Origin of the sequence: Natronocella acetinitrilica, from assembly GCF_024170285.1 — a bacterium.
In the GTDB taxonomy this organism is placed as follows: domain Bacteria; phylum Pseudomonadota; class Gammaproteobacteria; order Nitrococcales; family Aquisalimonadaceae; genus Natronocella; species Natronocella acetinitrilica.
In genome coordinates this window covers 335,903-451,245 of sequence record NZ_JALJXV010000001.1, presented here as the reverse complement: position 1 = coordinate 451,245, position 115,343 = coordinate 335,903, and the positions used below count along the sequence as shown (strand labels likewise).

99 protein-coding genes and 1 riboswitch (2 of these 100 running past the window's edge) are annotated in these 115,343 nt (G+C 64.2%); of the genes, 56 read left to right on the top strand and 43 right to left on the bottom strand.

The window, feature by feature from the left end; all coding sequences use genetic code 11:
• Together lysA and lptM are read right to left on the bottom strand one after the other, a co-directional pair.
• Window positions 1–145 carry the start of a diaminopimelate decarboxylase gene (lysA, locus tag J2T57_RS02140; RefSeq protein WP_253473520.1) on the bottom strand. 1,103 nt of this gene lie to the left of the window's left edge, so the window shows 145 of its 1,248 coding nt (coding positions 1–145); its start codon is at window positions 143–145; its stop codon lies beyond the left edge, outside the window.
• 27 nt (window positions 146–172) lie between these two features.
• Complete coding sequence (gene lptM, locus J2T57_RS02135; protein WP_436262678.1) at window positions 173–286, bottom strand: LPS translocon maturation chaperone LptM; 114 nt, start codon at window positions 284–286, stop codon at window positions 173–175.
• A gap of 108 nt (window positions 287–394) precedes the next feature.
• Between lptM and J2T57_RS02130 the strand changes: the two genes are divergently transcribed.
• Entirely contained in the window at window positions 395–1,069 is a 675-nt protein-coding gene (locus J2T57_RS02130) for an alpha/beta hydrolase (RefSeq protein ID WP_253473514.1), read from the top strand.
• A 400-nt stretch (window positions 1,070–1,469) separates the two neighbouring features.
• On the opposite strand, the gene argH is transcribed toward J2T57_RS02130, so the two are convergent.
• Complete coding sequence (gene argH, locus J2T57_RS02125; protein ID WP_253474206.1) at window positions 1,470–2,888, bottom strand: argininosuccinate lyase; 1,419 nt, start codon at window positions 2,886–2,888, stop codon at window positions 1,470–1,472.
• A gap of 141 nt (window positions 2,889–3,029) precedes the next feature.
• Here argH and J2T57_RS02120 point away from each other — a divergent pair, with 141 nt between their 5' ends.
• The 5 genes from J2T57_RS02120 to J2T57_RS02100 are packed head-to-tail and all read left to right on the top strand — an operon-like array spanning window position 3,030 to window position 9,106.
• Window positions 3,030–4,055, top strand: coding sequence for a sensor histidine kinase (locus J2T57_RS02120; RefSeq protein WP_253473511.1), 1,026 nt, complete (start codon window positions 3,030–3,032; stop codon window positions 4,053–4,055).
• Entirely contained in the window at window positions 4,052–4,804 is a 753-nt protein-coding gene (locus J2T57_RS02115) for a LytR/AlgR family response regulator transcription factor (RefSeq protein ID WP_253473508.1), read from the top strand. The genes J2T57_RS02120 and J2T57_RS02115 overlap by 4 nt, the downstream gene beginning before the upstream one ends.
• Window positions 4,805–4,863: 59 nt before the next feature.
• The gene (gene hemC, locus J2T57_RS02110; protein WP_253473505.1) at window positions 4,864–5,802 is read left to right on the top strand and encodes a hydroxymethylbilane synthase; all 939 of its coding nucleotides are present in this window, start codon (window positions 4,864–4,866) and stop codon (window positions 5,800–5,802) included.
• A complete protein-coding gene (locus tag J2T57_RS02105; RefSeq protein ID WP_253473503.1) occupies window positions 5,799–7,847 on the top strand; it encodes a uroporphyrinogen-III C-methyltransferase in 2,049 nt (682 codons plus the stop codon). The genes hemC and J2T57_RS02105 overlap by 4 nt, the downstream gene beginning before the upstream one ends.
• Window positions 7,844–9,106 (top strand): heme biosynthesis HemY N-terminal domain-containing protein, encoded by a 1,263-nt coding sequence (locus tag J2T57_RS02100; RefSeq protein ID WP_253473500.1) that lies wholly within the window; start codon window positions 7,844–7,846, stop codon window positions 9,104–9,106. The genes J2T57_RS02105 and J2T57_RS02100 overlap by 4 nt, the downstream gene beginning before the upstream one ends.
• A gap of 20 nt (window positions 9,107–9,126) precedes the next feature.
• Here the strand turns inward: J2T57_RS02100 and J2T57_RS02095 are convergent, their stop codons facing one another.
• The 6 genes from J2T57_RS02095 to J2T57_RS02070 all read right to left on the bottom strand — a co-directional run bounded on the left by J2T57_RS02095 (window position 9,127) and on the right by J2T57_RS02070 (window position 20,114).
• Window positions 9,127–10,104, bottom strand: coding sequence for a quinone oxidoreductase family protein (locus J2T57_RS02095; protein ID WP_253473497.1), 978 nt, complete (start codon window positions 10,102–10,104; stop codon window positions 9,127–9,129).
• Window positions 10,105–10,154: 50 nt separating this feature from the next.
• On the bottom strand, window positions 10,155–12,449 hold the full coding sequence (locus J2T57_RS02090) for an NADP-dependent malic enzyme (protein ID WP_253473494.1): 2,295 nt from the start codon (window positions 12,447–12,449) through the stop codon (window positions 10,155–10,157).
• A gap of 213 nt (window positions 12,450–12,662) precedes the next feature.
• Window positions 12,663–13,448 (bottom strand): alpha/beta fold hydrolase, encoded by a 786-nt coding sequence (locus J2T57_RS02085; protein ID WP_253473491.1) that lies wholly within the window; start codon window positions 13,446–13,448, stop codon window positions 12,663–12,665.
• Window positions 13,445–18,304 (bottom strand): NAD-glutamate dehydrogenase, encoded by a 4,860-nt coding sequence (locus tag J2T57_RS02080; protein ID WP_253473488.1) that lies wholly within the window; start codon window positions 18,302–18,304, stop codon window positions 13,445–13,447. Before J2T57_RS02080 ends, J2T57_RS02085 begins: the two co-directional genes overlap by 4 nt.
• An 89-nt stretch (window positions 18,305–18,393) precedes the next feature.
• Window positions 18,394–19,398, bottom strand: coding sequence for a 3-oxoacyl-ACP synthase III family protein (locus J2T57_RS02075; protein ID WP_253473486.1), 1,005 nt, complete (start codon window positions 19,396–19,398; stop codon window positions 18,394–18,396).
• Between the two features lie 71 nt (window positions 19,399–19,469).
• A complete protein-coding gene (locus tag J2T57_RS02070; RefSeq protein WP_253473483.1) occupies window positions 19,470–20,114 on the bottom strand; it encodes an NAD(P)H-dependent oxidoreductase in 645 nt (214 codons plus the stop codon).
• A 67-nt stretch (window positions 20,115–20,181) separates the two neighbouring features.
• Here J2T57_RS02070 and J2T57_RS02065 point away from each other — a divergent pair, with 67 nt between their 5' ends.
• A complete protein-coding gene (locus tag J2T57_RS02065) occupies window positions 20,182–21,210 on the top strand; it encodes a serine hydrolase domain-containing protein (protein WP_253473481.1) in 1,029 nt (342 codons plus the stop codon).
• 418 nt (window positions 21,211–21,628) lie between these two features.
• Here J2T57_RS02065 and lpdA (J2T57_RS02060) read toward each other — a convergent pair whose 3' ends face one another.
• From lpdA (J2T57_RS02060) to J2T57_RS02010, 11 genes are all read right to left on the bottom strand, one after another.
• Complete coding sequence (gene lpdA, locus J2T57_RS02060) at window positions 21,629–23,389, bottom strand: dihydrolipoyl dehydrogenase (protein ID WP_253473478.1); 1,761 nt, start codon at window positions 23,387–23,389, stop codon at window positions 21,629–21,631.
• Window positions 23,390–23,477: 88 nt separating this feature from the next.
• Window positions 23,478–25,127 (bottom strand): dihydrolipoyllysine-residue acetyltransferase, encoded by a 1,650-nt coding sequence (aceF, locus tag J2T57_RS02055; RefSeq protein ID WP_253473475.1) that lies wholly within the window; start codon window positions 25,125–25,127, stop codon window positions 23,478–23,480.
• A gap of 102 nt (window positions 25,128–25,229) precedes the next feature.
• Window positions 25,230–27,890, bottom strand: a complete 2,661-nt coding sequence (gene aceE, locus J2T57_RS02050; protein ID WP_253473472.1) for a pyruvate dehydrogenase (acetyl-transferring), homodimeric type — start codon at window positions 27,888–27,890, stop codon at window positions 25,230–25,232.
• A 294-nt stretch (window positions 27,891–28,184) separates the two neighbouring features.
• Complete coding sequence (locus J2T57_RS02045; RefSeq protein WP_253474204.1) at window positions 28,185–28,817, bottom strand: DUF502 domain-containing protein; 633 nt, start codon at window positions 28,815–28,817, stop codon at window positions 28,185–28,187.
• Between the two features lie 28 nt (window positions 28,818–28,845).
• The gene (locus tag J2T57_RS02040) at window positions 28,846–29,556 is read right to left on the bottom strand and encodes a DUF4197 domain-containing protein (protein WP_253473469.1); all 711 of its coding nucleotides are present in this window, start codon (window positions 29,554–29,556) and stop codon (window positions 28,846–28,848) included.
• A 185-nt stretch (window positions 29,557–29,741) separates the two neighbouring features.
• Window positions 29,742–30,662: an oxygen-dependent coproporphyrinogen oxidase gene (gene hemF / locus J2T57_RS02035; protein ID WP_253473466.1), complete on the bottom strand. Its 921-nt coding sequence runs from the start codon at window positions 30,660–30,662 to the stop codon at window positions 29,742–29,744.
• An 84-nt stretch (window positions 30,663–30,746) separates the two neighbouring features.
• Window positions 30,747–31,310, bottom strand: a complete 564-nt coding sequence (tsaC, locus tag J2T57_RS02030) for an L-threonylcarbamoyladenylate synthase type 1 TsaC (RefSeq protein WP_253473463.1) — start codon at window positions 31,308–31,310, stop codon at window positions 30,747–30,749.
• Between the two features lie 4 nt (window positions 31,311–31,314).
• Window positions 31,315–33,672, bottom strand: a complete 2,358-nt coding sequence (locus J2T57_RS02025; protein ID WP_253473460.1) for a DNA topoisomerase I — start codon at window positions 33,670–33,672, stop codon at window positions 31,315–31,317.
• A gap of 74 nt (window positions 33,673–33,746) precedes the next feature.
• Complete coding sequence (locus J2T57_RS02020) at window positions 33,747–34,220, bottom strand: Smg family protein (protein ID WP_253473458.1); 474 nt, start codon at window positions 34,218–34,220, stop codon at window positions 33,747–33,749.
• A 131-nt stretch (window positions 34,221–34,351) separates the two neighbouring features.
• Window positions 34,352–35,461 (bottom strand): DNA-processing protein DprA, encoded by a 1,110-nt coding sequence (dprA, locus tag J2T57_RS02015; RefSeq protein ID WP_253473454.1) that lies wholly within the window; start codon window positions 35,459–35,461, stop codon window positions 34,352–34,354.
• A 54-nt stretch (window positions 35,462–35,515) separates the two neighbouring features.
• Window positions 35,516–36,541, bottom strand: coding sequence for a LysM peptidoglycan-binding domain-containing protein (locus J2T57_RS02010; protein WP_253473451.1), 1,026 nt, complete (start codon window positions 36,539–36,541; stop codon window positions 35,516–35,518).
• 211 nt (window positions 36,542–36,752) lie between these two features.
• Here J2T57_RS02010 and def point away from each other — a divergent pair, with 211 nt between their 5' ends.
• The 8 genes from def (at window position 36,753) to J2T57_RS01970 (ending at window position 46,708) form a co-directional block, all read left to right on the top strand.
• Complete coding sequence (gene def / locus J2T57_RS02005; protein WP_253473448.1) at window positions 36,753–37,286, top strand: peptide deformylase; 534 nt, start codon at window positions 36,753–36,755, stop codon at window positions 37,284–37,286.
• 8 nt (window positions 37,287–37,294) lie between these two features.
• Complete coding sequence (fmt, locus tag J2T57_RS02000) at window positions 37,295–38,236, top strand: methionyl-tRNA formyltransferase (protein ID WP_253473445.1); 942 nt, start codon at window positions 37,295–37,297, stop codon at window positions 38,234–38,236.
• Entirely contained in the window at window positions 38,220–39,545 is a 1,326-nt protein-coding gene (gene rsmB, locus J2T57_RS01995) for a 16S rRNA (cytosine(967)-C(5))-methyltransferase RsmB (protein ID WP_253473442.1), read from the top strand. The genes fmt and rsmB overlap by 17 nt, the downstream gene beginning before the upstream one ends.
• Window positions 39,546–39,602: 57 nt before the next feature.
• Window positions 39,603–40,169 (top strand): DUF4390 domain-containing protein, encoded by a 567-nt coding sequence (locus J2T57_RS01990; RefSeq protein ID WP_253473439.1) that lies wholly within the window; start codon window positions 39,603–39,605, stop codon window positions 40,167–40,169.
• Window positions 40,151–42,385 (top strand): sensor histidine kinase, encoded by a 2,235-nt coding sequence (locus tag J2T57_RS01985; protein WP_253473436.1) that lies wholly within the window; start codon window positions 40,151–40,153, stop codon window positions 42,383–42,385. The genes J2T57_RS01990 and J2T57_RS01985 overlap by 19 nt, the downstream gene beginning before the upstream one ends.
• A gap of 44 nt (window positions 42,386–42,429) precedes the next feature.
• A complete protein-coding gene (locus J2T57_RS01980; RefSeq protein ID WP_253474202.1) occupies window positions 42,430–43,797 on the top strand; it encodes a sigma-54-dependent transcriptional regulator in 1,368 nt (455 codons plus the stop codon).
• 83 nt (window positions 43,798–43,880) lie between these two features.
• Window positions 43,881–45,257 (top strand): Trk system potassium transporter TrkA, encoded by a 1,377-nt coding sequence (gene trkA, locus J2T57_RS01975; protein WP_253473433.1) that lies wholly within the window; start codon window positions 43,881–43,883, stop codon window positions 45,255–45,257.
• On the top strand, window positions 45,257–46,708 hold the full coding sequence (locus J2T57_RS01970) for a TrkH family potassium uptake protein (RefSeq protein WP_253473430.1): 1,452 nt from the start codon (window positions 45,257–45,259) through the stop codon (window positions 46,706–46,708). Before trkA ends, J2T57_RS01970 begins: the two co-directional genes overlap by 1 nt.
• Before the next feature lie 22 nt (window positions 46,709–46,730).
• Here J2T57_RS01970 and J2T57_RS01965 read toward each other — a convergent pair whose 3' ends face one another.
• Window positions 46,731–47,624, bottom strand: coding sequence for a lysophospholipid acyltransferase family protein (locus J2T57_RS01965; RefSeq protein ID WP_253473427.1), 894 nt, complete (start codon window positions 47,622–47,624; stop codon window positions 46,731–46,733).
• Window positions 47,625–47,770: 146 nt separating this feature from the next.
• Between J2T57_RS01965 and J2T57_RS01960 the strand changes: the two genes are divergently transcribed.
• From J2T57_RS01960 to tatC, 10 genes are all read left to right on the top strand, one after another.
• On the top strand, window positions 47,771–48,535 hold the full coding sequence (locus J2T57_RS01960; protein ID WP_253473424.1) for a hypothetical protein: 765 nt from the start codon (window positions 47,771–47,773) through the stop codon (window positions 48,533–48,535).
• A gap of 424 nt (window positions 48,536–48,959) precedes the next feature.
• Complete coding sequence (gene dtd / locus J2T57_RS01955; RefSeq protein WP_253473421.1) at window positions 48,960–49,412, top strand: D-aminoacyl-tRNA deacylase; 453 nt, start codon at window positions 48,960–48,962, stop codon at window positions 49,410–49,412.
• An 83-nt stretch (window positions 49,413–49,495) separates the two neighbouring features.
• Entirely contained in the window at window positions 49,496–50,089 is a 594-nt protein-coding gene (hisB, locus tag J2T57_RS01950) for an imidazoleglycerol-phosphate dehydratase HisB (RefSeq protein WP_253473417.1), read from the top strand.
• A gap of 34 nt (window positions 50,090–50,123) precedes the next feature.
• The gene (gene hisH, locus J2T57_RS01945; protein ID WP_253473414.1) at window positions 50,124–50,771 is read left to right on the top strand and encodes an imidazole glycerol phosphate synthase subunit HisH; all 648 of its coding nucleotides are present in this window, start codon (window positions 50,124–50,126) and stop codon (window positions 50,769–50,771) included.
• Between the two features lie 17 nt (window positions 50,772–50,788).
• A complete protein-coding gene (gene hisA, locus J2T57_RS01940; RefSeq protein ID WP_253473411.1) occupies window positions 50,789–51,529 on the top strand; it encodes a 1-(5-phosphoribosyl)-5-[(5-phosphoribosylamino)methylideneamino]imidazole-4-carboxamide isomerase in 741 nt (246 codons plus the stop codon).
• A gap of 41 nt (window positions 51,530–51,570) precedes the next feature.
• A complete protein-coding gene (hisF, locus tag J2T57_RS01935; RefSeq protein WP_253473408.1) occupies window positions 51,571–52,374 on the top strand; it encodes an imidazole glycerol phosphate synthase subunit HisF in 804 nt (267 codons plus the stop codon).
• Between the two features lie 47 nt (window positions 52,375–52,421).
• Window positions 52,422–52,766: a phosphoribosyl-ATP diphosphatase gene (locus J2T57_RS01930; protein WP_253473405.1), complete on the top strand. Its 345-nt coding sequence runs from the start codon at window positions 52,422–52,424 to the stop codon at window positions 52,764–52,766.
• A gap of 32 nt (window positions 52,767–52,798) precedes the next feature.
• A complete protein-coding gene (gene tatA / locus J2T57_RS01925) occupies window positions 52,799–53,062 on the top strand; it encodes a twin-arginine translocase TatA/TatE family subunit (RefSeq protein ID WP_253473402.1) in 264 nt (87 codons plus the stop codon).
• 22 nt (window positions 53,063–53,084) lie between these two features.
• Complete coding sequence (gene tatB / locus J2T57_RS01920; RefSeq protein ID WP_253473399.1) at window positions 53,085–53,513, top strand: Sec-independent protein translocase protein TatB; 429 nt, start codon at window positions 53,085–53,087, stop codon at window positions 53,511–53,513.
• Entirely contained in the window at window positions 53,510–54,265 is a 756-nt protein-coding gene (tatC, locus tag J2T57_RS01915; protein ID WP_253473395.1) for a twin-arginine translocase subunit TatC, read from the top strand. Before tatB ends, tatC begins: the two co-directional genes overlap by 4 nt.
• 222 nt (window positions 54,266–54,487) lie before the next feature.
• On the opposite strand, the gene fdhF is transcribed toward tatC, so the two are convergent.
• The 4 genes from fdhF to J2T57_RS01895 form a co-directional block, all read right to left on the bottom strand.
• Window positions 54,488–56,671 (bottom strand): formate dehydrogenase subunit alpha, encoded by a 2,184-nt coding sequence (gene fdhF, locus J2T57_RS01910; protein WP_253473392.1) that lies wholly within the window; start codon window positions 56,669–56,671, stop codon window positions 54,488–54,490.
• Window positions 56,668–57,339 (bottom strand): 2Fe-2S iron-sulfur cluster-binding protein, encoded by a 672-nt coding sequence (locus J2T57_RS01905; RefSeq protein WP_253473389.1) that lies wholly within the window; start codon window positions 57,337–57,339, stop codon window positions 56,668–56,670. Before J2T57_RS01905 ends, fdhF begins: the two co-directional genes overlap by 4 nt.
• On the bottom strand, window positions 57,339–58,940 hold the full coding sequence (locus J2T57_RS01900; RefSeq protein WP_253473386.1) for an NADH-ubiquinone oxidoreductase-F iron-sulfur binding region domain-containing protein: 1,602 nt from the start codon (window positions 58,938–58,940) through the stop codon (window positions 57,339–57,341). The genes J2T57_RS01905 and J2T57_RS01900 overlap by 1 nt, the downstream gene beginning before the upstream one ends.
• A 107-nt stretch (window positions 58,941–59,047) precedes the next feature.
• Window positions 59,048–60,853 carry a cyclic-di-GMP receptor FimW-related protein gene (locus J2T57_RS01895; RefSeq protein ID WP_253473383.1) on the bottom strand — a complete coding sequence of 602 codons (1,806 nt, stop codon included), beginning with the start codon at window positions 60,851–60,853 and terminating at the stop codon, window positions 59,048–59,050.
• 586 nt (window positions 60,854–61,439) lie between these two features.
• Between J2T57_RS01895 and J2T57_RS01890 the strand changes: the two genes are divergently transcribed.
• The 10 genes from J2T57_RS01890 to J2T57_RS01845 all read left to right on the top strand — a co-directional run bounded on the left by J2T57_RS01890 (window position 61,440) and on the right by J2T57_RS01845 (window position 76,486).
• Window positions 61,440–64,274, top strand: coding sequence for a 2-oxoglutarate dehydrogenase E1 component (locus J2T57_RS01890; RefSeq protein ID WP_253473380.1), 2,835 nt, complete (start codon window positions 61,440–61,442; stop codon window positions 64,272–64,274).
• Between the two features lie 61 nt (window positions 64,275–64,335).
• Entirely contained in the window at window positions 64,336–65,589 is a 1,254-nt protein-coding gene (odhB, locus tag J2T57_RS01885) for a 2-oxoglutarate dehydrogenase complex dihydrolipoyllysine-residue succinyltransferase (protein ID WP_253473377.1), read from the top strand.
• Between the two features lie 67 nt (window positions 65,590–65,656).
• On the top strand, window positions 65,657–67,084 hold the full coding sequence (gene lpdA, locus J2T57_RS01880; RefSeq protein WP_253473374.1) for a dihydrolipoyl dehydrogenase: 1,428 nt from the start codon (window positions 65,657–65,659) through the stop codon (window positions 67,082–67,084).
• Window positions 67,085–67,367: 283 nt separating this feature from the next.
• Window positions 67,368–68,360 carry an oxidoreductase gene (locus tag J2T57_RS01875; protein WP_253473371.1) on the top strand — a complete coding sequence of 331 codons (993 nt, stop codon included), beginning with the start codon at window positions 67,368–67,370 and terminating at the stop codon, window positions 68,358–68,360.
• A gap of 17 nt (window positions 68,361–68,377) precedes the next feature.
• The gene (prpB, locus tag J2T57_RS01870) at window positions 68,378–69,262 is read left to right on the top strand and encodes a methylisocitrate lyase (RefSeq protein ID WP_253473368.1); all 885 of its coding nucleotides are present in this window, start codon (window positions 68,378–68,380) and stop codon (window positions 69,260–69,262) included.
• A 44-nt stretch (window positions 69,263–69,306) separates the two neighbouring features.
• Window positions 69,307–70,437 carry a bifunctional 2-methylcitrate synthase/citrate synthase gene (prpC, locus tag J2T57_RS01865; RefSeq protein WP_253473364.1) on the top strand — a complete coding sequence of 377 codons (1,131 nt, stop codon included), beginning with the start codon at window positions 69,307–69,309 and terminating at the stop codon, window positions 70,435–70,437.
• A gap of 33 nt (window positions 70,438–70,470) precedes the next feature.
• Window positions 70,471–73,071 carry a Fe/S-dependent 2-methylisocitrate dehydratase AcnD gene (gene acnD / locus J2T57_RS01860; RefSeq protein WP_253473361.1) on the top strand — a complete coding sequence of 867 codons (2,601 nt, stop codon included), beginning with the start codon at window positions 70,471–70,473 and terminating at the stop codon, window positions 73,069–73,071.
• A 10-nt stretch (window positions 73,072–73,081) separates the two neighbouring features.
• A complete protein-coding gene (gene prpF, locus J2T57_RS01855) occupies window positions 73,082–74,260 on the top strand; it encodes a 2-methylaconitate cis-trans isomerase PrpF (protein ID WP_253473358.1) in 1,179 nt (392 codons plus the stop codon).
• Between the two features lie 278 nt (window positions 74,261–74,538).
• Window positions 74,539–75,993 (top strand): bifunctional 2-methylcitrate dehydratase/aconitate hydratase, encoded by a 1,455-nt coding sequence (locus tag J2T57_RS01850; protein ID WP_253473355.1) that lies wholly within the window; start codon window positions 74,539–74,541, stop codon window positions 75,991–75,993.
• A gap of 115 nt (window positions 75,994–76,108) precedes the next feature.
• Window positions 76,109–76,486, top strand: coding sequence for a hypothetical protein (locus J2T57_RS01845; RefSeq protein WP_253473352.1), 378 nt, complete (start codon window positions 76,109–76,111; stop codon window positions 76,484–76,486).
• 2 nt (window positions 76,487–76,488) lie between these two features.
• On the opposite strand, the gene mtgA is transcribed toward J2T57_RS01845, so the two are convergent.
• Both mtgA and J2T57_RS01835 read right to left on the bottom strand, forming a co-directional pair.
• Window positions 76,489–77,229, bottom strand: a complete 741-nt coding sequence (gene mtgA, locus J2T57_RS01840; protein WP_253473349.1) for a monofunctional biosynthetic peptidoglycan transglycosylase — start codon at window positions 77,227–77,229, stop codon at window positions 76,489–76,491.
• Between the two features lie 81 nt (window positions 77,230–77,310).
• Entirely contained in the window at window positions 77,311–78,054 is a 744-nt protein-coding gene (locus J2T57_RS01835) for a hypothetical protein (protein WP_253473346.1), read from the bottom strand.
• 126 nt (window positions 78,055–78,180) lie between these two features.
• On the opposite strand from J2T57_RS01835, the gene cobU reads away from it, so the two are divergent.
• Complete coding sequence (cobU, locus tag J2T57_RS01830; protein ID WP_253473343.1) at window positions 78,181–78,729, top strand: bifunctional adenosylcobinamide kinase/adenosylcobinamide-phosphate guanylyltransferase; 549 nt, start codon at window positions 78,181–78,183, stop codon at window positions 78,727–78,729.
• Here the strand turns inward: cobU and J2T57_RS01825 are convergent, their stop codons facing one another.
• From J2T57_RS01825 to J2T57_RS01810, 4 genes are all read right to left on the bottom strand, one after another.
• On the bottom strand, window positions 78,730–79,167 hold the full coding sequence (locus J2T57_RS01825) for a nucleoside deaminase (RefSeq protein WP_253473340.1): 438 nt from the start codon (window positions 79,165–79,167) through the stop codon (window positions 78,730–78,732).
• Between the two features lie 92 nt (window positions 79,168–79,259).
• Window positions 79,260–81,680, bottom strand: a complete 2,421-nt coding sequence (locus J2T57_RS01820; RefSeq protein ID WP_253473337.1) for a mechanosensitive ion channel family protein — start codon at window positions 81,678–81,680, stop codon at window positions 79,260–79,262.
• A gap of 251 nt (window positions 81,681–81,931) precedes the next feature.
• Complete coding sequence (locus J2T57_RS01815) at window positions 81,932–82,339, bottom strand: Hsp20/alpha crystallin family protein (RefSeq protein WP_253473334.1); 408 nt, start codon at window positions 82,337–82,339, stop codon at window positions 81,932–81,934.
• 25 nt (window positions 82,340–82,364) lie between these two features.
• Window positions 82,365–82,817 carry an Hsp20/alpha crystallin family protein gene (locus tag J2T57_RS01810; RefSeq protein ID WP_253473331.1) on the bottom strand — a complete coding sequence of 151 codons (453 nt, stop codon included), beginning with the start codon at window positions 82,815–82,817 and terminating at the stop codon, window positions 82,365–82,367.
• A gap of 369 nt (window positions 82,818–83,186) precedes the next feature.
• Here J2T57_RS01810 and J2T57_RS01805 point away from each other — a divergent pair, with 369 nt between their 5' ends.
• Entirely contained in the window at window positions 83,187–83,450 is a 264-nt protein-coding gene (locus tag J2T57_RS01805) for a hypothetical protein (protein WP_253473328.1), read from the top strand.
• Between the two features lie 27 nt (window positions 83,451–83,477).
• Here J2T57_RS01805 and J2T57_RS01800 read toward each other — a convergent pair whose 3' ends face one another.
• From J2T57_RS01800 to cobT, 6 genes are read right to left on the bottom strand one after another with little or no spacing between them, the layout of a single operon-like run.
• Window positions 83,478–84,134 (bottom strand): hypothetical protein, encoded by a 657-nt coding sequence (locus J2T57_RS01800; protein WP_253473325.1) that lies wholly within the window; start codon window positions 84,132–84,134, stop codon window positions 83,478–83,480.
• Window positions 84,131–84,760, bottom strand: coding sequence for a pesticin C-terminus-like muramidase (locus J2T57_RS01795; RefSeq protein ID WP_253473322.1), 630 nt, complete (start codon window positions 84,758–84,760; stop codon window positions 84,131–84,133). Before J2T57_RS01795 ends, J2T57_RS01800 begins: the two co-directional genes overlap by 4 nt.
• A 42-nt stretch (window positions 84,761–84,802) precedes the next feature.
• A complete protein-coding gene (locus J2T57_RS01790; RefSeq protein WP_253473320.1) occupies window positions 84,803–85,417 on the bottom strand; it encodes a trimeric intracellular cation channel family protein in 615 nt (204 codons plus the stop codon).
• Window positions 85,418–85,462: 45 nt separating this feature from the next.
• The gene (gene cobS, locus J2T57_RS01785) at window positions 85,463–86,218 is read right to left on the bottom strand and encodes an adenosylcobinamide-GDP ribazoletransferase (protein ID WP_253473318.1); all 756 of its coding nucleotides are present in this window, start codon (window positions 86,216–86,218) and stop codon (window positions 85,463–85,465) included.
• On the bottom strand, window positions 86,218–86,823 hold the full coding sequence (locus J2T57_RS01780) for a histidine phosphatase family protein (RefSeq protein ID WP_253473316.1): 606 nt from the start codon (window positions 86,821–86,823) through the stop codon (window positions 86,218–86,220). The genes cobS and J2T57_RS01780 overlap by 1 nt, the downstream gene beginning before the upstream one ends.
• On the bottom strand, window positions 86,810–87,865 hold the full coding sequence (cobT, locus tag J2T57_RS01775) for a nicotinate-nucleotide--dimethylbenzimidazole phosphoribosyltransferase (protein WP_253473314.1): 1,056 nt from the start codon (window positions 87,863–87,865) through the stop codon (window positions 86,810–86,812). The genes J2T57_RS01780 and cobT overlap by 14 nt, the downstream gene beginning before the upstream one ends.
• A gap of 178 nt (window positions 87,866–88,043) precedes the next feature.
• On the opposite strand from cobT, the gene cbiB reads away from it, so the two are divergent.
• From cbiB to J2T57_RS01730, 9 genes are all read left to right on the top strand, one after another.
• Window positions 88,044–88,979: an adenosylcobinamide-phosphate synthase CbiB gene (cbiB, locus tag J2T57_RS01770; RefSeq protein ID WP_253473312.1), complete on the top strand. Its 936-nt coding sequence runs from the start codon at window positions 88,044–88,046 to the stop codon at window positions 88,977–88,979.
• Window positions 88,952–89,944 carry a threonine-phosphate decarboxylase CobD gene (gene cobD / locus J2T57_RS01765; RefSeq protein ID WP_253473310.1) on the top strand — a complete coding sequence of 331 codons (993 nt, stop codon included), beginning with the start codon at window positions 88,952–88,954 and terminating at the stop codon, window positions 89,942–89,944. The genes cbiB and cobD overlap by 28 nt, the downstream gene beginning before the upstream one ends.
• A gap of 22 nt (window positions 89,945–89,966) precedes the next feature.
• Window positions 89,967–90,201: riboswitch (cobalamin riboswitch) on the top strand.
• A gap of 121 nt (window positions 90,202–90,322) precedes the next feature.
• Window positions 90,323–92,101 (top strand): TonB-dependent receptor domain-containing protein, encoded by a 1,779-nt coding sequence (locus J2T57_RS01760; RefSeq protein WP_253473308.1) that lies wholly within the window; start codon window positions 90,323–90,325, stop codon window positions 92,099–92,101.
• Window positions 92,101–92,997 (top strand): cobalamin-binding protein, encoded by an 897-nt coding sequence (locus tag J2T57_RS01755; protein WP_253473306.1) that lies wholly within the window; start codon window positions 92,101–92,103, stop codon window positions 92,995–92,997. Before J2T57_RS01760 ends, J2T57_RS01755 begins: the two co-directional genes overlap by 1 nt.
• An 85-nt stretch (window positions 92,998–93,082) precedes the next feature.
• Window positions 93,083–94,006, top strand: coding sequence for a FecCD family ABC transporter permease (locus J2T57_RS01750; protein WP_436262677.1), 924 nt, complete (start codon window positions 93,083–93,085; stop codon window positions 94,004–94,006).
• Entirely contained in the window at window positions 94,006–94,785 is a 780-nt protein-coding gene (locus tag J2T57_RS01745; protein WP_253473303.1) for an ABC transporter ATP-binding protein, read from the top strand. The genes J2T57_RS01750 and J2T57_RS01745 overlap by 1 nt, the downstream gene beginning before the upstream one ends.
• On the top strand, window positions 94,782–96,131 hold the full coding sequence (locus tag J2T57_RS01740; protein ID WP_253473300.1) for a cobyrinic acid a,c-diamide synthase CobB: 1,350 nt from the start codon (window positions 94,782–94,784) through the stop codon (window positions 96,129–96,131). The genes J2T57_RS01745 and J2T57_RS01740 overlap by 4 nt, the downstream gene beginning before the upstream one ends.
• Window positions 96,124–96,732 (top strand): cob(I)yrinic acid a,c-diamide adenosyltransferase, encoded by a 609-nt coding sequence (cobO, locus tag J2T57_RS01735; protein WP_253473297.1) that lies wholly within the window; start codon window positions 96,124–96,126, stop codon window positions 96,730–96,732. Before J2T57_RS01740 ends, cobO begins: the two co-directional genes overlap by 8 nt.
• Window positions 96,733–96,745: 13 nt before the next feature.
• A complete protein-coding gene (locus J2T57_RS01730) occupies window positions 96,746–98,197 on the top strand; it encodes a cobyric acid synthase (protein WP_253473294.1) in 1,452 nt (483 codons plus the stop codon).
• Between the two features lie 405 nt (window positions 98,198–98,602).
• Here the strand turns inward: J2T57_RS01730 and J2T57_RS01725 are convergent, their stop codons facing one another.
• Window positions 98,603–99,922, bottom strand: a complete 1,320-nt coding sequence (locus J2T57_RS01725; protein ID WP_253473291.1) for a short-chain fatty acid transporter — start codon at window positions 99,920–99,922, stop codon at window positions 98,603–98,605.
• A 185-nt stretch (window positions 99,923–100,107) separates the two neighbouring features.
• On the opposite strand from J2T57_RS01725, the gene J2T57_RS01720 reads away from it, so the two are divergent.
• From J2T57_RS01720 to J2T57_RS01710, 3 genes are all read left to right on the top strand, one after another.
• Complete coding sequence (locus J2T57_RS01720) at window positions 100,108–100,335, top strand: DUF6316 family protein (protein WP_253473288.1); 228 nt, start codon at window positions 100,108–100,110, stop codon at window positions 100,333–100,335.
• Between the two features lie 164 nt (window positions 100,336–100,499).
• The gene (locus J2T57_RS01715; RefSeq protein WP_253473285.1) at window positions 100,500–101,642 is read left to right on the top strand and encodes a flagellar motor protein MotA; all 1,143 of its coding nucleotides are present in this window, start codon (window positions 100,500–100,502) and stop codon (window positions 101,640–101,642) included.
• A gap of 54 nt (window positions 101,643–101,696) precedes the next feature.
• A complete protein-coding gene (locus J2T57_RS01710; protein WP_253473282.1) occupies window positions 101,697–102,995 on the top strand; it encodes a peptidoglycan -binding protein in 1,299 nt (432 codons plus the stop codon).
• On the opposite strand, the gene J2T57_RS01705 is transcribed toward J2T57_RS01710, so the two are convergent.
• Complete coding sequence (locus J2T57_RS01705; protein ID WP_253473279.1) at window positions 102,992–103,582, bottom strand: ATP-dependent zinc protease family protein; 591 nt, start codon at window positions 103,580–103,582, stop codon at window positions 102,992–102,994. The genes J2T57_RS01710 and J2T57_RS01705 overlap by 4 nt on opposite strands.
• Window positions 103,579–104,091 (bottom strand): alpha/beta hydrolase, encoded by a 513-nt coding sequence (locus J2T57_RS01700; protein ID WP_253473276.1) that lies wholly within the window; start codon window positions 104,089–104,091, stop codon window positions 103,579–103,581. The genes J2T57_RS01705 and J2T57_RS01700 overlap by 4 nt, the downstream gene beginning before the upstream one ends.
• Before the next feature lie 156 nt (window positions 104,092–104,247).
• Between J2T57_RS01700 and J2T57_RS01695 the strand changes: the two genes are divergently transcribed.
• Both J2T57_RS01695 and J2T57_RS01690 read left to right on the top strand, forming a co-directional pair.
• A complete protein-coding gene (locus J2T57_RS01695; protein WP_253473273.1) occupies window positions 104,248–106,284 on the top strand; it encodes an ATP-dependent helicase in 2,037 nt (678 codons plus the stop codon).
• A gap of 103 nt (window positions 106,285–106,387) precedes the next feature.
• Window positions 106,388–106,780: a DoxX family protein gene (locus J2T57_RS01690; protein WP_253473270.1), complete on the top strand. Its 393-nt coding sequence runs from the start codon at window positions 106,388–106,390 to the stop codon at window positions 106,778–106,780.
• A 2-nt stretch (window positions 106,781–106,782) separates the two neighbouring features.
• On the opposite strand, the gene J2T57_RS01685 is transcribed toward J2T57_RS01690, so the two are convergent.
• Complete coding sequence (locus J2T57_RS01685; protein WP_253473267.1) at window positions 106,783–107,199, bottom strand: hypothetical protein; 417 nt, start codon at window positions 107,197–107,199, stop codon at window positions 106,783–106,785.
• A gap of 6 nt (window positions 107,200–107,205) precedes the next feature.
• Window positions 107,206–107,640 (bottom strand): hypothetical protein, encoded by a 435-nt coding sequence (locus J2T57_RS01680; RefSeq protein ID WP_253473264.1) that lies wholly within the window; start codon window positions 107,638–107,640, stop codon window positions 107,206–107,208.
• Window positions 107,641–107,821: 181 nt separating this feature from the next.
• Here J2T57_RS01680 and J2T57_RS01675 point away from each other — a divergent pair, with 181 nt between their 5' ends.
• The 3 genes from J2T57_RS01675 to J2T57_RS01665 all read left to right on the top strand — a co-directional run bounded on the left by J2T57_RS01675 (window position 107,822) and on the right by J2T57_RS01665 (window position 111,005).
• Window positions 107,822–108,490 carry a TetR/AcrR family transcriptional regulator gene (locus tag J2T57_RS01675; RefSeq protein WP_253473261.1) on the top strand — a complete coding sequence of 223 codons (669 nt, stop codon included), beginning with the start codon at window positions 107,822–107,824 and terminating at the stop codon, window positions 108,488–108,490.
• A gap of 74 nt (window positions 108,491–108,564) precedes the next feature.
• Window positions 108,565–109,614, top strand: a complete 1,050-nt coding sequence (locus tag J2T57_RS01670) for a metal-dependent hydrolase (protein WP_366519060.1) — start codon at window positions 108,565–108,567, stop codon at window positions 109,612–109,614.
• Window positions 109,615–109,631: 17 nt separating this feature from the next.
• Window positions 109,632–111,005 carry an MFS transporter gene (locus tag J2T57_RS01665; RefSeq protein WP_253473255.1) on the top strand — a complete coding sequence of 458 codons (1,374 nt, stop codon included), beginning with the start codon at window positions 109,632–109,634 and terminating at the stop codon, window positions 111,003–111,005.
• Here the strand turns inward: J2T57_RS01665 and J2T57_RS01660 are convergent.
• Complete coding sequence (locus J2T57_RS01660) at window positions 110,988–112,724, bottom strand: formate--tetrahydrofolate ligase (protein WP_253473252.1); 1,737 nt, start codon at window positions 112,722–112,724, stop codon at window positions 110,988–110,990. The genes J2T57_RS01665 and J2T57_RS01660 overlap by 18 nt on opposite strands.
• Window positions 112,725–113,063: 339 nt before the next feature.
• Between J2T57_RS01660 and J2T57_RS01655 the strand changes: the two genes are divergently transcribed.
• A complete protein-coding gene (locus J2T57_RS01655; RefSeq protein ID WP_253473249.1) occupies window positions 113,064–114,122 on the top strand; it encodes a GlxA family transcriptional regulator in 1,059 nt (352 codons plus the stop codon).
• A 184-nt stretch (window positions 114,123–114,306) separates the two neighbouring features.
• Window positions 114,307–115,343, top strand: the 5' portion of a protein-coding gene (locus J2T57_RS01650; RefSeq protein WP_253473246.1) for a glycine cleavage T C-terminal barrel domain-containing protein. It continues 160 nt past the right edge of the window; 1,037 of the gene's 1,197 nt are visible here — the first part of the coding sequence; the start codon lies at window positions 114,307–114,309; its stop codon lies beyond the right edge, outside the window.

Here is a 115,343-nt window from a genome sequence, read left to right as displayed (position 1 = left end):
CGAAGGCATGGTCGAAGTCGCGCCAGGCCTGTTCGATGGCTGCGCGGCTGTAGACATAGGCCGGGGTACCGTGTTCTGCGGCGATATCGGACAAGGCGACATCCTCGGCGTAGAGCGTGCCGCCGCGGTAATTGAAGGCTTCCATCCGGACTCCCTGGAAGACGGTTACGTGTCAGGATGCGTTCTCGGACTGGTCATCAGGCAGAAAAAGGTCGCCTTTCTGGCCGCAACCGCCGAGCAGCACCACCACCAAGAGCAGAACGCCAATCAAGCAGGATTTTCGCAAGCGATTCACCTCGCGGGCCGCGCAAGAAACCGGCATGGGCGGTAGTATACCGATCCAGCGGGCGCTCCGCAGCGCGCCCGACCATGGCAAGCAAACGGGGAGCCGGGAATGAGTGACGAATTATTGCCAACGGTGGAGGTTGGTGGGGGCGATCAGGCCCGCTACAGCGTGATCTGGATGCACGGCCTGGGGGCCGACGGCCACGATTTCGAGCCTATTGTGCCGGAACTGCGCCTGCCTAACGATCCAGCCATCCGCTTCATCTTTCCCCATGCGCCGGTGCGGCCGGTCACCCTGAACGGCGGTATGGCCATGCGCGCCTGGTACGACATTGTCACCCTGGGCGGCGGTGCTCCGCAGGATGCAGAGGGTATCGCCGCGTCTGCGGCGCAGATCCATCAGTTGATCGAGCGGGAAGGCGAGCGTGGTGTGCCGCCGGAGCGACTGGTGCTTGCGGGCTTTTCCCAGGGTGGGGCCATCGCCTTGCACACGGGTCTGCGCTACCCACAGCGGCTGGCCGGCATCATGGGCTTGTCCACCTATCTGCCGCTGGCGGATCGCTTCGCGGCGGAGCGCCATGAGGCCAACGCCGAGACACCGGTGTTTCTGGCCCATGGCCAGATGGATCCGGTGCTGGATATCAGTCTGGGACGCAACAGCCAGCAGACTCTCGAGCAGCACGGGTACCGTGTCGAGTGGCATGAGTATTCCATGGTGCATCAGGTCTGTTTCGAGGAAATCGAGGCCATCAGCCGCTGGCTGCAGACTGTCCTGACGGATTGATACGGATCTCTGAGTGCCCCCCAGCGCCGAAATCCGCACTCCAAGGCCGTTGCCCCAAACGCTGGTTGTGTGCGCCTCTTCGGGACCGTCAGCGACAGGGATGTCGCTGTCGAGCCCCCATGGATGGGTTTACGGCGTGTCCCGGAGAGGCGTACGCAACCGGCGTTCCCCGGTGATGGCCCCGCGATCCGATTGCACGGCTGGTCCTCCGGCGCAGATGATGACAGCGCTCGACGACACGTTAAGAATGTGGCGGGCTTGCGGCGAGGGCCCTGTGGCGGGTGCGTCGGTCAGGGACACGCCGTGAATACGTCCCTGTAGGCTCGACAGCGACGTCCCTGTCGCTGACGGTCCCCGACCGACGCACCCGCCACAGGGCACCGCAATGATGGGTGTTCGGCTACGATCGCCCTTCGGCAGGCGTCTCTGCCAAACGTTTCCGGGCCTTCTGCACCTGCTGGCGCACCTGATTGGGCGCGGTGCCGCCGTGATGGTCACGCGCCGCCAGTGAGCCCTCAAGGGTCAGCACCTCGAAGACATCAGCCTCGATGGTGTTGGAGAAGCCGCGCAGCGTCTCAAGCTCCATGTCCGCCAGATCGCGACCCGTCTCCACTCCATGGCGCACCGCGGCACCGACGATGGCGTGGGCATCGCGAAACGGCACGCCCTTGCGCACCAGGTAGTCCGCCAGATCCGTGGCCGTGGCGAAACCCTTGCGGGCGGCGGCTTTCATGCTCTCCGGCCGGGTGTGAATGGCCGGCACCATGTCGGCGAAGGCGCGCAGGCAGTCGCGAACCGTATCCACGGTATCAAACAGGGGCTCCTTGTCCTCCTGGTTATCCCGGTTGTAGGCCAGCGGCTGACCTTTCATCAGGGTGAGCAGGCCCACCAGGTGGCCGTGTACCCGGGCCGTCTTGCCGCGGACGATCTCGGCCACGTCCGGGTTCTTTTTCTGCGGCATGATGCTGGAACCCGTACAGAAGCGGTCTGGCAGGTCGATGAAGTCGAACATGGGCGAGGCCCAGAGAATCATCTCCTCGGCCATCCGCGACAAATGGGTCAGCAGGATCGAGCTGGCCGCGGCAAACTCCATGGCGAAGTCGCGATCCGAAACCGCATCCAGCGAGTTGTCGCTGGGGCGATCGAAGCCGAGTTCGGCGCAGGTCATTGCACGGTCGATGGGAAAGCTGGTGCCCGCCAGCGCGGCGGAACCCAGGGGCATGACGTTGAGCCGCGCCGCGCAATCCTCGAACCGTCCCTGATCACGCACCAGCATCTCGTACCAGGCCAGCATGTGGTGGCCGAAGCTCACCGGCTGTGCCACCTGCAGGTGGGTGAAGCCGGGCATGATGGTGTCCGCCTCGCGATCGGCCAGATCCACCAGACCCTGTTGAAAGCGCAGCAGCTCGGCGCGGATCTCCACGATCGCCTCGCGCAGGTAAAGGCGGATGTCGGTGGCCACCTGATCATTGCGGGAACGCCCGGTGTGCAGTTTTTTGCCGGCGTCGCCAATTCGGTCCGTGAGGCGCTTTTCGATGTTCATGTGCACATCTTCAAGTGCCGGTGACCACTCGAATGCGCCCTGCTCGATTTCTGCCTGAATCTCCCCCAGGCCACGGACGATAGCGTCGCGCTCGGCTTCCGTCAGCACACCGCAGGCGGTGAGCATGCGGGCATGGGCAATGGAACCGCGAATGTCCTGCCGGTAGAGACGGCGGTCAAAGTGCTCGGACGCGGTAAAGGCCTCGACGAAGCGGTCAGTCGCCTCCGTGAAGCGGCCCGTCCACAACTGCTGGCTGGTCTTGGTGTCGTCGCTCATCGTCATCCGTCTGCAAGTATTGGCGAGCCCGGGAGTATACCGAAGGATCGGCGCCCCTTCCCGACCTTCCCCCGTCTTGCTGCGGCGCTGCCGACACCGCACACTGAATGGCACGCAGTGCGGGGGGAACGCGGGCGATCCATGAATAACGACAATAGCGGCTTTTTCCTGCCGGAATTCTGCCGCATTCGTACCCTGTTCGGCGTTGTTGTCATCGTACAGCTGCTGGTGTTCCTGCTGGTACTGGCACAGCCCGTGGGCACGGATCGTTGGGCCGCGTTGAGCCTGTATTCGCTTTACCTGCAGTGGGTGGCGCTGGCCAGTTCGGTGTTGCTGTGCCTGCTGCGGCCCTGGCTGCGGCGCCTGACCGTGTTCACCGCCTCGCTGTGCGCCGGTGGCGTGATCCTGCTGGTGACGGCCATGGTCACCGAGGCCGCCTGGCAGGCCGTTGGCGGTGGGCGCAATTTCAGCGCCGAGCACCTGGCTTTCCAGGGCCGGGCGCTGGCGATGGCCGCCATCATCGTGACCCTGGTGCTGCGCTACTTCTATGTACAGCACGCCTGGCGCAGCCGGCTCGAAGCCGAGTCAGCGGCACGTATCGAAGCGCTGCAGGCACGCATTCGCCCCCATTTCCTGTTCAACAGCCTCAACACCATCGTGGCCATGATCCGTTCGCGTCCCGCCGAGGCGGAGGCCGCAGTTGAGGATCTGGCGGCCTTGTTCCGGGCCGGTCTGGAGGCGCGGGGTGGCTTCACCACCATGGCCCGCGAACTCGAACTGGTGACCGACTACCTGCGGCTCGAGCGCCTGCGGCTGGGGGATCGGCTCAAGGTGGACTGGGCCGTGGACGCCTTGCCACGGGACGCCCGCCTGCCGCCGCTGACATTGCAACCCCTGCTGGAAAATGCGATTTATCATGGCATCGAACCCAACACGGCGGGGGGTACCGTCAGTATTCTTGGTGGCCGGCAGGGGCGGCGTGTCTGGGTGCAGATACGCAACCCCCGCGGCAGCGGGATGCGCAGCGGAGGCATGGGAATGGCGCAGAGAAATGTGGAGGAACGACTGCGACTGGCCTTCACTGGTGCGGTTGATTTCAACATCGGAGAGTTGGATGGCGACTACACCCTGACCATGTCGTTTCCCTATCAGGCGGCCGAGGCATGAGGGTGCTAATCGTCGACGACGAGGCCCCGGCGCGGGAGCGACTCGCGCAGCTGATTTCTGACCTGGGTGAGCACCAGGTGGTGGGTGGAGCCCGTAACGGCGAGGAGGCCGTGGCGCTGGCAGAGCGCCATCGTCCCGATGTCGTGCTGATGGACATTCGCATGCCGGGCATGGACGGCCTGGCGGCGGCCTCGAAGATCGGCATGCAGGAAGCGCCACCGGCGGTGATCTTCGTGACTGCATTCGGCGAGCACGCCCTGGAGGCCTTTGACGCCCGTGGGGCTGATTATCTGGTCAAGCCCGTGCGCCTGGCCCGTTTGCAGCAGGCCCTGCAGCGGGCGCAGCAACTGAACCGGGCGCAGCTGGACGCGCTACAGCGTGTCGAGGCCGACGCGCACAGTGGAGATCAGACGCACCTGCTGTGTCGGCGCCGCGGTAACCTGGAGCTGATCCCACTGCAGCAGGTCTACTATCTGCAGGCCGAACACAAGTATGTCACCGTACGCCATGCCGATGGCGAGGACCTGATAGAGGACTCGCTGCGCACGCTGGAGGAACGCTTTCCTGCCTATTTCGTGCGTGTGCATCGCAACGCACTGGTGGCACTTGATCGACTCACAGGCCTGGAAAAGGACATGGACGGTCGTCGCTACGCTATCCTTCGAGGTCTGGAGGAGCGTCTGGAAGTCAGTCGCCGGCACGTTGCGGATCTGCGCCGGCTCTTGCGGGAGCGGGCCGGCCGCGGCTGATTGCCGGCCGGGCCGCATCGAACACATCTTTAAACAAGAACAGCGGAAACCCTCGCACTATGTTGGATAAGCCTCTACGCATTGCCACCCGCAAGTCGCCTCTCGCCGTCTGGCAGGCGGAATACGTCGCCGAGCAATTGCAGGCCCATCACCCGGGGCTGCAGGTTGAACTGGTGCGGATGAGCACCCGCGGCGATCGGATACTGGACGCCCCGCTGGCCAAGATCGGTGGCAAGGGCCTGTTCCTGAAGGAGCTGGAGGAAGGCCTTCTGGACGGTCGCGCCGACATCGCGGTGCATTCCATGAAGGACATTCCTGCCGAGGTCACGCCCAGATTGCATGTGCCGGTGGTACCGGAGCGCGATGATCCCTGCGACGCCTTTGTGTCCAAGCGCTACGCGACGCTGGATGACCTGCCCCAGGGAGCAAGGCTCGGGACTGCCAGCCTGCGACGGCAGTGTCAGGTGCGGGCGCGGCGACCGGATCTGCTGGTGGAGACCCTGCGCGGCAGCGTCAACACGCGACTGCGAAAGCTCGATGAGGGCGAATTCGACGCCATCATACTCGCCGCCTCCGGGCTCAAGCGCCTGGGAATGGCGGATCGCATCACCCATCGCATGCCGCCGGAAGAGAGCTTGCCGGCGGTAGGCCAGGGGGCGCTTGGCATTCAGTGTCGCGTGGGTGACAGCGTCATCGAGGCGCTGATCGAGCCGCTGGACCATGCTGACAGCCACGTTCGCGTAGCGGCGGAACGCGCCCTGAATCGTCAGCTGGAGGGCAGCTGTCAGGTGCCCATTGGTGCCTATGCGGAATTGCACGGCGGTGAAGTGCTGTTGCGGGGCCTGGTGGGCTCGCCCGACGGAAAGCGCATGGTGCGTGGCGAGATCCGGGGGCTGCGGGCGGATGTGGACGCGCTTGGTGCCCGCCTTGGCCAGGATCTCCTCGATCGCGGCGGCCGCGACATCCTCGCGGCCCTGCTGGCGGAGACGGATCAGTGACTGCTGTGGTCTCGTTGGAAGGCCTCCGGGTGCTGGTGACCCGCCCTGCGCACCAGGCGGAGTCGCTCTGCGAGAAACTGGAGGCCACCGGGGTCAAGCCGATGCGCTTTCCCGTGCTGGCCATCGAATCCCTTGCCGAGAGCGAGGGGGTGCAGACGGCCATCGGCCGCCTGCTGCAACAGGATCTCCTGGTTTTCACCAGTCCCAATGCCGTTCACTGCGCCATGCAGGCACTGCAGATCGCGGGGCTTGCCTGGCCTGACCCGCAGCCCGTAGAAGTCGCTGCGATCGGCCGCGCGACGGCAGAAGCGCTGGAGAAGCAGGGCGTTAACGTGGCAGTCTGTCCTGATGGGCCCTACACCAGCGAAGGCCTGCTGGCCCATCCGCGGCTACATCGCGTTCGCGGCCAGCGGACTATGCTGATAGGGGGCGTCGGTGGCCGGGAGCTGCTGGCCGACACCTTGCGGGAGCGGGGTGCCGAGGTGGACAGCCTGGCAGTCTACCGGCGGGTGCGGCCTCAGGCGGACGCGCTTGCCCTGACAGAGGCCTTGCTGGAGAAGGAGCTCGACGTAACGGTAGTGACCAGTGTCGAGGCACTGGAAAACCTGCTTGCCCTGGCCGGTGAGGAAGGCCGGGCGGAGTTGCTGTCGATCGGTTTGGTCACGGTCAGTGGTCGGGTGGCGACCGCTGCGCGGGTTCGGGGTTTCCACGGCGGCATTTGCGTGGCACCCGAGGCCAGTGACGGAGGCCTGATCGAGGGGATCAGACGCTGGCGGGATCAGCGGCAACAAACGGGGTCTTCCATGACGGACGACAAGCGCAACACAGAATCAGAAGCGGCGTCGGACCAGTATGAGCGGCCGGAACAGGGTGGGGAAGGTCATCAGGACACCGAGAACATCGAGCAGCCCGATCAGGTCGAGACCGGCGACGCGGAAAGCCTGCCGGCAACATCCGACCAGGATGGTGGTGACGGTGGCGAACCGCCGGAGGAGCCGCCTCCGGAAGAGAAACCGGCCAGGGATAATCGACCCACCCTGATCCTGATTCTGCTGTTTTTCATTATCGTCTTCGGCGCTGGCGGCGGTTGGTGGTTGTACGACCGACAGGAAGCGCTGATGGTCGGCCTTGAGGACCGCGCCAGCGCCAACGATCTGGCCGAGCTACGGGATAGCGCGGTTTCCCGTGCCGAGCGGCTCGCTGGGCGGGTGGATAATCTGGCGGCGGAGCACCAGGCGCACATACAGCATCTGGCTGGTGCCGAAGAGGCCGTGGCGCAACTGCGGGAGACCCAGAGCCGCGCCCGGGAGCAGATGGAACGCCTGGAAACCCTGGCGGGGTCGCAGCGTTCCGACTGGATTCAGTCTGAAGCCGACTACCTGTTCCGGGTGGCGCGCAGCCGGGCTGTTTATCATCAGGACGTGCAGGGGGCTCTTGCCGCGCTGCGCAACGCCGATGCCCTGCTCGGCGAGCTGGGGGGCGATGGTGCCGATCGACGCCGCGACGTACGCGCCGCCATCGAGGCACTGGTGGATGTTCCTCGGGTGGACCGGGGCGAGTTGTCGGCGGAACTGCACAGACTCATACGGGGGGTGGACGACTGGCCTGTCGCCGAATTGACCCAACGCCTGGAGGCCCGGCCCATCGAAGGTGATCGCGACGCAGACCTGGGCTCATTGGCTGGCCTGCAGGAGGCTGGCGCCCGCGCCTGGCAGCAGGTGAAGGCGAGCCTGTCCAGCCTGGTGGTGGTCCGCCGTGAGGATGCGCCGCCAGCGCTGCTGTCGCCCGATGAGGAATGGTTCCTGCGGGAGCATATCCGCATCCAGCTCCTGACGGCACGACTGGCCTTGCTGGAGCGCGACGAGGAAAGCTATCGCAGCAGTCTCGAGCAGGCGGAGCGTTGGACGGAACAGTACTTCCGCGACAGCGATGCCGTCCGCCAGGCCGTGTCCCGCATGCGGGAATTGCGGGAGCGGACCATTGCCCCATCCCTGCCCGATCTGGATGACCTTCTGGGTGATGCCGCCGGCGGGGAGGACGCATGAAAAAGCTCCTCATCCTGCTAGCGGCCCTGCTGCTCAGTGTTCTTGCTGCGCTCTGGTTCCAGGAGAACGGCGGCTACGTGCTGGTGCATGTCGGTGGCACCAGCGTCCAGGCCAGCCTGTTCATGGCCATTGGCGCACTGATTCTTTTCATGCTAGCCACCTGGCTGGTGTTGCGGATGGTATTTGGCGTTGCCCGGGCGCCGCGCGGTGTCCGCGGTTGGTTGCGCAGCCGTCGGATCGAGCGCTCCAGGGGCCGCATGCTTCGTGGTCTCCAAAAGCTCGCCGAGGGCGACTTCAACAGTGCCGAGCGGGATATGCTGAAAACTGTCCAGCATAGCGAGACGCCCTTGCTGCACTACCTGAGTGCCGCCTGGGCATCCCACCGGATGGGAGCCGAGAACCGGCGTGACCACTACCTGGCCCTGGCCGATCAGGCATCGCCCGACGCCCGCCTTGCGGTGGGGCTGGTGCAGGCGCAGTTGTACGTGGAAGACGAACAGTGGGAAACCGCCTTTGCAACCCTCAACCTGCTCCATGACCGATGGCCCAGGCAGGCGCGGGTGCTGGAGCTGCTGGCGCTAGTGTGTCGCAAACTTGAAGAATGGGAGCGGCTGCTGGATCTGCTGCCGCAACTCCGCCGCCATGCGCCGATGGACCCGGGTCGTGCCGAAGAGCTGGAGGCCCTGGCCGCAGCGGGCTACCTGAAGCAGGCAAGCCGTCAGGGGTTGGACCCTCTGGCACGGGCCTGGGCGCGCCTGCCACGTGCTTCCACCCAGATGGACCCGGTGCGGCTTGCCTACATCGATGGCCGCCTCTTGCATGATGATGGCGATGCCGAAGCGGAGAAGTTGTTGCGGACGGTTCTGCGCAAACACTGGGAGCCGCAGTATGTCAGGCGCTTCGGCAACCTGCGCATGGCCAATCCACAGACAGCCCTGGCCGCGGCCGAGGGTTGGCTCCGTGAGCGGCCGGATGATGCCGAGCTATTGCTGGCGGCGGCCCGCCTGAGCCTGGTGGCGGGGCACTGGTCGAGGGCGCGCAATTATCTCGAGAAGGCTGTCACCCGGGCCTCGCAACCCGAGGCGTGCTACCTGCTGGCGCGGATGCTGGAACAAACCGGGGAGAACGACAAGGCGGCCCATCAGTATCGGCTGGCGCTGGAGCAGGATGCCCGTTTCCAGTCACCCATGGGGCTGGACGAACTGGCCAAGCACCACATGCAGGACCTGGAGACACCGCGTCTGGCCCAGCAGGCGTAGGGGCCAGACGCGGTCTCCGGTCAGGGGACGAGAACGGTGGATCCCGTGGTCTTCCGGGCTTCCAGACTGCGATGGGCTTCCACTGCCTCACGCAGGGCGAAGCGCTGGCCGATATCGATGCGGATGATGCCACGGCCCACCAGGTCCATCAGGCTGCCCGCACCTGCTTCCAGGTCTTCCCGGGTGGCGATGTGGTGGAACAGCGTCGGACGTTGTACGTACAGCGAACCCTTCGCGGCCAGAATACCCACGTCCAGCGGCTCCATCGCGCCGGATGACTGACCGAAATTCACCATCGTGCCTCGCAGCTGCAGGCAATCCAGCGACTTCATGAAGGTGGTTTTGCCCACCGAGTCGTAGACAACGGGCACGCCCTTGCCGCCGGTGATTTCCTTCACCCGTTCGACAAAGTCCTCGGTGTTGTAGTTGATGGCGTGATGGCAGCCGTGGGTGCGCGCCAGTTCGGCCTTGGCGTCGCTGCCCACCGTTCCGATGACCGTCGCGCCAAGATGATTCGCCCACTGACAGGCGATCAGCCCGACCCCGCCGGCCGCCGCGTGGATCAAAACGGTATCACCGGCCTTGACCGCATAGCTGCGATGCAGCAAGTACCAGACGGTCATGCCCTTCAACATCATGGCGGCGGCAGTGTCATCGGATATGCCGTCGGGGACGCGCACCAGTCGGTCGGCCGACATCACCCGCTCTTCGCAGTAGGAGCCCGGCGGTGGGGTCGCGTAGGCCACCCGATCGCCCACCTTCAGGTCGGTGACGCCCGCGCCCAGTTCCTCGACGATGCCGGCGGCTTCCATGCCCGGGGTGAAAGGCATTTGCGGCGCCTTGTACTGCCCGGTGCGGAAATAGACGTCGATATAGTTGAGCCCGATGGCCGTATGGCGGATACGGACCTCGCCCTGACCGGGGCTGCCCACTTGCACCGCCTCCCAGCGCATGCACTCGGCGGCGCCGGTCTCGTGGATCATGATTGCGTGCGACATGTATCGACCTCTGTTGATCTTGGTTTCGGTGAACGGCCGGCGCTGCTGGCTCAGCCGTTTTCCTCTTCTTCCTGCGATTCATCCTGGATGGCCGCCTCGACGGCGGACAGGGCCGTCATGTTGATCAGGCCACGGGTGGTCACGGACGGCGTCAGGATATGGGCGGGCTTGTTGGTGCCGAGCAGGATCGGCCCCACGGAAACGCCCTCGTTCATCACCTTGAGCAGATTGAAGGCGATATTCGAGGCGTCCAGCGTTGGCAGAATCAGCAGATTTGCCCGGCCCTTGAAGCGTGCGTTGGGGAAGATCCGGTTGCGGATTTCCTCGGACAGCGCGGCGTCACCATGCATTTCGCCCTCCACTTCCAGGGAGGGATCGCGGGCCTCGATGAGCTTCAGAGCCTCTCGCATCTTGGTGGCCGATTCGGAGTCCGACGAGCCAAAGCTGGAGTGGGACAGCAGGGCCACCCTAGGTGTCAGGCCGAAGCGGCGCACTTCATCCGCCGCGAGTATGGTCATCTCGGCGATCTGTTGCGCCGTCGGGGACTGGTTCACATAGGTGTCGCAGAGGAAGAACGTGCCCTTGGGCACGATCAGCGCGCTCATGGCTGCGAGGTTGCGAACGCCTGGTCGTTTCCCGAGTACCGACTCGATATGCGCCAGTTGGCGGGTGTAGCGCCCGTCGATACCGCAGAGCATGGCGTCGGCTTCTCCCCGATACACCATCAGTGCGGCGATGACCGTATTACGAGTGCGCACGATGTTGCGGGCCTGGTCGGGGGTGATCCCGCGGCGTTCCATCAGTGAGTGGTACAGGGTCCAGTATTCGCGATACCGCGGATCGTCCTCCGGGTCGCAGATCTCGAAGTCTTCATCGGGCCTGAGTCGCAGACCCAGGCGCTCGACGCGCATCTCCAGCACCTTGCGCCGGCCGATAAGAACGGGCTTGGCCAGACCGTCGTCCACGATCGCCTGCACGGCGCGCAAGACGCGCTCCTGCTCGCCTTCGGCGTAGACCACGCGCTTCGGGTTGCTGCGGGCCTGTTCGAAGATGGGCTTCATCACCAGGCCGGACTGGAACACGAACTGGTTCAGACGCAAGCGGTAGGCGTTGAAATCCTCGATGGGCCGTGTGGCTACCCCGCTGTCCATGGCGGCCTTGGCCACCGCAGGAGCGATCCGCGAGATCAACCGCGGGTCGAAGGGTTTGGGGATGAGGTAATCCGGGCCAAACTGCAGGGGTTTCCCGCCATAGGCGGCAACCACCACATCGGAGGATTCCTGCATGGCGAGGCCGGCGATGGCTTCGACGCATGCCAGTTTCATCTCGTCGTTGATGGTGGTGGCGCCCACATCCAGCGCACCGCGGAAGATGAACGGGAAGCACAACACGTTGTTGACCTGGTTCGGATAGTCGGACCGGCCGGTTGCGATCACCGCGTCCGGACGCACGGCCTGGGCATCTTCGGGTAGGATTTCCGGGTTGGGGTTGGCCAGGGCCAGTATCAGCGGCCTGGCGGCCATTTTCTTGACCATGGCGGGCTTGAGAATGCCCGGTCCGGACAGGCCGAGGAAGATGTCGGCATCCTCCATGGCGTCATCCAGGGAGCGTGCCTCGGTATCGCGGGCATAGCCGGCCTTGCGGTGGTCGAGCTTGTCGCGGCCGGTGTGGATCACGCCCTTGGAGTCGAGCACCATGATGTGTTCGCGCTTCATGCCCAGGCCCACCAGCAGGTCGAGGCAGGCGATGGCCGCGGCGCCGGCACCGGAGCAAACCAGCGTCACGTCGCCGATGTCCTTGCCGACCACGCGCAGACCGTTGCGAATGGCCGCGGCAGTGGTGATGGCGGTGCCGTGCTGGTCATCGTGGAAGACGGGGATGTTCATCCGCTCCCGCAACTTCTCCTCCACGATGAAGCACTCGGGGGCCTTGATGTCTTCCAGGTTCACGCCGCCAAACGTCGGCTCCAGGCTGGCGATGATCTCCACCAGTTTGTCCGGATCCCGCTCATCGATCTCGATGTCGAAGACGTCGATCCCGGAGAACTTCTTGAACAGCACACCCTTGCCTTCCATGACCGGCTTTGCTGCCAGTGGGCCGATTGCGCCCAGGCCCAGCACGGCCGTTCCATTGGTGATCACCGCCACCAGATTACCCCTGGTAGTGAGGTTGGCGGCCTCGGCGGGATCCGCGGCGATTGCCTCGCAGGCGTAGGCGACGCCGGGTGAATAGGCCAGCGCCAGGTCGCGTTGCGTTGCCAGGGGTTTGGTCGGGGTGATGGTGAGCTTGCCGGGGGTCGGCAGGCGGTGGTATTCCAACGCACTTTCTCGAAGTTCTTCGGACATGCCTCTCTCCGCAATAATCGGTGTTTTTTAGCCTTGCCGGGGGTGGCGACGGTCGAAACGCTGTCGTGCCCCTGATGTCAGGCCGACCTTCGGGCGAGGATGTCGCGCGGGCGCGACCATCGAAAGCCAGCCGGAAACGCGTCCTGCGAGGTGACAATTCCAAATTTTAGCATGTTGATTCCATTTCTCGACCCTTGAGCGACGAGAGGGCATTCAGGTCTCTCGTTTGATCAGAAATTGCTTCACTGCAGCATGGAAGCCGTCCGGGTCGTCCACATGAAGCCAATGGCCGCAGCCCTTCAAACCTACTATCGTGCTTTTTGGAAAGAGTTTTCGTATTGCGGAATGATGCTCCGGCAATACGTAATCGGAATCTCCGCCATGCAGGAACAAGGTGGGTTGCCCGAAGCTTGACGTGAAATCGGGGAAGTCCCGCACCACCGCCAGATTGTCCCTCAGGTATTGCAGGGGTACCCGCCAGCTCCAGCCGTCAGGCCCCTGCTCCAGATTGGTCAACAGGAACTGCCGGACTCCGGCCTCGGGAATTGCCGGCTCCAGCGCATCGAATGCGTCCCGTCTTGAGCCGATGCTGGCAAGATCAAGACCCGATAATGCATCGATCAATCCCTCGTGACTGTCGCCGTGATAGGGCACGGGGGCGATGTCGGCGATGATCAGCCGCTCGATACGATCCGGTTGCTGCAGCGCCAGGGTCATGGCCGTCTTGCCGCCCATGCTGTGACCCAGAACCGTGGCTGACGACACGTCGAGCCGGTCCATCAGGGCGTCGACGTCCGCTGCCAGGTCCGGGTAGCTCATGTCGGCGTCATGGGGTGATCGTCCGTGATTCCGCAGGTCGGCGACGATAACCCGATAGTCCTCCGCAAGCCGGGTTGCGAGACGGCCCCAGTTGGCACTGGAGCCGAACAGGCCGTGGAGAATAAGCAGCGGCGTACCACTGCCCTGTTCGCGGTAATGCAGCTCGACGGGCTTGCTCATGCAGCACGGCTTCCAGAAGCGGTGACCAGGTTCTTCAGCTCCTGCATGGCGACGGTCAGCATGGGAACGTCGGGCTGTCCCTGGGCTTGCAACTGGTCGATGGTTTCCGACAGACGGATCATCAGTCGTTCGTTTTCGTCCGCCCAGCTCGCAACCAGATGATCCGCCGTGCTCTTGCCGTTGGCCCGCCGCAGCGCCACCGAGGTCAGCATGCGATGCTGTCGGGCGCTGTCATCCCGCAGCCCCATGCGGCAGCGCTCTTGCCAGGCATCGGCGGTGGGCATCTGATCGATGGCCTGACCGAGCCAGCGTAGCGCCAGTCGATCCGCCAGCTGGAAATGCACGCCGACGGCCAGATCCAGGGGCATGCCGGCTTCCTCGGCCACCGGGCTGACATCCAGCACTGAGGTCAGCGTGCCCATGCGACAGACCGCTGCAGCCAGTTGCTCCGGCACACCGCCCTGGACGTAATGTTCCACCCGGAGCCTGATATTCTCGAGATCAGTTTCGGTCAGGAGTTGCTCCAGTTGATCGGACATCTGCCCCACCGAGGCGCGTAGACGCTCCGCGGTCGCGTTGATGGCGAGTGCCGGCGGTGCATCCCGAAGTAGCGCAAGAACCGCGTCCTCAACCACGTCGAGGATGTCCCGCCGCAGCTCCATCAACAGGGTTGCATGCACCTGGTTATCCAGTGCATCGATGCCGGCCCAGACCTCGTCGAGGCCCAGAATCCGGCGTACCGCGAGAAATGCACGCGCCACTTGCTCGGTTTCGCTGCCACTGGCCTCATGCATCCGGAAAAAGTACGTCGCTCCCGTGCGGTTGAGTATTTCGTTGGTCACCTGGGTGGCGATAATCTCGCGGCGCAGGCGATGTTCCCTGATGTCGTCACGGAACTTCTCCGGCAGGGGTGCCGGGAAATAGTCGAACAGAACATCCTGCAGATCGGGATCGTCGGGCAAGCCTCCGTCCAGCAGTGTGTCGTAGATGGTCAGCTTGGCGTAGGCCAGCAGCACCGCGGACTCAGGTCGGGTGAGGCCGTGCCCGGACGGGCTGCGCTCCACGATTTGCTGCTCGCTGGGTAGGCCTTCCAGGCGGCGGTTGAGCTGTCCTTGCCGCTCCAGCTGGCGGATCATGCGCATCCGCGGGTTGAGCAGACCGACCTCCCGGCTCTGCATGAGCGAGAGCGCCTCGGTCTGTCGATAGTTGCCGGCCAGCACCAGTTCAGCGACCCGCTCGGTCATCTGCGAGAGCATGCGATTGCGCTGACGCTGGGTCAGCTCGCCACGATCCATCACCGCGTTGAGCAGGATCTTGATGTTCACCTCGTGGTCCGAGCAGTCCACGCCGCCAGCGTTGTCGATGGCATCCGTGTTGATGCGGCCACCGTTCAGAGAGTATTCGATACGCCCGAGCTGGGTCAGACCGAGATTGCCGCCCTCACCGATGACCTTGCAACGCAGTTCCGCAGCGTCGACGCGCACGGCGTCGTTGGCCCGGTCGCCGACCTGCAGATGGGTCTCGTTACTGGCCTTGACGTAGGTTCCGATGCCGCCGTTCCAGAGCAGGTCTACCGGCGCCTTGAGGATCACCTGGATCAGTTCGTTGGGGGTCAGCTGCTTGGCGTCCGTACCCAGCACCGCTTGCATCTGGGCGGTCAATGGAATCGATTTGGCCGTGCGTGGGAATACCCCACCGCCCTTGGAGATCAGCTTGCTGTCGTAGCTCTCCCAGGTGGAGCGATCCAGCGCAAACAGGCGTTGGCGCTCCTTGAAGCTCGCGGCCGGATCGGGATCGGGATCGATAAAGATATGGCGGTGATCGAAGGCCGCCAACAGCTTGATCTGGTCTGACAGCAGCATGCCGTTGCCGAATACGTCGCCGGACATGTCGCCTACGCCGACCACCGTGAACGGCTCACGCTGGGTATCATGCCCCATCTCGCGAAAGTGTCGTTTCACCGCCTCCCAGCCGCCTCGCGCGGTGATTCCCATCTTCTTGTGGTCGTAGCCGTTGGAGCCGCCACTGGCGAAGGCATCATGCAGCCAGAAGTCATATTCCTCGGCGATGCTGTTCGCCAGGTCGGAAAAGGTTGCCGTGCCCTTGTCCGCCGCCACCACCAGATAGGGGTCGTCCTCGTCATGGCGTACAACCCGCGGCGGTGGCTTGATGACACCGCCGGGGTAGTTGTCGGTGATATCCAGCAGGCCCTGGATGAACGTGCGGTAGCAGGCCTTGACCTCCTGCTGCACCGCTTCGCGTTCCTCTGGCAGCATCTTGCAGACAAACCCGCCTTTGGCCCCCACCGGGACGATGACGGCATTCTTGACCGTCTGTGCCTTCATGAGGCCCAGCACCTCGGTGCGGAAATCCTCCCGTCGGTCCGACCAGCGCAACCCGCCGCGGGCGACCTTGCCGCCGCGCAGGTGCACGCCCTCGACGCGCCGCGCGTAGACAAAAATCTCGTAGGCCGGCAGCGGCTGCGGGATTTCGGGAATGCTGCGGGGGTCGAGCTTCAGGCTGATGTAGTGCTTGGGGTCGCCGGCGTCGTCTACCTGGTAGTAGTTGGTCCGCAGGGTGCCCAGCATGCCTGCAAGCAGCCGGCGCAGGATGCGGTCCTGGTCCAGGCTCGGCACATCGTTCAGCGCAAGTTCGATCTGTTCGGCCAGGCGCTTGACGCGCTTGGCGTCCTCCCGCTCCGGATCAAAGCGGTTGTGGAACAATCGCACCAGCAGGCGGGAGATACGCGGATTGTCGACCAGCGTCTCCTCCATGTACGCCTGGCTGAATGATGTTCCGGCTTGTCGCAGGTACTTGCTGTAGGCCCGGAGGATCACGATTTCCCGCCAGTCCAGGCGCGCTGCCAGTACCAGGCGGTTGAAGCCGTCGTTTTCGATGCGCTCGTGCCAGGCTGCGTCGAAGCAGTCCTCGAACAGCTTGCGCACCTGGTCGATGTCCAGTTCCTGCTGACCATCGTGCTGCAGCCCGAAATCGTGAATGAAGGCGGTTTCGCGCTCTCCGGCATGGACCGCGTAGGGGCGCTCATCCAGGACCCGCACGCCCATGTTCTCCAGCAGTGGCAGGGCATCGGACAGGGTGATGGGGCCGCCGCGATGGTAAAGGCGCAGCCGCATCATTGATGGCTCGGCCTCCAGTGGCCGGTACAGGACAATTTCGAGATCCCGCTGCTCGCCCAGGTGTTCGAGCCGCTCCACGTCATGGGCCGCTGCCCGTGGCTGGGTGTCCTCCCGGTAGGCGGCACTGAAGGCGTCACAATAGGCGCTGTAAAGACGGTTGCCCCGGGCTTCACCGTAGTAGTTGAGCAGGGCGTCGCTGAGATCGTCCCGCCAGTCGTGAACGCAGGCGGCCAGTCGTTGTTCCAGATCATTGCGGTCGACATCGGGAATCTGATGATCATCGACGTGGATGATGAAGTGGATACGGGCCAGAACCGCTTCCGACAGGTTGACCTGGAATTCGCACTGGCGAGCCTGGAACACATCCAGCAGTATCGCCTGCATGGCCCGGCGGACGTCGCTGTCGTAGCGGTCTCGCGGGGCAAAGACCAGGCATGAGACGAAGCGTAGATAGGTGTCGTTGCGGACGAACAGGCGGACCCGCTGGCGATCCTGCAATTGCAGGATACCCATGGCGATGCGAAACAGTGTGTCGGGGCTGACCTGGAACAGTTCGTCCCGGGGATAGTTCTCGAGAATATTGATCAGGGCCTTGCTGTCGTGGCTCGGGTGGGGCAGTGCCGCACGTTCCAGGACCTGGGATACCTTGCGTCGCAGGAGCGGAATGCTCTGTGGTGCACGATGGTAGGCCGCCGAGGTATAGAGGCCGAGAAAGCGATGTTCGCCGATCACCTTGCCGCGGCTGTCGAATTCCTTGATTCCCACATAATCCATGTAGGTATTGCGGTGCACCGTGGCCCGGCGATTGGACTTGGTCAGGACCAGGGGGTTCGGATCCTCGGCCATGGCCCGCACCGCCTCGGGTAGGGCATTGAAACTGTGGGAACTGCGGGCGGTGCTGACATGCCGCAGAATACCCTGCGCCGAATCCTCGACGGGTTGCAGCACATGGCGTCGCTTTTCACGCTTGAGCTGGTATCTGCGATAGCCGAGGAACGTGAAATGGTTGTCGATGAGCCACTCGAGAAAGGCGACGGCCTCGTCCCTTTCGGCGGCGTCCACATGTTTCCTCGGCACTGTGGCGAGCGTCGCCACCACGTCTGCCATCATCTGCCGCATGGGCTGCCAGTCGTTGACCACCGTGCGGCAGTCGGACAGCACCTTGATGAGTTCCTCATGCAGGGCTTCGAGCTGGGCTTCGTCGGGTTGGCGATCGACCTCGAAGTGCATCCAGGCCTCTGTAAGATGGCCGTTGCCCTTGCCGTCCTCCTCGACGGTCTGCAGATCACCGCGGCTGTTCCGTGTCACATAGAGCAGCGGATGAATGATGAGATGGATCGTGAGTCCCGCGCGGTTCAGGGCCATGGCCACCGAGTCCACCAGGAACGGCAGATCGTCGGTGACGATCTGCACTGCGGTATGGGTGGATTCCCAGCCGTGCTGTTCCGGATCCGGATTGTAGACGTGAATGCGCGGAGCACCCGCACGCCGCTTCCGGGCCAGGTTCCAGTGTGACACGGCGGCTCCATAGAGATCCCCGGCCTGCCGTTGAGCAAGATCATCAGCCGCGACGCGATGATAGTACTGATCGAGGTAGCGCTCGAGTTGCGGCGCCTGCTTCCCCGACCAGCGCTCGCGGATGCGTTTTCTGATGTTACTGATGAGTTCCTGGCTGTGTCGTTCGATTGCTTGCTGCGTATCCTGCGCGCGCCCATTCATGTTAATCACCAACTCCTCGATTGGTATCCTTGCCGTATTGTTTGTCCTTTAGGGATCAGTCTATGCCATCTGGCTGAACTGGCCATTGTTTACAGCCTCACGGCGACCGCCGCCTGGTTGAAGCCCACCCCCGAGCCAATGAGCACCACCAGATCGCCGGGCCCGACTCTGCCCTGATCCAGCGCATCGGACAGCGCCATGGGGATGCAGGCCGAGCCGGTGTAGCCATAGCGATCCATGATCATGTGTGCCTTGTGCTGCGGCAAACCGATGGTCGCTGCCGCTTTCTCGATGGTTTCCCGGCGCACCTGGGTGAAGATCACGCCGTCCACCTGGTCAATGCCGAAGCCGCATCGGGAGGCGAGCTGCTGGAATAGCCTGGGCCAGCCCTCGTCGTTGATCTCCGGCGGATAACGATGCACCAGCCGCACCTGGGTGCGGCCGGCGGCGACCGATGCCGCACTTGCTGGCTCCCGGGTGCCGCCGGAGAAAATGCCCCAGCTCTGCGCATAACTGCCATCGGCAAGAAACGCGGCACCCAGGTAACCCGGGCTGTCGGCTGCTTCGATTACTGCGGCACCGGCACCATCGCCATAGAAGAACACCATGGGATCATCGTGATCCGCCAGGCGTTGCATCATGTAGGCCCCGATCACGAGTACGGTTCGGATGCTTGGGCTGCTGGAGATCAGCCCCGCGGCGGCGGCGATGGCCGTGGGAAAGGAAGCGCAGGCGCAACCGACATCGAAGGTGCCGGCCTGGGCCGCTCCCAGCTTGTGCTGCAGCACAACCGAGGTTGAAGGGGTGATGTAGTCTGGGGAGTCCGTCCCGACAATGATGAGATCCAGGTCGGCGGCGGTCTTGCCGGCGCGTTGCAGGGCTTCGCGGGCCGCGGGCAGGGCAAGGTCGGAGGTTGCCCAGTCATCCGGTGCATACCAACGCTGCAGGATGCCGCTGCTGGCCTCGAACTTGTCGATGACGTCGGGCTCGCCAAGCGCCGTGAAGTGTCGCCGCAGGTCTGCATTGGACACACGGCGTTCCGGCACGTAGTGCGCAACTGCTGTGATTCGCGCGCAGACCATGGATCCTGCCATCGGACGCTGTCGACTAAGCGTCACTGCTCAGAGTGCAGGCATGATAACGCAACTGGCGGTCTGATTGGGGCTTAGCGACCAGCCTTGCCAAGCTGCTGCATGCGGGCCAGTTGCGCCTCGCGGTGTTTCGCAGAGCCGCCGACGCCGCCGACGATGCTCGTACGCACTGGCCCGAAGCCGCAGAAGCGCAGGATGTTTCGTTTTACCGCGCGCAGACTGTGGGCACCATAGAACCAGCGGTAAATCAGGGCTGGCATACCCATGGTGACAATGATGCGGGCACTGCGTCCGCGAAGACGCCTGGCGCTGATATCGGCCACGTTGTTGCTATTGAAGGCGAAGTTCTGGCGAAAGGTCTGTTCCAGAAAGCCCTTGGTAAGCGCGGGCATGGTTCCGAGCCACAGCGGGTAGGCCAGCACCAGGTGTTCGCACCACGTAATGGCGTCCTGTGCCTCACGGATATCCACGGGAACCTCGCCATCCCGCCAGTCTTGCTGGTTGCGGATGAAATCGAAGGCCAGCCTGCCGACTTCGATCTGGCGGATTTCATGGCCGCCTTCGGTGGCACCCTGTCCGTAGGATTGACACAGGGCCGCGATATAGTGCTGCTCATCCGGATCGGGATGGGCGTTGATCACCGTGATGCGCATATCGATATCCCCTGGCTCGGTGTGGGCGCGATTGTAGCGGGCGGCCGTAGCGGCGACATGATCCAAAGCAAGGGAACATGCGGCGCATCATGGACTCTGTATGGCTGTTACAGGAACACAGGTGCATCGCGGAATGACATCCATCTCCCCCCAGCTTCGTCTCTGTTGTCTGTCGGGTTTGTTCGCCCTTGTCGTCTGGGGGCAGTCGGCGGCCGCCCTGGATGAGAGTCTGGCGGCTGAGGCCGTGACCCGGGCCGGGGAGTTGGAGCGAACCCACAGTCTGCTGGTGGCTGTCGATGGGGAGATCGTGCTGGAAGAGAGCTATCGTGGGCCGGGAACCGCGCAGCCTGCCAACGTCAAATCCCTGTCCAAGACGGTACTCGCGGCACTGGTGGGCGCTGCCATCGAACAGGGACTTGTCGCGGGCGATGAGCAACCCATTGCCGAACTCATCGGCACGCGCATGCCGGAGAATACGGAGCCCGGCGTCAGCGACATCACGGTGGGGCATCTGCTGGCAATGCAGTCCGGCCTGGAGCGCACGTCCGGTGCCAACTACGGGCGTTGGGTGGCCAGCGACGACTGGGTGACGGCGGCGTTGACCCGGCCTTTCGTGGATGCGCCTGGCGGACGGATGCTCTATTCCACCGGCAACTCCCATATCCTGTCGGCGGCCCTGACCTGGGCCTCGGGCCGCACCACCCGGGAGTTGGCCCAGGACTGGCTGGGAAATCCGCTGAATATCGTGATCCCGGAATGGCCGCGAGATCCCCAGGGCATCTATTTTGGTGGCAATGACATGAATCTCTCGCCGCGTGCCCTGCTGCAGATCGGTGAGTTGTATCGTCATGATGGTGTACTGAACGGCGAGCGGGTGCTGCCCGAGGGCTGGGTGGAGAACTCCTGGACGCCCCGGGGGCGGTCACCGTTCAATAACAATCAGTACGGTTACGGTTGGTTCATCACGGAGCTGGATGGTGAGCCCGCGTACTATGGATGGGGTTTCGGTGGGCAGATGCTCTATGTGATCCCCTCGGTGGCCATGACCATTGTCATCACCTCCGACCCCACGCCCCCCGGTTCTGGCAGCGCCTACCTGCGTCATCTAGACGCCCTGGTTGCAGAGACCCTCATCCCGGCGGCTCGCAGAGCAAGGCAGTAAGCATCAGTGCCCAGAAGTCGCCGAGCCCTGTGGCGGGTGCGCCGGTCCGGGACCGTCAGCGACAGGGATGTCGCTGTCGAGCCTACAGGGATGTATTCACGGCGAGTCCCGGGCCGGCGCACCCGCCACAGGGCCCTTGCCGAAAGCCGTCCCATACGAGAACGCAGCCCGTACCACGTCGGTTCTCTTTACGCGGTGCATCGCATGGAGTCGGGAGGCGGCAGGGATCAGGGAACGCCGGTCGCGTACGCCTCTCCGGGACACGCCGTAGACCCATCCATGGGGGCTCGACAGCGACATCCCTGTCGCTGACGGTCCCGGAGAGGCGTACACAACCGGCGTTTGGGGTTGTGTCGGGCCGCAGTTATGGTGCGTTACGCGCTGCGCGCTAACGCACCCTACGGGAGGCCGAGGCCGGCTACTTCTTTTTCTTTGGGATGTAGAGGTCCGTGATGGTGCCTTCGGCGGCTTCCGCCGCCATGGCCACCGTCTCGATCAGCGTCGGGTGCGGATGCACCGTCAGACCGATATCCGAGGCCTCCGCGCCCATCTCGATGGCAAGCGCGATCTCGCCCATCAGGTCGCCGGCATTGGGGCCGAGGGCCGCACCGCCCAGCAGTCGCCCGGTCTCCTCGTCGAAGAGCAGCTTGGTCATCCCCTCTTCCCGACCCATGGCCAGCGCACGACCACTGGCGGCCCAGGGGAAGACGCCTTTCTCCACCTTGATGCCCTGCTCCTTGGCCTGCTCCTCGGTCAGGCCCACCCAGGCCACTTCCGGGTCGGTATAAGCCACGGAGGGGATCACCCGGGCGTCGAAGGCGCTCTTCTCGCCGGCGATGCACTCCGCCGCCACCTTGCCCTCATGAGTCGCTTTGTGGGCCAGCATGGGCTGGCCGACGATGTCGCCGATGGCGTAAATGTGCGGCACGGCAGTCTGCATGTGCTCGTCCACCTGGATGAAGCCGCGATCGCTGGGAACGCCGCTCGCTTCCAGGTTGAGCAGATCGCCGTTGGGTCGACGGCCCACGGAAAGCAGTACCCGGTCGAAGGTGTCGGATTCCGGCGCGTCCTTGCCCTCGAAGGTCACCTTGATGCCCTTCTTCTGGGCCTCCATACCGGTGACCTTGGTGTTGAGGAAGACGTTCTCGTAGCGGGCACGGATGCGCTTCTCGTAAGGCCGCACCAGGTCCTTGTCGGCACCCACCATGATGCGATCCATGAGCTCCACGACGGTGATCTTGCTGCCTAGGGCCTCGTACACCGTGGCCATTTCCAGGCCGATGATGCCGCCGCCTACCACCAGCAGCCGCTTGGGGATTTCCTCAAGCTTCAGGGCACCGGTGGAATCCATCACCCGGGGATCATCCAGATCCATCCCCGGTGGCACCACCGGCCGTGAGCCGGCGGCGATGATGGCATGCTTGAACTTGATGCTGCGGGTACCGTCCTTGCCTTTCACGTCCAGGCTGTGGCTACCCGTGAACTCGGCATTGCCGAATACGGTTTCCACCTTGCGCTGCTTGGCCATGCTGGCGAGACCGCCGGTGAGCTTGCCGATGACCTTGTCTTTCCAGCCGCGCAGCTTGTCCAGTTCGATCTTGGGCTTGGCGAAGACGATACCGTGGTCCTTGAAGGCCGCCGCCGTATCCATGATGTGGCCAACGTGCAGCAATGCCTTGGACGGGATGCAGCCCACATTGAGGCAGACGCCGCCCAATGTTTCGTAGCGCTCCACGAGTACGACCTTCAGGCCCAGGTCGGCGGCGCGGAAGGCGGCAGTGTAGCCGCCGGGGCCGGCACCGATGACCACCACGTCGCAGTCGGCGTCGGATGGTGCGTCCGTGGCGGCCTGCTTGGCCGGCGCAGGCTTGGCGGGTTCCGGCGTCTTCGCCTGCTTCGGGGCCTCCGCCGGCTTGTCGTCGGCCGTGGCGGCACCGCCAGCGGCGGGCTCCAGGTCGAGAATCACGTCGCCTTCCTTGACCTTGTCTCCCACCTTGACCCGGAGCTTGCCCACCTTGCCGCCCTCGGGGGCGGGCACTTCCATGGTGGCCTTGTCTGATTCCAGCGTGATCAGTGACTGCTCGGGCTCGACGGTGTCGCCCTCGGCGACGAGGACTTCAATGATGTCCACGGCGTCGAAATCGCCGATGTCGGGAACCTTGATCTCTTTGCTCGCCATAGTGCGTTCCTTTGGCTGTGATGCGGCGCCGAACTGTCTCCGGCGCCGCCTATCGGTGTGAGTGAAAGCTGCGGTGGGCCCGTTGCCTTTACAGCACCAGGCGGCGCAGATCGCTCAGCAAACCGCACAGATAAGTGGTGAACCGGGCGCCGGCGGCGCCATCAATGGCCCGGTGGTCGTAGGAGAGGGACAGCGGCAGCATGAGCCGCGGTACGAACTCCTTGCCGTTCCATACCGGCTTCATCTCCGACTTGGAGACGCCCAGGATGGCCACCTCCGGCGCATTGACGATGGGCGTGAACGCCGTGCCGCCAATACCGCCCAGGCTGGAGATGCTGAAGGTGCCACCCTGCATGTCACCGGGGCCAAGCTTGCCGTCCCGCGCCTTCTTGCTGATCACGCCGAGATCGGCGGCAATCTCGTAGATGCCCTTCTTGTCGGCATCCTTGATTACCGGCACCACCAGACCGTTGGGGGTATCCACCGCCACGCCCACGTTGATGTAGTGCTTGATGATCAGGGCGTCGCCGGCGGGGTTGAGGCTGCTGTTGAGATCCGGGAACTTGCGCAGCGCCCGGGCCGAGGCCTTCACCAGGAAGGCCAGCGGCGTCAGCTTCACGCCTTCCTGTTCGGCGGCGGCTTTCTCTGCCTTGCGGAAGGCTTCCAGCTCGGTAATGTCCGCCTCGTCGAATTGCGTGACGTGGGGTACGTTCAACCAGCTGCGATGCAGATGTGGCCCGGAGATCTTCTTGATCCGGGACATGGGCTGCTCTTCCACCTCGCCGAACTTGGAGAAGTCCTGGGGCGGAATGGGCGGAATACCCGCACCGCCAGTGGCCGGAGCGCCTGCAGCGGCGCCACCGCCCTGTTTCATGACGCCCTTGACGAAGGCCTGCACATCCTCTTTCAGGATGCGCCCCTTGCGGCCTGAGCCCTGCAGCCGGGACAGGTCCACGCCCAGCTCCCGGGCATAGCGCCGCACCGACGGCGAGGCATGGGCGAGCTTGTGGCCCTTGCTGTCGATGGATGCCGCTGGCACCGGGGCCGCGTCGGCTTCAACCTGATGCACGTGATGCTGGGTGCGGGCTGGCTCAGCGGGCTTCTCGGTGGGTTTCTCCGTGGTCTGCTCGGCCTTGGCCGGTGCTTCCTGGCTGGCCGCCGGGGCTGCGCCGCCGGCTGCTTCAAGGGTCAGGATCACCGACCCCTCGCTGACCTTGTCGCCGACCTTGATCTTGACGTCCTTCACCGTGCCCGCTGCGGGGGCGGGCACCTCCATGGTGGCCTTGTCGGACTCCAGGGTGATCAGCGATTGTTCGGCTTCCACGCTGTCACCGGCGGAGACCAGCACCTCGATGACGTCGACTTCGTCGAAGTCGCCGATATCGGGGACGGTCACCTCCTGGGTGCCGCCACCGCCGCTAGCGGAAGGCGCCGCTGCGGGCGCTGGCTGTTCTGCGGGTGCTTCGTCCTGGGCTGGCGCCTCTGCTGCGCCTGCGCCATCCGCTGGTTCGATTTCGATGATGGCCGCGCCCTCGGCCACCTTGTCGCCAACCTTGACCATCACCTTCGTGACCTTGCCGCCTTCGGAGGCGGGCACCTCCATGGTGGCCTTGTCGGATTCCAGGGTGATCAGGGATTGTTCGGCTTCGATGGTGTCGCCTACCGACACCAGCACTTCGATGACATCCACCTCGTCGAAGTCACCAATGTCGGGCACCTTGATTGCTTTGGTCGCCATACTGCGTTCCTTTATTTGCCAGTGCGTCGCATCGTCGTCTCGACGACGCGGAACTGCATACGGGGACCGGCGCCCGCCGTTGTCGGTGGGCGCCGGGCGGCCTTAAACCGTCCAGGGCATGGGCTTGTCCGGGTCGATCTCGTACTTCTTGATCGCCTCGGCCACGGTCTTCGCCGGCACCTGGCCGTCGTCCGCCAGCGCCTTGAGCGCTGCCACGGTGACGTAGTAGCGGTCCACCTCGAAGAAGCGGCGCAACTGCTCCCGGGTGTCGGAGCGGCCGTAGCCGTCGGTACCCAGGACCACGTAACGCCGATCATCCAGATAGGGACGGATCTGGTCGGCGTAGTTGCGCATATAGTCGGTGGCCGCAATGGCGGGGCCCTTGCGCGTCTTGAGTTGCTGTTGCACCCAGTTGGCCTTGGCCTTCTTGTCGGGGTGCAGCATGTTCCAGCGATCGACGGCGATACCGTCGCGCCGCAACTCGTTGAACGAGGTGCAGCTCCACAGGTCGGCGTCCACCTTCCAGTCCTGCTTCAGCAGTTCGGCGGCGGCCATCACCTCGCGGAAGATCGTGCCAGAGCCCAGGAGCTGAACCTTGAGCTTGCCCTTGCCGCCTTCCTTGAACAGGTACATACCCTTGCGGATGCCTTCTTCCGCACCCTTGGGCAGAGCCGGCTGAGAGTAGTTTTCGTTCATCATCGTGATGTAGTAGAAAACATCCTCCTGCTCTTCGAACATCCGCCGCAGGCCGTCCTGGATGATCACCGCCATCTCGTAAGGGAAGGTGGGATCGTAGGAGACGCAGTTGGGGATGGTGCCAGCCTGGATGAGGCTATGGCCGTCCTGGTGCTGCAGGCCTTCCCCGTTCAGCGTGGTGCGCCCGGCGGTGCCACCCATGAGGAAGCCGCGAGCCTGCATGTCCCCGGCTGCCCAGGCCAGATCGCCGATCCGCTGGAAGCCGAACATGGAGTAGTAGGCGTAGAACGGAATCATGGCAATTCCGTGGTTGCTGTACGCCGTACCGGCCGCGATCCAGGAGGAAAACGCGCCGGCTTCGTTGATCCCTTCCTGGAGGATCTGCCCCTTCTTGTCCTCCTTGTAGAGCATCAGCTGATCGGCGTCCTCCGGCGTGTAGAGCTGGCCGAAGGGAGCATAGATACCCAGCTGCCGGAACAGCCCCTCCATGCCGAAGGTACGGGACTCGTCCGGCACGATGGGTACCACATGCTTGGCCAGGGTCTTGTCCCGAGCCAAGATGGAGAGAATCCGCACGTAGGCCATGGTGGTGGACATTTCCCGCTCGCCGAGATCCTTGAGCAGGATGTCAAAGGCGGAGAGGTCAGGGGCCTTCAGTGCCTCGGCCTTGCGTCGACGGGCCGGCAGGTAACCTCCCAGGGCCTTGCGGCGCTCCCGCAGGTACTGCATCTCCGGTGCGTCTTCTTCGGGTTTGTAAAAGGGCGTTTCCTCCAGCTTGTCATCCGGTACGGGGATGTCGAAGCGGTCGCGGAAATCCTTGAGGGATTCCAGCGCCATCTTCTTTTGCTGGTGGGTGATGTTCTGCCCTTCGCCGGAGCTGCCCATGCCATAGCCCTTGACGGTCTTGGCCAGGATGACGGTGGGCTGACCGGTATGCTCGACGGCGGCCTTGTAGGCGGCATAAACCTTGTGTGGATCGTGACCACCCCGGGACAGCGCCCCGATCTCCTCGTCTGACATATTGGCCACCAGATCGCGCAACTCCGGATACTTGCCGAAGAAGTGCTCGCGGGTGTAGGCGCCGCCCTTGGCCTTGAAGTTCTGGTATTCGCCGTCCACGCATTCTTCCATGCGCTTGCGCAGCAACCCGGTCTGGTCCTTGGCCAGCAGGTTGTCCCAGCCAGACCCCCAGACCACCTTGATCACGTTCCAGCCGGCGCCGCGGAATTCGCCTTCCAGTTCCTGGATGATCTTGCCGTTGCCCCGCACCGGGCCGTCCAGGCGCTGCAGGTTGCAATTGACTACGAAGACGAGGTTGTCGAGCTTCTCGCGGGCGGCCAGACCGATGGCGCCCAGGGATTCCGGCTCGTCCATTTCGCCGTCGCCCATGAAGGCCCAGACCTTGCGCTTGTCGGCATTGATCACGCCGCGGTTGTGCAGGTAGCGCATGAAGCGTGCCTGGTAGATGGCCATGATGGGTCCCAGGCCCATGGAGACGGTGGGAAACTGCCAGTACTCCGGCATCAGCCAGGGGTGCGGGTAGGAGGTCACACCCGTGCCGCCCACGTCCTGCCGGAAGCCGCGCAGTTCTTCCTCGTTCAGGCGGCCTTCAAGGTAGGAGCGTGCGTAGATGCCAGGGGCGGAATGGCCCTGCATGAAGACCAGATCGCCGCCGTGGCTGTCGCTGGGCGCATGCCAGAAGTGGTTGAAGCCCACATCGTAAAGGGTTGCGCTGGAGGCAAAGCTGGCGATGTGGCCGCCGACACCGGCGCGCAGCTTGTTGGCCTGTAGCACCATGGCCATGGCGTTCCAGCGGATGATGGATCGAATCCGCCACTCCAGGGCGTGGTCGCCGGGTGACTTTGCTTCCAGATGAGGTGGAATGGTGTTGAGGTAAGCCGTGGTGGCGGTGAAGGGAATATGGCCACCCCGACGCCGCGCGCGCTCCACCAGTGATTCCAGCAGGTAGTGGGCGCGTTCGGGACCCTCCTCCCGAATGACGGCTTCGAGCGCTTCAAGCCATTCTCCCGTCTCCTGCGGATCGATATCTTCGACTTTCTCAGTCATTAATACACCTCTTGGGTTGACTGCAGCCGGATCGACACGACCGCCTCACGGGAGGCAGCCAGACCTTGCCGACCTTTTGGGTCGACTCGCCGGATCCCTGCCGGCTGCAGCGGCGCATGTTCGCATGGTCGGGGAAACAGAAAACAACGCGCCACGTACGGGCGATCTGTTCGCTGCCATCCCGCTGATGACGGAAGCGCCGTCTCCGTCGGCAACTTCCAAGGCTTCGAATTATTCGAGCCCCTAATACTAGGCTGCGAATTTTCCCTTTTCCAGTTTTCAGAACCAATTGATTCAACGATGCTTTTTTTCTGAAACTGGGTTTTGCATTGCGGACTTTGCTGCGGTAGTGGACATCCCCGCCGTGACGGCGAATCGCATGGCCTCATCCATTGGCATATCAATGGCTTGCACGGATTCGCGGGGTAGAATCAAGGTGTATCCACCGATCTGGTAGCTCATGGGCATATAAACCGCGATGTCACCCTGGTTTGCCATGCCCTCCGGCAGATTCTCGAAGTCTTCCCGGGTCACGAAGCCAAGCAGTCGTGCCTTGGTGTCGCCGACATTGACCTGCACCATGACCACCTGGTTGGCGTTGCCGGCGCTGGAGCGGGACACGAAGTCCATCAGGTCCTGTACGGAAGAGTAGATGGTTTTCACCAGTGGAATGCTCTGCAGCACCCGCTCGCCCCACTGGAAGATGCGCTGCACCAGGTACGCCTGAAGCAGGAACCCGATACCGAAAACGGTGGCGATGGCCAGCAGGATACCGAGCCCCGGGAAGTAGATCGGCAGCACGGTGCCGATCAGGGCGCCAAAGAACGATTCCGCCAGGTCCGCCAGCCAGAAGATCAGGTACAGGGTAATGGTGACGGGGAGGACGGCCGCCAGCCCTTTCAGGAAGATCTTGCTGAAATAGCGCATGTCCTCTGCTCCGGGTTTGGCCACGGTGTCAGCCCCCGAACACGTCGCGGAGGATGGCAGTGGTGCGCGCAACCGGATCCTCACGAATGCGCTGCTCCTCCTCCGCCAGCACGGTGAAGAGTCCGTCCAGTGCCCGTTCGGTCACATAGCGGTCCAGATCCACCTCCAGGGGTTGCACCAGCGGGATACGATTCCAGTTGCTGGCGATTTCGCGGTACAGGTCGTAGCCCTGAACGGTTTCAAGGCGACTGGCGACGATGGGGCGGTAGCGCTCCCGCAAGGTTTCCTCGGAATCCGCCTGCAGGTACTGGGTGGCTGCGTCAGGGCCGCCATTGAACACGGCGTAGACGTCCGCCGGGCGCATCCGCGAAATCGAGCCACCAAAAACTTCCACCGCCTCGGCCGCTGCCAGCTCCGCGGCGCGGTTCATGGCAACTTCCAGCTCATCCACCTGACGGCTCATGCCGATGCGCCGCAACTGGCTCTGTGCCGATTGAAGTTGATCCGGCAGCGCAATGCGGATCAGTTCGTTGCCGAGGTAGCCATCGGTCTGGTTGGTGCGCTCTACGGTCCGCTCCGTGCCCACGCGCAGTGCCTCTCGCAAGCCGGCGGCGATGCGGGATTCATCGTTGTCGGCACCGCTGCTACGATCCGATTCCAGGGTCTCGAGCAGGGCGCAGCCGGTTAACAGAAGGCCGAGCAGGAGGATGGGCAGTAGCCGAAGTCGTCCGTTGGTCATGTGCTGGTCCTTGAAGATGGCGTGAATAAGTCGTGTCGTCTGGTTGCGCCTGTTCGGGTTCCGGACTGAAGGGCGGGGGAGGCGGTTGCATGGTCAGGGACACGCCGTGAATACGTCCCTTTAGGCTCGACAGCGACGTCCCTGTCGCTGACGGTCCCTGACCATGCAACCGCCTCCCCCGCCCTTCAGTCCAGAACGCCGATCCAGTCCCGCGGCTTGAGGTAACGCTCCAGCAGGGCGGCCTCAGGGCTACCTGGCTCCGCCGTGTGACCGTATTCCCAGCGCGCCAGTGGTGGCAGACTCATCAGGATGGATTCGGTGCGGCCACCGGACTGGATGCCGAACTTGGTGCCCCGGTCCCAGAGCAGGTTGAATTCCACGTAGCGTCCCCGTCGATACAGTTGCCACTGCCGTTCCCGCTCGGCGTAGGGTGTGCGGTGGCGGGCCTGCACGATGGGCAGGTAGGCCGGTTCGAAGTGATCACCAACGGAGCGCATGAAGGCAAAGCAGCGCTCGAAGCCCCAGGCATCCAGGTCGTCGTAGAAGATGCCGCCGATACCGCGCTGCTCATTACGATGGGGGAGATGAAAGTACTCGTCGCACCAGGCCTTGTAGCGGGGGTAGACGTCGTCGCCGAAGGGGGCGCAGGCCGCAGCGGCGGTGCTGTGCCAGTGGATGGCATCGTCGTCGAAGCCGTAATAGGGGGTCAGATCGAAGCCGCCGCCGAACCACCACATGGGGTCGGCATCGGGCCGCTCGGCGACGAAGAAGCGGATGTTGGCATGGGATGTGGGGGCGTAGGGGTTCAGCGGGTGGATCACCAGCGACACGCCCATGGCCTGCCAGCGTCTGCCGGCAAGTTCCGGGCGGCGCTCCGTGGCGGCGGCAGGCAGCGTCTCGCCAAGCACATGTGAAAAGCCGATTCCGGCCTGCTCGAAGACCAGGCCATCGCGCATGATTCGCGAGCGTCCGCCTCCCCCCTCGTCACGCTCCCAGGGGTCATTGATGAAGCGCGCCTTGCCGTCTTCGGCTTCCAGCGCACCGCAGAGACGATCCTGCAGATCCAGCAGATAGTCTCGTACGGCATCCGGGTTCACATCGGTCATAGCCTGCTCCGCGCCAGGTTGTTGCTGTGACTGTACTCGTCCTGAAGCGGAGTTTGCCATGTTTGGCCGGCCGCCGGGTGGCGATCAACCCCCGGGTCGGATAATCCGCCCGCTCGCCATGTCGCGAATTTCGGATGGCTGCTGGCGGTTGCCGGTGGGGCCCGGCACCACCGCGTCCACCGCCTGACCGAGGCGAGAACGGACCTGTAATGCGGTCCGGGCTGCGGGCAGGCCGCTGCGATTGGCGCTGGTGGAAACCAGTGGGCCGCCCCAGGCATGGCACAGGGCAGCGGCGATGGGGTGATCGGTGACCCGGGCGGCCAGCGTGTTGCGACCGCCGGTGAGCCAGTCGGGAACCCAATCCGCCACTGGCAGCAGCCAGGTCACAGGGCCGGGCCAGGTGGCATTCAGGCGATCCTGCCATTCCGGCGGCAGGGGGCGGAGCAGCGGCAGGAGTTGTGTCTGATCGGCAGCGATGAGGATCAACCCCTTGCGGGCCGCGCGGCCCTTGATGGCCAGCACGGACGCAACGGCGGACTCATCAAGCGGATTGCAGCCCAGACCGTAAACGGCCTCGGTGGGGTAGGCCACCACCCCGCCGCTGGCCAGGGCCTGCAGTGCCGGCAACAATCGCAAGCCAGTGGCCATGATGTCAGCTCTTCGCAGTTTTCTTCTTGGCCGGCGCCTTGCGCCGAGCCTTGCGCTCAGGCGCCTTGGCGATGAGGTCCTTGCAGGTGTCGAGGTCCAGGTTCTCGGGCTCGACGTCCTTGGGGATCTTGGCGTTCTTCTTGCCGTCGGTGATGTAGGGGCCGTAGCGACCGCGCAGGACCTGAATGCCGGCATCCTTGAAATCGTGAATGATGCGCTCGGCATCGGCCTGTTTCTTCTCGGCGATCAGCTCCCGGGCGCGTTCCGCGGTGATGGTGTAGGGGTCATCATCGCGGATGGACACGAACTTCTTGCCGTAGCGGACATAGGGGCCGAAGCGGCCGATATTGACCTGGATCTCTTCGTCCTCGTCGGTGGTGCCAAGATCACGCGGCAGCTGGAACAGCACCAGGGCGTCTTCCAGGGTGATGCTGTCCATGGTCTGGCCGGGGCGCAGGCCCGCAAAGCGGGGCTTTTCCTCGTCATCCTTGGTGCCGATCTGCACGAACGGCCCGAAACGCCCGACCCGGACCTGTACCGGTTTGCCGGAGTCCGGGTCAATGCCCAACTCCCGGGCCTGTACAACCTCTTCGCGAGAAATATCCTTCTTGATATCCACCGTTTCCTTGAACGGCTGCCAGAACTCCTCGAGCAGCGGGATCCATTCCTTGCGTCCCAGGGAAACTTCATCCAGCTCGTTCTCGAGCTGCGCGGTGAAGTCGTAATCCACGTAGCGCGTGAAGTGGTCGGTGAGGAACTTGTTCACCACCCGGCCCACCGAGGTGGGCTGGAACCGGCGGCTTTCCAGCGTCACGTATTCGCGATTGAGCAGCGTGGAGATGATGCTCGCGTAGGTTGATGGCCGGCCGATGCCGTAGTCCTCGAGAGCACGCACCAGGCTGGCTTCGCTATACCGGGGTGGCGGCTCGGTGAAGTGCTGCTCGGGGCGGATCTTGAGCAGCGTGATGCGGTCGCCCTCCTCGATGGGCGGCAGAATGCGGTCTTCGTTGTCCACCTTGGCGTCGTCCACGCCCTCCAGGTAGACCGCCATGAAGCCCGGGTCGGCAATGGTGGATCCGTTGGCCCGGAAGACATTGCCCTTGCCGCACTCCATGTCCACCGCCACGGTATTGATGGTGGCGTGAATCATCTGGCAGGCCACGGCCCGTTTCCAGATCAGTTCATACAGCCGCTGTTGCTCATCGTTCAGGTGCGCCTTCACCTCGTCGGGATGGCGGGCCGCCGATGTCGGCCGGATTGCCTCGTGCGCTTCCTGGGCGTTCTTGGCCTTGGTCTTGTAGCTGTGCGGCGTGTCCGGCACCTTGTCCTTGCCGTAGCGTTTGGCAATCACCTGACGCATCTCGTCCACGGCCTCGCGGGCCAGGGTCACCGAGTCGGTGCGCATGTAGGTGATCAAGCCGACAGTGCCGCTGCCGACGTCAATGCCCTCATAGAGCTGTTGCGCGACGCGCATGGTGCGCTGGGCACCGAAGCCGAGCTTGCGGGAGGCTTCCTGCTGCAGAGTCGAGGTGGTGAATGGCGCGGCAGGGTTGCGGCGGCGCTGCTTGCGCTCGACCTTCGTCACCACCACTTCGCCGACGGCATCGCCGCTCACGCCACCTTGCGCCTGCGCCTTGGCGGCTTCCGCCAGCGCATTCTCGACCGTGGTGGCGCGGGCTTCGTCGGTCACCGTGAACTGCTGGAGCTTTTCATCCTGGAAGTAGGTCAGGCGACCCTGGAACGCGGCGCCTTCCTTTGCCAGGTCCGCCTCAATGCTCCAGTACTCCTCGGGCTTGAAGGCCTCGATCTCTTCTTCCCGCTCCACGATCATGCGCAGTGCCGGGGACTGCACGCGGCCGGCGGACAGGCCGCTGTGGATCTTGCGCCAGAGCAGCGGCGAGAGGTTGAAACCCACCAGGTAGTCCAGGGCACGGCGCGCCTGCTGGGCGTTGACCAGATCCATGGACAGGTCGCGGGCGTTGTCGATGGCGTCGTTGATGGCCCGCTTGGTGATCTCGTGGAAGACCACCCGCTTCACCGGCTTTTCCTTCAGCAGGCCGCGCTCGCGGAGCAATTCGAACAGATGCCAGGAAATGGCTTCGCCTTCGCGATCCGGGTCAGTGGCCAGGTAGAGGGCGTGGCTTTGCTTGAGTGCCTTGGCGATCGCATCCACGTGTTTCTTGTTGCGATCGATCACGGTGTACTTCATGGCGAACCCGTGGGCCGGGTCGACAGCGCCTTCCTTGGGGACCAGGTCCCGCACATGGCCGTAGGACGCCATCACCTGGAAGTCATCTCCCAGGTATTTGTTGATGGTCTTGGCCTTGGCCGGTGATTCGACAATGACTAGAGATTTGCTCATAGCGGGGCCTGGCCCGCGGACCGGCGGGCGTGCTCAGTTCCTTACCAGTTGTCGGTGACGGGCAGGCAGGCGTCTCAGTGCACCAGATGCACGGGGCTGTCGAACAGCAGGTTTTCCATCCATGCGTAAGCTTCTTCCTGCCCGGGCTGGTTATACAACACCATCAGCGTGACCCAGCGCACCAGGTCAGGGTCGATCTCCTCGTCATCCAGCGCCATCAGGCGGTCGATGATGAGTTCCCGCGATGTTGCCGTGACCACACCGGCCTGCTCCAGATACAGCAGAAACCCCTGCGTGTCGGTGTCGATCTTCGACTGCTCTTCGTCGGTGAAAACGCGAATCGCCTGACTGTTGTCAATCGCCGTCGTGGGAAGTTCCCGGGAACGGGCCAGGTCATCAAGCCAGGTGAAAGCCTTGCGAATCTCGAGTTGCTGGAAGCCAGCTTCAAACAGTTCCGATTCCAGGGATTCCCGGTCCGGCTGCGGTTCGTCGTCGTAGATATAGTTCTCGAACAGATACATCAAGACGTCGAACACATTCTCTTTCATTTCCGGTCCTCTTGCGTCCCGAGCCATGTATTCAAGGGGGCATTTACCATACCGGCTTCGGTGGCCGATGCAACGGGCCCCATCGATACCCACAGCGCACTCGACCGGAGTCGGGGGCGACGCATGATGGACTAACCAGCCCGCGCATACCGCCCTCCCGGCAGGGTTTCGACCTGACCCTGCAGCTCCATAATCAGCAGAATGGAGGAAAGCACTGCAGGCGTCAATCCAGTGCGGCGGTGCAGCGTATCGATGGTAATGGGGTCATGGCCCAGTGCTTCAAGCACCTGGGTATGCTCCGAATCCACCTGCTCCTCGTGCGCCGCCTCCGGGCCTGTCTGTTGTCGTTGCGTCTCCGGCAGGTGCAGATGGGGCAGGAGTTCTTCGAGGATTTCTCCGGCCTGTTCCACCAACTTGGCCTGACCTTCGCGAATCAGCGCGTGACAACCCTTGGCCAACGGGTTGTGAATGGAGCCGGGAATGGCGAACACTTCACGGCCCTGCTCCAGTGCGTAGCGGGCGGTGATGAGCGAGCCGCTGCGCAGGCCGGCCTCGACCACCAGGGTGCCAAGGGCCAGCCCACTGATGATGCGATTGCGGCGCGGAAAGTTTTCCCGTCGGGCACCCATGCCGGTGGGGAATTCACTGACCACGGCGCCGCCGGTATCAACGATGCGGCGGGCCAGATCCCGATTGCGTGGTGGATACACCCGGTCTGGTCCCGTGCCGGCGACTGCTATGGTGAGCCCGTTCGCATCCACGGCGGCGGCATGGGCCGCGCTGTCCACGCCCAGGGCGAGTCCGCTGGTGATCACCAGCCCTGCCTTGGCCAGGTGAGCGGAGAAGGCGCTTGCGGTGTCGCGGCCACCGCTGGTCGGTCGGCGGCTGCCGATAACCGCCACCTGGGGCAGTCGGAGTATATCGGGGTCGCCGGTTACGAAGAGCAGCGGCGGAACGGCAGGCAGGACTTCAAGCTGTTCCGGGTAGCTCGGGTCACCGGGCTGCAGGATATGGTGCAGGGGCGAGGATTCAAGCCAGGCGACATCAGCGTCCGCTCCCGCCCAGTCCGGCTCCCCCAGGGCGTCGATGCTGCGCTGGTCCAGGTCGAGGCGCTGCCAGGCCGAGGCACTCGCACCCAGGGCAGCGCGCGCGCTGCCGAAGGTTTCCAGTAGCCGACTGTAGGCGCGTGGCCCGATGGCCGGGAGACGCCAGAGGGCAAGACGGTGATGTAGGTCGCTCATGGGATAGTAATGACGGCTTGCGGGTGGCCAGGCCGGCCACCCACAAGCCCTGGATCAGGGGTTGCGAACCAGGTCGAGCACGTTCATGTGACGGTTCGCGCGCATAACCAGACCATAGGAGACCCGGTCGAAGGTGCGGAACACGATCAACTCGCCGCCACGCTCGTCCGGCAACGTGACCTGTTCCCGGGTTTCCGGGTCACGAACCACACGCCCCGCCTTGTAGATGGCCAGCACATCTCCACTGCGGATGCCGTCGTCATTACCGATGTTGAGCGCCACCACATTGAACTGACCAATCTGGTTGACCCCATCCATCACATGAATGATGCGGGCATCGACCTCGATTTCCGGTGCCTGGGGAACGAAGCGGGTGCGGCTGGGTTCGCGGGGCATGCGAAGCAACCGGTCGCCGGCAAGAATCTCCCGGGTGCTGGTGGTCACGCGGCCGGTGCCGGGATCCCCTTCCCGCGTCACGTTCATCTCGCCCAGGTAGGTGGCCTCGTAGCCCAGCACTTCACGCGTGTCCGGGTCCCGGTAGGCAACGCCCCGACGAACCAGGGTGTAGCCGCCAGCGCCATTTTCCGCGGGCAGTCGACGGACGTAGATCCGATCGTCCCGTGCTGCCATGACACGCTCGTCTTCACCGGCAACCACGTAGGGGGCCGTGTTGAAGAACTCACCGTCCACCACATGGCTGCGATTGAGGAACGGTCGGATGGCTTCCATGGGAATGGCTGCGATGGCGTCGGGTAGTGCTTCCTCGCGGACGCCCGGTGCCAGGCGGATCTCCCGCAAACCACGCTCGACGGTCAGCCGTGGTTCTCCTTCGATGTACACCAGCCTGATGACATCACCGGGATATATAAGGTGGGGGTTTTCGATCTCGGGGTTGGCATGCCAGATTTCCGGCCAGACCCAGGGTGTGCGCAGGAATCGCTCGGAGATGTCCCAGAGGGTATCCCCCTCTACCACCGTATAGCGCTCCGGGTGGTCTTCCCGAAAGGCTTCTGCCGCGACAAGGACCGGGATCGTGATCATCAATCCCAGGGCGAGACCCAGCAGCTTCCCAATGCGCATGCGGTTTTCCTTAAATCCGATTGAAGCTCATGACACCGCCACGACCCGATCGCCGAGTTACCCCGGACGACTGAGCAGAGTGTATCTGCTGGGGACGCCGGGCGGTGGATTCGTTATAATCGTCATTAAACTCGACGAATTAGAGCCAATTCCATGGACTGATTCTCATTTTAGGCTAACCCGACTTCCAGCGACCCGCAACGAACTCACCATGGCTAAACTCGAGATTCTGCATTATCCGGACCCTAGGCTGCGCACCCGCGCCAAGCCCGTGGAGGTGGTTGACGACACAATCCGCAGGCTGGTGGATGACATGTTCGAGACCATGTACGACGCGCCCGGCATCGGACTTGCGGCCACGCAGGTCAATGTGCATCAGCGGGTGATCGTGATGGACGTCTCGGAGGATCGCTCCGACCCTCGGGTGTTCATCAATCCGGAAATCATCGAACTTGATGGCGTCGAACAGATGCAGGAAGGCTGTTTGTCCGTGCCCGGCTACTTTGACTATGTCGAGCGCGCGGAGCGTATCCGGGTGCGTGCCCTGGATCGCGAGGGCGACGTCTTCGAACTCGACGCCGATGGCCTGCTGGCGGTTTGCATACAGCACGAGATGGATCATCTGGCCGGCAAGCTGTTTGTCGATTACCTGTCTGAACTCAAGCGCAAGCGTGTCCGCAAGAAGCTCGAGAAGCAGGCGAGGCAGGATCTCGAGCCTGCCGACGTCGGCCAGAGCGTGATCTGATCCGCGCCATGACCGACACGCCCCGTATCGGCTTTGCCGGCACGCCGGATTTCGCCGTGCCCGCGCTGGAGCAATTGGTCGAAGGGGGCTATCCGCCGGTGGTTGTCCTGACCCAGCCGGACCGGCCTGCCGGGCGCGGGCGCAAGCCGCGGCCCTCTCCCGTCAAGCAGTGTGCGCAACGACACGGCCTACCAGTGCAGCAGTGGGCCCGGCTTGACGCCGAGGCCCGGCAGGCGCTGGCGGCGCTTCAGCTTGACCTGCTGGTGGTGGTTGCCTACGGGTTGATCCTGCCGACCGCCGTACTGGCCTTGCCGCGCCGGGGTTGCGTGAATATCCACGCGTCGCTGCTGCCCCGCTGGCGGGGTGCAGCCCCGATTCAGCGGGCCATGCTGGCCGGCGATGCAGACACCGGGGTCTGCCTCATGCAGATGGAGGCCGGTCTTGATACCGGCCCGGTTCTGGCCCGGGGCGCGACACCGATTCACCGGAGCGATACCGGTGCGAGCCTGCATGACCGACTGGCGGCAATGGGTGCTGGGCTGCTCATGGAAAACCTCCCGGCTATCCTTGATGGCAGCCTCGAGGCCGAACCCCAGGATTCCGACGGGGTCACGTACGCGTCGAAACTGGACAAGGTAGAGGCCCTCGTCGACTGGCAGCGCGATGCCGAATCCATCCGCCGGCAGATCGCGGCTTTCAATCCCTGGCCCGTGGCCCAGACCACATGGCAGGGCGGAGCCCTGCGACTTTGGCAGGCGGATGCCCTGGCGGACGGCGATGGAGACGCGGCCCCGGGGACCGTGCTTGCCGCAGACGCTGACGGCATCATCATACAGTGTGGCCGTGGTCGTTTGCGTGTGCTGGAGCTTCAGCCGCCGAACGGACGACCCATGGGTGTTGCAGCTTTCCTCAATGGTCGATCCCTGACGCCTGGTGTTCGACTTGGGTGACGGCAACCCCTCCGGGGCTGCACGGCTCGCGGCCCTGCAGGTGTTGCTGGCCGTCATCCGCGACCAGCGCTCCCTCACCGACGCACTTGCCGATTCGCTACCGGAACTTCCTCTTGCCGAGCGAGGGTTGACCCAGGAGTTGGCTTACGGCGTGATGCGCTGGCTTCCGCGACTGCAGGCTTGGCGTGATGCCCTGGTCTCCAAGCCCCTGCGGCGTCGTGATGAGGATATCTCCTGCATTCTGCTGCTGGGGCTCTATCAACTTGCGGAGACCAGAATACCGCCCCACGCCGCTGTGCATGAGACGGTGGCGTTGGCCCGCAGCACCGGCAAGCGCTGGTCAGCAGGCCTGGTCAATGCCGTGCTGCGCCGTTTCCAGGCGGATCAGCAGGCCATCTGCGAGCGTGCCGCAGCGCAACCGGCAGCCCGCCACGCACACCCCGACTGGCTCCTGCGGCGGTTCCGCCAGGCCTGGCCGACTGACTGGGAAGCCCTCTGTGACGCTGGCAACGCCAGGCCGCCCATGACGTTGCGGGTCAATCGGCGCCATGGCGACCGCGGCAAGTATCTGGCACAGCTCGAAGCGGATGGCCTGGCAGCTCGCGCGCACCCGCACGCCACTGATGCCATTGTGCTTGATGCACCGGTGGCGGTAGAGCGCCTACCCGGGTTCGCCGACGGCCTGGTATCAGTGCAGGACGCCGCCGGACAACTGGCCGCCGACCTGCTGGCGCTTGCTCCGGGTCAGCGCGTTCTGGATCTTTGCGCCGCCCCGGGCAGCAAGACCTGCCACATGCTTGAGCGGGAGCCGCGGCTTGCAGCGGTGACTGCGGTGGACGTGGACGCCAGGCGTCTTGAGTCGCTGACGCAGAACCTGGAACGCCTCCAGCTGCGGGCCGAACTGGTGGTGGGTGATGGGGCTGACCCCGACAGCTGGTGGGATGGTCGCCCCTATGATCGTGTACTGCTGGATGCCCCTTGCTCGGCGACGGGCGTGATCCGTCGCCATCCGGATATCAAGTCTCTGCGCCGTGACGACGATATAAGCATGCTGACCGACACACAGCTTAAGCTCCTGCGGGCGGTGTGGCCCCTGTTGCAACGGGGCGGTATGCTTGTCTATTCGACGTGTTCCGTGTTGCCGGAGGAGAACGCTGGCGTAGTCGGGCGGTTCATCACGGCCCGGACAGATGTCTTCGAGTCGCCCATCGAACAGTCCTGGGGCCTGCCTCAGGCCCATGGCCGGCAGATACTCACGGGAATGGACGGCATGGACGGCTTCTACTACGCAGTGCTGCGTAAAGGCTGAACGACATTCCACGGCAGGCACACAGGTGAGACGGTTTTGAGGGCTCTGGCAGTTAACATGGGGCGAATGCCGCTTCTCATGCTGGTGTTTTTGGCACTGCTCCTCCTGCCCCCGGCAGCCGCCGCGGAGGACGGGCAAATTCGCTTGGTGAACGGCGAGCTGCGCACTGCCGGAACCTTCCTCAGCCTCGACAGCCGCTTCGATATCATGCTCAGCGCGGCCGCCGAGGACGCGCTCACCAGCGGTGTACCCCTGACCCTCGAAGTCACCGCCCGGGTCTATCGTCCACGCTGGTGGTGGTGGTGGGACGCCGAGCTGGTTGAGCGCACCGTGCGTGTCACCGTGCTCTACCACGCACTCAGTCGGCGCTATGTCGTCCATAATGATCTCGATAACGAGCGCCGGACATTCTTCCGTCGCGACATGGCCATGGCTGCCTGGGGAACGGTGGTCGGTATGCGGCTGCTGCAACTGCACAGGCTGGACGGTGAAGGAGACTACCGGGTTGAGGCGCGAGCGCGCCTGGATCTCGACGCCCTCCCTCATCCACTGCGCACCGTGGCTTATGTCTCGCCCGAGTGGCGACTGGTGAGTGACTGGTATACATGGCCGGTGGAACAGTAAAGCGTGTCTCCCGCGAAGGCGCCCTTCGGGTGGTGCTCTGCGCCCTGTTGTTGGTCGCACTTTATCTGCTGAGTGTCGCCACCCAGAATTCCGAAGTCTTCGGCCAGTTGCATCCGTGGTTGCTGTTCCTCAATACCGTCTGCCTGATCGGGCTCGGTGTTCTCATCATCTGGAATCTCGCCCGCCTGATCAATCAGCGTCGGCTGGGCCAGCCCGGCAGTCGCCTCACGGTGCGGCTGGTCACCATGTTCGTTGTTCTGGCGGTGGTGCCGGTCAGCGTGGTGTACCTGTTTTCCGTGCAGTTCCTGAATCGCGGCATCGAGACCTGGTTCGACTCCCGCATGGAGCAGCAGGCCATGGAGGATGCGCTGAGCCTGTCCCAGGCATCCTTCGACATGCGGATGCGCGAGTTACTTCGACGCATGGAGACTTCGTCGCTGCAGTTCCGCGACGTGAGCGAGCCCCTTGCGCCCATCACCCTGAGTCAGGAGCGAGAGCGTGTCGGGGCTTCGGAATTGACCCTCATGACCACCAGCGGACGTATCATCGCCACCAGTGCCCGGGAGCCGGCGGCGGTGCTGCCCCGGCGACCGGAGGAGGACATCCTCCTTCAGCTTCGTCAGGGCCGTGCTTATGTGGGCCTTGATCCCATCGGTGATTCCGGGCTGCACATCCGGATCATCGTGCCGGCGCCGGATGCTGACGGCACCCCGGATCAACGGGTGTTGCAAGGGCTGTTCTCGGTGTCGCCGCGGGTCGATGCCCTCGCCGAGAGCGTGCAGACCCACTATGCCCGCTATCAGGAGGTAGGCTACCTGCGTCGCCCCCTGCAGGACAGCTTCGTCCTTACCCTGTCACTCGTATTGCTGATCAGCCTGCTGTTCGCCGTCTGGTCGGCGTTCTACGCTGCCCGCCGTCTGGCGGCACCGATCCGTTATCTCGCCGAAGGTACCGAGGCTGTGGCCGCTGGCGAATACGGCAAGCAGCTGCCGCCTGCCGGTCGCGACGAACTCGGCTTTCTGGTGCGGTCCTTCAACGACATGAGTCGGCGCGTGGCTCACGCCCGGGATCAGGCGAAGACCAGTCAGGCCCAGGTGGAGGCACAACGGGCCTATCTGGAAGCGCTGCTCGGTCGGTTGTCTTCCGCGGTGCTTGCCACCGACCGCGACGGTGCGCTGCGCACCCACAACCTGGCCGCTGACCAGATCCTTGGCCTCAACCTGCGCTCCCACCAGGGGAAGACGCTGGAGCAGCTCGCCCTGGAAACACCGGCGCTGGAGCCCCTTGCCAACGTGGTGCGGCGCCACGTCAACGCCAACCGATCCGAATGGCGGGAGCAGATCGTGTTGCCACGCCCCAACGGCCGACAGGTGCTGATGTGCAGCGGCGCGACCCTCACCGGTGGCGGGGGCATGGGTGGTCAGGTGATCGTGCTTGACGACGTCACCGCCCTGATCCAGGCCCAGCGCGATGCCGCCTGGGCCGAGGTCGCACGACGACTGGCCCATGAAATCAAGAACCCGCTGACGCCGATCCAGCTGGCCGCCGAACGCATGCGCCGCAAGTGTCTCCCGGCCCTGGAGGGTCGCGAGTCCGAGGTACTGGATCGGGCAACCAACACCATCATCCACCAGGTGGACGCCATGAAGACCATGGTCAACGCATTCAGCGATTACGCGCATCCGCCGGAACTCAACCTGCAGGCTGTTGATCTCAATGATCTGGTGGTGGAAGTCCTCGAGCTCTATCGCACCAGTCCCGGCGGTGTCAGCATCCGCTTCAACCTGGACCCGTCCCTGCCCCGATTCACCGCCGATGCGGGGAGACTGCGCCAACTGCTGCATAATCTGGTCAAAAACGCCCTGGAGTCGACTCCCAAGGGCCGGCGCTGCCAGCTTCAGCTCAGTACCGAGTATCTGGGCAATGGTGAGTCACCGCAGGTTCAGCTCAGGGTGCGGGATCACGGCCCTGGTTTCAGCGAGGACGTCCTGGGCCATCTGTTCGAGCCGTATGTCACCACCAAGGCCAAGGGCACCGGGCTCGGTATGCCCATCGTGAAGAAGATCGTCGAGGAACATAACGGCACCATCAATGCCGAGAACCTGGAGGAGGGTGCGCAGGTGACAATCCGTCTGCCGCTCACCGAAACCACTTTGAGCGAGCTGTCGACCGTGCGTCGCGTTGCCGGCGGAGAGCGCGCAGGGGGTACCCGATGAATCAGGCCCAGCGACTTCCGGAGTCCACCAGAACACCGCCCGCCATGAGCCGCTCCAGTATCCTGGTGGTCGATGACGAGCCGGATATCCGGACCCTGGTGCAGGACATACTCGAGGATGAAGACTACGAGGTTCAGGTTGCGCAGGATGCCGCTCATGCCCGACAGGCGCTGCGCCAGCGCCGACCGGATCTCATACTGCTGGATATCTGGATGCCCGATACCGACGGTATCGCTCTACTCAAGGAGTGGTCCGCCTCGGGCAGCCTGCCTTGCCCGGTGGTGATGATGTCCGGCCACGGCACCGTGGAGACCGCGGTGGAGGCGACCCGGCTGGGCGCCTACGATTTCATCGAGAAGCCGTTGTCCCTGGCCAAGCTCTTGCTCGTGGTGGAGCGCGCCCTGGAGGCGGATCGGCTGCTGCGGGAGAATCGCGGCCTGCGGGAGCAGGCGGGTAGCCCGGCGGAGCCGCTGGGCAACAGTCGTATCATGCAGAGTCTGCGCGAGCAGATTCGCCGCATCGCCAGTCACGATACCTGGGTACTGATCAGTGGTGAGGCAGGCACCGGCAAGCGGACCGCGGCGCGCTATCTGCACCGCTGCAGCCAGCGCCGTAACGGGCCCCTGGTGGAGGTGGCCGCCGGCTCCATCGCCGGCGCCAGCTCCGCGCCCGAGTTGTTTGGCAGCGAGCAGGGTGGCCGGGTGCTTTACGGTCGGCTGGAGCAGGCCAACCATGGCGCGTTGCTCGTGGATGAGGTTGCCGATCTCGATCTGCCTGCCCAGGTCCGCCTGCTGAGCGCCATCAACAGCCGCAGTTTTCACCGTGTTGGTGGCGCCGAGCCGGTCAAGGTGGATGTGCGGGTGCTTGCCGCCACCCGGGTTGATCTGGAAGAAGAAGTACGCGCCGGGCGCTTTCGTGAAGACCTCTACTACCATCTCAACGTGGTGCCCCTGCGCATTCCGCCGCTGCGTGAGCACGCCGAGGATATCCCGCAGATGCTGGAGTTCTACCTCCAGCGCCTGCTCACCCGGGAGAGCCTGCCGGAGAGGCGCTTCTCCGATGCGGCGATTGCCCGCCTGCGACGCCACCACTGGCCCGGCAACATCCGGGAGCTCAAGAATCTGGTGCAGCGGCTCCTCATACTCGGGGAAGGGCCGGAAATCACGGTGGATGAAGTCGAAACGGCGCTGTCCGGCGCGCGCTCCCCGGATCAGCAACTGCGTGGCGGCGTGAGCCTGAGCCTGGACCGTCCGTTGCGCGAGGCCCGCGAATCTTTCGAGCGGCTGTACCTGAAGAAACAGCTCGCCGCGGCCGGCGGCAGTGTGGGGGAACTGGCCAAACTGGCGGGGATGGAGCGCACCCATCTGTATCGCAAGCTCAAGTCCCTGGGCATCGACCCCAACGATTACTGAGCCTCCGTGCTTCCATGTTGCGCCGGGCTGGCTTACCGTATGCGGCTTTCCCCGCCGCCGGCGGGTGCGGCTAGGCTGAGTGCATGAAGATCATCATACTCGGTGCGGGACAGGTGGGCAGCTCGCTGGCGCAGAATCTCGCCAGCGAAGCCAACGATGTCACGCTGGTTGATATCAACTCACGCCTGCTGCAGGACATCCAGGACCGTCTGGACCTGCGCACCATTCGCGGTAATGCCACACACCCCGATGTGCTGCGCCAGGCTGCCGCCGAAGACGCAGACATGATCATCGCGGTCACCAGTAGTGACGAGGCGAACATGGTGGCCTGCCAGATCGCCTACACCCTGTTCCACACACCCACCAAGATCGCCCGGGTTCGGGCCCAGGAATATCTGTCCTATCCGCAGCTTTTCTCGCCGGATGCCATACCGGTGGATGTGCTGATCAGCCCGGAGCAGTTGGTCACGCAGTACGTCAAGCGGCTCATCGAGCATCCGGGTGCCCTGCAGGTACTGGATTTCGCCGGTGGCAAGGTGCGCATGGTTGGGGTGCGGGCCTACTACGGTGGACCATTGGTGGGGCACGAGCTGCGTACCCTCGGGGAACACATGCCCGGCGATCACGCCCGCGTAGCGGCGATTTTCCGTCGCGGCAAGCCGATCATCCCCGAGGGTGACACCGTGATCGAGGCCGGCGACGAGGTGTTTTTCGTCGCCGCCCGCAAGAGTATTCGCGCCGCCATGAGCGAGTTGCGCCGTCTGGACAAGCCGGTGAAGCGCATCATCATCGCCGGCGGTGGCAACATCGGCAAACGGCTGGCCCAGGCGCTGGAAGAGCGCTACCAGATCAAGATCATAGAGCGATCCGACATCCGCACACGGCAGCTCTCCGAGGATCTGCAATCTTCCATCGTGTTGCTGGGCGACGCTGCCGATGAAGAGCTGCTACTTGAGGAAAACATCGAGAACACCGATGTGTTCTGCGCGCTGACCAACGACGACGAGGCCAATATTCTCTCCGGCATGCTGGCGAAGCGGCTCGGCGCACGCATGGTGATGTCGCTGATCAACCGGGCCGCGTACGTCGATCTGGTGCAGGGCAGCGAGGATATCGACATCGCCATTTCGCCGCAGCAGGCCACCATCGGCACACTGCTCGCCCACGTCCGCCGGGGCGATGTGGTCATGGTGCATTCGCTGCGTCGCGGCGCCGCCGAGGCCATCGAGGCGGTGGCCCACGGCAGCGCCACGAACTCAAAGGTGGTGGGACGGGCGATCGAGGATATCGACCTCCCCGCCGGCACCACCATCGGCTGTATCGTCCGCGGCGATCATGTGCTCATGGGGCACCACGATACGGTGATCGAGCCCGAGGACCACGTCATTCTCTTCCTCGTGGACAAGCGCCGCATCCGTGATGTGGAGCGGCTGTTCCAGGTAGGCGTCACCTTCATCTGATGCACTTCTCCACCGTCCAGCGCATTCTTGGTCTGCTGCTGATGCTGTTCAGCATCACCATGTTGCCGCCGCTGCTCATTTCCTTGCTGTTCCGGGATGCCGCGCTGCTGCCGTTCGCGGCATCTTTTTTCGCCATTCTGCTCGCCGGGCTGCTGCTCTGGTTACCGGTGCGCGGCGATCGTCACGAACTGCGCACCCGGGACGGGTTTCTCATCGTAGTTCTGTTCTGGACGGTGCTTGGCCTTGCCGGGGCGGTGCCCCTGGTGCTCTCGGAGCAGCCGCGCATCAGCTTTACCGATGCGGCTTTCGAGAGCCTGTCCGGACTGACCACCACCGGTGCAACGGTGCTGACCGGAATTGAGGCACTGCCGGAATCCATCCGCTTCTACCGTCAGCAACTGCAGTGGTTTGGCGGCATGGGTATCATCGTGCTGGCAGTGGCCATCCTGCCCATGCTCGGCGTTGGGGGCATGCAGCTCTACCGGGCCGAGATGCCCGGCCCGGTGAAGGATTCCAAGCTCACCCCGCGAATCGGTGAGACCGCCAAGGCGCTGTGGTACATCTACTTGAGTTTGACGGTGGCCTGTGCCCTTGCCTACTGGGTCGCCGGCATGAGTTGGTTCGATGCGGTGGGACACAGCTTCTCCACGGTGGCCATCGGTGGGTATTCCACGTACGACGCCAGCATTGGCCACTTCAATAGCCCATTGATAGAGATGATCTGCGTGGTGTTTCTGGTCATCTCCGGCATCAACTTCGCGATGCACTTTTTCGCCTGGCGTCGACGCTCCCTGAGTCATTACCTCAAGGATACCGAGGTACGCTGGTTCATCGGCATCCTGTTTATTGTGGGTTCCGTGGTGACAGCGACCCTCATAACCACCGGTCACCATGGAGGCTGGGGCGATACCCTGCACCACGCGATCTTCCAGACCGTGTCTATCGGCACCACTGCCGGGTTCACCACCACCGACTTCGATAGCTGGCCGCTTTACCTACCGCTGCTGCTGATCATGACGGCCTTCGTTGGCGGCTGTGCCGCCTCCACCGCTGGTGGCATCAAGGTGGTGCGCTTCGTGCTCCTGCTAAAGCAGGGCTACCGGGAAGTGATCCGGCTCATCCATCCCCAGGCGCAAGTGCTGGTGAAGCTCGGCCAGCGCGCGGTGGACGAGCGGGTAATCGACGCGGTGTGGGGTTTCTTTGCCGCCTACATTGCCTTGTTCGCGCTGATGGTGCTGCTGCTCATGGGGACCGGGCTGGATCAGGTGACGGCATTCTCCGCTGTGGCCGCCACCATCACCAACCTCGGCCCGGGTCTCGGCGTCGTGGCCGAAAACTATGGCGACATCAGCTCATTCGCCAAGTGGGTGTTGATGTTCGCCATGCTGCTCGGGCGGCTCGAAGTCTTCACCCTGCTGGTGTTGTTGACCCCCGCCTTCTGGCGGCGGTGATCGGCACCTTGTGCGGCCATCGCTAGCGCCGACGCTTGCGATAGGGGCTCTTTTGGCCCGCGGGTTGATGGCGAAAGCGGCGGTAGGTCCACTGGTACTGCGCCGGGGCGAGGCGCACGCAGGCCTCGATACACCGGTTTAGCGCCGTCGCCGCAACCACCGGATCCTCGTTCAGAATCGCCGGGTCGCCGGGCAGGACGTGGAGCCGAAAGCCACCACCACGGGGCAGGCGCTCGCAGCACAGGAAGGCCATGCCTGCCCCCGTCTTGCGTGCCATCTGGGCGAACAGGGTCATGGTCAGTGCCGGCCGACCGAAAAAAGGTGCGTGCACGCCGCCCTGGTCGGGAATCTGGTCGGGCAGTATACCCACCAGGCGTTGCTCCCGAAGGCAGCGCAGCAGGAACCGCAGGCCGCGGGCGTCAGCAGGCATGGAGCGGCCACCCCGGCGCTCCCGGACCTCCACCAGCACCGGCTCCATCCACGCTTCCCGGGGCGGTCGATACAGGTGATGCACCGGGTGCCGTGTATTGACGAAGGCATTGCAGAGTTCAAAGGCACCCAGATGCGGCACGCCCACGAGCAGTCCGCGATCCGCCGGCCAATGCTGTTCCAGCTCGGCTAGCGCCTCCGGGTTCACCACCAGCCGAGCCAGACGTCCCGGGTCGGCATGCCAGATGATGCCGGTTTCCAGCACCTGCTTGCCCAGCTCAGCGAGGCTGCTGCGGACAAGCTGGCTCCGCTCGGCTGCCGTCATTGCGGGGAAGCAGACGCGGATGTTGTCCTCGACCACGCGGCGGGTGCGTCTCGCGAACAGGTGGATGCAGGTGCCGAGTGCGGTGCCCAGCGCATGGGCAAGACGCAGCGGTAGCAGGCTCGACAGGCGTAGCCACCAGCGCAACAGGTGGGTCTTGAGCAAGCGTCCTCCCCCGTGTTTATTGCCGCCATGGCTGCCCGTAGGCCTGTGTTGCGGTGCGGCTGCTGCTAGACTCTCACTGAAACCCGGATTATACGGCCTGCGCTTTGGATCGCGACCGAAGCCGGCCCGAGCTTGGAGGATGCTGAATGGATTGGCAAAAGCAGGTGGAACAGATGGTTGGCGGCTGGACCGACATGCAGCGCAAGCTGTGGGACAGCTGGATGGACTCGGTGCGCCGCTTTGGTGGCCAGGCACCCCAGGGAAACGAGCAGTTGCGGGAGGAGTACGAACGGCAGCTGGCGGCCTGGGAAGCGTCTGTGCAACAGGCGCTCGACACCCAGAAGGAGTGGGCGGCTCGCTGGTCCAGGCAAATGGGCGATATTGACCAGGCCCCGGAGCCCGTCGCTCGCTGGATGGAGCAGATGCAGGGCATGATGCAGGGCTGGACCACCAGCCAGCATGAGCTCTGGGCTGCCTGGTTCGACAGCCTCAGGACCATGGATCCGGGTCAGGCGGCAACGCGCTGGGAAGAAGAGAGTCGGCAGGTTCTCGAGGCCTGGCAGCAGGCCGCTGACCGTGCCCAGGAGGCACTGGGCAATTGGGCGGAGATGGCGCGGGAAGCCGGCGTGGAGGTCTCCGCTGCTGCTGCCCCTGCTTCCGCCACTCAGCCACCGCCTGCAGCTCCGCCGTCTGCCGCGGCGCCGACCCCACCACCGGCTCCGGCGCCAACGCCAAAACCCGCCACCGCACGGAAGGCAACACCGAAAGCTGCAGCAAAGCCCGCCGCCAAGTCAGCTGCCAAGCCGGCGGCGAAGACCGCCACGAAGCCCGCGGCCAGGAAGGCGGCTGCGCCCAAGACGCGCAAGACTACGCCAAAAGCCGCTGCCAAGACCCCCAAGAAGGACGGTTGAAGCCAGGCATGGCGCGACGGTCTGCGTCGCGCCATGCGGTCAACGGGCAAGAGGCGCACAGAAAAAAACCGGCACATCCAATGTGCCGGTTTCCAGTTTCACATAGCTGAAGGTGATCTGCGCTGCCCGGTTCCGTGGGCTCAGTTTCTCCCTGACTCGCATCGCGCGTCCTGCGCTTCCCTGTGAGTCATCCCTGGTTTATGGTGCGCTCATCCGTGTTGTTTTTGTGGCTCCTAACCTTCCGTGGACTTGTTGCTTTCCTTGAACCTTAAGTTCCAGCAAAGAATGACAGATTTCATTCGTAAGGTAAGTCGGTAAAACTCGACAACCTTTGTAGGGGGTTTCCGATAGTCAGCTTCCGAAATGTCGCAATTGACTCCGTAGGCGCGACTCCACGAGTGGGGCACCAGCTCGCGGAGCCGGCATGATCGGGCTGTTGCAGCGCGTTACCCGGGGCAGCGTTCAGGTTGATGGTGAGACCATAGCCTCGATCGACGCGGGCCTGCTTGTTCTGATCGGTGTCCAGCGGAACGATTCCGAGGTCGAGGCGACACGGCTGGTTGAACGGTTACTGGGTTATCGGGTCTTTGCCGATAGTGAAGGACGCATGAATCGCGGTCTGCTTGATGTCGGTGGTGATCTGCTGCTGGTGCCGCAGTTCACCTTGCCTGCAGATACCCGCAAGGGCATGCGGCCAAGCTTTACGCCCGCGGCGTCGCCGCAACGCGGTGAGGCCCTGTTCGGACATTGTGTTGCCGTGGCGCGGCAGCATCCGCTCAAGGTGGAGACGGGGCGTTTCGGTGCCGACATGCAGGTCAGTCTGGTCAATGATGGGCCGGTGACTTTCTGGCTCGAGGTGCCGGCCAGGCAGCGGTGAGGCGCGCGTGCGCTGCGAGTCATATGGCCGTGTCGACAGTAGTGCTATCATGCGCGCGGTTTTTCAATCGAGAGCAGGCAGTCATGGCGGAGCGCAAGGCCGAGGTCGAACGCAATACATTGGAGACCCAGGTGCGGGTATCCATCAATCTGGACGGAACCGGCAATTCCGATATCCAGATCGGCGTGCCCTTTCTGGAGCACATGCTCGATCAGATCGCCCGGCACGGGTTGATCGATCTGACCATTCGCTCCACCGGCGACCTGCATATCGACGACCACCACACCGTTGAAGATGTGGGCATCACCCTGGGCCAGGCGCTCAGGCAGGCAGTGGGTGACAAACGCGGCATTCGTCGTTTCGGACACGCCTATTGCCCGCTGGATGAAGCCATGTCCCGGGTGGTGGTGGATTTCTCGGGCCGGCCGGGCCTCCACTTTCACGTGGACTACCCTCGGGCGCGGGTGGGCAATTTCGACGTGGATCTCTTCCAGGAGTTCTTCCAGGGCCTGGTCAACCACGCCTTCATTACCCTGCACGTGGACAATATCCGCGGCACCAATACCCATCACATCATCGAGACGGTGTTCAAGGCCACCGGCCGCGCCCTGCGTATGGCGGTTGAGCCTGATCCGCGCATGGCCGATGTGCTGCCCTCAACCAAGGGGGCGTTGTGAGCAACCGACTCCCATCGGGACGGGGCTGAGCACCATGGCGACGATCGCCGTCATTGACTATGGCATGGGCAATCTGCGTTCTGTCTCCAAGGCGCTGGAGCATGTCGATGATCGCAGCCGCGTGCTGGTGACCCACGACGCCGACCAGATTCTGCGGGCCGATCGGGTCGTCTTTCCCGGACAGGGGGCTATTGGCGACTGCATGAGCGAGTTGCACCGCCTGGAACTTGACCAGGCACTGCTGGAGGTGTCGCGGAGCAAACCGTTTCTGGGTATCTGCCTGGGCATGCAGGCCCTGCTGGAGCACAGCGACGAGAATGACGGCGTCGCCGGCCTGGGCCTGATTGCCGGTCAGGTCCGACACTTCCGGGACGGTTTCCGGGGTGCCGGCATCACTGCGCCGGGCAAGGTGCCACTGATGGGCTGGACACGGGTCGATCAGGTGATGCCCCACCCGCTCTGGCGCGGCATCGACAGTGGCGACTGGTTCTACTTCGTGCACAGCTACTACGTCGAGTTGCTTGACGGCGTCACCGCCGGTCGCAGTCGTTACGGATTCGACTTTACGTCGGTCGTTGCCCGCGAGAATATATTCGCCACGCAGTTCCACCCGGAGAAAAGCCAGCGCGCCGGGCTCGAACTGCTCGCCAACTTCACCCGCTGGGATGGCTCGATCCAGTAACCGACTTGCGAGGCCTTATGCTCCTGATTCCCGCCATCGACCTCAAGGACGGAAAATGCGTCCGCTTGCGCCAGGGCAACATGGATGACGAAACCGTGTTCTCCGACGACCCGGTCGCCATGGCACAGCGCTGGATCGATGCGGGTAGCCGGCGCATTCATATCGTTGACCTGGACGGCGCCGTGCAGGGGTTTCCGGTCAATGCCGACATCATCGGCCGGATTGCCGAGGCGTTCCCTGACCTGGAGATCCAGATCGGCGGTGGCATCCGCGACTTCGACACCATCCAGACCTATCTTGACGTAGGGGTCGACTACGTGATCATTGGTACCCAGGCGGTGCGTGCCCCCCACTTCGTGGATGACGCCTGCATGGAGTTCCCGGGCCATATCATCGTCGGCCTGGATGCCCGTGACGGCAAGGTCGCCGTCGAGGGCTGGTCGAAGCTGTCGCGGCACGACGCCGTGGATATGGCCAAGCGCTTCGAGGAGGCGGGTGTCGAAGCCCTCGTATTCACCGATATCGGCCGCGACGGCATGATGCGCGGCGTCAATGCCGGCGCAACCCGGGAGCTCGCCCGGCAGATCAACATACCCGTGATTGCCTCCGGCGGCGTCACCAACATGGATGATGTCCGTGCTCTGTGCGAAGCCGTGGAGGATGGGGTCTCCGGCGCCATCGTCGGTCGCGCCCTTTACGAAGGCAAGCTGGACCTGAGCGAGGCACAGAAACTTGCCAATGGCCTGACGTCCGCGTGAGTGGCGCCCGCCGTCCAGACACAGCTGAGCACGACTCTCCCATGACTGATAGCCCAGACACCGGCGGCCCCACCAAGCGCATTATTCCGTGTCTCGATGTGGACAAGGGGCGTGTCGTCAAGGGTGTGAAGTTCGTCGAAATCCGCGATGCCGGTGATCCGGTGGAGATTGCCCGGCGTTACGACGCGGCCGGTGCCGACGAGATCACGTTTCTCGATATCACGGCGAGTTCCGATGGCCGTGAGACCATGGTGCAGGTGGTGGAGTCGGTTGCCAGTCAGGTGTTCATGCCGCTGACCGTGGGTGGCGGCATTCGCACACCGGCGGACGTGCGTCGCATGCTCAATGCGGGCGCCGACAAGGTCGGTATCAACACCGCGGCCATCGATGATCCCGACTTCGTTCGCGAGGCGGCGCGGCGCTTTGGCTCCCAGTGCATCGTGGTCGCCATTGATGCCAAGCAGGTCGACGCCGTAGACGGCGAACCCCGGTGGGAAGTGTTCACCCATGGTGGTCGGCGCGCCACCGGCATTGATGCCGTGGAATGGGCCCGGCGCATGGCCGATTACGGCGCCGGTGAGATCCTGCTCACCAGCATGGATCGCGATGGCACCCGGGAAGGCTTCGACCTGCCGTTGACCCGTGCCGTGAGCGACGCCGTGGGCGTCCCCGTGATCGCCTCCGGCGGTGTGGGTGAGTTGCAGCATCTCGTCGATGGCGTTGTGGAAGGCCACGCAGACGCCGTGCTTGCCGCCAGCATTTTCCATTTTGGTGAGTACAGCGTGGCGGAGGCGAAGGATTTCATGGCGGCGAGAGGTGTATTCGTGAGACGATCAGCAGATTAGGGCCATGGCCATTGGACCGGACGCATCAGCCGGCGAGGTCGGCAGCCATGAGTGACATGAAACCCAGCCCGGATACGACAACCCTGTTAACGGCGCTGGCCGATGTTCTCGAGGAACGCCTTGGCGCTGACCCCGGCGCTTCCTACGTTGCCAAACTCCACCACAAGGGACTGGACGCCATCCTGAAGAAGGTTGGCGAGGAGGCGACGGAGACCGTCATGGCAGCCAAGGACGGTGATCCGCGTCAGATCGTTTATGAGACGGCGGATCTGTGGTTTCATACGCTCGTGTTGTTGGCCCACTGTGGTTTGAGGCCGGAAGACGTACTCGAAGAGCTGGGCCGCCGGTTCGGACTCTCCGGGATTGATGAAAAAGCTGCCCGCAAGGGCTGAGTGACGCAGCGCTACGCTGTGGGAGATCTGTGATGGGTATCGGTGGAATTAGCGTAGGTTCCTTGCTTCTCATTCTGATAATCGTGCTGCTGGTGTTTGGCACCAAGAAGCTGCGCAACGTGGGCGGCGATCTGGGTGGCGCCATCAAGGGCTTCCGGTCCGCCATGAAGGATGGCGAATCCAACGACAAGGACGACGACCAGGAACCGGCCCAGCTTCAGAGCCGCTCCCAGGAAGGGGAAGAGATCACGCGCAAGACGGACACCAGCGAGTCTCGTGACCGCTCCTCATCCTGAGTAGCGAGAGGCATGTGCATCCATGTTTGACGTGAGCTTCCAGGAGGTATTTCTCATCCTGCTGGTGGCGCTGATCGTCATCGGCCCCGAGCGGCTGCCCAAGCTGGCACGAACTCTCGGAACCTGGGTGGGCCGCGGCCGTGCGCTGTTCAACAGCATGCGCAACGAGGTCGAGCGGGAGCTGCAGTTGGAAGAGCTGCGCAAGGCCGAGAAGGACCTCAAGAAGGACCTGGACTTCCAGAAAGACCTTGGTGATCTGGATCTCAACAAGGATGTCATGGCCGACGACCAGCCTCGCAAGTCATCATCGGCTGCCAAGCCGGCGTCCACCAGTGGCGGCTCCATCGCCACCGGTGGACGGCCTGGCGAAGCCGCCGCCCCGGCAACACCATCCGCTGCAAGTGATACTGCTGACGAGACGCCCCGTACCGGGACGGACAAGAATCAATGAGTGAAGACAGGCCTGACCTGGATGAGGACAAGCCGTTCCTCTCCCACCTGATCGAGTTGCGTACGCGGCTGATGTGGTCGGTGGGGGTATTGCTCGTCGTCTTCCTGATGATTTTCCCGTTTTACGACACCTTGTTCTCGGTGTTCTCCGAACCGCTGCGCTCGGTGCTGCCGGAGGGCGAGCTGCAGGCCATCCAGGTGGCCGGGCCGTTCCTGATTCCGATGAAACTGTCGCTGGTGGCGGCGCTTTTCATTTCCATTCCGTATCTGCTTTATCAGCTCTGGGCGTTTGTCGCCCCGGGTCTTTACCGGCATGAACAGCAGTTGGTCTGGCCGTTGATGATTTCCAGCAGCCTGCTGTTCTATCTTGGCGCCGCGTTCGCCTATTTTCTCGTATTGCCGCTGGTCTACGCGTTCTTCGCTGGAGTCACGCCGCTGGGCGTGGTGTACCAGCCGGATATCGGTGAGTACCTCAACTTCGTCCTGAAGATGCTGATTGTCTTCGGCCTGGCCTTCGAGGTGCCCATCGCCACGGTGCTGCTGGTGCGCACGGGTGCTGCCACCCGGGAAGACCTTGCCGCGAAGCGGCCCTACGTTATCGTGGGCACCTTCGCCATTGCCATGCTGCTCACCCCGCCGGACATCATCTCCCAGGTGCTGTTGGCGATCCCCGTGTGGTTCCTGTTCGAACTGGGGCTGATCTTCTCCCGGTATTTCAAGAAGAAGGAAGTGCCCGAGGAAGCGAGCAGTTAGAGGGACTGAACCGCGGCACCGTCCGATCGCAGGGGCCGTCCGACGGCGTTTGGGCGGCTGCACGGATGGCGGCCGCAGACACGCCGTAATACGTCCATGTAGCCTCGACAACGGCATCCCTGCCGTTGACGGTCTGCGGCCGCCATCCGCACACCCGCCCAAACGCTTGCGCTTTGCCTGTTTGCCAGGCTTGGCGTCCCAGACGCTTCGGCACAGAACTGACTAAGCTGCCTCCCTCGCAGCCTCCACCCTCACCGCGCAGAACTTGAAGCCGGGAATTTTCCCCCAGGGATCCACCGCCGGGTTGGTGAGCAGGTTGGCGCAGGCTTCCCTGAAGTGCATGGGAATGAATACCGTCCCCGGCAGAACTGCCTCGCTGAGTTCGGCCATGAGCGTGATCGTCCCGCGCCGGGAGGTGACTCGAACCTGCTGGCCGTCCGAAATCCCCAGTTTGCGGGCGTCGGTCGGATTGAGTTCCACGCTGGCGTCGGGGGCCAGCGTATCCAGCGCCGCCGAGCGGCGGGTCATGGTGCCGGTGTGCCAGTGCTCAAGCACGCGACCGGTGCTGAGCACCAGCGGGAAATCGCCGTCCGGCTGCTCGTCGGCGGGTGTGAATCGGGTTGCCACCAGCATTGCCGGCCCCCGGGGGAAGGCGTCGCCAAAGACAATGGGCTCTCCGTCGGAGGTCTCGGGATTGCTGCATGGGTACCATCGGCCCCGTAACCCCAGGGCGGCATGGCTCAGGCTGGCATAGGACTCGGTGCAGGCGGCGAACTCGTCGAAGACGTCGGCAACAGAGTCGTAGGCCATGGGGTAGCCCATGCGTTGTGCGATCTCGCAGATCAGCTCCCAGTCCTGCCGGGCCTCGCCCGGCGGCTGCAGCACCGGGGCGCCGAGCTGTACCCGGCGATCCGTGTTGGTGTAGCTGCCAGCCTTTTCCATGAACGACGAGGCGGGCAGGATGACGTCGGCGAACTCTGCAGTCTCGGTCAGGAAGATGTCCTGCACGACCAGAAAGTCCAGGTTGGCCAGGCCCTCGCGCACCTTGTTCACATCCGGGTCGGAGATGAACGGGTTTTCTCCCAGGATGTACATGCCCCGGACATCACCGTCGCGGGCGGCGCTGATGATCTCCGTCACGGTGAGTCCGGGCCGGGGTGACAGGGGCACGCCCCAGTCCCGTTCGAAGCGCTCTTGCACCGCCGGATCGTCAACGCGCTGGTAGTCGGGGTAGACCATGGGGATCAGCCCGGCGTCGGAGGCACCCTGCACGTTGTTCTGCCCGCGCAGGGGATGCAGCCCGGTGCCCGGCCGCCCGACGTTGCCCGTGACCATGGCGAGGCTGATCAGGCAGCGGGCGTTGTCCGTGCCCCGGGTGTGCTGGCTGATGCCCATACCCCAGAAGAACATGGCTGCATTGGCTTCACCGAGCATGCGGGCCGCCTGCTCGATATCCGCCGCCGGCACCCCGCAGATTCTCTCCGCTGCCGCCGGCGTGACCTCCCGCACGGCTTCTGCTACCGCCTCGAAACCCTCGGTGCGCTCGCGGATGAACGCGTGGTCGAGCAGATCGTCCCGGATGATTACATGCAGCATGGCGTTGTACAGCGCCACATCCGTGCCCGGTCGGATCGGCAGGTACAGCGCCGCATAGTCGGCAATCTGCGGCCGGCGGCTGTTGATCACGATCAACCGGGTCCCGGCTGCGGCGGCATCCTTGATGAAGGTCGCCGCCACCGGGTGGTTTTCCGTGGGGTTGCAGCCGGTAAGTATGGCCACATCGGCGCGGGCCACATCGCGAACTACATTGGTGACGGCAGCGGACCCCATGCTCTCCAGCAAGGCAGCCACCGAGGAGGCGTGGCACAGGCGGGTGCAGTGATCCACGTTGTTGGTGCCGAGCACCGCACGAACCAGCTTCTGGAACAGGTAAGCCTCTTCATTCGACCCCTTGGCCGAGCCGAAGCCCGCCAGGGCGTCACTGCCATGACTTTCGCGGATACCCAGCAAGCGATCGGCGACGACCTGCAGGGCTTCGTCCCAGCTGGCCTCGCGGAAATGGGGCAGTACGGCGTCATGTTCCACCGGTCCGCCGGGTTTGCCCGGGCGCTGCTCCATGGGGCTGAGCTGGCCCTTGGGGTAAGCGTTCTGGAGACGGATCAGGGGTCTTGTCAGGCGTTGCGGGTGGCTCGCATAGTCGTGGCCGTAGCGACCCTTCACGCAGAGCCGCCCCGCGTTCGCCGCGCCGTCGCGACCGATCGCATGGACAATGCGGTTGTGGTCCACGTCCGCCACATAGGTCACCGCGCAGCCCACACCGCAATAGGGGCAGAGCGTATCCACTGCGCGGGTGGCGACGCGTTGCCGCGAGGTCTCGTCGGAGGCCTGGGCGTCCAGTTGCTTCATGACTGCTCCTCCGTCATCAGTTGCAGCCCGGCCAGCGCCCGGTTGGTCAGCGCGCCAGTCGGGCAGACCGCCGCGCATTCGCCGCAGGCAACGCAGGTGCTCTCGCCCATGGGCGTGTCCAGATCGAAGGCGATACGGGTGGTGTGGCCCTTGCCGGTGCGGGTGAGTACATCGTTGTGCTGCAGGGCGTTGCAGCCGCGAATACAGCGGTCACAGAGGATGCAGGCCTGGTGGTCCACCGCGATCACCGCCGAGCTGTGGTCCTCGCCACGGGGTTGTCCGATGGCGCCATCGGGATAGGGGATTGCCTCAATACCGTGGGCGCGGGCCAGCGCCAGTAGCTCGTCATCGCCGGTGGCCGCCTCGCGGCGGCTGTCCTCGGGGTAGTCCGCCAGCAGCAACTCGAGGAGCGTGCGGCGGTCGTCCACCACCTGCTCGGTGGACGTGTGAACCTCCATGTCGTCTTCGCAGGCCCGCACACAGGCGGCCACCAGGGTGCGGGCACCGATGTCCACGGCACAGAGGCGGCAGACCCCCACCGGTGCCATGCGTGGATCGTGGCAGAGGGCGGGAATCGTGATGCCGATGCTCGCCGCCGCGTCCCAGATGGTGGTACCGGCGGGGACGGTGAGGGTGTGCCCGTCTATCTGCAAGGTGACCGTATCCATCAGCCAGCCTCCCCGGTGGCCAGGGCCTGCCAGTGTTGTTGCGGGAAGTGCTGCATCAGCGCCACCAGCGGTGCCAGGGCCACCTGGCCCAGGCCACAAATCGAGGTGCGGGCAAGCGTTCCGTTCAGCTGCCGCAGCAGCTCCGGAAGCCCGTCAACCGGGTCGCCGGCGATGGCGGACTCCACCAGGGCGACGGCCTTTTGCGTGCCGACGCGGCAGGGCACGCATTTGCCGCAGGACTCGTTACGAAAGAATCGTGTCTGGGCCAGCACCAGGTCGAGCAGGTCGCGCCCCTCGGCGACGAAGGTTACAGCCCCCGAGCCCAGTGCGCTGCCCGCCTCCCGCAGGCTGTCCCAGTCCATGGGCGTGTCCAGCCGCCCCGCTGGCAGAGGGTTGGTGGATGCGCCTCCCGGGAAAAAGGCCAGTAGTGGCTTGCCGCCTTGAACGCCACCGGCGAGGGCCAGCAACTCTCTGGCGGTGGTCCCCATGGGGACGCAATAGACATCCGGGCGCTCCACGTCCCCGGACACGGCCAACAGCTTCAACCCGGCGGCCTGGCCGCGGCCCTGTTCCCGCCACCAATCGGCGCCGTGGTGCAGTATGCCGACGCAGGCGGCCAGTGTTTCCACGTTGTTAATCAGCGTCGGCTCACCGCCGAGCCCGCGGCTGACCGGGAAGGGGGGCTTGTTGCGGGGCTCGCCGCGACGGTCTTCCAGCGCCTCCAGCAGTGCGGTCTCCTCGCCCAGGATATAGCCGCCGGGGGACACGAAAACGCGGATGTCGAAACCGGTGGGATGGCCGGGGCCGAGCAGCCCGCGGTCGCGTGCTTCACGGAGTGCGGCCTCCAGTCGCTCGCGCTCGGGCTCGTATTCGTGCCTGAGATAGATGATGCCTTCCCGCGCCCCGGTGACCCACGCGGCGAGCAGCATGCCCTCGATCACCAGGTGCGGCAGTTCGGCGAGTATTACCCGATCCTTAAACGTGCCGGGCTCGCTTTCGTCAGCGTTGCAGATAACCGCCCTCACCGCCCGGTCCGCCGCGCGACAGGCCTCCCATTTGACGCCGGTGGGAAAGCCGGCCCCGCCCATGCCGCGGAGCCCGGCGCTTTTCAGGGTATTCAACAGTTCCTCGATGTCCCCTGATGCAGCCCAGCGCTGCAGGGTGGCGTAATGCTGGCTGGGCGTGGAATACGGGTCCAGTGGCCACTGTCTCGGTGCATGTTCGGGATTGGACGAGAGCTTGACGCGTTGCTCGGCATCCACGTCAATGCGCAGGGGTGTGTGCTGTCGCAGTGCCGCCGGTGCATGGTCGCAGCGCCCCAGACAAGAGGCCCCCTCGACGCTGAAGTCGCGAGTGATATCCGGGTCGCCATGTACCCGGGCGACGGGGTCCATGCCCAGGCGTTGCCGGCACACCATGTCCCGACAGACTGACAGCACCGGGCGCTCGACGGGGTGGCGACGAAACTGCGGATAGAAGCCGCGCAGGCCTTCCAGACGGTGAAGTGGTACGCGCGTCTGCTGTGCCAGGCTGCGTAGCGCCCCATCGTCGACGGCGCCGCTGGCGTCCTGTTGTTCCAGCATGCGGGTGAGCAACTCCATCCCTCTCCTCCCCGGTTTATCGTTGGGCTGGTGGTGATCGTATTCTGGCAGGCTGACCGGGCCAGGCAACTGTCGGATTGCGACATGCGCCTGCCTGCGGCCACCGATCAGGGACGTCGGTCCGGTCCCTGGCTGAGCTTGAAGCGAAAGTGGGTGAAAAGCCGGGTTGTCTCGATCACGTCTGTGAGGCGCGCATAGAGAATCAGCTTGCTGAGGTTCAAGGCCAGCATGGTGTCGGTGGTGAATAGCGCCGCCGGTACGATCAGGCTGGCCTCGCCCTGCATGGGGTTGATGCGCGGCAGCAGCAGGGCACGGACGTAGCCCGCGCTCTGCCCGCTGCCGGAGACGGCCCGGCAGCCGGCGGCGTAGGCGGACTCCGCCAACTCCTGAACGCCGAGTTCCAGCCCACCGTGATCCCGTGTGCGCAGCCAGCGGACCACGCCCAGGGACCAGTGCTCGCCGGAAGGGATGGTGGCGCCGATGCCATCAGTCCAGGCCACCACCTCCCCCACCCGGGTCCGCGTCCGGCTGTCTCTGGGACAGAACAGTGCCATGCCCCCGGCGCTCATGTTCTTGCGGCTCCAAAGCTGCGGTTCGTAGTCCGGCGGGGGTGCTGCCTGTTCATCGGTGGTGTCGGGGCCAATGCGATTCGCCTTCTGCCAGATGTCGTCCAGTTCGGCGTCGCGGCCGTGAAAAAGCGGTTTGTGACGGGGTGGTGCGCTGGGGCTGGTTCCCAGGTAGCTGCCCTTGTCCGCCAGGCTCAGCGCACCCCTGGGGAGTCCGCCAGACACCTTGGCGACCTTGTCCATCCAGCGCTGCTCGTCCTCTCCGGGGTTGAACATGGTCTGGTCGTGGATCAGGTAGTGGCAGGCCCCCAGGCCGCTCACCAGTTGCAGGCGGGAAACCGTGGGGCTGCGGGGTGTTGCACGCTCCTGGCGACCGCCAAGTGCATCGCGAAAGCGCTGGTAGGTGTCGTGCTTCAGGCGTAACGACAGGATGCCGCCGTTGCGTCCGCTCTTGAGGGAATCCTTCAGTGTGGCGATCTGCTGGTCCAGCACGTTCACCACGCCGGTTACGTCCAGCTCCCGCGGGTTGGCCGGCGGCAGGGCGCGTTGCTGCCGCGAGACGTAACGGGGCGGAAGGTCTGAGTCCAGGTCAGTGATGAAGCGGCCCTGCATGGGCGTAGATGCATCGATATCGCTCAATCGGGCGAAATGAATCCAGCGGCCGATACGGCGGTACAGATCCGGCGCTTCGTCCTGGGACAGGTGATAGGGGTTGGCCAGGGCAAGTATGGCGATGCGCAGATATGCCTGGCGGATGGACAGCAGCGTCTCTTCGGCATCACGGGTGCCCTCGATGGGCGTGGCCTGCAGGTTGACGGCCTCCGCGTTCCGATAGAGCTTGTGCACGTCGGTCCATGTGCCCGGGGGCTCCGGCGCGTGGACCCGATAGCTCTCCAGCAGGCCGCGACCATGGGCAAGCAGGGCTCGTTGTGTGGCGATCTGAAGTGTCAGGCGGTTGCCGGAATCAAGCCGTCCCGCGTGCAGTATGTCGTTGACCGCCAGCTTGAAGCCTGCCCCCAGTTCCGCCAGCAATGACTGTACGATGGCGGCCTGCTCCTGATCCCGGCCCCGTAGCGGCAGGGGCTGGCTGCCAAACCTGCGGGCCAGGGTTTCCGTGACCTCGTATACTGCCGGGCGCAAGCGCTCCGCGAAATCCAGTCGTGACAGGCGTTGCAGCGGCGCGCGGTTGGCTTCCTCCAGCACGCCGAGCAATTGTCGGGCACAGGTTTCCGGGTGGCCTTTGGGCAGTTCGTTCAGCCACTGGTCCACGGCCTCCGGAGTGGCTGTGGAGAAGCGCCCTGCGGCCAGATTGCGGGCAGGAGCCTTAAGCACGGAGAGCGTGGTCATTGTACCCGCTGGGATGAGCGCTGGCAGAAACGACCGGCGGCGGCGTCCCGGCTGACGCAAGCGATCGTCTGCAACATGGGCATGGGCCCCAACCCTCCGGAATTATTGGTGTCTGGAGACAGAGTACTGTGCCCTCGGCAAATTTGGAACGAAACCGGGCGTGCCAGCCCCTGCTGTCGCCCAACAGCTTGAAAAATCCCTGTTGTAAACCGCGTTTTCACTTGCACCAACAACGCATAAGGCGTTATTTTATATAGACGATGTCGCGGTCTTGAAACCACTCTCTTCGCAAAAGTGGAAACCGGTTCACGGAAACGGGCCGGGTCGCGCATTGCAGCCCTGATCTAGCACAACGCACTCACTTCAAGACGCCGGAGGCGCTGAAGCCAGCAATGCCTGACGATTCCAACAGGGTCGCGTCCGCCCTCGACGACCCGGGATCCGTTCAGCCGGACGCCACGGACTGGTTACCGCGCGTCCCGTCGATGGTCTCATCCTCCAAGGATTTCTCCGACTCCAGCCTCCTTTTTCGCGCGGTCGAGCGTTCCCCACGTGTCGAAGCCGCCACCTATCGGGATACAGGATCATGAAGGGTTCATTCGAAAAACTTCAGCGCAGCTCCTATCTGAGCGGCGCCAATGCCGCATTCATAGAGGATCTCTACGAGCAGTATCTGGCGGATGCGAGTCGATTGCCGGATGAGTGGCGGGCCTATTTCCAGGGCCTGGAGCATGGCGACCCCAGGCAGGTGCGAGAAATCCCGCACAGCCAGGTGCGTGCCGAGTTCGCCCGGATAGCCCGGGGCAACGGCCACGCCGCACGCCGGCCGAGTGCCGATAGTGGTCTGTCGCCACAGGAGGCAGAAAAGCAGGCTGCTGTTTTGCGGCTCATCAACGCCTGGCGTGTGCGCGGGCACCAGTTGGCCAATATCGATCCGCTGGCATTGCGGGAGACGCCGGAGATCCCGGATCTGGACCCGGGTTTTCACAATCTCACCGAGGCCGACATGGATCGGGAGTTCAACACCGGCTCCCTGTTCACCGCCGACCAGATGCGCCTGCGGGACATCATTACCTTCGTGCAGCGTACCTACGGCGGCACCATCGGCTCGGAATACATGCACATCACCGATACGGTGGAAAAGCGCTGGATTCAGGAGAACCTTGAGCGCTGTCAGGCGCAGCCGGATTTTGGCCGCGATCGCAAGCGCGAAATCCTCGAGCGGATTACCGCAGCGGAGGGCATCGAGAAGTATCTGCATTCGAAGTACGTCGGCCAGAAGCGCTTTTCCCTGGAAGGTGGCGAATCGGTCATTCCGCTACTGGACGAAGTGATCCAGCGCGGCGGCTCCCACGGTGTGAAGGAACTGGTGCTGGGCATGGCCCACCGGGGTCGGCTCAATGTGCTGATCAACCTACTGGGCAAGTCGCCGGCGGACCTCTTCCAGGAGTTCGAAGGTAATTTCAACGTCGAGAACGCCGGCTCCGGCGACGTCAAATACCACTTGGGTTACTCATCGGATATTCAGACACCCGAGGGGCCGTTGCATCTGGCCCTGGCCTTTAACCCGTCCCACCTGGAAATCGTCGATCCGGTGGTGGTGGGGTCCGCCCGGGCGCGCATGCAGCGTCGGCGTGATCGCCAGGGTGAGCAAGTCCTGCCGGTGCTGATCCACGGCGACGCTGCGTTCGCCGGGCAGGGTGTGGTAATGGAGACCTTCCAGTTGTCCCAGGCACGGGGCTTCTACACCGGCGGTACGGTGCATATCATCATCAACAATCAGATCGGTTTCACCACGTCGAACCCGTTGGATTCGCGCTCCACCGTGTATTGCACGGAAGTGGCAAAGATGGTGCAGGCACCGATCTTCCATGTGAACGCCGATGATCCCGAGGCCGTGGTGTTCGTAACCCAGTTGGCGATGGACTACCGCAAGCGCTTCCGCAAGGACGTGGTCATCGACATGATCTGCTATCGCCGCCACGGTCATAACGAGGCCGATGAGCCTGCCGCGACGCAGCCGATGATGTACGGCAAGATAAAGCAGCACCTCACTACCCGGCAGCTCTACGCGGAGCGCCTGGCCGAAGAGGGTGTGATCGCCAGAGACGAGGCGCAGGATTTCGTCTCCGATTACCGGGACGCGCTGGACGCCGGCAAAGTGGTAGCGCCGCATATCCTGACGGGCGTGCGCAACGACTATGCGGTGGACTGGCGTCGATATTTCGCCGAAGACGGTGCCAAGGGTCTGGATACCGGTCTGCCCATTGCCACCATCAAGGAACTGGCGGACAACCTGCAGGCGCTGCCCGACCGCTTCGAGCTCAATCCTCGGGTGGCGGGCATCATGGAAAGCAGGCGCAAGATGGGGGCTGGTGCACTGGCGCTGGACTGGGGCTTTGCCGAGTTGATGGCTTACGCCGCCCTGCTGCGCGATGGATACAAGGTCCGCCTTACCGGGCAGGACAGCGGCCGAGGCACGTTTTCCCACCGCCATGCGGTGCTTCACAACGCCCAGGACGGCAGCACGTATATCCCGCTGAAGAACATCACCACCGAGCCAGAAGATTTCGTGGTGATTGATTCCCTGCTGTCCGAGGAGGCGGTGCTCGGTTTCGAGTACGGTTATGCCACCAACGATCCGGAAACCATGGTGATCTGGGAGGGACAGTTCGGCGATTTCGTCAACGGCGCGCAGGTGGTGATCGACCAGTTCATCAGCTCCGGTGAAACCAAGTGGGGTCGTCTCGCCGGCCTCACCATGTACCTGCCCCACGGCTACGAGGGTCAGGGACCGGAGCATTCTTCCGCCAGGCTCGAGCGCTTTCTGCAGCTCTGCGCCGACCAGAACATGCAGATCTGCGTGCCCACCACGCCCGCGCAGTTCTTCCACATGATCCGGCGGCAGATGGTGCGGCCCTATCGCAAGCCCCTGATCGTGTTTACACCCAAGAGCCTGCTGCGACACAAGCTGTCGACCTCGTCGCTGGATGATCTCACCGAGGGCAATCGCTGGCAGAGCGTGATCGACGAGATCGACGACATCAAGGCCAAGGATGTCGAGCGTGTCGTGCTCTGCAGTGGCAAGGTCTACTACGATGTACTGCAGGAGCGGCGTAATCGCGAGATGACGAATACCGCCATTGTGCGTATCGAACAGCTCTACCCCTTCCCGGAAGAGGAGCTGGCCCCCCTGTTGCGGCGGCGGTACAACAAGGCGACCAGGATCGTGTGGTGCCAGGAAGAGCCCAAGAATCAGGGTGCCTGGTATTCCACCCAGCATCACTTCCGCCGCTGCATGAAGGACGGCCAGGAGTTGAGCTATGCGGGGCGGGATGCCTCGGCGTCGCCCGCGGTGGGCTATCCCAAGCTGCATCATGAGCAGCAGCGAAAACTCGTCGACGACGCGCTAACCGCTTGATATTTGACGGGGCTGCAGTGTGCGGCCCCAATCAGCCAGATACCAGACAAGAGAGGATCGAATGAGTATCGAAATCAAGGTTCCGGGATTGCCGGAGTCCGTCTCCGAGGCCACGGTGGTGACCTGGCACAAGAAGCCCGGCGATTCCGTTGCCCGGGATGAAAACCTCGTTGATCTCGAGACGGACAAGGTTGTGCTCGAGGTGCCATCCCCCGCCGAAGGGGTGATGGGCGAGATCAAGGCGGGGGAAGGTGACACGGTCACCGCGGACCAGATTCTGGGCACCGTCGACGACAAGGCTTCAGCGCCCGCAGACAAGTCCGACAAGCCAGAGCAAGGCGCCAAGGCTGCCAAGAGCAGTGGAACCGCCGCGTCCAAGCCGCCGGAACTCTCTCCTGCCGTTCGGCGCCTGGTGGAGGAGCACGGACTGGATGCCGCGGCCATCGAAGGCTCTGGCCCCGGCGGGCGCATCACCAAGGAAGACGTGCTGCAGCACCTGGATGGTCAGGAGCAGTCCAGGACCGCCGCCAGGGAGGCGGCTCCCGAACCTGCCAGTACAACAGCTCCCGCCGAGCGTCCCGCCAGCCAGGCCAAGCCGTCCGCGCCTGCCGGTGAACGACCGGAGCGGCGTGTGCCCATGACCCGGTTGCGCCAGCGTATTGCCGAGCGCCTGGTGGAAGCCCAGCAGACCGCCGCCATGTTGACCACCTTCAACGAGGTGAACATGGGGCCGATCATGGAGCTACGGAAGCGCTACAAGGACCGATTCGAGAAAGCCCATGACACCAAACTCGGTTTCATGAGCTTTTTCGTCAAGGCATCCGTTGAGGCCCTGAAGCGTTTTCCTGCCGTCAATGCCTCCATTGATGGCAAGGACATCCTCTACCACGGTTACCATGACATCGGCATCGCGGTGAGCACGGAGCGTGGGCTGGTGGTTCCGGTGCTGCGTGATGCGGAACACATGGGCTTTGCGGAAATCGAGGGCACCATCGTCGACTTCGGACAGCGCGCCCAGGCCGGCAAGCTCGCCATCGAGGAACTGACCGGCGGCACCTTCTCCATCACCAACGGCGGCATTTTCGGTTCGTTGTTGTCGACACCGATTCTTAACCCGCCGCAAAGCGCGATACTGGGTATGCACAAGATCCAGGAACGCCCCATGGCCGAAAACGGGCAGGTGGTCATCCGTCCGATGATGTACCTGGCGCTGTCTTACGATCACCGGATCGTCGATGGCAAGGAGGCGGTGAGTTTCCTGGTGACCATCAAGGACATGCTGGAAGACCCGGCCCGTCTGCTGCTGGAAGTCTGATTCACCCGATTGACCATCGGCCGGCCCGAATGGCCGGCCCCTGTGCCCAGAATCGCAAGGAGTCAGCATGGCTAAATCCTACGATGTGATCGTCATCGGTGGCGGCCCGGCCGGGTATGTGGCCGCCATCCGCGCCGCCCAGCTCGGCATGACCACCGCCGTGGTGGATGAATTCGTCTACAAGGACGGCGAACCGTCCCTTGGCGGCACCTGCCTCAACGTGGGCTGTATTCCCTCAAAGGCATTGCTCGATTCCTCCGAGCAGTACCACAAGGTCAGCCATCAGCTTGCCGCCCACGGTATCAAGACCGGCAGCGTGGAGCTGGATGTGGCGACCATGATCGCCCGCAAGGACAAGGTGGTGAAGGACCTCACCGGGGGCATCGCCCAGCTCTTCAAGGCCAACAAGATCGACTGGCTGCAGGGGCATGGAAAGCTGCTGGAGGGCAAGCAGGTAGAAGTGACCCCCACCGCCGGAAAGAAAAAGCCGCAAACCTACAGCGCCGAGAACGTGATCATTGCCACCGGCTCCAAGCCCATCGACATTGATGCTGCGCCACTGGACGGTGATCGTATCGTCAATTCCGATGGCGCCCTCGAGTTCACCGAAGTTCCCAAGCGCCTTGGCATCATCGGCGCCGGTGTCATCGGCCTGGAAATGGGCAGTGTCTGGTCGCGACTGGGTTCCAAGGTGGTTTTGCTGGAAGCCCAGGACGATTTCCTGCCAGCCGTCGATGGCCGGGTGGCCAAGGCGGCGCTGAAGGAGTTCGAAAAGCAGGGGCTGGATATCCGCTTTGGTGCCCGTGTTACCAACGCCAAGGTGGGCAAGAACGTGACCGTGCATTACGAGGACAAGGACGGCAAGCAGAGCATGCAGCTCGACAAGCTCATCGTCTCCGTGGGCCGCCGCCCGAATACCGCAGACCTGTTCACCGAGGACAGCGAGCTGCTGCTGGACGAGCGTGGCTACATCAACGTGGATGAAAACTGCCGGACGAACCTTCCCGGTGTCTTTGCGGTGGGCGATGTGGTGCGTGGCCCCATGCTTGCCCACAAGGGTTCCGAAGAAGGCGTCATGGTGGCGGAGTTGATCGCCGGCAAGCCGGGACACGTCAATTACGACACGATCCCCTGGGTCATCTACACCCACCCTGAGATTGCCTGGGCGGGCAAGACAGAGCAGCAGTTGAAGTCCGCTGGCGTGCCCTTCAGGAGCGGCACGTTCAATTTCGGCGCAACCGGCCGGGCCCGGGCCATGGAAGAGACCGCCGGCATGGTCAAGATCATCGCCCACGCGGAAACCGACCGCATACTCGGCGTGCATATCGTCGGGCCACAGGCTTCGGAACTGATCGCCGAGGCCGTGGTTGCCATGGAGTTCCATGGCAGCAGCGAGGATCTGGCGAGAATCATCCACGCCCATCCCACCTTGTCAGAGGCGGTGCACGAGGCCGCGCTGTCCGTGTCCAAGCGGGCTATCCACAAGGCCAACTGAACACGACCCCCCGTGAACAACCGTCTCGGTGCGATGCCGAGGCGGTATTTCCATTTCCTGCCCCTGCGCATAGCGCAATTCCCGCCTAGACTTGAAAAGCCGCAGGCCGCCATCCCGGCATGAATTATTGACATTGTTAATCAAGACTCTAACGAGCCGTTAACCGATATTATCCATAGAGCAATCTATTTCCTGTTTTAACACACTGTTTTAAATAACATTTGGGAAGCGACTTTGCGCTGCGCTACACTGTCGCCCGGCCACACCATTCGGGGGAGAGATTATGAGTTCCTTCAAGGCACTACGCGTTCATCAGGACGGCAAGCAGGTCGAAGCCCGACTGGAATCCATGGATGTCGAGCAACTGGCAGAGGGTGCGGTGGTGATCCGCGCCCAGTGGTCTGGCATCAACTTCAAGGACGCCCTCGCCGTCACTGGCAAAGGCAAGATCATGCGCAGTTTTCCGATGAATGCCGGGATTGATGTCTCCGGCGTTGTGGAGACTTCGGAGGATCCGCGCTTCAAACCGGGCCAGGAAGTTCTGGTAACCGGTTGCGGGCTTGGCGAGGAGCGTGATGGCGGCTTCGCCGGTTATGCCCGAGTCCCGGGGGATGCCGTGGTGCATCTTCCCGAGGGCATGAGTCTGCGCGACGCCATGGCCATCGGCACTGCTGGCTTCACGGCCGGCATGGCGTTGGTGCGCATGGAGCAGAACGGACAGCACCCGGATCTCGGGCCGATTCTGGTCAACGGTGCGACCGGTGGCGTGGGAAGTTTCGCAGTGCGTCTGTTCAGTCGTGCCGGCTATCCGGTGACGGCCCTGACCGGCAAGCAGGATGCAGCCGATTACCTGCGCAATCTGGGTGCTACCGAAGTCGTCGACACTGCCACCCTGGAGATGGGCTCCCGGCCGCTGGAGAAGTCCCTCTGGGGCGGCGCCGTGGATAACCTCGGCGGTGAGTCCCTGGCGTGGCTGACCCGTACCGTCCACCCCTGGGGCAACATCGGCGCCATTGGCCTTGCAGCCGGCATTGAGCTCAACACCACGGTGATGCCCTTCATTCTTCGCGGCGTCAGCCTGCTCGGCATCAATTCCGTGCATTGCAGCCGCGATCTCCGGCTGGCCGTGTGGCGGCGCCTGGGTGAGCTGCTTCGCAGTGAAGATTACGCGGATATCGTCCAGGCCGAGACAGGTCTCGAGGGTGTCCGGGAAACCGCCGAGCAAATGCTCTCCCGCAAGACACGTGGCCGCACACTTGTGCGCCTCGGTGACTGATCACTGGAGCCATGACCATGACCAAGACAATGAGTGCGGGTGCCCGCTTCCGGTTGGCTCTGGAAGAAGAACGCCCTTTGCAGATCGCCGGCGCGATCAATGCCTACAGTGCGCTGCTGGCGGAACGGGCGGGCTTCCGCGCCCTTTATCTGTCGGGCGCGGGTGTTGCCAACGCTTCCTTTGGCCTGCCGGATCTGGGAATCACCCAGCTCTCGGATGTGGTCGAGGATGCTGGCCGCATCACCGCCGCCACCGACGTACCCCTGCTGGTGGACGTGGATACCGGCTGGGGCAGTGCCTTCAACATATCCCGCACCGTGCGTGATATGGAGCGAGCAGGCGTCGCCGCGATCCACCTTGAGGATCAGGTCCAGTCCAAACGCTGTGGTCACCGCCCCAACAAGGCACTGGTGTCCGCCGCTGAGATGTCCGATCGGGTCAAGGCGGCGGTGGATGCCCGCACCGATCCCGACTTTGTATTCATGGCCCGTACCGACGCCCACGCGTCTGAAGGCATGCAGGCGGCTATCGACCGGGCCAACGCCTACGTCGAGGCCGGTGCCGATGCCATCTTTGCCGAGGCGCTGCATTCGCTGGACGACTTCCGCACGTTTACCGCTGCCGTCCCGGTGCCAGTGCTGGCGAATATCACCGAATTCGGCAAGACACCGCTATTTACCACCGAGGAGTTGCGGGAGGCCGGTGCGCGGATGGCGCTGTACCCGCTTTCGGCGTTCCGCGCCATGAGCCGGGCGGCGGAGCTGGTGTACGGCGAGCTACGTAGCAAAGGCACGCAGAAGGGCGTGACCGACCACATGCAGACCCGCGACGAGCTCTATGAGGTGCTGGGCTACCACGCTTACGAAGAGAAGCTGGACAGCCTGTTCCGGAAAGAATCATGACGGTCGCCGCCAACTCGGCGGCGCCTTGCGAGGAGAAGTTTTCGATGTCCGAAGTGAAAAAATCAGCGTCCACCGGCTTGCGTGGAACCAGTGCAGGGGCAACGGCGCTGTGCACCGTTGGTAAAGAGGGGGCGGGCCTGACCTATCGCGGATACGACGTCCGCGATCTGGCGGCCAGTACCAGCTTCGAGGAAGTGGCTCACCTGTTGCTCTACGGTGAGCTGCCCACCCGAACCCAGCTTGATGGCTACATCAAACGCCTGCAGGGCCTGCGGGACCTGCCCGCGGCGTTGAAGGCTGTGCTGGAGCAGATTCCCGCCGACGCCCATCCCATGGACGTGATGCGAACCGGCTGCTCCATGCTCGGCAACCTTGAGACCGAGGCGGACTTCTCCCAGCAGCTCGATGTGGTGGACCGGATGCTGGCGGTGTTTCCGTCCATCATTACCTACTGGTACCGCTACAGCCACGATGGTGTGCGTATCGATCCCGTGACTGACGACGTCTCCGTAGGGGGGCACTTCCTGCACCTGCTGCACGGCAAGCCCGCCAGTCAATTGCATGCCGACGTGATGAACACCTCGCTGATTCTCTATGCCGAGCACGAGTTCAACGCATCCACCTTCACCGCGCGGGTGTGCGCCTCGACGCTGTCCGATATGCATTCCTGCATCACCGGTGCCATTGGCTCCCTGCGCGGGCCGCTGCACGGCGGCGCCAATGAAGCGGCCATGGAGATGCTGGAGCGGTGGAGCGATCCGGACGAGGCCGAGCAAGCCATCCTTGGCATGCTTGAGCGCAAGGACAAGATCATGGGCTTCGGCCATGCCATCTACAGAACCTCGGATCCGCGCAATGCGGTGATCAAGGAGTGGTCGCGCAAGCTCGCCGACGAAGTGGGCGACACCACGCTGTTTCCCGTGTCCGAGCGCGTCGACGAGGTCATGTGGCGGGAGAAGAAGCTGTTCCCCAACGCCGACTTCTACCATGCCTCGGCTTATCACTTCATGGGCATTCCCACGAAGCTGTTTACCCCGATCTTCGTCATGTCACGGCTGACCGGCTGGGCCGCCCACGTGATGGAGCAGCGCGAGAACAACCGCATCATCCGTCCCAGTGCCGACTACACCGGGCCGGAACTGCGGCCCGTGCCGCCCATCGCGGAACGGGGCTGACCGGCGAATGCAAGCGTCCTGAGTGAGGTGGTCATGAACAAGCAGTACCGCAAGCCGCTACCCGGCACCAGGCTGGACTACTTCGACGTACGTGCGGCGGTGGAGGACATCCGCCCCGGTGCCTACGACGGTCTACCATTCACGTCCCGGGTGCTCGCGGAAAACCTGGTGCGGCGCTGCGAGCCATCGGCCTTGCGGGACTGCCTGACCCAGATCATCGATCGCCGGCAGGACCTGGACTTTCCCTGGTTCCCGGCCCGGGTGGTCTGCCACGACATTCTCGGCCAGACGGCATTGGTGGACCTGGCCGGCCTGCGTGACGCCATCGCCGAACGCGGCGGCGACCCGGCCAAGGTCAACCCGGTGGTGCCGACGCAGCTCATTGTCGACCACTCGCTGGCGGTGGAGCATGCCGGTTTCGAGAAGGATGCTTTCGAGAAGAACCGGGCCATCGAGGATCGCCGCAACGCCGACCGCTTTCACTTCATCAACTGGACCAAGCAGGCCTTTCACAATGTTGATGTGATTCCGCCCGGCAACGGCATCATGCACCAGATCAACCTGGAGCGGATGTCCACCGTGGTGGAGTCCCGCGATGGTGTGGCCTTCCCCGACACGCTGGTTGGGACGGACAGCCACACGCCCCACGTGGACGCGCTGGGGGTGCTGGCTATCGGCGTTGGCGGCCTGGAGGCGGAAAGCGTCATGCTCGGCCGCGCCTCCTACATGCGCCTGCCGGATATCGTCGGTGTGGAACTCACCGGTCGGCCACAGCCAGGCATTACCTGCACCGACATCGTGCTGGCCCTCACCGAATTCCTGCGCAAGGAGCGGGTCGTGTCCGCCTACCTGGAGTTCTACGGTGAAGGCGCGGAGGCGCTGTCCGTGGGTGACCGCGCCACCATCTCGAACATGACGCCGGAATTCGGCGCCACGGCGGCGATGTTTTACATCGACCAGCAGACACTGGATTACCTCACCCTCACCGGCCGCGAGCCGGAGCAGGTGAAACTGGTGGAAACCTACGCCAGGACCGTGGGTCTGTGGGCCGATGATCTCAAGACTGCAGACTATGAACGGGTGCTGCGCTTTGATCTCTCTACGGTGGTGCGCAACATGGCGGGGCCATCCAACCCCCACAAGCGTGTGTCCACCACAGGACTGACCGAGGCCGGCATCGCCGGCCCCTGGGAGCAGAGCGACGATGGCCTGATGCCCGATGGCGCCGTCATCATCGCCGCCATCACCAGCTGCACCAACACCAGCAACCCGCGCAATGTCATCGCAGCCGCGCTGCTCGCCAGGAAGGCCAATGCCCTGGGTCTGACCCGCAAACCCTGGGTGAAGTCCTCGCTGGCACCGGGCTCCAAGGCCGTGCAGCTCTACCTGGAGGACGCCGGCCTGCTGCCGGAATTGGAGCAGCTCGGTTTCGGCATCGTCGCCTTCGCCTGTACCACCTGCAACGGCATGAGTGGGGCGCTGGACCCGAAGATCCAGCAGGAAATCATCGATCGGGATCTCTACTCGGTGGCGGTGCTCTCCGGCAATCGCAACTTCGACGGCCGCATTCACCCCTACGCCAAGCAGGCCTTCCTCGCATCGCCACCGCTGGTCGTGGCCTACGCCATCGCGGGCACCGTGCGTTTCGACATCGAGAAAGACGCGTTGGGTACCGATACCCACGGCAATCCGGTCACACTGAAGGACCTCTGGCCCAGCGACGAAGAGATCGACACCATCGTCCGGGAGCATGTGAAGCCGGAGCATTTCCGCAAGGTCTACACGCCCATGTTCCGCATCGAGAAAGCGTCAGCGGAGCAGGTGAGTCCGCTGTACGACTGGCGTGCGCAAAGTACCTATATCCGCCGCCCGCCCTACTGGGAAGGTGCACTGGCTGCCGAGCGCACCCTCACAGGCATGCGGCCGCTGGCGGTGCTCGGGGATAACATCACCACCGACCACCTCTCACCCAGCAACGCCATCATGGCGGATAGCGCCGCCGGCGAGTATCTGGCGAAGATGGGCCTGCCGGAGGACGACTTCAATTCCTACGCTACCCATCGGGGCGACCATCTCACCGCCCAGCGCGCAACTTTTGCCAATCCCAAGCTGTTGAACGAAATGGTCCGGGACGACAACGGTGCGGTGCGGCAGGGCTCTCTCGCACGCCTGGAGCCGGAGGGCACTGTGACCCGCATGTGGGACGCCATCGAAACCTACATGGAGCGCCGCCAGCCGCTCATCGTCATCGCCGGTGCCGACTACGGCCAGGGCTCCTCCCGGGACTGGGCCGCCAAGGGCGTGCGCCTGGCCGGCGTGGAGGCCATCGTTGCCGAGGGTTTCGAGCGGATTCACCGTACCAACCTGATCGGCATGGGCGTGTTGCCGCTGGAGTTCCAGCCCGGCACCACCCGCAAGACGCTGGGTATCGACGGAACCGAGACCTTCGATGTGGTCGGCGAGCCCTCGCCCCGCGCCGAGCTCACGCTGGTGATCCACCGTCGGGATGGTGACCGTGATGACATCACCGTGATCTGTCGTCTGGATACCGCTGAAGAGGTGTCCATCTACAACGCGGGCGGTGTATTGCAGCGTTTCGCCCAGGATTTCCTGGAAGCGGAAGCCGTCGCCTGAGGATAGTGCCATGGCCCATGCACCGCAGATCCGTATACCCGCCACCTACATGCGCGGCGGTACCAGCAAGGGGGTGTTTTTCCGCCTGGACGACCTGCCCGAGGCGGCCCGACAGCCTGGGCCGGCCCGGGACGCCCTGCTACTGCGGGTGATCGGCAGCCCCGACCCCTATGGCAAGCACACCGACGGCATGGGCGGTGCGACCTCCAGTACCAGCAAGACGGTGATCCTGTCGAAGAGTGAGAGCCCGGACCACGACGTGGATTACCTGTTCGGCCAGGTCTCCATCGATCAGCCCTTCGTCGACTGGAGCGGTAACTGTGGCAACCTGTCGGCGGCGGTGGGCCCGTACGCCATCAGCAACGGCCTGGTGGACCCGGCACGTATCCCGGACAACGGCATCGCCACCGTCCGTATCTGGCAGGCCAATATCGGCAAGACCATCATCAACCGGGTACCCATCAGCGATGGTGTGGTGCAGGAAACCGGCGACTTCGAGCTGGATGGCGTGACCTTTCCGGCGGCGGAGGTAGCGGTGGAGTTCATGGACCCCGCCGACGGCGAGGGCGCCATGTTTCCCACCGGCAATCCGGTGGACAACCTCGAGGTGCCCGGGGTAGGCACCTTGCAGGCTACCATGATCAACGCCGGTATCCCGACCATCTTCGTCAACGCCGAGACCATTGGCTACACCGGCACCGAACTGCAGGATGCCATCAACAGCGACACCCGGGCGCTTGCCATGTTCGAGACCATCCGTGCCCATGGCGCGGTGCGCATGGGCCTCATCGACCACCCGGACCAGGCCGCCAAGCGCCAGCACACGCCCAAGGTGGCCTTCGTGGCCGCGCCGGCGGACTACACGGCTTCCAGCGGCAAGCGCATCGTCGCCGCCGACGTGGATCTGTTGGTGCGCGCCATGTCCATGGGCAAGCTCCACCACGCCATGATGGGCACCGCCTCGGTGGCCATTGCCGCTGCGGCGGCGGTGCCGGGCACTCTGGTCAACCTGGCGGCTGGCGGCGGTGAGCGCACCAGTGTGACCTTCGGCCATCCCTCGGGAACACTGCGGGTGGGGGCCGAGGCCGCACGCCATGGCAATGACTGGACAGTGACCAAGGCCGTCATGGGCCGCAGCGCCCGGGTGCTCATGGAGGGCTGGGTGCGGGTGCCCGGCGATTCCTTCTAGAACGCGAGCGGGCCCTCATTGGCGCCGTTGCGGTGCGTTACGCGCTGCGCGCTAACACACCCTACGGGAGCCGCTGCCATACGTAGGGTGTGTTAGGCCGTAGGCCGTCGTAACGCACCGTAACGGCGATGGTTACGTCCGCCCACGCCCAGGGCGCCTCCGCCTGTCGTTCCCTGATCCTGCTCCTGCCCCGCTTGGCCATTGCCCTGGCGGCAACCATACTTCCGTCAACGCCGAACCCGCTTCACTCCAAGCGCACTCATGGGAGGAGCATGCCTATGACCTCGCCCACCGAAGGTGTCAAATCCAGCAAGCGGCCCAAGCCCGACAAGGAACTGGTGGCCATCGCCGACTACGTGACTGGCTACCAGATCAACAGCAAGGAGGCCTACGAGACCGCGCGCTACATGCTCATGGACAGCCTGGCCTGCGCCATGCTGGCCCTGCAGTACCCCGCCTGCACCAAGCTGCTGGGGCCGGTGGTGCCGGGTGCGGACATGCCCGATGGGGTGCGCGTCCCCGGCACGCCCTACCGGCTGGACCCGATCCAGGGCGCCTTCAACATCGGCGCCATGATCCGTTGGCTGGACTTCAATGACACCTGGCTCGCCGCCGAGTGGGGCCATCCCTCGGACAACCTCGGCGGCATCCTCGCCGTGGCGGACTACCTCAGTCGACGCAATATACGTGAGGGCAGATCGCCTCTCACCATGCGCCAGGTGCTTGCCGCCGCCATCAAGGCCCATGAGATCCAGGGCGTGATCGCGATTGAGAACAGCTTCAACCGGGTCGGCCTGGACCACGTCATGCTCTGCCGCATCGCTACCAGCGCCGTGGTCTGCCACTTATTGGACGGCAACCGCGACGACGTCATCAACGTGCTGTCCCACGCTTGGATCGACGGCTCCGCCCTGCGCACCTACCGCCATGCGCCCAACACCGGCTCACGCAAGAGCTGGGCGGCGGGGGATGCCACCGCCCGGGGCGTGCGCCTGGCGCTGATGACCATGACCGGCGAAATGGGCTATCCGTCTGCGCTGTCCGCAAAGGGCTGGGGCTTTAATGACGTGCTCTTCAATGGCAAGAAGCTTCGCTTCTCCCAGGGCTACGGCAGCTACGTCATGGAGAACATCCTGTTCAAGATCTCCTACCCGGCGGAATTCCACGCCCAGACCGCCGTCGAGGCGGCCGTGGCACTGCATGAACAGGTGCGCGATCGTCTCGATGAAATTGACCGGGTGGTCATCGAGACCCAGGAGGCCGGGGTGCGCATCATCGATAAGACCGGACCCCTGGACAACCCCGCTGACCGGGATCACTGCATCCAGTACATGGTGGCCGTCCCGCTCATTTTTGGCCGCCTTACCGCCGACGACTACGAGGGCCATGTCGCCACCGATCCCCGCATCGACGCCCTGCGCAAGCGCATGGAAGTCACCGAGAACAAGACTTTCTCCAAGGACTATCTGGACCCGAAGAAGCGCTCCATCGGCAACGCCGTGCAGGTGTTCTTCAAGGATGGGTCCAGCACCGACCGGGTCGCGGTGGACTACCCGGTCGGCCACCGTCGTCGGCGCAAGGAAGGCATCCCGCTCCTGCAGGACAAGTTCGAGCGTGCACTGGCCACCCGCTTTGCCCCGCGCCAGGCGAACGCCATCCGGGCAGCCTGCGACAGGCAGAAGACGCTGGAGAAGATGGCGGTAAACGACTTCTTGGACCTTTGGGCGCTGTGAGCTGGGGATCGTTTTCATGGTTTCTCGCTGTCGCTGATCGGCGGCACTTGATGTGGGCCCGGGTCAGCCCCATTAGCAGAGCGAGAAGGGTGCTTGATCACAATGGAGAATCGTCATGGCGAGCCGCTTACTGATGACAGTCCTGCTGTCTGCCTTTCTGCTGAGTCCCGCATTCGCGGAAGACGAGGTCATCCCGTCGGAGCAAGAGTCCATGTCCGAGCAGGACGGCGCTGAGGCCGAGCGCGTGCGCAGCTGGGAGGAACGCATGGCGGAGGCGGGCCGTCAGGCGGATCAGTTGTCGCGGGAGACCCGTGAGCGGCTGGACCGCGCCTGGTCGGAAACCCAGATTGAGCTGGAGCGCCTGCGCGGCGCCTCCGAAGAGCAGCTGGAACGCGCCCGCACGGGGCTTGCCGGGGCCATGGACCGCCTTGAGCGGGCCTGGCGGGCGGCCACCGAGGAGCAGCCGGAGTTGGAGCCGGAGGCCGAGGAATAGGCTCAGCGCGCTAGTTGTTCCAGGTACCGCGTGTCGCCGAGTTGCCGCATCTGTCGCTGAATCCATTGTTGTCGGCCGCGCACGTACTCCGACGGGCGATCAACGCGGAACCGCACCGGGTTGGGCAGCACGGCGGCCATCAGCGCCGCTTCGGCAGCGGTGAGCTGTGATGCCGGTTTGCCGAAGTAGGCCTGGCTCGCTGCCTCCACCCCATAGATGTCCGGGCCGAACTGGGCCACATTGAGGTAGACCTCGAGGATGCGTTGCTTCGGCCAGAGGCCCTCGATCAGGACGGTGTAGCCCGCCTCAATCCCCTTGCGAAACAGGCTGCGCCCGGGCCACAGGAACAGGTTCTTTGCGGTCTGCTGGCTGATGGTGCTGGCGCCGCGAACGCGGCCGGTACGGCGATAATCCGCCACCGCGTCGGCGATGGAGTCCATGTCGAAACCCCGGTGACGGGGGAAGCGCTGATCCTCGGCGGCGATGACGGCCAGCGCCATCTGCGGGGAAATGTCGTCCCAGCCCACCCATTGGCGTCTGGCGCGGTCCAGGTCGTCCGACCAGAATGCGGCCCAATTGTGTTGCACGACGAAAGCCGTGGTGGGCGGATTCACCCAGCGCAGGCCCGCAACCATCAGTATGTTTGCCAGCAAAAAGGCAAGAACGGCAATGAGCAGCCAGCGCAGGAGGCTGCGCCAGTGCCATCGCCGCTTGTGCCGGCTGCGATCCTTTCGCGAGTTCATTGCTCGAGTGTGTCTGAAGGGATACGGCGGGCCAAGCCCGAATCGGCGCCTGAACCACCGCTGCAGCGGTGGTGGAACGGATCAGACCTGACGGACGCTGTTCACCCGCGCGGGGATGTCGTTGACGTCGATGTTCTCGTGCTGGCAGAGCCGGCCCAGCGCTTCTTCCATGATGGCCCGTGCCTGGCCGGTTGCCCTGTAGAGCATGGCGTGAACGGCGGCATCCGCTTCATTGCGGTTCTTGCAGTTGGCCGAGTAATCCTCGAAAGCGCCCAGGCTGAGAACCAGATCCGCCACCTGGTTGGGACATTCGCAGTCCACCACCGACTCGATTTCCTGCAGCGAGGCGAGCTGCACGTCATCGTAGCGGCGTGCCGGTGCCTGCTGGTCTACCAGTGCCGCGACGCTGCTGCCAATTGCGCGGGCTGGTGTCTGTGACGATGAACCCATACGCCCCGGCGTCAGTTGCTTGACGATGAGGCTGATCAGGTTCGAGCGCAGCGCCCGGACGCTGAGTGGCGCCCGCATGATGTGGCGCTTCTCTGCCCGCAAGGCCTCCACGGTCTCCCACTTGGCGAAGGCGTAGACGATCAGCGTCATCTCGGGTTTCGCCAGCTTCTCCAGGTGCTCCACGTACTCGACGGGGTCCGGGCCCAGCAGGGCCAGGTCCAGAACCAGGACCTGGAGGTTCTGCTTGCCCACTTCCTGGAGGAAGCTGGCTGGATCGCTGCTGCTGAAGGCCAGTTCGAGGTGCCGCAGTTCCTCCTGTTCGGAGCTGGCGATATAGCTGGGTAGGGTCTTGTGCAGAATGGCAAGTCGAACCATGAGCGCTTTCGTCCTATACATAAAATATACAAGGATTGTACAAGCTAGCAGATTCTCCAGCGGTTCCTGTGACGCCGTGCACGAAAACGCAGATTGGGCGGCAGGCGTTAGACTGATACGCAATTCATGGTTGGGAGCGACAGGACTTTGGGGCATGCACTGGTTCTAGGCGGCATCCGTTCGGGCAAGAGCGCCATGGCGGAGAGCTTGTCCGCAGCGGCGGGGCGGGCAGTGGTGTACGTCGCAACGGCGGAGGCCGGGGACGACGAGATGGTGCAGCGCATTCGACACCATCGTGAGCGCCGCCCGGCGGACTGGAGGCTTGAGGAAGAGCCTCTGGACCTTGCTGCGGTACTGCAGCGGCACGCGTCCGCCGCGCCTTGCCTGCTCATCGACTGCATGAGCCTGTGGCTCAGCAATCTCCTCCACGCTGGCGATGTGGACCAGGGTGTATCGGAATTTCTCGCTGCCCTGGAGGTTTATCCGGGGCCCGTGGTGATCGTGAGCAACGAAGTGGGGCTGGGCATCATCGGTATGGATGCCCTTACCCGGCGTTTTGCGGATCGGCTCGGCTGGTTGAATCAGGACCTGGCGGCACGCTGTGAGACGGTTGTCCTGTCGGTGGCGGGCATGCCAGTCTGGCTCAAGGGCGAGCCGACGATTCTCAGCCCATGATCAGCGACCGATATCCTCGTTCCACAGGTCTGGCTTTTCGGCAATAAAGCCCCGCATCAGCTCGATGCAGCGCTGGTCGTCCAGAACTTCCACCAGCACGCCACGCTCCCTCAGCAAGGCTTCCTCGCCCATGAAAGTGCGGTTCTCGCCGACCACGACCCGGGGGATGCCGTAGAGCAGGATTGCGCCGGAGCACATGGCGCAGGGAGAAAGCGTGGTGTAGAGGATGCTTTCCCGGTAGGTGCGCCCCGGCAGCCGGCCGGCATTCTCCAGCGCGTCCATTTCCCCGTGCAGCACGGCGCTGCCGGTCTGCACGCGCCGATTATGGCCCCGTCCGATGATCCTTCCTTCGTGAACCAGTACGGATCCGATCGGGATGCCGCCCTCCTCCCGGCCGAGTTCCGCTTCCTCAATGGCGGCGCGCATGAATATGTCCATTGGTCTTCAACTCCGAGTGGGACCAGATTCCTGGCCCAATATAACGTTGCTGTTCTCCGCCACTCTCCTTGCCCCTGCAAGTTGCCGCGTCCTCAGGTGGAAGGTTGGGTGGTCCCGGAGTCACCTTCGTCAGGACGGGTGGAATCCCTGCGGGCCGGGCGATGCAGGTGTACATCGCGCTGCGGGAAGGGAATGCTGACCCCGGCTTCGCGCAACGCCTTCTCGAGGGCGAAGTGCAGCTCGCTTCGGACGGTCATGAAGTCGTCCGTGTCGCCAATGAAGCAGCGCAGCTCGAAATTCAGACTGGAGTCACCGAAGCCGACGAATAGCGCCACGGGAGGCGGTGCCCGGAGTACCTTGGAGTGAGTACGAGCGCACTGCAGGAGAATCTGCGCGACCTGCTCGGTATCGCTGCCGTAGGCCACGCCGACAGGGATGCGCTCACGCGCCATGCGGTTCTTGTGGGTCCAGTTGATCACGGATGTGGAGATCAACTCGGCGTTGGGCACAATCACCGCGGCCCGGTCGAATGTCTCGATTTCCGTGGAGCGCACCGAGATATGGCGCACGGTGCCCTCGTGCTGACCGATGATGATCCAGTCACCCACCTTGATCGGCCGTTCGATCAGCAGCAGTACCCCGGCGACAAAGTTCTCCACCACGTTGCGCAGACCGAAACCGATACCCAGGGAGAGGGCACCGACTACCAGCGCCAGGTTGGTGAAGTCGAGCCCCAGCGCCCCCATGGCGAGCAGTACCGCGATACCCACCCCCAGATAACTGGTACCGGCTGCAATTGAACTGCGGGCGCCGAATTCCAGGCGCGTATTCGGAAGTACGGTGCGGGTCAGCCAGCGGCGAACGATGTTGGTGGCAATCAATCCCGCCATGAAAACCAGTACCGCGATCAGGAAGTTGCCTGGTGCCAGCGTGAAGCCGCCGATGGTGATGCCGGAGAAAAGGCTCTGGGTCCAAAGGAGCAGCGTGGTCGGCGGAACGCCGTAAAGCAGCAGCAGCAGGTAGACCAGCGGGACGAATATCAGCAGATCGGCCACCAGCCCGGTCCAGAAGATCATGCCTTGCACACTGCGTTCCGACTGGCTGGGTGCGCGAACCCCCGCCGCACCGTAGCGGCGTATGGGCTGGTTGAGGTAAAACTGCTGGATGAGCTCGCGCACCGCGAGCCGCAGCAACAGGCCAAGACCGATCAGCACCGCGGTCCCCAGCAGGCGTGACTGGGCGAAGTAGGCCAGCCGGCCATAGCCCAGCAACGCCCCGAAGGGCGCGATCACCACCACGGTGCGCAGCAGGCTGCGGGCCACGTCCAGTAGCGGGCGGGTGTCGTCCTGCTCGGCTTCGGTGGCGGCGTCCGCCAGCCGCTCGCTTGCTTCCTCAACGCTACCGCCATCCTGCGATTCTTCAACAGAGGTGATCCAGTAGGCGGGAGAGAGCGTCCAGCCGGCAGTAATACCGATGCCGGTTGTCAGAAGCAGGAAGAAAACCGACTCCAGGTGCGGGGTGTGGCGACCCGTGTAGAGCATGAGTGTCAGCAGAGCGGTGCCCGCGACGGCCACAAGCGCGGTGATCCGAATCGCACCCAGCAGCAGGCGCACGCGCGCCGGATCCACGGGTACGATCCGCCAGGCCACCTGGTAGGGGGCCAGCGCGGCCTGGGTGAGGCCGAAAAACACCAGGTAGGCGGCCAGCGCCGCGGACGCGACATAGACAAGTAGGGCCATCTGCCCCGTCAACAGACCCTGCAGCGTGAGGGCGAGCACTACCAGGGCGATGATCACCACTGGCACCACCGCATTGGCCGCGCCGTCCGCCACCGCCGCGACAATGCGCCTGGCGTAGGTGGGGGCCGTCTCCTGGCCTCGGCCAAAGCGCCGCAGAATCCATTTGCGCAGGGGCCATCCGGCGATCAGACCGATTAGGGGAAGCACGATCAGTACCGCCAGAGCCTGCGCGGCATCCCCGGCACGACGGTGCTCCTCCCACCAGTCGACGGGGGCGCTGATCAGCGCGTTGACGAACTCCAGCCCCTCAAGGGATGCCCGGTGCCAGACTTCTGGCATCCAGGGGCGTGGCAGAAGCTCGGCGAGCCGGCTTCGGAAGCGCTCCTGCTCCCAGGCAGCGATGCTCTCCTGGAGATCGGCAGCTCTCGCTTCGGCCGCCTCGGCAATACTGGCCCTGTCGGAGAACTCGGTAGCGGCCTGCCGCAGTTCCTGGCGCAGGCCCCGCAACGTCTCACCCTCCGGTGGCTCTCCTTCCGCCGGGGCGGGGCCAAGACGCTCCAGAGTCCGTTCCACCTCCCGGAGACGGGCGCGGGAATCCCGACGCACCGTCTGTGTCTCGACCTGCAACCTTCGCAGGTCGGCCATTACCTCGGCGAGGCTGCGCTCCTCGAAGTCATTGGACAATGCGGCCTGGGCCGCGGTTAACGTCGCTCGCCAGGCTTCCGTGCGTTCCTGGAGACTGGGCTCCTGCTGTTCGGCCTGAAGGCCCGCCATTGGCAGCCAGAGTAACAACGCACAAAGCGGGAACAGGAAGCGGAGCATAGAGAGTGCCGCTCGCGATGGGTGAGGTTCCGCAGCAGTCTACTAGACGGCCAGGGTGTGGGCGAGAGAGCTGTCATGACCGTCCGACGGGTGTGCGCCCTCGCTGCTGGGCCAGTCCGGCGCCAGGGAGACAGTCTCAGACATGAAAACGCCCTCCGCGGCCGGGCCGGCGAAGGGCGCTTATGACGAGGCGCAGCAATACGTCAGGCAGCCTGGATATCGATCCGGCGTCGACGGTGTGCTTTTGCCTTGGGCAGGTTCAGGTGCAGGACGCCGTCGGCAATCTGCGCCTTGATACCCTCGCGATCCACCGCCTGCCCGATGGTGAAGCGGCGCCGGTAGCGGCTGGCCCGCACTTCCGCAAAGGTGGCGCTGACACCTTCTGGCATCTGCAGCTTGATGTCACCCTCGATCTCCAGCGTTTGGTCATTGAGCTCGATCCTGAGTGACTCCCGGGTGACGCCGGGCATGTCGGCGGTGACGTGGATTGCGTCATCCTCCTCGTGGATGTCCACTGCCGGAATCAGCTCGCGCATCGCCCATTCGGACTGCACATCCGTTCCCTCTCTCTGCTTCACGGCACTGCTGTGGTTTCTGGTGATTTCGTTCATGGCTCATTCACCTCCCGTGTCCAACTCACGCTGCCTGAATCTCGATCTTGCGCGGACGCATCTCCTCGCGCTTGCGCAATTGAATAGACAGGACACCGTTAGCCAACTGTGCTTCAACCTGGTCGGGATCAACCGTCTCGGGCAGCCGGACGGCACGTGTGAATTCACCACGGAAGCGTTCGCGGCGATACCAACCGCTTGCGGTTTCGGTGTGATCCGACAGGTCACGGCGTCCGTGGATGAACAGCGTGCCATCCTCGACGCTGAGTTCGATGTCAGCATTGCTCAGGCCGGGCACGAACGCATAAACGCGAACGGCGTCCTCGGTTTCGCCTACGTTGATACCGGGGAATGCCCCCCAAGGCGTTGAGCGCAGATCGTTGTGGCCTACATCACCGAAGGCCTCGTCCATGAGCCGCAACACGCGGCCCAGGTCATTGAAAAGCGGTCCATCAAAGCGAGTCAGTTGACCGAACATGGTTCACCTCCTTCCATTCAGCCATCTTGCGGGTACAGCCTCGATTCCTGGCGGAATTGCTGCCCCTTCGAAGCGTCAGATAGGGTTTCGGAATTGCTCTTTCAAGAGGCATCAAGCCACTGAAAACAAGAGAAGTTTTAAATTTTTCCGGTGCCATTCATAGGTGGAATCGAACAATCGGTGTCAGATGCGGTCCCAATGCCAGTAGCAACGTGGCCACCGTTGGCGGTGGCCCACATTACCGGTAGACTGACAGGGTTCTATTCCTGTCCGGACTGTCAGCTTGGAGTGTTGGAAATGGCGCGAAGCTTGAGAGCAGGTAGTTTTCCATCCGGCGATCGCAGGATGTCCTTGCAGTTACACCTTCTGATGGGCGCGACCGTTCTCGCCTTTGGATTTGGTGTGACCAGCACTGCTTTGCACCTCCAGGACGCCAACAGCCTGCAGTTCAGCGCCATGGCGCCGCCGAGCGTCGATCGCATCATGGAGTGGCGTCCACAGGGTCCGCCACCCTGGATGGAAGTCGACCAGCTAAGCCCTGACGAAGCCGAGCAGCCTGGCCACATGGCGGCTGGCGAAGGCGAGGCCAGGGGCCGCGAAGGCAGCAGCGCCCGCTCCCGGCCAGAGCGTTAGAGACAGGATGAACAATGCATGGCGTGGCTATCTGACGGTTGCAGTCAGATAGCCAGGTTCATTAGCACCTGAAATGATCAACAGACGATAGTCCCGATAGCTGCCGCTCAGCGCTTCATCGGTCAGCCAGACCAGCCAGTCCTCCCCCGCGTCTGCGTCCGTGCCCACCACCGCCACAACCTCCAGGCGGTAATGCCAATCCGCCGATTCAATAAGCAATACCGCGTTGCTTATCGAGGTCGCCATGGGGTCGGGTAAATCTGCTGCCGTCGGGTAGTCATCGGCCAGCTGGCGCAAGGATGACGGAAAGCTTCGCAGGTCCAGTCGGTCGCGCAGGCCCTCGGCGTAAGCCGGCAGTGGCAGTGCGACACCGGGAGGGGCCGCGCTGTCACGCAGTACAGCCAGCGTGTCGCAGATGCGGTACTCGACGCGGACTGTCACGTTGGCTGTGGTTTCCTCCACCGGTGCGTGATCCAGTGCCGCCAGATAGGCCGTGCAATCAGTCACCGTGGTGCCATCGGCGAGGCGCAGAGGCGAGCGTCGCTCACTGAGCACTGCATCGGGTTGCTGGTACGCTGCGGCGACCTCCGCATTGAAGATGATCGGTTGCGTGGTGAGATCAGTACCCGTGCACGCCACAAGCAGCCAGGTGCCAGAGAGAAGCAGCCATGCGCGAGTATTCATTGCAGGGCCTGCTCCAGCAGGTCTGCTTCCAGGCCGCGACGGGTTGGGTAAGCGTCACCGAAATCCCGCAGTTCGGCGATGGCGCGGGCCCAGTCCTGCGCCGTGACCGCGCGCCAGAGTCGGGGTGTTCTTGCCCGCAGGTTCACACCGTACTGAAAGGAAACCGATGCAATGACGGTCTGCGCCTGGGGCGGCAGTTCGCTGAAGGGCACCTGTGCCACGTTCAGCTCGGAGGTGTTGTAGGCGTGGGCGACCTCGCGTACGTGCGCGGCCTTCACCGCTTCATCGATCGTCATGGCCTCGCTGCGCTCGATGCGCAACGGGTGCTCTTCCAGATAACGTCGAGCTTCGAGCCCCTGCAGGCCGAGGTAGGGTGAAAGCTGCTCGATGAGCGCTCCGGGCAATCCCAGGCGACGCAAGTCCAGCGCGTTGCACTGCCCCAGGTCGAAGCCGGTCGCAATGGTCACACCACTGCGGCTCACGTTCGCGGCAGGAACGTAGCCATCCAGCTGACGGCCTCCTTCCCGCGCGCTGATGAAATCGAAATCGATGTCGATGGGCACGATGGCGACTCCCTGCTCGTCCGCGCTCGAATGGGGTTGCGCCGACCAGGCAGCGTTTCCCAAGCATCAGTTTTGCCGAGTTCAGCGGCGTGCGCCAGTGTCTGCCTAATCCTGTCGAGGCAGGCGAGGGGTGGAGGGGAGGTTGAGCCCCCAGCGAATCGCCACAAGTCGCAGCGAAATGACCACCACCGCGCCGACGGCGAAGGCCAGCGCCTCGGGTACGGCGATCGCCTGCAACCCAAGATAGGTCAGGACGCCGGCAATGGCGGCGGTGGCGTAGATTTCCTTTTGCAGGATGAGTGGTACGCGCGCGGTGACTACGTCGCGAAGCATGCCTCCCACCACACCCGTCATGGTGCCCATCATCACCACAATCAACGGCCCGTGCCCGGCCTCCAGGGCGAGCCGGGCGCCGGACATGGCGAAAATGGCCAGGCCAAAGGCGTCCGCCACCGCGAGTAGACCAGCCGGCGCCGGTCGGAACTGCAGATAGACGATGGTCGCCAGCGCCGCGGCAATGATCGTGACCAGGTACCAGTTGTCCACGATCCAGAAGATCGGGTGGTGCCCGAGCAGCAGGTCGCGCAGCGTGCCACCGCCGATGGCGGTCAGAGTCGCAATGAGAATAGCGCCGAACAGGTCCAGATCACGGTCCTGGGCGGCGAGCACCCCGCTGGCCGCAAAGACTGCAACGCCAGCAAGATCCAGATAGTAGATCAAGGCCTGTACTCCCTCACACCATTCCGGTTGTCCGCAGACTATCGACTAGCCCATGCCCACAAACAAGGCGATGGCGAGCAGAGTGGTAGCCTCCACGACTTCGACGGTGGCACCGGCGGTGTCGCCGGTGAAGCCCCGGATCATGGCCTGCATCCAGCGATAGGCGAGGTAGAAGGTGAGCACCGCGATTGCTAGCCCCAGGAACCCGCCACGACCGCCGGGCAGTGACACCGCCACGGCCAGCGCAATGAGTGCGAACCAGGTGGGGCCGGGGCGCAGATGCTTGACGGCGTCAGCGGCCAGGCCGGTAGACCGGGCGTAATCGGCAAGCAGGAACAGCGCGGCACAGGCGCTGCGCCCCAACACCGGTGCCGCCAGCAACCACCAGAGGGATCGGGTCGACGCCAGCAGCGCGCTGAGCGCGGCTACCTTGAGCAGCAAGACCAGCACCAGGGCAATGATGCCGGCTGGTCCACAGGCCGGATCCTTCATGATGGCCAGCGCCCGGTCCGGATCGCCGTGGGCGCCGAGCCAGGCGTCGGCGCTGTCCGCCAGGCCGTCCAGATGCAGTGCACCGGTCACCGCGACCCACAGCACTACGATCATGACGGCGGCGAGTAGCGGCGGCGCATCCAGCCATTGCAGGGGCAGGGCCAGGGCGCAGAGCAGTAAGCCGATCAGCAGACCCACCAGGGGGTAGGCCATCACCGAGAGCCCCTGCTCTGCTGGCGTTGGCGCACGGGATAGCCGGACGGGCAGGCGGGTCAGCAGGGTCAGGGCAATGCCAAGGCCGCGGAGCATCAATCGAAGGCGCCATGGGCAGTGAGGCAGCGGAAATCGCTGCCTGGGCCGCGGTCGATACGCAGGCGGCTGCGGCAGGCGTAAGGGACCTGGAAGCTGCGCATCACGTCAGCCAGGGCGATGCTCAGACTGGCCGCCAGGGCGGCGCGAATGACGCCGGCGTGGCAGACCACCAGAATACGTTGTCCGCCGGCGCGCTCCAGCCAGTCCTCCAGCCCCTGTCCAACCCGCTGCAGGAGATGGGTCATGCTCTCGCCCCCCGGGGGTGGATTGTCCTCCGGCCGCTCCCAGAAGGCCCGCAACGCGGCCTGATCGGGGATGTCGTCCGGCGCAACCCCTTCCCAGTCACCGAAATCCAGTTCGCGAAAACGGCTGTCCACATGAAGCGGTGTGCCGTGTTCTTCGGCCAGCACTGTCGCGAAGGCATGACAGCGGCGCAGGTCCGAGGTGACGATGCAGTCCCAACGCCCGCTGCCTACCGCATCGCGGAGTTGCTGCCAGCCGAGTTCGGTGAGCGGGTCATCGCGATGGCCGCGAAAGCGCAGGCCGCCGGCAGGTTCGCCGTGGCGCAAGAGATCAAGCCAGGTGGTTTCATGGGCTGCCATGGTCCACTCCCGCATCACTGAAGCTTGCCATTTCATCGTGCAGGGCGCAGGCCATGCGCAACAGCGGCACCGCCACCGCAGCGCCGCTGCCTTCTCCTAGCCGCATCTCCAGGTTGAGCAGCGGTTCCGCCTCCAGCGACCCGAGAACGTGGCGGTGACCGGCTTCGGCGGAGCGATGGGCAAAGTGGAGCCAGGGCCGCAGATCCGGGGCAGCACGCACTGCGGCCAGTGCGGCGGTACTGGCAATGAAGCCGTCTACCAGTATGGCGATGCCGCGCTGTCCGCAGCCCAGCATCAGCCCAGCCAGGGCGGCTATCTCGAAACCGCCCAGGGACGCCAATGCATCCAGCGGTTCGCGGCCCTCGCCGTGGCGCTCCAGGGCCAGGCGCACGGCGGCGCGCTTTCGCGCCATGCCTGCATCGTCGACACCGGTGCCGCGGCCAACCAGATCCGTCGGCAGTGCACCGGTGAGAGCGCAGGCCAGGGCGGCGGCGGCCGTGGTATTGCCGATACCCATTTCGCCGCCAATCACCAGTTCTGCAGCGTTGTCCGCGGCGCTTTCGGCAGCCGCGTCACCAGCGGCCAGCGACCGGGCGAGCTGCTCGCGGGTCATGGCGGGCTCCCGGGCGATGTTGCCGGTGCCGGGTCCGACGCGCGCGTCCTGGACGCCCGGCAAAGCCGGCAGGGGTTCAATCGTGCCGACGTTGATCACCGACAGCGCCGCATCCAGATGTCGCGACAGCACGCTGATGGCGGCGCCGCCGCCGGCGAAGTTGGCCACCATCTGCCCGGTCACCGCCTGGGGAAAGGCAGAGACACCCTCGGCGCAGACGCCGTGGTCGGCGGCGAACAACACGCACTGCACCCGGTCGACCCGCGGTCGCTCACGGCGCTGCTGCATGGCCAGGGTCACTGCCAGCCGTTCCAGCCGGCCGAGGGAGCCGGGGGGTTTGGTCAGGCTGCGCTGGCGTTGCTCGGCGCGCAGCCCCATCTCACGGTCGAGAGTGGCCATCCGGGGAATGCTGATCAGGTGGTCGTTCATGCAGGTCCGTCCGCGGTGCCGGGGAGGTGCGATGGTCCGTGGCTGGCCAGTGTGCTGTCAAGCTGCGACTGCCGCGGGCTTGCGTGCCCGCGTGTTGGGGGATCCCGTGGTGGCTGTGGCATGATTGCCACCTTCCCGGGCCTCGCAACGGCCTGTCTGAACCCGACGCCGGACGGTCATGATCGCGTTTCTTGTTATCGCATTCGCACTGCTCACCGATCGCATTGCCGGCGAGCCCCGCCGTGGGCATCCACTGGTTCTGTTCGGCGGCCTGGCGGACTGGCTGCGTGCAGTCCTGACCAGACGCGGCCAGGGAGACTCCGTTCTGGCTGGTGGTGTCGCGGTGCTGCTGCTCCTGGCTGCGCCACTGGTCGTCCTGCTGTGGTGCTGGTGGCTGTTGCCTGCTGGCGTATGGCTGTTGCTGGAGGTGCTCGGTCTCTACCTGGCGATCGCCCTGCGCAGTCTGCAGGAGCATGCCAAGGCAGTGATGCGGCCCCTGGAAGCAGGGCAGCTCAACGAGGCCCGTCAGGCCCTGTCGATGATCGTCAGTCGTGATACCGCTGGCCTGGATGCCGAAGCGGTGGCAGCGGCGACAACGGAGTCGGTGCTCGAGAACGGCGCGGATGCCGTATTCGCCAGTCTGTTCTGGTATCTGCTGGCGGGACTACCGGGTGTGATCGTGCACCGCCTCGCCAACACACTGGATGCCATGTGGGGTTATCGCACGCCGGAGCTCAACCGTTTTGGCCGGGTGGCGGCGCGCCTGGATGACGTTCTGAACTACTTGCCAGCCCGGCTTACGGCCCTGACCTACATGCTGTGCGGCAACGCGCCGAATGCGCTGCGCTGCTGGCGGGAACAGGCCGAGGGCTGGGATAGCCCCAACGCAGGTCCGGTGATGGCGGCCGGCGCCGGTGCACTGGCCGTGCGCCTCGGTGGGCCGGCACCGTACCATGGCGCACCTCGCCATCGGCCCGCCCTGGGGCACGGCGGCGCAGCCAGCGCCGAGACCATCGGTGCGGCGATCCGGCTGGTACAACGTGGGGTATTGCTGTGGATGATGCTGATACTTGCAGGAGGCCTGGCGTGGAGCCTGATCACGGTGGCCGGCTGAATGCGGCTGCGGCACGGTGGGGTATCCCCGCCCATCAGTGGCTGGACTTGTCCACCGGGATCAATCCCTGGCCCTGGCCCGTCCCCCATGTGCCTGCCGCCGTCTGGCAGCGTCTTCCGGAGGACGATGACGGCCTGGAGGAGGCCGTCCGGTCCTGGTTGTCGTTGCCCGACGCAGCCGGGGTGCTCCCGGTGGCCGGCTCCCAGGCAGCCATTCAGCAGCTGCCCCGCTTGCGAGCCCCGGCCAATGTCATCGTCCCCGCCCCCGGCTATGCCGAGCATGGATACCGCTGGCGACAGGCGGGCCATCGGGTCAGGGCGGTTGCAAGCGACGCGTTGGACGCCGCCGTGGACCACGCCGACGTGGTGGTCTGGATTCAGCCCAACAATCCTGATGGGACGGTAATGCCTCCCGGCGTCCTGCTTGACTGGCACGCCCGGCTGGCCCGCCGCCAGGGCTGGCTGGTGGTGGACGAGGCATTCGTCGATGCCGTGCCCGGGCAGAGTATCGTTTCGGCGGTGGGCGCTCCGGGCCTTGTCGTCATGCGCTCCTTGGGCAAGTTCTTTGGTCTTGCCGGTGCCCGGGGGGGCCTGGTACTGGGCCCGCAGCAACTGTGTGAACGGCTTGATGCTGCGCTGGGCCCATGGGCGTTGTCCGGTCCTGCCCGGTGGGTGATGTGCCGGGCGATCGCGGATCACGACTGGCAGCGCGCCAACCGGGATCGCCTGCAGCGGGCAAGTGACCGGCTCGCAGCGCTGCTGCGGGGCACCGCTCTGTCGCCAACCGGCGGTACCGCGCTTTTCAGTTACTGCCTCCATCCCCGGGCTGAACTGATTCGCGACGGTCTTGCCCGCCAGGGCATCCTGGTGCGGCTGTTCGACCAGCCGTCTGCCCTGCGTATCGGTTTGCCGCCGGATGCCGCCTCGGAGCAGCGTTTGCGCCGCGCCCTCGCCACTGTTGTTTGACGCCTTCATGAGCGGCCTGCTAACTTCCAGCCCTGATACACGGTGCTCCTGGGTGTGTCTGCGCCCAGAGTTAAACGGGAAGTCCGGTGTAGTCGCCAGCCTTGCTGGCCACTGATTCCGACGCTGCCCCCGCAACGGTGATTGAGTCAACGGCGACCACGACGCCACTGTGCTCCGGCATGGGAAGGCGGTCGGCCGAGGGATGCTCCGGCTCCCTGCTCATCAGCCCGTAGACCGGCCTGTATCGATAACCGAATGCTGCGGTGGGCGGCGTCGGAACGGTACGCTGCCCGCGATCGCTCCCGACTCAGCTCTCCCCCCGGCATTGATTAAAACGATACAAGGCCGTGCGGGTAGGCTCGGTCGGAGGGCATTATCATGAAACGTTTTCTGCCGACGGCCTGCGCCGTTGTCTGCCTGTGTCCCTTTGTTGCCGCTGCGGATACCCTGACCCTGAGTCTCAACCCCATTGTCGTAACCCCCGGACGGTCTGTTCAGACCGTGGAAGAGAGCCTGTCTTCCGTCACCGTGATTGACCGGGAGACCCTGGATCGCCAGCAGCCCCGCGAGTTTGTCGATATCCTGCAGGGCCAGCCCGGAATCGGTGTCGTCACCAATGGTGCATTTGGCAAGAACACCACGGTGTTTACCCGTGGCGCGGGAAGTGAGTCCACGGTGCTGCTGATCAACGGTATCCGTATCCGCTCCGCCACCGCTGGTGGGGCACCATGGCAGTTCATCCCGCCGCAGTTGCTGGATCGCGTCGAAGTGGTGCGTGGCCCGCGCAGCAGTATCTACGGGGCCGACGCCGTGGGTGGCGTCATCCAGGGTTTCACTGCCGAGGGCGAGGGTGCGCCCCGCGGATGGGTTCAGGGCGGATTCGGCTCCAACAGCAGCCGTGAGATCGGCGCTGGTACCTCGGGGCGTGTCGGTGACACCAGTTTCAGCGTGGCTGGCAATCGCTTTGATACCGATGGCATCGATATCCGTGAAGGCGAGGAGCGCAAGGGTTATGACAATACAGCCGGCATCGGCAGTCTGCGCCAGCACTTCGACAACGGTGCCAGCGTCGGTGTAACGGGTTTTCGGGCCCAGGGCAACACGGAGTTCGATACGGGCGATACGGATTATGTGATTCAGACCATCGGCCTCTCCGGCGAGTTGCCGGTGGGTGACAACTGGATCACCGAGTTCAGCCTTAGCGAGGGCCAGGATCGCAGTCTCACCGATGGCACCTCCCGTTTCGACACGCGATCGCGAACGGTGCGTATCGCAAACCGGGTCTTCCTGGGGCCGCATGAATTGGTTGTGGGCGCTGACCAGTTGCGTGACGAGATTACCAGCGATACGGCTTACGCTGAGGACAGTCGCGACAACAGGGGGTTTTTCAGCCAGCTTTTCCTGCGTTCCGGTCCATCGGACATGCAGTTGAGCGCCCGCTGGGATGATAACGAAGCCTTTGGTGACCGGCTGACCGGCGCGGCCGCCGTGGGTCATGCGCTGGATGGCAACCACCGTGTCCGGCTCAGCTACGGCACGGCCTTCCGGGCACCGACCTTCAACGATCTCTACTTTCCCGGATTTGGCAATCCTGATCTCTCGCCGGAACGTTCCCAGACTGCAGAGCTGGGTATGCGCGGCCAGTACCAGACTGTCTACTGGGATGTGGCGGCCTTCCAGACATACGTCGACGATCTGATCGGGTTCGACGTGGACCTTGGTGCCCCCGGCAATGTCGAACGTGCTCGTATCCACGGTGTCGAACTCGAGGCGGGCATGACGACCGAGCGCTGGGACCTGCGCGCCACTGGTACTCTGCAGGATCCACGCAATCGTGATACTGGCGCGCGTCTGACCCGCCGCACGACGCAGTCGGCGCGGCTGGATCTGGACCGGCGTTTCGGCCAGTTCTCCCTGGGTGCCTCGGGTGTCGCCGTGGGCGACCGCTACAACGATGCCGCCAACAACGATCGTCTGTCCGGCTTTGGCCTGGTCAACCTGCGGGCTGGTTGGGCGTTTGCAGAGAACTGGTCGGCCCGTATCACCGTGGACAACATGTTCGACCGGGAGTACGTGGTATCGCGGTTCTTCGATGGCACGCCCTACAACCAGACGGGGCGGACGGCCTTCCTCAGCGTTCGCTACGGACACCGCTGATGGCGCTGTCGCTCCCCCATCGTCTGCTCCTGATCGCCGCCGGTCTGTGCTTCACGGCCGGCGGAGTGGGCGCGGAGCCGCGTTGCGTGGAGGATGACGGCGGGCGCAGCGTGTGTCTGGACGGGCCCGCAGAGCGCATCATCGCCCTGTCGCCGGGGGTGACCGAATTGCTGTTTGCCGCCGGCGCCGGGGATCGGATCCGCGGCGCCGTGCGCTACAGCGATTACCCGGAGGCCGCCAACGACATCCCCCGGGTGGGCAGCCACACCCGGGTGGACATGGAGCGCCTGCTGGCCATGCAGCCGGATCTGGTGGTGGCCTGGACCAGCGGCAACCCCGAAGAGCAGTTGGAGCAACTGGAAGCGCTGGGTCTCCCGGTCTACTACAGTGAACCGCGACGGTTCGCCGATGTGTCCTCCACGCTGCGTCGCCTCGGTCGGCTGGCCGGTACCGAGTCGGTGGCCAACGCCGCAGCCGATGCGTTCCAGGGGACCATCGCCGAGCTAAAGCGACGCTATGCCGATGCCGAACCGGTGCGGCTGTTCTACCAGATCTGGGATGATCCCATCATGACGGTGAACGACACGCATCTGATCAGCGAGGGTGTGCAGCTCTGTGGTGGGGTGAACGTCTTCGGCGATATCGACCGTCTGGTGCCGCGCCTTGATCGGGAGTCGGTGCTGGCGGCACAGCCCGAGGCGATCGTCGCTGGCGGCATGGGCGAGGAGGACACGACCTGGCTCGAGGGTTGGGAGCGCTTCACCGAGGTGCCGGCGGTGCGTCGCGGTAACCTCTTCTTTGTGCCGCCCTCCAGCATCCAGCGACCGACCCCCCGGGTTGCCGAGGGTGTTGCCCTGCTCTGCGAGCATCTGGAGACGGCACGTGGCCGGCGTTGAACACGAAGCCGCCGCCGCCCCTGGCCCCGGTGTCAGTCTGATGCCCCGGCTCATCAAGACCCTGGGTGGGCTGGCGGCTCTGGCTATGGCTGCCATGGTCCTGGCCGTCGCAGTGGGCAGCGTGGCCATTCCGGTCTCCGGGCTGCTGGGGGTGATCAGTGGCGATGCCGACGCTCTGCACCGCACCCTGGTGCTGGAGTTGCGCGTGCCCCGGGTCCTGGCGGCGTTCGCCACTGGCGGCCTGCTCGCGGTGGCCGGAGCGCTGATGCAGGTGCTGCTGCGCAATCCCCTGGCGGATCCCTACGTGCTCGGTCTCTCAGGCGGTGCGGCGGTGGGTGCCCTGGGCGCCATGCTGCTGGGTCTGGGCACGGTGGTAGTGTCTGGGTCGGCCTTTGCCGGTGCCCTGCTGTCCACGGTGCTGGTGTTCGGCCTGGCCCACGGCACCGGCTCATGGACGCCCACCCGGCTGCTGCTGACCGGCGTGGTGGTGGCGGCCGGCTGGGGCGCGGTGATCACCTTCATGCTGGTCATCGGCCCCACCGAGCGGATTCCCGGCATGCTCTACTGGCTGATGGGTGATCTGGCCTATGCCCGTTCTCCCTGGCCTGCCGTGGTGGTGCTGGCGCTGGCCTGTGCGCTCATCGTGCCCCTGGGGCGCAGCCTCAATGTGCTTGCCCGGGGCCCGCTGCAGGCGGCAACCCTGGGTGTGGCGGTGCGGCCGCTGGAGTGGTCGGTCTATGTGGCGGCCAGCCTGCTTACCGCAACAGCCGTGACCACCGCCGGCACCATTGGCTTCATCGGGTTGATCGTGCCGCACATGCTGCGGCTCGTGTTCGGCAGCGATCAGCGCATCATCCTCCCGGCGTCTGCGCTTGCTGGCGGCACCTTGCTGGTCCTGGCGGATACCCTGGCCCGTACCCTGATCGCGCCGGAGCAATTGCCCGTGGGCGTGATCACCGCCATGCTCGGTGTGCCCACCTTCCTCTACCTGCTGTACCGGAGCCGCTGATGACGGAACTGGCTACCAGCGGACTGATCATCGATATTCCCGACCGCGCCGACAGCGTGCCGCTGAACCTGCAGATCCGTGGCGGCGAGGTCTGGGGTGTGCTCGGCCCCAACGGTGCCGGCAAGACCACGCTGCTGCACACCCTCGCCGGCCTGCGGCCGCCCCGGGCGGGCCGTGTGCTGCTGGATGGGGAGCCACTGGCCAGTCTGCGGCGGCGCAGCATCGCCCGGCGCCTTGCAGTGGTGTTTCAGGAGCGCCAGGACGGCTTTCCCGCCACGGTGCTCGAGACGGCGATGATCGGGCGACATCCCTACCTGGCGCCCTGGGACGTGGAAACCGCAGAGGATGTGACACTGGCCCGGGAGGCACTGGCCCGCCTTGACCTCGCAGGGCTGGAAAACCGCACCGTGGCGACCCTCTCCGGGGGGGAGCGACAGCGGCTGGCCCTGGCCACGGCACTGACCCAGACCCCGGCAATCTGGCTGGCGGACGAACCCACCAACCATCTGGACCTGCACCACCAGGTGTCGGTGATGCGGCTGCTGGCGGATCAGGCGGCAGCTGGGCGGGCGGTACTCATGTGTCTGCACGACATCAACCTGGCGGCGCGCTGGTGCGATCGCCTGCTGCTGCTTTACCCCAGTGGCGAGGCTTGCTGGGGTGACGCTGCCCGCATGTTGGTGCCAAGTGCGCTGGAACGGCTCTACAGCCAGCCGTTGCGCACGGTGGAACTGGACGGGGCACCGGTGTTCGTGCCCGCCGAAACGAGGAACCCATGAGCAATCACGATTCGCAACGGACCTACAAGGGAACCGCCGCCGCGGCGCTGATCAGTGCGCCGGGGTCTGGGCAGGGCAAGTCCATGATCACGGCAGCCCTGGCACGGCTGCATCGCAACGCCGGCAGGCGCGTGCGGGTCTTCAAGTTCGGCCCCGACTATCTCGACCCCATGGTGCTGGAGCTGGCCTCTGGCGCACCGGTCTACCAGATTCATCCCTGGATGACCGGCGAGGCCGAGTGCCGCTGGCGTCTGGCCCAGGCGGCGGAAGACGCAGATCTGGTCCTGGTAGAGGGCTCCATGGGGCTCTTCGATGGCGATCCAGCCAGTGCCGACATCGCGGTGATGGCGGGCCTGCCGGCGATACCGGTGATCGATGCCTGGGGCATGGCCCAGACCTTCGGCGCCGTGGCCCTGGGGCTGGCCACCTATCGCGACGACCTTCGCGTCACCGAGGTCATTGCCAATCGCGTGGGCAGCGCCCGTCATGGCGCCCTGCTCGCCGAGAGCATGCCTGCGGGCATGCACCTGCTGGGCGCGGTGCCCCGCAGCCCGGCCCTGGATATCCCCGACCGCCATCTGGGGCTGGTGCAGGCAGAGGAAATCACCGACCTGGACGAAAAGCTGGATGCGGCAGCGGCGGTGCTGGCTGAAGCAGGTCTTGATGCCCTTCCGCGCCAGGTGAGCCTGGAAGCGGCTGCGCCTGCGCCCCCATCCCGGCTGCTGGCGGGGATGCGCATTGCCGTGGCCAGGGATCGGGCCTTCGCCTTCATCTATCGGGCCAACATGGACCTGCTGCAGGCCATGGGGGCGGAACTGCAAGAGTTTTCGCCGCTGCGGGATAGCGTTCTGCCCGAGGCCGATGCGGTGTGGCTGCCGGGTGGCTACCCGGAGCTTCATGCCGAAGTCTTTGCCGGGAACACGGCCATGGCTGCGGCGCTGCGGGCGCATCACCGGGCGGGTAAACCCATGCTGGCGGAATGCGGTGGCCTGATGGCCTGCATGGAGTCCCTGGTGGACGGTGACGGCGGGGAGCATGCGATGCTCGGCCTGCTGCCGGGGCAGGCCATCATGGCGGGGCGATTGATGGGGCTCGGCATCCAGTCCCTTGAGACCCGATACGGACAGCTGCGCGGCCATACCTTCCATCACTCCCGGTTGGAGACCAGCGAGCCGGTGGTGGCCCGTACCCGCCGCAGCCGCGGTGATTCCGAGGCCGAACCCGTGTATTGCCGCTACGGCCTTTTCGCCAGCTACTACCACTTGTACTTCCCCTCCTGCCCCGAGGCAGTGGCAGCAATCTTCAAGGGGGAAGCAGTCATCGAAGGAGAGCAAGCTCATGCGTGAGAACGCCAAGGACCCGGAACGCCACGCCAGGCGCATGGCGAAAAAGCAGGCTGTCATGCAGCAGCGCATCAAGTCCGCCGATCAGGATCAGGGGGTACTGCTGGTGCTCACCGGCCCCGGCAAGGGCAAGAGCAGCTCTGGCTTCGGCATGGTGGCCCGCTCCCTTGGGCACGGCTGCAAGGTGGGCGTGGTGCAGTTCATCAAGGGCAAGTTCAGCACCGGCGAGGACCGGTTTTTCCGCAATTTGCCCGATGTCGACTACCACGTCATGGGCGAGGGCTACACTTGGGATACTCAGGATCGCGAACGCGACGTGTCCGCCGCCGAAGCGGCCTGGGCCCAGGCTCGGCGCATGCTGCAGGACGACAGCTACCACCTGGTGCTGCTGGACGAACTCAACATCGCGCTGAAGTACGAGTACCTGGATCTGGACCGGGTGCTGGACGACCTGGCGGCGAGACCGGCCATGCAGCACGCCGTCGTCACTGGCCGCAACGCACCGAAGGAACTCATCGAGCTGGCGGATACCGTCACCGAGATGCAGGTGGTCAAGCACGCCTTCAAGGCAGGCATCCGGGCCCAGAAGGGCGTCGAGTTGTGACACGCGCCACGCCATGACCACGCTCATGGTCCAGGGCACGACCTCCGACGCCGGCAAGAGCACGGTGGTGGCCGCGCTGTGCCGCTGGCTGGCCCGTCGCGGTGTCAACGTGGCCCCATTCAAGCCCCAGAACATGGCCCTCAATAGTGCCGTCACCGAAGACGGCGGCGAGATCGGCCGTTCCACGGCACTGCAGGCCCTGGCCTGCGGGCTACCGGCCCACAGCGACATGAATCCGGTGCTGCTCAAGCCCCAGACCGACCGTGGCGCCCAGGTGATTCTGCGGGGCCGGGTCATCGGCAATATGGAAGCCTTGGACTACCACGCCTACAAGGCCGAGGCCCGGGCCAGTGTCCTGGCTGCCTGGAAGGCGCTGTCGGCACGGCACGACGTGATCATCGCCGAGGGGGCTGGCAGCCCGGCGGAGATCAATCTGCGGGCCAACGATATCGCCAACATGGGCTTTGCCGAGGCGGTGGACTGCCCGGTGCTGCTGGTGGGGGACATCGACCGGGGCGGCGTGTTCGCCCAACTCTGCGGCACGCTGGACATCATCGAGCCCAACGAGTCCGCTCGCATCCGCGGGTTTGTCATCAACCGCTTTCGCGGCGATCCGGCATTGCTGGAATCCGGCCTGGTCTGGCTGGAGGAACGCACAAAACGGCCGGTGTTCGGGGTGCTGCCGTTTCTGCAGGGCCTGATCCTTGATGCCGAGGACAGCGTCGGTCTCACCAATCGCAAGGCAGGCGATCGGGCTCTGCGGGTGGTGGTGCCGGCGTTACCGAGGATGAGCAACCACAACGACTTCGACCCGCTGCGCTTGCACCCGGGGGTGGATCTGCAATTCGTCGGGCCGGATCGCCCCATTCCACCGGCGGATCTCGTTATCCTGCCTGGCAGCAAGAGCACCCGCAGCGATCTGGCATGGTTGCGTGTCCAGGGCTGGGAGCCTGTGCTGCAGCGCCATCTGCGCTATGGCGGTCGGGTGCTGGGCATCTGTGGTGGTTTCCAGATGTTGGGCCGGGCCGTTCATGATCCTGATGGTCTGGAGGGTCCGGCGGGGAGCAGTGAAGGTTTTGGCCTGCTGGATCTGGAAACCCGCTTGATCCCCGGAAAGCAGCTGCTCAACGTCAGCGGCGAGCTGCTGCCGGACCGGGCGCCGCTTACCGGCTACGAGATCCACAACGGCGTGACCAGCGGCTCCGCCCTGGAGCGGCCATTGCTGTCCCTGGCCGGCCGTCCGGATGGCGCCGTGAGCGATGATGACCAGGTGCTGGGCTGCTATCTCCACGGCCTGTTCGATCAGGCGGAAGCGTGCGAGGCGCTTTTGCGCCGGGTCGGGCTTGAGGGCGAGGCCGGTGCCGTGGATTACCAGACCCACCGGCAGGCGGAACTGGATCGCCTGGCAGACGCCGTCGAGGAGCATCTGGACACCGATGCCTTGCTGCGGGTGCTGAGGCTATGAAGCTGCCTCCTTCGTGGAAGTCACAAGTCGAAGGTCGTTGTGGTGCGTTACGCGCTCCGCGCTAACAGCACCCTACATCAGGCCGTGCCCGATCGAAGCCCCTCGTAGGGTGCGTTAGGCCAAAGGCCGTAACGCACCACAACGGCGTTGGCCGATGGCACCCCTAACCAATGGCACAAACGGAGTGCGGGTGCGCCGCTCAGGGACCGTCAGCGACAGGGATGTCGCTGTCGAGCCCCCATGGATGGGTTTACGGCGTGTCCCTGAGCGGCGTGACCGTGCTCCGTTCCCCGAAGAATTCCCAGGGCATGCCAGCGCGCAGCGCGTAACGCACCACAAGGCCCCGAAACGAAAACCGCCGCCGACGCTTTGGCGACCGGCGGCGGTTCGGGGATCACCCCTCCGTCAGGGGAAGAACGTCAGTCCCAGCCCCATGACCACGCCGGAAATCACCAGCACGATCAGGCAGTAGCCCATGATGTCCTTCGCCTTCAAGCCGGCGATGGCCAGGGCCGGCAGGGCCCAGAAGGGCTGCAGCATGTTGGTCCAGGCGTCGCCCCATGCCACGGCCATGGCCGTGCGTGCGGCATCCACGCCGAGCTGGGCGCCGGCATCCAGCATGATCGGTGCCTGCACCGCCCACTGGCCGCCACCCGAAGGCACGAAGATGTTGACGATGCCTGCGCTCAGGAAGGCAAACAGCGGGAACGTGGTCGGGTTGGAGATGGCCACGAAGGCATTGGACATGCTCTGCGCCAGTCCCGACTCGATCATCATCGCCATGATCCCCGCATAGAACGGGAACTGGATGACGATGCCCCCGGCGCCCTTGATCGCTTCCTGCATGGTAGCCAGGAACTGGGAAGGCCGACCGTGCAGAATGATGCCGAAGATCAGGAAGGCGAAGTTGACGATGTTCAGGTTCAGCGAACCGCTGTTGACGATGAAGTAGTAGGCCAGGAACACCAGGCCCATGACGCCGATGGCCTGGGCCAGGATGATGCTGTTCTCCAGCTTGTCCGCCGGGCGTTCGTTCTTGATCTCCGGTGTCTTTTCCTCTTCCGCCAGTTTTTCCGGATCGACGCTGTAGGTCTTGGACTCCGGGGGCATCATCAGCCGGTTCACCACCGGGATAATGATGAACATGCACAGCACCAGCAGCAGGTTGAAGCTGGAGAAGATGGTCTCGGAGGTGGGAATGATCCCGATCTGATCCTGGGCGAAATGACCCTCGGTGGCGATGAGCAGGCCGATGGAGCTGGCCAGACCGCCGTGCCAGACCAGGAAGCCCGTATACGCACTGGCAATGAGGAGCCGATAATCAACGCCCCGCACAACCTGCGCAAGCTGGCGCGCGAACAGGGCACCGATCACCAGGCCGAAGCCCCAGTTGATCCAGGCCGCGGCCATGGACACCACGGTGACCAGGATAATGGCCTGTCCCGGCGACTTTGCGAGGCGGGCAAGCGCCTGCAGAATTCGCTTGAACAAGGGGCTGCTCGCCAATACGAAACCGGTGACCAGCACCAGGACCATCTGCATGCCGAACTGCAGCAGGCCCCAGAAACCGTTGCCCCAGTGCTCCACCATGGCCACCGGGCTTTGCTGCTCGAAGACCATGCCGGCGGCGAAGACCACCAGCGTGAGCAGGAGAACGAAGATGTAGGGGTCGGGCAAATATCGCTCGACCAGGCGTACGGAAGCGTCCGTGATGCTTCTAAACATGCGGCTGACTCCCCAATCGTCTGTGGATTTGTTGTATCGTCTATGGTTGAGCGGTCCGCCTTCAAAAATGAGAGCGGTACCGAGTGAGGGGCGCAGCATCCTGGCCGGTGCCCGCTGCACCCGCACTCTACTGTAGACGGCCGTGCTTGAAAAACCGGCGGCCGATCTTGCGGGAGTACCGGGTCATGGAGTCCACGCAAAACGGTAATCGCAGCCGCTTCACCTCTGGACGTTTTTTCCGGGTGGGAGTCGGTATGGGCCTGGCTAGCGGTTGGTATGTGGAGACACGCGAGGGTGTTCGCGGCCCCTTCGCCAGCCGTGAGGATGCCGAAGCAGAGTTGCAGTGGGTGATTCAGAGTCATCCGCGCAAGCGCGTCAGCAACTGGCACGATAGCCACGGGCTGCGCGGCTAGAAGGCGATGAAAAGGGTACCAGGGGGGTCGTCCTGCGGGCGGCGAAATGAAAACGAACGGGTGGGTGGCTTGACCGGAGATCCCAGCGATTGGGTGGCTCGCACCGGTCTTCGATTCGGCCCGTTGGCAGTCTATCGGGCCGGTTGACGGTCAGGGAGGTAGCGTTGCGACGACCAACCAAGGTGCTGGTCTGGATCGGGTTGTTCCTTGCGGCTGTGATGGGTGTGGCGGTACTCCTGGCGGAGCCGTTGCAGGAAGCCTTCATGGCCAACCCGATTTTCAACGGCATGATTCTCACCGTGTTGGTTGTCGGCATCATCATCAACCTGCGCCAGGTGGTGATGCTCGGCCCCGACGCCGCCTGGATCCGTGCCTACAAGGCGAGCCGCGTTACCCAGGTGCCGCCCAAGCGCGGCGTGCTCGGTTCACTGGTGACGCTGCTGACCGAACGGGCGGATGATCAACGCCTGCGCTTTTCACCGGTTAGTAGCCGGGCCCTGCTGGACAGCGTGCGCTCCAGGCTCGAGGAGTCCCGTGACCTTACCCGCTACTTCATCGGCCTGCTGATCTTCCTGGGTCTGCTCGGCACCTTCTGGGGGCTGCTGGATACCCTGCGCGCTATCGGGGAGGTCATTCGCGACATGCGCATCACCGGCACCGACGCAACCGGGGTTTTCGATGAACTGCGCGCCGGTCTCGAGGCACCGCTCTCGGGCATGGGCACCGCCTTCAGCTCTTCCCTGTTCGGCCTCTCCGGTGCGCTGGTACTCGGCTTCGTCGATCTGCAGGCAGGTCACGCGCAGAATCGCTTTTACAACGATCTGGAAGAGTGGCTGTCCACGGTCACCCAGTACGGCAGTGGCGGCATTGGCGGCAGTGACGGTGATACCACGATTCCTGCCTACATACAGGCACTGCTGGAGCAGACCGCCGACAGCCTGGACCGCCTGCAGCGGGCCATGGCGCGGGGCGAGGAAGAGCGCCGCTCCGCCGACCGCAATATCATGGCACTGACCGAGCAGGTGGCGAGTCTGGCCGAGCACACCCGCTCAGAGCAGAAGGCCATCCTCAACATGGTCCGGGGCAGCACAGACCTGCAGCCCGTGTTGAGCCGCCTTGCCGAGAGTCTCGACCGTCGTGGCGCAGATCAGGGAGAGATGGTGGATGTGCTCAACCGGCTCGAGCAGGAGACCTCGCGCATGGTCCAGACCATGCAGAACGAGCGTGGTGACATGGCCGAACGCCTGGCGGAAGAAGTGCGCCTGCTCACGCGAACCATCGCCCGCCAACGAGATGACGACCGCTAGTGGCATGGCGATGCGACAATACAGCGACGGATCACCGCGACCCCGGGGATAGGCATGTTTGGTAACGGTCGCCGCAGCCGCCACGCCATCGATATCTGGCCTGGATACGTGGATGCCCTGTCCACGCTGCTCCTGCTGTTCGTCTTTGTGCTCACCCTGTTCATGCTTGCCCAGACGGTGCTGAGCGACGTGCTCACCGGTCGTGAGCGCGCCCTGGCCAGGCTGGAGGCCAGGCTCTCGGAACTCGGTGAGTTGCTGTCCATGGAGCAGCGCCAGCGTGAGGAGCTGGAAGCGCAGCTCGGCGTGACTATCGATGAACGCGATTCACTGCGCACACAGCTCTCCGACACGCTCACCGAGTCCGAACGGTTGCAGCAGGAACTCGCTACCGCCGGCGAGATGATGGAAGAGGACCAGGAAACCATCCGTGTGCAGCAGTTGCAGATGGCCAGTTTGCAGCAGGACATTGTGGCGCTGCGAGAGCTTCGCGAGCAGCTGGAAGCCGACGTGGGGCGCCTGGCCAGCGAACTGGAGGACCGTGACGAACGACTGGCTGCGGCGCGGGATCGCTCGCTGGCACTGGAGGCCGAGCTGGCCGACGCCGAAGAGACCACCCAGCTTGCCCAGCGGCAAATCGAGGAACGCGAGGTGCGTGTCCGCGACCTGCAGGTGCTGCTGGATGAGCAGCGCCGGGCCCTGGAAGAAGAGCAGGAATTGAGCGCGGCGGCCCAGTCGCTGATCGAGCGGCTAACCCGGGAAGCTGCTGCCTTGCGGGAGCAGCTGCGACGGGTGGCCGGTGCCCTGCAGTTGTCCGAGGAGCGGATTGCCGAGCAGGATATGGAACTCGATGAACTCGGCCGACAGTTGAACCTGCTGCTGGTGGAGCAGGTCCAGGAATTGAGCCGCTACCGCTCGGAGTTCTTCGGCCGACTGCGCGAATTGCTGGGTGAACGGGAAGATATCCGCATTGTCGGCGATCGCTTCCTGTTCCAGTCAGAGTTGTTTTTCGAATCAGGCTCGGCGGAGCTGGGTCAGGCTGGCCGGGGACAGCTTGATCAGGTGGCCGAGACCTTGCTGGAAATCTCCGAGGGTATCCCGGATGACTTGCCCTGGGTGATGCAGGTGGAGGGCCACACCGACCGGCGCCCCATCAGTACCGCGGAATTTCCCTCGAACTGGCAGCTTTCCACGGCGCGGGCCCAGTCCATCGTCGATTATCTGATCGAGCAGGGCGTGCCACCGCAACGGCTGGGTGCGACGGGTTTCGCCGAATACCATCCCGTGGACGAAGGCGAAACCGCGGAGGCACTGCGCCGTAACCGGCGCATCGAACTGCGCCTGACATCGCGTTAGTCATCCCCATTGGTGGTGCAGTTGGGGTCGCGGGTGTATTCCCGCTGCGAACTCACCACCGCTGTGTCTGCGAGGAAGCTCCGGCCGACAAGCACGGGGTACGTCAACTCCCCTCGGTCAGTCAGCGTGAAATCGGTTTCGGCAAAGCGGTCGCCTACACAAAGCCCCAGGCGAATCACGTATCGGGTTTCATCCCCCGACGCCTGGATGATGGTGATCTCCTCGACCACCGGGCGTTCGAACCCGTGACTGCTGTCATCCTCGCTGGCGCGAAAGCGAAACCGCACCCACGTGTCGCCGCTATGATCGAAGGTCTCGATGTCCTCGGCGTGCAGCGAACTCCGGGAAGCGCCGGTGTCGATGCGGGCATCGGCGCGAATGCTGCCGGGTTCCAGTTGTACCGTCTCGATATAGCCGAACAGCGTCTTGTTGGCGAAGACAGCCTCCAGGTCAGGGGCCTCGTCTTCAGCTTCGGCCTCTTCGGTGTCGTCGTCTGCTGTTTCGTCCGCGTCCTCGTCCGTTTCTGCAGGTGCCACGGTTGCCATCAGCAGCAGCAAAGCGAAGAGCGATGCCGTCCCGACCTTCATGATGACGTCTCCAGTTCCTGAAGAAAGCCATTGAACAAGCGCTCAAGTGCCGGGATCTGCTGATTGAGCGTATGTCCGTCCGGTAACAGGGTCAGTCGGGCACCGTGCCGGTGCGACCAGGCAATCGCCTTGTGGTAGGGGATCAGCTCGTCGCCCCAGCCATGAATCACTTCCACCAGCCCGGCGTGGGGCGTTGTATCCGCCTCATAGCCCGGGATCCCGAAGGCGGGGGCCATGAGCCAGAGTCCCGCCGGCTTCAGGCTGGCGCTCGCCACCGCAGAGACGTAGCCACCCATGCTGGAACCGACCAGGACCAGCGGCCCACTGCCGCCGGGATCCAGGCTCAGCAAGTGGGCGACGCGTTCGTCCGGATCGTGGGAGAACTGGTAATCGGGGCTTTCCACCTGCCAGCCGCGATCCCGCGCAACCGCTGCAAGAGCGGTGATCTTGCGGCCCCATGGGCCGCTTTCCTTGCCATGCGCGAAGTAGATGGTACCGGTCATGGGCATGCGGTATCGCCTCCAGCGTGTATCAAAGGTTAGCGGATTCCGGTGGCCGGAACACCCTGCTGGCCGGCAGACTGCTGCCATGTACAAAGTCTGCCGTAGGCCACTACACTTGCGCGCTGCTCGCGTCCGCGCAACAAAGGTCAACGGAATCCATCCATGCTCGACAACGATCAGGCACGGGTAGTTGCACATGATGACGGCCCGGCAGCCGTGCTGGCGGGCGCCGGCTCCGGCAAGACCCGCTGCACCACGGAGCGCGCCCTGCGTCGCCTGACCGAGGGCGGCGTGCCGGGTGATGCCATGCTGCTGCTCACCTTCACCAACAAGGCCGCGGGCGAAATGCGGGAGCGTTTGCGCTCACGCCTGCCCGCAGCTCTCTCCTTGCCCTGGATCGGAACCTTCCATGCATTCGGCAGCCAGTTGCTGCGGCGTCACGGCCGCGCCATCGACGTGCCGGCCAATGCCACCCTGATGGATCCGGATGACGGCCGGCGCATGCTGGACGCGCTGCTGGCCGGACCATTCCCGGATCGCGAGCGCCGCCAGCAGATGATGGACTTGCAGGACCTGGTCAGCGCCAGGGGGCTGGACGTTACCGAGCCCGATGACCTGCTGGCCATCAAGTCAGTGCTGGATGATCAGCGCATCGGCCCCCGGGCGGCGGCGCGCTTTCTCGAGCGACTGCGCCGCTATGATCGCGAGAAACGCCGCGCCGGGATTCTCGACTTTGGCGACCTGATCCTGCTGCCGGCGCGCCTGTTGCGGCGTGATGCCGATCTGGCCGCGCGCCTGCGTGGTGGCCTGCGGGATGTCACCGTGGACGAGGCCCAGGACACGGATGGCGCACAGTTCCGCCTGCTGCGTCTGCTGGTGCCGGAAAGCCGTACCGTGCTGCTGGTGGGCGACGATGACCAGGCCATCTACGAGTGGCGCCATGCCCGGCCGGAGAACATGCGCGAGTTCATCGATACCTATGAGGCGCAGGTCTATCGTCTGGAGCGCAACTACCGCTCTACACCTGCCATCGTCACCGGCGCGGCGACGCTGGTCCGTAACAATGCGGATCGGCTGGAGAAGAACCCCTATGCGGTGCGCAGCGAGCCTGGTGGCGAGGCGGTGCGGTTTTGCATCCACGCGGATGTGGACGCCATGGCCGATCACGTGGTGGAGGAGATCGGTGCGCGCTTGAAGGCCGGCGTCAGCGCCGACGGCGTGGCCGTGCTGTATCGCAAGAATCGCCTCGCCCGGGTGCTGGAGTCCGCCTTTTTGCGGGCCGGGCTGCCCTATCGGGTCAAGGCCGGTATGGATCTGCTGTCATTCGCCGATGTGCGCATGATGCTGGCAGCGGGGAGGCTGGCAGCCAATCCTGCGGATGTGCGGGCCCTGTCACGCCTCGCCGATCTGGTGCCCGGGCTTGGCGCGCGGGGAGTCGGCCGCTTGCTGGAGGCGGGGCCGGATGATCCGTTGCGTCAGGCCGGGCGACTCGGCAGCCAGGCGGCCCGCCACGTGGAACAACTGGCTGCTGCGGTGGCTGGCCTGCGCCGGGCAGGGCCGCGGGGCCTGCGGCAATGGTGCGAGACCACGCCGTTATTCGCCGACTGGCTGCGCCAACGGGCCCGCCGTGGGCAACGTGCGGCAGGCGATGGCAGCCTGGACGATGCCCTATCCCCCATGCGCGGGCGCATGCAGGCCATTCAGCGGGCCATGGATCGGCGCCTGGAGGGCGCTGCGGCGGGTGATTCCGCGACGCGGTGGTCCACGGCACTGGAGGTGATGACCGCCGCCAACGACGACCCCGACGTCGAGCAACCGCAGGTCACGCTATGTTCGATCCACGCCTCCAAGGGCCTGGAGTGGCCGGAGGTACACCTATTCGGTTTCAGTGAGGGCCTGATGCCCATGGCCCGGGATGGCCTGGTTGAAAACCTGCCGGAAGAACGCAGGCTCGCCTACGTGGCGATCACCCGGGCGCAGAATCGCCTCACCCTGCACCATGCCGATCGGCTGGATATCGGTGTGGGGCAGGGCGTGCAAGCGGCGGACGTGTCCCGTTTCCTCGCCGAGATCACTGCCGGGCAGCCGGTGCAGGAAGTGGATTGCCGCCCCGGTGCGCTGCCTGTCATCGCCGCCGAGCCAGACGCCGCACCCACGGACTGGCTGGCGCGAATGCGCCGGGAACTGGGGAGACACTGATCTGTGCTCATGACGGCGCCGGGGCACCAGCTACTAAAATGGAACAGAAACATGCTATTTTTGTCCGAGGTCGGACAAAACGGACTCAACCAAGGAGATCGACATGCTGCACGCACTCGATGATGGTATTGGCAAGATCGTTCTGCGGCTCACTCTGGGCCTGCTCATGCTGCCCCACGGTATTGCCAAGCTTGGCGGTGTCGGCGGTATACAGGGCATGCTCTCCAACGCGGGCCTGCCGGAAATACTCGCCTACGGGGTGTTCGTCGGCGAAATCCTGGCGCCGATCATGCTGATAATCGGGTTCTATGCCCGCTGGGGTGCCGTGCTGATCGTGATCAACATGATCTTTGCGATCTTCCTGGCCCATTCCCACGAAATACTGATGATCAACGAGCGCGGCATCATTCAGCTGGAACTGCAGTATTTCTTCCTGATGACCGGGGTGGCGCTGATCTTCACCGGGCCGGGCCCGCTGTCGGTCAATCGCGGCTGAGATCAGTCATCTGAGAGCGCCAGCGGCGGACGCCCCGACCGCTGGCGCAGCCAGTTGATGGCCCGGAATACCGGCTCGCGTTCCACAACCCAGCGCTCCACGTGGAACTTGCCGGGAAAGTCGATCAGCATCAGTGCAATGAGCATGGTGATCAGCCCCTGGCCCGGTAACACCAGCATCAGGATGCCGGCCACCAGCAGCACTCCGCCGACCAGATTCTTTGCCGCAAGCAGGCATAGTCGGACAAGCGGGTGGCAATGGGCGCAGAGCGGTTTGCGCCGCTCTTCATGCACAAAGTAATCCCGGGGAATACGCACCACCAGCCACGGAACAAGCACCAGCGAGCCAAGGAAAGTGAGAACGGAGACAGCGGCCACCGACCACCACAACGTCTCATTGCCGGCTAGCGCGTCGAGCATGCTGTTCTAACGCTGCCCGACCCGTGCGGCTCGGCTGCGGATATACACGCTGAGCGGGATGCGCCCCAGCATGAGGGCCATGGCGAGCCAGAATGCAGCGCCGAGACTGCCAATGCCCGATTCCGGTGTTTCCCAGCGCACCAGCAGGCCCAGCACCGCCGGCGCCAGACTCAACAATACCCCGAGATCAATCACCAGCAGGTTGGACCAGACGGTGCGGCCCGTGACCGCCAGCGTGACCGCCGCCAGCATGATGAAGCCCATGATGACGAGGCTTGCGGTTGCCCAGCCGCCGGCCACGTCAACCACCGTGGGTTGCGATCCATCACCCAGGGTAACCACCGGGAGAAACAGCACCGCCGCGGCCACCAGCGTGAGAAGCAGGTGCAGCAGCGGCAGGGTGCGTGGTCCGTGGCTGGGGATCGTCGTCTCGCCGGTCATTGCTTGCTCGCCTCCTGACTGAGCGCATGGCTGGTGTGTTGGGGTGCATTGTATGCAGGGCCGGCTTCTGGTGCGAGTAATCACCACCGACCTCGGCAAGCACGGAACTTCAGTCCGCGGCGGATATCCTCTATGTACAGGAGAGCAGCATTTGCAACCTTGGTGGCTGCGGGAGGTGGTCATGCAGCAGACAGCCGATGCGGTATTGAATGCGGCACTGAAACTTGGGGAGTCGCGGTCCTGGGAGGCGGTGCGCTTGTTCGACGTGGCCGAGGAACTCGGTACCGACCTGAACGCCGTTCGCCACCACTTCCGGGAGAAAGAAGATCTGGTGGACGCCTGGTTCGATCGGGCGGATGCGGCCATGCTGCGCGCGGCAGCGGATCCAGCAGTGTCGACCATGCCCCCCACCAGGCGGATCGAGACGTTGGTGCTGGCCTGGCTTGACGCCCTCGACGAACGTCGCCGTCTCACCGGACAGATGATTGCCGGAAAACTCGAATTCGGCCATTTGCACGTGCAGATCCCAGCCGTGCTGCGGATCAGTCGCACCGTCCAATGGCTGCGCGAAGGGGCCGGGCGCGACGCAACCGGGGCCTATCGCGGCCTGGAAGAAACCGCCCTCACCAGTATCTTTGTCTCCACCTTCGTGGTCTGGCTGCGTGCCGGCGGTGACCACCGTGCCACCGCCCGCGGTTACCTGCGACGCGCGCTTTCACTGGCGCAGCGGGTCTCCCGCTGGGTACCGGGCTATCTCACCCATCACGGCCGGCGCCGTGAACGCCTGCCCGCCCCGCAAGCTGGAGTCAGGGACAGCATGCCCGACGGCACCCGCGAGCAGGTCACATGACGGTCATGGCGCTGTCCGGCGATCGTGCTATGGTCGGCGTCGCAGCAGCACGATAACGCACAGAGGATGGTTCACTGGATACGCTGACCCACGCCATCAGCGCGGCGGTGCTCGCCCGCGCCACGACCCCACGACAACGCGCCAATACCCTGTCCATGCGGGAGCGCACAGTGGTGGGCTTCCTCGCCGGGGCGGCACCGGACCTCGACTTCCTGGTCAACCTGGCGGGGCCTGTCGCCTACCTGGAGCAGCATCGCGGGCCAACCCACTCTCTACTGTTGACGCCGCTGTGGGCCCTGGTTCTGGCGCTGGGCTTTAGCCTGATCCGAAAACGCCGTTTCCACTGGAGCGCCTATTTCGGCGTTTGCCTGCTTGCCTTGTGCATCCATATCGTCGGCGATCTCATCACCAGTTACGGCACGCAGATTCTCGCACCGCTCAGCAACTGGTCGCCTGGCTGGAACACCACCTTCATCATCGATCCCTATCTGTCCGGCATCCTGCTGGTGGGCTTCCTTCTATCCCTATACTGGCGGCCGCGCACGTCAGCAGCACTGACGCTGGCCGCAGCCACAGCGCTGGTGGGTTACCAGGCCACCCAGAATCGTGCCGCCATGGACATTGCCCGTGCCTACGCCGACGACGCCGGCCTCGCAGTGGAGCGCATCGCGGTCTACCCGCAACCCTTCTCACCGTGGAACTGGAAACTCGCCATCAGCGAAGCAGAAGCGCACCACCTTGCGCGCATCAGTCTGCGGCGTTCCAGCCCATGGCCCGATCCCGGCGAGGATGCGGCCTGGTGGCGGCAGATACTCGCCAGCTACCAGCCCGTGCAGGCACCGGTCTGGACCAGACACAGCCAGTTTGGCAGTGGTCGGGAGGATGCACTGGCCCGCGAGGTCTGGTCTCATGAGGCATTCGACTTCTACCGCTGGTTCGCCGATCTGCCGGCCCTGCGAACGGTGGACGATCACCCCGAGCGCGGCACCTGCGTCTGGTTCGGGGATCTGCGTTTTCAACTGGAGGGTCTGACGCCGCCCTTCGTTTTCGGTATGTGCCGGCGGTTGGTGGATGAGGACTGGACCCTGTATCGCATGCGCGGCGGTAATCCCGTGGAGATCTGAGCCATGACGGCGACCACATGACAATCACGGCAGGGCAAGCGCGGCCACCCCGCATCCGGGCGCCGAAGAAGGAAATCGTGGGCTGGGCGATGTTCGACTTCGCCAACCAGGCCTACACGCTGCTCATCATCACCGTGATCTTCAACGAGTTGTTCACCACGGTGATTGTCGGCGACCGCAACGACGACTATCGCCTGGGCAACCTGCTGTGGAGCATCGCGCTGGCAACCAGCTACTTCCTGGTGGTGCTTTCGGGGCCGGTGTGCGGTGCCATCATGGACTACACCGCTGCCAAGAAGCGCTTTCTGTTCGGCAGCTATCTGGCCACTGTGGTGAGTACCTGCCTGCTCTACTTCGTGGCCCCGGGTTTCATTGTGCTGGGCATGATCCTGCTGATCATCTCCAACTACGCCTACTCCATCGGCGAGTCGTTCATCGCGAGCTTCCTGCCAGACCTGGGTCCGCCGGAGGACCTGGGCAAGATCTCCGGCTTCGGCTGGGCGCTCGGTTACGTCGGCGGCCTGTTCGCCGCGGGGTTCACCCTGGCCTTCCTGGGTGCCGCTACCCTCGAGAACTTCGACCGTATCCGCTGGGTGGGTCCGTTCGCCGGCGCCTTCTTCCTGCTGGCCGCGATTCCCACCTTCCTCTGGGTGCGCGAGCGTGGCCAGGCAAGGGCACTGCCCGCGGGCCAGAACTACGTCACCATCGGCGTACGCCGGCTCTGGCAGACCTGGAAGGAGCTGGCGCAGTTCCGGGACCTTGCCGTGTTCCTGATTTCGGTGTTCTTCGCCATGGCGGGTATCTACATCATCATCGCCTTTGCGTTCATTTACGGGGCGCAGGTCATCGGCTGGGATGAATCCATACGCAACATCATGTTCATCATCGTGCAGATCACCGCCGCCGTGGGAGCCATCGGATTCGGTTTCATACAGGACCGGATCGGCGCCAAGGTCACCTACATCGGCACCCTGTCCCTGTGGGTCTTCGCCGTGCTGGCGATCTGGGGCACACCGCAGGTGACGGCATTTCTGAACACGTTGGGCGTGGATTGGGAAGCTCAGCACCTGTTCCTGGTGGTGGGTGTGCTGGCCGGGCTCAGCCTGGGTTCCAGCCAGAGCGCGAGCCGGGCCCTGGTGGGGATTTTCTCCCCCACCGCCAAGGCCGCCGAGTTCTTCGGTTTCTGGGGGCTCGCCAACAAGCTTGCCGGCGTGTTCGGCATCCTTGGTCTGGGCTTGCTGCAGGTTGCTGTCGGCCTGCACATGGCCATCCTGTTCTGCGCCGCCCTGTTCATCGCCGCCATTTCGGTCTGCCTGTTCGTCAACCAGACCCGCGGTGCCGCCATTGCCGCGGACTGGGATCGACGGGAGGGGCTAGAAAAGCCCGTGTAGTCTCTCCTGGTCGTCGACATCCATTCCGTAGGCGGCAGGTGTTGTCCCCAGCCCGGGCATGGTTCGGATATCGCCGCAGAGCGCGTAGAGAAAACCTGCGCCAGTGGCCGCCCGCACTTCCCGCACTGGCAGCGTCCAGCCGGTCGGTGCGCCCTGCAGTTTCGGGTCGGCTGACAGCGACAGGTGGGTCTTGGCGATGCAGACAGGCAGCGTGTCGTGACCCTCGGCGATGATCTGCGCGAGTTGCTCTTCCGCAAGGGGTGAGCACGCGACGCCATCGGCGCCGTAAATCCGCTGCGCGATGCGCGCGATCTTCTCCCGAGGGGCAAGTGCATCGGCGTAGAGCAGGCGGAAGTCGACAGGTTGCGCTGCTGCCTCCGCCACGGCTTCGGCCAGTTCCAGCGCTCCTTCGCCGCCGTCCTGCACATGGCTGCAAAGGCAGGCCCGTACGCCGGACTCCCGGGCAATTGCGAGTATCGCGGCGTGTTCCGACGCGTAGTCCGTCGGGAAGGTGTTGACCGCCACCACTGGCGTGACACCGTGGATGCGGATGTTCTCGACCTGGCGGCGCAGATTGGCGCCGCCGGCCCACACATCGTCCGGCGACTCACGCAGCATTGATTCCGGCAGGGGGCGTCCGGCCACCACACGATGGCGACCGCTGTGGAACTTAAGTCCCCGGACCGTGGCCACCAGAACCGCCGCATGGGGGGTGAGACCCGAGGCGCGACACTTGATGTTGAAGAATCGCTCGGCACCCATGTCGGCCCCGAAGCCCGCCTCGGTGACCACATAATCGCTGTAGGTCAGGGCCACGTGGTCGGCAACGATGGATGAATTGCCGTGGGCGATATTCCCGAAAGGGCCGGTGTGCATCATTGCCGGTGTGTGCTCCAGGGTTTGCAGCAGGTTGGGGCGCAGGGCATCCCGTAACAGGACCGTCATGGCACCAGCCGCACCGATCTGCTCGGCGGTTACAGGCCGTCCATCCGTGCCACGACCAATGGTTATCCGCCCCAGCCGCTGGCGCAGATCCGCGAGGGAGTCCGCCAGCGCCAGCACCGCCATGACTTCGGAGGCGGCGGTGATATCGAACCCGGTCTGGCGGGGAATGCCGTCACCACGACTACCCAGGCCGATGACGATCTGACGCAGGGCCCGATCATTGATATCCACGACCCGGCGCCAGCTGATGCGGGCCGCATCCAGCCTGGGTTCCCGGCCCTGATAGAGATGGTTGTCGACCATGGCTGCCAGCAGATTATGGGCCGCGGTCACCGCGTGAATGTCCCCGGTGAGGTGCAGATTGATGCGCTCCATGGGGATCACCTGGCTGTATCCACCACCGGCCGCGCCGCCCTTGATGCCAAGTGTCGGTCCGAGGGAGGGTTGGCGTAGCGTGACGGTGGCCTTGTGACCCAGGCGGCAGAGTGCCTGCGACAGGCCAATCGCGGTGGTGGTCTTGCCCTCGCCGAGTGGCGTCGGGGTGATGGCCGAGACCACCACATAGCGGCCCCGCCGCGACGGCGATGGATCCCCAATGGCCGCCAGATCCACCTTGGCGACACCGTGGCCGTAGGGCTCCACCTGGTCATTGCGCAGGCCAAGGTCTGCGGCGATCTCCATGATCGGCCGGCCCGGGGTTCCCCGTGCAATCTCCAGGTTGTCCAGAGGCAACTCACCGCCTGCATCCGTGCGTGTTTCCGGGTTGGTCGCCATTGGCTGTCCCCATTTTCAGAGATTGATCGTGCAGCCAGTATGCTGGCGCTCGGCGGTGACAACTGTTCCTGGAGCGTCCCGGGTCGTGATCTGAACGACAGTCTTTGCTGAGGCTGTGACCGAGGATGACGCGCAGAGAACAACCAATGTCGCTCCCGGGCTGCGCCGGGCGGTGCAATGTCGCGGCGTCGGCGCTAGTGTCCCGAAGCAGAAGTTCGCTGCATTTCTGTTTCGGGACGCTAAGCTCACCAACTGATTTGAGGTGACTGGCGCGGTGGGTTCGTTCGCGTAATACTGGGGCGATCGCAGGACCGGCTGGTCCAGGAGAGTGAGGCTGTCATGGGGATGCTGCAGGGCGACGAGCCACGGACGCGGCGCATCGGCTTCGTGCTGGTGCCGGGTTTCTCCTTTCTGGCCATGAGTTCGGCGCTGGAACCACTCAGAATGGCCAATCAGCTCACCGAAGAGGAGCTGTACCAGTGGGTACTGCTGAGTACCGACGGTCAGCCGGTGGCGGCAAGCAATGGCGTTGCCCTGTCTGCAGACGCCGCCCTCGGTGATGCGCCGGAGCTGGATCTTGCGCTGGTCTGCGCCGGCGTCCAGGTCCAGGACAATTGTCCCCGCGAACTCACTGTCTGGCTGCGGCGCATGGCGCATCGTCACGTGGCGCTGGGAGCCGTGTGCACTGGTGGCTATATTCTGGCGAAAGCCGGGGTATTGAGCGGATATCGCTGCACGCTGCACTGGGAGCACATCTCAAGCATCTGCGAGGACCTGATGTTCCCGGATGTCACCTTCACTTCAGAGCTGTTCGTGCTGGACCGTGATCGCTACACCTGTTCGGGCGGCGTCGCGCCGTTGGACATGATGCTCAACCTGGTGGCGCGTCATCATGGGGCCAAGCTCGCCGAAGGGATTGCCGAGGAGTTCCTGCATGAGCGCATTCGCGACTTCAGCGACCGGCAACGTACACCGCTGAAGGTTCGACTGGGCGCCTCCCAGCCCAAACTGGTGGAGGTGGTGGCGCTGATGGAGGCCAATCTTCACGAGACCCTGACGCTTGATGAACTGGCCGGACACGCCGGCCTCTCCCGGCGGCAGCTGGAACGCCTGTTCCAGCGCTATCTCGGTTGCCCGCCCACCCGCTACTATCTGGATCTCCGCCTGGGGCGCGCCCGGCAGTTGCTGCTGCAGACCGACATGCCGATTACCGATGTTGCCGTTGCCTGCGGGTTCGTCTCGCCGCCGCACTTCACCAAGTGCTACCACGACCGCTACGAGCGTTCTCCAAGCGACGAGCGTCGCCGGCGGGCTGAGCGCCTGCTGCAGGACGCACCTGCTGGTCCCAGCGTGACTGCCGGCGTGTCGGGCAGCGGGGTCCACACGGCACGGCGCTAGTGTCCCGTAACGGAAGTCTTCCTGGACGACCCCGGTTGTTCCATTCACGACATTTGCGCCGTTCTGGCGCATTTGGCTAAGTCCCTGTCGTCATTGCAAACCTGTTGGGTTCTGCCGGGGCGTAGCGTCCTCCTTCACGCGATGACGACCAGTCCGCGTTGTTGAATCAATCAGGAGGCGCGTCATGTCCCAGCTAGCCGAGCAGGTGCAGCAGACCATTGCGACCCCCGAGATTCTGCTTTACCCCAGAATCCGTAAATCACCCTATTTTCACGCGTCCCGTCGCCACGGGGTACGCAAGTACAGTGTCTACAACCATACCTATCACCCCCGGGTCTACACCGACCCGGTGGACGAATACTGGGCGCTGGTGGAGGGCGTGACGCTCTGGGATGTGGGCGTGGAGCGACAGATCGAGATCAGCGGCCCGGATGCCTTGCGGTTCACCCAGCTGCTCGTGCCCCGGGACATGCGCAAGTGCGCCATCGGTCAGTGCAAATACGTGTTCGTTACCGCGCCCGACGGCGGCATCATCAACGACCCTGTGCTGCTGCGGGTGGAAGAGAACCGCTTCTGGCTGTCTCTCGCCGACAGTGACGTCATGCTCTGGTGCTGGGGGCTGGCCGTCAACAGCGGTCTGGATGTGACCATTCGCGAGGTGGATGTGGCACCGGTGCAGGTCCAGGGCCCGAAGGCCAAGGAGGTCATGGTGGACCTCTTCGGCGAGCGCGTACTGGACATCCCCTACTACTACCTGACCCATGCCGAGCTGGATGGCATGTCCGTGGTCATTTCCCGCACCGGCTATAGCACGGAGCTCGGGTACGAAATCTACCTGATGGATGCCAGTGCCCATGGTGTTGCCCTCTGGGATCGTGTCTACGAGGCCGGGCGGGCCCACGGCATGCAGGTGATCGGGCCTTGCCACATCCGCCGCATCGAGGGGGCCATGCTCGCCTTCGGTTGTGACATCTGGTACGACACCAACCCCTTCGAGGTGGGCATGGGTTACGACTGGATGGTGGATTTCCGCGGCGACGAGGAGTTCATCGGCCGCGAGGCCCTGCAACGCATCAAGCGTGAAGGCGTCCGGCGCAAGCTGGTGGGTGTGGAAATCGACGGACCCAGTGTCGGCTACTTCACCGATGGCTCCATGATCGAGCCGTTCCCGGTCTACAACGATGCCGGCGAATGGGTGGGCAAGGTGACCTCGGCCTGTGA

Coding starts and splice junctions, on each gene's coding strand:
- tsaC (WP_253473463.1), bottom strand. CDS start 31,310: ATGGCCACTGGCTTGCGATTGTTGCCGGCACTGCAGGCCCTGGCCAGC.
- J2T57_RS01660 (WP_253473252.1), bottom strand. CDS start 112,724: ATGGCGACCAACCCGGAAACACGCACGGATGCAGGCGGTGAGTTGCCT.
- cobU (WP_253473343.1), top strand. CDS start 78,181: ATGGTTGGGAGCGACAGGACTTTGGGGCATGCACTGGTTCTAGGCGGC.
- tatC (WP_253473395.1), top strand. CDS start 53,510: ATGAGTGAAGACAGGCCTGACCTGGATGAGGACAAGCCGTTCCTCTCC.
- J2T57_RS01780 (WP_253473316.1), bottom strand. CDS start 86,823: ATGGCAGCCCATGAAACCACCTGGCTTGATCTCTTGCGCCACGGCGAA.
- cobS (WP_253473318.1), bottom strand. CDS start 86,218: ATGCTCCGCGGCCTTGGCATTGCCCTGACCCTGCTGACCCGCCTGCCC.
- J2T57_RS02075 (WP_253473486.1), bottom strand. CDS start 19,398: ATGGCAGGATCCATGGTCTGCGCGCGAATCACAGCAGTTGCGCACTAC.
- J2T57_RS01900 (WP_253473386.1), bottom strand. CDS start 58,940: ATGGAGTTGCTCACCCGCATGCTGGAACAACAGGACGCCAGCGGCGCC.
- J2T57_RS02130 (WP_253473514.1), top strand. CDS start 395: ATGAGTGACGAATTATTGCCAACGGTGGAGGTTGGTGGGGGCGATCAG.
- fdhF (WP_253473392.1), bottom strand. CDS start 56,671: ATGAAGCAACTGGACGCCCAGGCCTCCGACGAGACCTCGCGGCAACGC.
- J2T57_RS02065 (WP_253473481.1), top strand. CDS start 20,182: ATGACATCCATCTCCCCCCAGCTTCGTCTCTGTTGTCTGTCGGGTTTG.
- J2T57_RS01800 (WP_253473325.1), bottom strand. CDS start 84,134: ATGAATACTCGCGCATGGCTGCTTCTCTCTGGCACCTGGCTGCTTGTG.
- J2T57_RS01720 (WP_253473288.1), top strand. CDS start 100,108: ATGGAGTCCACGCAAAACGGTAATCGCAGCCGCTTCACCTCTGGACGT.
- dtd (WP_253473421.1), top strand. CDS start 48,960: ATGATCGGGCTGTTGCAGCGCGTTACCCGGGGCAGCGTTCAGGTTGAT.
- hemF (WP_253473466.1), bottom strand. CDS start 30,662: ATGACCGATGTGAACCCGGATGCCGTACGAGACTATCTGCTGGATCTG.
- J2T57_RS01820 (WP_253473337.1), bottom strand. CDS start 81,680: ATGGCGGGCCTTCAGGCCGAACAGCAGGAGCCCAGTCTCCAGGAACGC.
- J2T57_RS02115 (WP_253473508.1), top strand. CDS start 4,052: ATGAGGGTGCTAATCGTCGACGACGAGGCCCCGGCGCGGGAGCGACTC.
- cobT (WP_253473314.1), bottom strand. CDS start 87,865: ATGAACGACCACCTGATCAGCATTCCCCGGATGGCCACTCTCGACCGT.
- J2T57_RS01665 (WP_253473255.1), top strand. CDS start 109,632: ATGACAATCACGGCAGGGCAAGCGCGGCCACCCCGCATCCGGGCGCCG.
- J2T57_RS01655 (WP_253473249.1), top strand. CDS start 113,064: ATGGGGATGCTGCAGGGCGACGAGCCACGGACGCGGCGCATCGGCTTC.
- J2T57_RS01760 (WP_253473308.1), top strand. CDS start 90,323: ATGAAACGTTTTCTGCCGACGGCCTGCGCCGTTGTCTGCCTGTGTCCC.
- J2T57_RS01725 (WP_253473291.1), bottom strand. CDS start 99,922: ATGTTTAGAAGCATCACGGACGCTTCCGTACGCCTGGTCGAGCGATAT.
- J2T57_RS02040 (WP_253473469.1), bottom strand. CDS start 29,556: ATGACCAACGGACGACTTCGGCTACTGCCCATCCTCCTGCTCGGCCTT.
- J2T57_RS01755 (WP_253473306.1), top strand. CDS start 92,101: ATGGCGCTGTCGCTCCCCCATCGTCTGCTCCTGATCGCCGCCGGTCTG.
- J2T57_RS01690 (WP_253473270.1), top strand. CDS start 106,388: ATGCTGCACGCACTCGATGATGGTATTGGCAAGATCGTTCTGCGGCTC.
- J2T57_RS01930 (WP_253473405.1), top strand. CDS start 52,422: ATGAGTGACATGAAACCCAGCCCGGATACGACAACCCTGTTAACGGCG.
- J2T57_RS01675 (WP_253473261.1), top strand. CDS start 107,822: ATGCAGCAGACAGCCGATGCGGTATTGAATGCGGCACTGAAACTTGGG.
- J2T57_RS01895 (WP_253473383.1), bottom strand. CDS start 60,853: ATGACCACGCTCTCCGTGCTTAAGGCTCCTGCCCGCAATCTGGCCGCA.
- J2T57_RS02100 (WP_253473500.1), top strand. CDS start 7,844: ATGAAAAAGCTCCTCATCCTGCTAGCGGCCCTGCTGCTCAGTGTTCTT.
- J2T57_RS02025 (WP_253473460.1), bottom strand. CDS start 33,672: ATGAGCAAATCTCTAGTCATTGTCGAATCACCGGCCAAGGCCAAGACC.
- J2T57_RS01985 (WP_253473436.1), top strand. CDS start 40,151: ATGGCCGGTGGAACAGTAAAGCGTGTCTCCCGCGAAGGCGCCCTTCGG.
- hisH (WP_253473414.1), top strand. CDS start 50,124: ATGGCGACGATCGCCGTCATTGACTATGGCATGGGCAATCTGCGTTCT.
- J2T57_RS01850 (WP_253473355.1), top strand. CDS start 74,539: ATGACCTCGCCCACCGAAGGTGTCAAATCCAGCAAGCGGCCCAAGCCC.
- mtgA (WP_253473349.1), bottom strand. CDS start 77,229: ATGAACTCGCGAAAGGATCGCAGCCGGCACAAGCGGCGATGGCACTGG.
- J2T57_RS02010 (WP_253473451.1), bottom strand. CDS start 36,541: ATGCGCATTGGGAAGCTGCTGGGTCTCGCCCTGGGATTGATGATCACG.
- J2T57_RS01835 (WP_253473346.1), bottom strand. CDS start 78,054: ATGGTTCGACTTGCCATTCTGCACAAGACCCTACCCAGCTATATCGCC.
- J2T57_RS02090 (WP_253473494.1), bottom strand. CDS start 12,449: ATGTCCGAAGAACTTCGAGAAAGTGCGTTGGAATACCACCGCCTGCCG.
- J2T57_RS01905 (WP_253473389.1), bottom strand. CDS start 57,339: ATGGATACGGTCACCTTGCAGATAGACGGGCACACCCTCACCGTCCCC.
- cobO (WP_253473297.1), top strand. CDS start 96,124: ATGCGTGAGAACGCCAAGGACCCGGAACGCCACGCCAGGCGCATGGCG.
- J2T57_RS01890 (WP_253473380.1), top strand. CDS start 61,440: ATGAAGGGTTCATTCGAAAAACTTCAGCGCAGCTCCTATCTGAGCGGC.
- acnD (WP_253473361.1), top strand. CDS start 70,471: ATGAACAAGCAGTACCGCAAGCCGCTACCCGGCACCAGGCTGGACTAC.
- prpC (WP_253473364.1), top strand. CDS start 69,307: ATGTCCGAAGTGAAAAAATCAGCGTCCACCGGCTTGCGTGGAACCAGT.
- hisB (WP_253473417.1), top strand. CDS start 49,496: ATGGCGGAGCGCAAGGCCGAGGTCGAACGCAATACATTGGAGACCCAG.
- odhB (WP_253473377.1), top strand. CDS start 64,336: ATGAGTATCGAAATCAAGGTTCCGGGATTGCCGGAGTCCGTCTCCGAG.
- J2T57_RS01845 (WP_253473352.1), top strand. CDS start 76,109: ATGGCGAGCCGCTTACTGATGACAGTCCTGCTGTCTGCCTTTCTGCTG.
- J2T57_RS01680 (WP_253473264.1), bottom strand. CDS start 107,640: ATGACCGGCGAGACGACGATCCCCAGCCACGGACCACGCACCCTGCCG.
- J2T57_RS01805 (WP_253473328.1), top strand. CDS start 83,187: ATGGGCGCGACCGTTCTCGCCTTTGGATTTGGTGTGACCAGCACTGCT.
- J2T57_RS02045 (WP_253474204.1), bottom strand. CDS start 28,817: ATGCGCTATTTCAGCAAGATCTTCCTGAAAGGGCTGGCGGCCGTCCTC.
- prpB (WP_253473368.1), top strand. CDS start 68,378: ATGACCAAGACAATGAGTGCGGGTGCCCGCTTCCGGTTGGCTCTGGAA.
- cbiB (WP_253473312.1), top strand. CDS start 88,044: ATGATCGCGTTTCTTGTTATCGCATTCGCACTGCTCACCGATCGCATT.
- aceE (WP_253473472.1), bottom strand. CDS start 27,890: ATGACTGAGAAAGTCGAAGATATCGATCCGCAGGAGACGGGAGAATGG.
- argH (WP_253474206.1), bottom strand. CDS start 2,888: ATGAGCGACGACACCAAGACCAGCCAGCAGTTGTGGACGGGCCGCTTC.
- J2T57_RS02020 (WP_253473458.1), bottom strand. CDS start 34,220: ATGAAAGAGAATGTGTTCGACGTCTTGATGTATCTGTTCGAGAACTAT.
- J2T57_RS02080 (WP_253473488.1), bottom strand. CDS start 18,304: ATGAATGGGCGCGCGCAGGATACGCAGCAAGCAATCGAACGACACAGC.
- fmt (WP_253473445.1), top strand. CDS start 37,295: ATGACCGACACGCCCCGTATCGGCTTTGCCGGCACGCCGGATTTCGCC.
- trkA (WP_253473433.1), top strand. CDS start 43,881: ATGAAGATCATCATACTCGGTGCGGGACAGGTGGGCAGCTCGCTGGCG.
- aceF (WP_253473475.1), bottom strand. CDS start 25,127: ATGGCGACCAAAGCAATCAAGGTGCCCGACATTGGTGACTTCGACGAG.
- tatA (WP_253473402.1), top strand. CDS start 52,799: ATGGGTATCGGTGGAATTAGCGTAGGTTCCTTGCTTCTCATTCTGATA.
- dprA (WP_253473454.1), bottom strand. CDS start 35,461: ATGAGCGACCTACATCACCGTCTTGCCCTCTGGCGTCTCCCGGCCATC.
- J2T57_RS01710 (WP_253473282.1), top strand. CDS start 101,697: ATGTTTGGTAACGGTCGCCGCAGCCGCCACGCCATCGATATCTGGCCT.
- J2T57_RS01990 (WP_253473439.1), top strand. CDS start 39,603: ATGGGGCGAATGCCGCTTCTCATGCTGGTGTTTTTGGCACTGCTCCTC.
- J2T57_RS01970 (WP_253473430.1), top strand. CDS start 45,257: ATGCACTTCTCCACCGTCCAGCGCATTCTTGGTCTGCTGCTGATGCTG.
- def (WP_253473448.1), top strand. CDS start 36,753: ATGGCTAAACTCGAGATTCTGCATTATCCGGACCCTAGGCTGCGCACC.
- hisA (WP_253473411.1), top strand. CDS start 50,789: ATGCTCCTGATTCCCGCCATCGACCTCAAGGACGGAAAATGCGTCCGC.
- J2T57_RS01980 (WP_253474202.1), top strand. CDS start 42,430: ATGAGCCGCTCCAGTATCCTGGTGGTCGATGACGAGCCGGATATCCGG.
- J2T57_RS01815 (WP_253473334.1), bottom strand. CDS start 82,339: ATGAACGAAATCACCAGAAACCACAGCAGTGCCGTGAAGCAGAGAGAG.
- J2T57_RS02120 (WP_253473511.1), top strand. CDS start 3,030: ATGAATAACGACAATAGCGGCTTTTTCCTGCCGGAATTCTGCCGCATT.
- lpdA (WP_253473478.1), bottom strand. CDS start 23,389: ATGGCGAGCAAAGAGATCAAGGTTCCCGACATCGGCGATTTCGACGCC.
- J2T57_RS01810 (WP_253473331.1), bottom strand. CDS start 82,817: ATGTTCGGTCAACTGACTCGCTTTGATGGACCGCTTTTCAATGACCTG.
- J2T57_RS02085 (WP_253473491.1), bottom strand. CDS start 13,448: ATGAGCAAGCCCGTCGAGCTGCATTACCGCGAACAGGGCAGTGGTACG.
- prpF (WP_253473358.1), top strand. CDS start 73,082: ATGGCCCATGCACCGCAGATCCGTATACCCGCCACCTACATGCGCGGC.
- hemC (WP_253473505.1), top strand. CDS start 4,864: ATGTTGGATAAGCCTCTACGCATTGCCACCCGCAAGTCGCCTCTCGCC.
- hisF (WP_253473408.1), top strand. CDS start 51,571: ATGACTGATAGCCCAGACACCGGCGGCCCCACCAAGCGCATTATTCCG.
- J2T57_RS01825 (WP_253473340.1), bottom strand. CDS start 79,167: ATGGACATATTCATGCGCGCCGCCATTGAGGAAGCGGAACTCGGCCGG.
- J2T57_RS01875 (WP_253473371.1), top strand. CDS start 67,368: ATGAGTTCCTTCAAGGCACTACGCGTTCATCAGGACGGCAAGCAGGTC.
- tatB (WP_253473399.1), top strand. CDS start 53,085: ATGTTTGACGTGAGCTTCCAGGAGGTATTTCTCATCCTGCTGGTGGCG.
- J2T57_RS01695 (WP_253473273.1), top strand. CDS start 104,248: ATGCTCGACAACGATCAGGCACGGGTAGTTGCACATGATGACGGCCCG.
- J2T57_RS01745 (WP_253473303.1), top strand. CDS start 94,006: ATGACGGAACTGGCTACCAGCGGACTGATCATCGATATTCCCGACCGC.
- J2T57_RS01960 (WP_253473424.1), top strand. CDS start 47,771: ATGGATTGGCAAAAGCAGGTGGAACAGATGGTTGGCGGCTGGACCGAC.
- J2T57_RS02095 (WP_253473497.1), bottom strand. CDS start 10,104: ATGTCGCACGCAATCATGATCCACGAGACCGGCGCCGCCGAGTGCATG.
- lpdA (WP_253473374.1), top strand. CDS start 65,657: ATGGCTAAATCCTACGATGTGATCGTCATCGGTGGCGGCCCGGCCGGG.
- J2T57_RS01740 (WP_253473300.1), top strand. CDS start 94,782: ATGAGCAATCACGATTCGCAACGGACCTACAAGGGAACCGCCGCCGCG.
- J2T57_RS01705 (WP_253473279.1), bottom strand. CDS start 103,582: ATGAAGGTCGGGACGGCATCGCTCTTCGCTTTGCTGCTGCTGATGGCA.
- J2T57_RS01750 (WP_436262677.1), top strand. CDS start 93,083: ATGGCTGCCATGGTCCTGGCCGTCGCAGTGGGCAGCGTGGCCATTCCG.
- J2T57_RS01685 (WP_253473267.1), bottom strand. CDS start 107,199: ATGCTCGACGCGCTAGCCGGCAATGAGACGTTGTGGTGGTCGGTGGCC.
- J2T57_RS01700 (WP_253473276.1), bottom strand. CDS start 104,091: ATGCCCATGACCGGTACCATCTACTTCGCGCATGGCAAGGAAAGCGGC.
- J2T57_RS01730 (WP_253473294.1), top strand. CDS start 96,746: ATGACCACGCTCATGGTCCAGGGCACGACCTCCGACGCCGGCAAGAGC.